This is a genomic window from Hahella chejuensis KCTC 2396 (assembly GCF_000012985.1).
In the GTDB taxonomy this organism is placed as follows: Bacteria; Pseudomonadota; Gammaproteobacteria; order Pseudomonadales; family Oleiphilaceae; genus Hahella; species Hahella chejuensis.
On record NC_007645.1, the window covers coordinates 6040001 to 6155343 of the forward strand.

The window sequence follows — 115343 nt, forward strand, 5'->3', positions numbered from 1 at the left end:
TGTCATAGCAAGCATCACCAGAATCACAAAAGCCACGAAGCCTACTGTTATATAAGGGCGCTTAGTTATTTCTTGGATAAAATTTTGAATATCCAGCACCAGCAAGAAGCCCGCCGCAAAGTGCAATGTCGCATAGAACCAGGAATAAAGCCCCAGCATTCTTCGGTAGCGAACCAACCAACGTAGCTTTAACCATTGATTTACTGGAGTGACCGCAAGCGTTATTAATAGGAAGTTCAAAGCCCAAAGGCCTGAAAAGCGCGTAATCGCTTCACCAGGATCTGGCCCTAAGTCTCGGGAGACGACCCGGTACATCAAGAACACTAATGGCCCTAGAGATAGCAAAAATATTCCCCACCAACGAGCTACGCCCCATTTATTTGCAGCCATGTTAGTAGTTCTTCCTTAAGTCAAAACCCGCGTAGAGACTCGCCACCTCATCTGCATAGCCATTGAACATAAGGGTATCTATGCGCTTAGGTCCAAATAATCCACCAGGTAAACGTCGTTCTGTTTTCTGGCTCCAGCGGGGGTGGTCAACATTAGGGTTTACGTTGGCGTAGAAGCCATACTCGTTGGGAGCCAAAGCACTCCATGTCGTATACGGCTCCTCCCTCATGAATTTAATCCCAACAATCGACTTAATACTTTTAAAGCCATATTTCCATGGAGTCACCAACCGTATCGGGGCGCCGTTTTGATTTGGGAGGATTTTGCCGTAAAGGCCGACTGCCGCCAGAGTAAGAGGATGCATAGCCTCGTCAATTCTCAACCCTTCTCTATAGGGCCACTCAATGCTGCTAAATAGTGAGCGCTGCCCAGGCATTTGCTCCGGTCTGACCAAAGTCTCAAAAGCGACATATTTCGCATGAGAATTAGGCTCAAACTTTTTCAGGATATTCGCCATGGGTATTCCAACCCAAGGAATCACCATCGACCAGGCTTCGACGCAACGCAGACGATACACACGCTCTTCCAGCTGACTTTCTTTGATTATATCTTCAAGCTGATAATTTCCAGGCTTTCCACAGTCACCATCCACTTTGATGGACCATGGCTGAATATCCAACTGCTCCGCATACTTGGATGGATCTGTTTTATCAGTACCAAACTCATAGAAGTTGTTATAGCGAAGAATATCTTCGTAGGGTGTTTGCTCTTCAGAAGTATTAAAAGACCCGGCTTTAATGTTTTGAAACAGGGGAGCCGTCAACTTTTCCCATGCCTTCCTTGAAGGAGTAACCGCCGCACTTGCAGAGCTAGTACAACCAATTAATGACCCTGCAGCGGAGCTTGATACCGCTGCGACCGCCACGCCTTTCATAAAGCTACGGCGGGACAGATAAGTTTTTTCGTCGGTTATCTCTGATGAAGGAATATCTGAAGAGGTTTTGATGAGCATCGAAGCGGTCCTTCCAACAAGGTGTAACAACTAAATCAATAATTCACACCTAGGTTAGACCGCGTGGATCAGAAAAAATTCAATTGGCCTGCCGTTTCTTTTTTCTCCAGCGCTGCAGCGCCTGGAACGGACCTGAAATGGTGTACAGCAAAAAGCCGCCCAACAGCACCTGCGCAGGAGCCGTGGCAATGACCGCGTAGATCAATACAACGACCAGTATGGCGACAAAAGGCACTCGTCCTTTGAGGTCGAACTCCTTAAAGCTATAAAACAGAATGTTGCTGACCATCAATACGCCGGCGCCAGCGACAATCAGCACAGCGCCATAAGATAGCCAAATGGAGTGTTCCAATGTGTGCAATGTCCAAACCGTTCCCGCGACGACTGCAGCGGCGGAGGGGCTAGGGAGGCCAACAAAGTACTTTTTATCCACCGACCCTATCTGGGTATTAAATCTAGCTAATCGTAGCGCTGCGCCCGCTACATAAATAAAAGCAGCGACCCAGCCAATTTTCCCCAAGTCAGAGAGTGTCCAGGTGAAAGCTACTAGCGCAGGAGCCACACCAAACGCCACCATATCAGCCAGACTGTCATACTCGGCGCCAAACGCGCTTTGCGTATTGGTCAAGCGCGCCACTCGCCCATCCAAGCCATCGAGAATCATGCATATGAATATCGCAATGGCGGCATTCTCAAAGTTTCCATGCATTGCGGCGACAATAGCGTAAAAGCCTGAAAACAAGGACCCCGTAGTAAAAAGGTTGGGTAACAAGTATACCCCTCTCCGCCGCACCTTGGCCCCACCGACGACTTCTTCTTCAACAACTTCAGCCCCTGCAACCGTTTCATCTTTGCGGGGGACATCAGCCTTGATGTCAGCAAGCTCGACTTCTTTTTTAGAGTTTGAAGAGGTCATATATCACTCAATAATTTCCAATAGAGCAAACAACTATACATGAGAGCAGGATTAGACAACCAGTCCCAAAAAAAACGCGGCTTACGCCGCGTTTTCAGGTTTATAGCCTTATCGCTGATCAGTTTTTGGACTTATCTACGATTTTATTGGATGCAATCCAGGGCATCATGCTACGCAGCTTTTCACCCACTTGCTCAATCGGGTGGGCGGCGTTATTGCGACGATAAGCAGTCATTGATGGGTAGTTATGAGCGCCTTCAGCGATAAACATTTTGGCGTACTCGCCATCTTGAATCCGTTTCAGAGCATTGCGCATTGCAGCCCTGGATTGATCATTGATAACCTCAGGACCAGTGACATACTCGCCATATTCCGCATTATTGGAAATGGAGTAATTCATGTTGGCGATACCGCCTTCGTACATCAGATCAACAATGAGCTTCAATTCATGTAGACACTCGAAGTACGCCATTTCCGGCGCGTAGCCAGCTTCCACCAGCGTCTCGAAACCAGCTTTAACCAGCTCTACAGCGCCACCGCATAACACCGCTTGTTCACCAAACAGGTCTGTTTCGGTTTCATCTTTAAACGTAGTCTCGATGATACCGGTACGACCTCCGCCAACGCCGCTAGCATAAGAAAGAGCCAAATCTTTTGCTGAGCCAGATGCGTCTTGGAAAATAGCGATCAAATCAGGAATGCCGCCACCTTTTACGAACTCAGAGCGAACTGTATGCCCAGGAGCCTTGGGTGCGATCATAATGACGTCCAAATCTGCACGGGGAACGATTTGGTTGTAATGAATGCTGAAACCGTGAGCGAACGCCAGCGTTGCGCCACTCTTAAGATTCGGTTCGATTTCAGACTTGTATAGTTGCGCCTGAAACTCGTCCGGGGTCAGAATCATTACAACATCTGCGCCAGCAACCGCTTCCGCCACTTCCTTAACTGCAAGTCCTGCGTTTTCAGCTTTGGCCCAGGAACCAGACCCTTTACGCAAACCAACACATACATCAACACCGGAGTCCTTCAGGTTGTTAGCATGCGCATGCCCCTGAGAGCCATAGCCAATAATTGCAACTTTCTTGCCCTGGATGATGGAAAGGTCACAATCTTTATCGTAATAAACTTGCATTTTATTCACCTATTTCTGTGCGCGCTCGCGCCCTTACTCGTTAAACTGATAATGTTTTTTCACCGCGCGCAATACCGGACACTCCGCTGCGCACGACTTCTAACACACTGCTTTTTCCAATCGCCTGGATAAAAGCATCTAATTTGTCGCTGTCTCCGGTTAATTGAACGGTATAGACCGTACTGGTCACGTCAACAATCTGGCCCCGGAAAATATCAGCCGTTCTCTTTATTTCAGCTCTTAATGCGCCACTGGCTTTAAGCTTGATCAACATCAGCTCACGTTCAATATGTGCGCCCTCTGTCAAATCGACTACTTTCACGACTTCCACCAACTTGTTCAGTTGTTTGGTAATCTGCTCAATAACCCTGTCTGAGCCTATCGTCGTGACGGTTAGCCTTGAGAGCGTAGCATCTTCAGTGGGCGCCACGGTCAGCGTTTCAATGTTGTAATTCCGCTGCGAAAACAGCCCAACGACTCGAGACAAAGCGCCAGGCTCGTTTTCCAGTAGCATAGATATAATTCGACGCATGCCGTTTACACCCTCTCCGTTTTGCTGAGCCACATGTCTTTCATTGAGCCGCGCGCGACTTGCATCGGGTAAACGTGCTCATGAGGGTCAATGTATATATCGACAAACACCAATCGGTCTTTCATCGCAAAAGCTTTTTTCAAGCCATCCTCAAGCTCTTCCGGCTTACGAATGGTAATCCCGACGTGCCCGTACGCCTCAGCCAAGGCCATAAAGTCCGGCAGAGACTCCATATAAGACTGCGAGTGACGCGCCTCATAGTTCATATCCTGCCACTGGCGAACCATCCCCAAAGAACGGTTGTTCAGGTTGATAATCTTTATGGGCAGATTGAACTGCTTACAGGTTGAGAGCTCTTGAATATTCATTTGAATACTGCCCTCGCCCGTCACGCAAACAACTTCTTCGTCTGGAAAGCTCAATTTAACGCCCATCGCGGCGGGTAGACCAAAGCCCATCGTTCCCAAACCGCCGGAGTTAATCCAACGATTGGGTTTGTTGAAGCGGTAATACTGCGCCGTAAACATCTGATGCTGGCCAACGTCGGTGGTGACATAGGCATTGCCTTCCGTAATCTTGCACAGCGTTTCAATTACCCGCTGCGGCTTGAGCATCTCGCTGTCGTCGGTACGATAGCGACCTCCGTGGTAAGCGCGCCATTCATCAATCTGCTTCCACCATGAGGTCAGCGCTTCCTTATCAGGACGTGAGTTATCCTCTTTCACAAACGCAATCATATCGCGCAATACGGAAGCGGCTGGCCCTACGATAGGAACGTCAACCTGAACGGTTTTCGAGATGGATGCAGGGTCGATATCCACGTGGATAATTTTTGCGCCTGGGCAGAACTTTTCCGTCGCATTGGTGACGCGGTCATCAAATCGCGCGCCGACAGCCACAATCAGATCACTATGATGCATAGCCATATTGGATTCATAGCTACCATGCATTCCCAACCAGCCAAGACTGTGTTTGTCATCAGCGGGAAAGCCGCCAATTCCCATCAGTGTCGTGGTCACTGGAAAGTTCAACTGATGTGACAGATCAACCAATTCTTTGGAGGCATGCCCAAGAACAATACCGCCGCCTGCGTATATAATGGGGCGTTTGGCCGCCATCATCATATCCACCGCTTTTCTTATCTGCCCGGCATGTCCGCGAGTAGGCGGACTGTATGAACGCATTTTTACCTTTTTGGGGTATACGTACTCGTACCTCTCGTTGGGCGTAGTCATATCCTTAGGAATATCGACTACGACTGGCCCAGGACGACCAGTGGAGGCCAGATAAAAGGCTTTTTTCAATACGACGGGGATTTCACTAGGATCTCTGACACTCAGGTTATGCTTCACGACAGGACGAGAAACACCCATCATGTCAGTCTCCTGAAACGCGTCTTCGCCAATCAGTGTAGAGGGAACCTGCCCACACAGCACCACCATGGGAATCGAATCCATGTAGGCTGTCGCAATACCTGTCACGGTATTGGTGGCGCCAGGGCCTGAAGTCACCAGAACTACGCCAGGCTTGCCGGTCGCCCGAGCATAACCATCCGCCATATGGGCGGCAGCTTGCTCATGTCTCACCAGGATATGCTTTACTTTGTTTTGGCGAAACAGCGCGTCATATATATGAAGCACTGCGCCGCCAGGATATCCATATATGTATTCGATACCCTCGTCTTGCAGAAAGCGCACGATCATATCGGCGCCGGATAACATTTCTGCCGTCACGTCTTCCTCTCTTAATACGCGCAGAATGCGTCAGCGCGAATTAGGGCTGGTTGCTAATAACTTCCACTCAAATATAGACCCAAAAGGATACATATGGTGGACGCCGCCACACTAGCTGTTTATCGCGAGAGGTTATCTCTTGACTTGCTCACACATGCCTGTTGGGCATTTACTCAAAGACTGCTCCTGGTGTTAGGAGTCTGTGGTCTGCAGATATCGTGTGGTCATAATCGCCCGTAGCTTTGTTGGTTTTGCCGTAAAAGTTACGCCGATGTTCGAGCAATCGACAATTCTGACATCCCGTCCGTCTCTGTCAATAGAAAATACACATTTCACGGCTTCCGCGGCTTTACCAATGCTGCGCTTTCATCTATCTTTCCGGTATTATGTACTCTCTGTTGTTTATGAATTTCAGTGGCTTGGAGATCCTTGATTTTATGCGTACAGCCATCTTTTCCGTTTTTTTGTTAAGTATCAGTTCACTGTCCTTTGCAAGCGGCGTGTATAAGTGGACCGATGAGAATGGCGTTATCCACTACTCTGATAAAAAACCGGATTTTAAAACCAGTGAAGAACTCAACGTTCAAACAGGAACACCGACTAAAGAAAGACAAGACTTGAATGAACAGTCTCAACAGCTAAGCGACCAGCAGGAATTGGAAAAAATCAGGGCGCAACAAGCTCAAGAAAATGCTGAGGCCGATGCTCAATTAAAAGAAATGTGCGCCCAGCTAAAAGAGTACCTGCAAACTATGACGAATAGCGCACGTATTCGCGAAAAGCAGGAAGACGGTAGCTTACGATATTTAACGCCTGAAGAAATACTGGATAAGCGCAAAAGCACACAGAAAAGAATTGACGAGATGTGCGGAGAGCTATAAGCGCTCCGCACTCCTGTCATGCTATTTCCGCCTAAACACCAACTTACCACCTTCCACTTCCACTGCAATTACATCCCCCCGCTGAAACTCGCCATTGAGTATAGATTGAGCTAACGGGTTCTCTACGCGTTGCTGTATCGCCCGTTTCAGCGGGCGCGCTCCGTATATGGGATCAAAACCTACTTCCGCCAATGTCGCCATAGCTTCCGCGCTCAGTTCCACTTTCAGATCTTGTTCTTGCAAACGACGATTCAAAATTTCCAGCTGAATCAGCGCGATGCCGCGAATTTGTTCAGCGGTTAACGGATGGAAGACGACCACCTCGTCGATTCGGTTGATGAACTCTGGGCGGAAGTGCCTGCCAACCACTTCCAGCACAGCGTCTTTTATTTCGTTGTAGTTTTCATCCTGTCCGCCCATCGCTTGAATCAGGTCAGACCCTAGGTTAGAAGTCATAACAATGACTGTATTGCGAAAGTCTACCGTACGCCCCTGTCCATCCGTCAGGCGACCGTCTTCAAGCACTTGCAGCAAGATGTTGAATACATCTGGATGCGCCTTTTCCACTTCATCCAAAAGCAGGACAGAATAGGGCTTGCGTCTGACAGCTTCAGTCAAATAGCCGCCCTCTTCATAGCCCACATAGCCCGGAGGCGCGCCAATTAATCTCGCGACGGAATGCTTTTCCATAAACTCCGACATATCGATGCGCACCATCGCTTCTTCAGTGTCAAACAGGAAGCCCGCCAGAGACTTACATAGTTCCGTTTTACCAACCCCTGTCGGTCCCAAGAACAGAAACGAACCGTTCGGACGATTGGGGTCGCTCAAACCCGCCCTGGAGCGACGCACAGCATTAGCAACCGCCACGACGGCTTCATCCTGTCCTATCACACGCTGATGCAATGCTTCTTCCATGCGCAATAGCTTCTCACGCTCGCCTTCGAGCATTTTAGCGACCGGGATACCGGTCCACTTGGAGACGATTTCAGCAATTTCCTCTTCTGAAACCTTATTGCGTAGCAAGCGCATTTCCAGCATTTCCGCCTGGCTCGCCATATCCAGCTGCTTCTCCAGTTCAGGAATACGCCCGTATTGAAGTTCTGACATTCGAGTCAGGTCGCCCTGTCTGCGGGCGTTTTCCAAGTCCACTCGAGCCTGTTCCAGCTGGCTCTTGATTTGCTGCGTACCTTGTAGCGCCGCTTTTTCAGAGCTCCACACTTCTTCAAGATCCGCAAATTCCTTTTCCATCTCATCAATTTGCGTATTCAGCTCATCCACGCTTTTTTTGGATGCCGCATCCTTCTCTTTTTTCAGCGCTTCCCGCTGCATCTTCAACTGAATCAAGCGGCGCTCCAATCTATCCAGCGGCTCGGGCTTGGAATCTATCTCCATCCGAATCTGACTGGCGGCTTCGTCGACCAAATCTATAGCTTTGTCAGGCAGCTGGCGGTCTGTAATGTATCGATGCGACAACTTCGCCGCTGCGATGATGGCGCTGTCAGTGATTTCAACTCCATGGTGAACCTCGTAGCGCTCCTTCAAGCCACGCAATATTGCGATGGTATCCTCAACATTCGGCTCATCCACCAACACTTTCTGAAAGCGACGCTCCAAAGCAGCGTCCTTTTCAATGAACTCACGGTATTCATCCAATGTCGTGGCCCCAACGCAATGCAGCTCTCCCCGAGCCAATGCAGGCTTTAACATATTGCCTGCGTCCATCGCGCCCTCCGCCTTCCCTGCGCCAACCATAGTATGGAGCTCATCGATAAATAAAATGATCTGCCCCTCTTGCTTCGCCAATTCATTGAGAACCCCCTTCAGACGCTCCTCGAACTCGCCGCGGAATTTGGCCCCTGCTATCAGAGCTCCCATATCCAAAGCCAGTACGCGCTTATTTTTCAGCCCTTCAGGAACTTCACCATTCACAATACGTTGCGCGAGCCCTTCCACAATGGCGGTTTTACCTACACCCGGTTCGCCAATCAAAACAGGATTGTTTTTGCGACGACGCTGCAACACTTGAATCGTTCTGCGGATTTCATCGTCCCGGCCAATAACTGGGTCCAACTTGCCTTCCGTCGCCCGGGAGGTAAGGTCGATGGTGAAGCGATCGAGCGCCTGACGACTCTCTTCCGCCCCTTGATCTTGCACTTTTTCACCGCCACGCATAGTCTCTATCGCCCTCTCCAGTCTTTGTTTATCAGCACCGCATTCTTTTAGCAGCTTTCCAACGACTCCCCGGTCATCCACTGCCGCTAAAAGCACCAGCTCACTGGAAATAAATTGATCACTGCGCTTCTGCGCAAGCTTATCCGCCAGGTTCAATAGTCGCCCCAAATCATTGGATAAGTGAACGTCCGCGTCAGAGCCCTGAACCTGCGGGAGCTTATCCAGTTCCTGCGCCAGCAGGGACTTAAAGCGAGCCACGTCAACGCCGGCTTGCTGTAACAATGGCGCGGTGGAGCCTCCAGACTGATTCAACAGTGATTGGAATAAGTGGACAGGCTCTATGAAGTTATGATCTTTACCCAAAGCAAGCGACTGGGCTTCTGATATCGCCATCTGGAGACGGCTGGTGAATTTATCAAATCGCATCTGCATTACCCCAAAATTCCGATGTTACCCGCGCGCACCATGACGCAGTTTCAATTAACGAAAATGTGGGGCCACACTCTGAAAGCTTCAAGGCTGTACGCGAGGAGGATAAAGAAAGTGAACTGGATTTTGACCTATCTCAAGCCCGAATATTCTCTGGAGAAGAGTCCAGCCAAATAACTGACGCCATACGTCCCGTTACGCCATCTCTACGGTAGGAGAAAAATCTGTCTGAGTCCGTGTAAGTGCAACAGTCGCCTCCGAAAACTTGTGTAATTCCGAGGCTATGCAGCCTACGCCGAGCCAGAGCGTACAAGTCCGCACGCCACTTACCGGCCTCAGGGGATGAAGGGGTAAAGCAAGCAGCAGAGGCCGAATCCTGTGCGACAAAAGCATCCATTACTTCCTGTCCAACTTCGAAAGCCGCCTGACTAATCGCAGGTCCAAGCCAAACCAACAACTCTGTCGGCTCATTAAAACATTTGGCGGTATTTTCTAGCACACCAGCGGCCAGTCCCCGCCAACCTGCATGAGCCGCGGCCACAGAGGAGCCATCAGATGCAGCGAATAGTACGGGAAGACAGTCTGCAGTCAGGATGCAACATGCTTGCTGTAACTGAGATGTAAACGCAGCATCAGCGCGAGGAACCTGAGCAGGCTTTACATCATTCAACATGGCCACATCAACGCCATGCACCTGTTCTAACCAATGGAAACGATCAACAGGCAGGTTTGCTTCTGCGGCGAGGAGACGCCTATTAGTCTCGACAGAGCCAGCCTCATCCCCTACATGACCGCCAAGATTCATGCTGGCGAATTCCCGCTGGCTGGCCCCGCCAGTTCGCATCGTAACCAAGGAGCGGATATTGGCGGGAACGGGCCAATCAGGCCGAATTAGCTGCAATCTACTGGCCCCCACCTAGGAAGCGCCCTCTTCTTCTGAATCCAAGCGGTTTAGTAAGTTAATCATGTCCTCGGGCAAGCCCACTTCCCAGCTCAGCAGCTCGCCCGTCACCGGGTGAGATAGCTCCAGCGCTTTCGCATGTAGCGCTTGCCTGCCAAAAGTTTGCAAATATTCAATAGTTTCCGCTGAAAGCCCCTTTGGCAGGCGAGGGCGACTCCCGTATAACGGATCTCCCAGTATTGAGTGGTGAATATGCGCCATGTGCACACGGATCTGATGGGTCCGACCTGTTTCCAGCTTCAATCTCAGATGCGTGAAGCCGCGCCAACGTCGAATAAGCCTGTAATGGGTGACTGCGTCTTTCCCTCCGCGAGTTACGGCCATCTTTTGACGATTTTGCGGATGCCGACCAATAGCCGCCTCCACCACGCCCCCGCCGGTTAATTCACCGTATACGACACACTCATACTCTCGTCCCATTTCTCGGGCCTGCAGCTGCTCAACGAGAGAGTTATGCGCAATGAGTGTTTTGGCGATAACCATCAAGCCAGTCGTATCCTTATCCAGCCGATGCACAATTCCAGCGCGGGGCAGTTCCGACAAAGCAGGACAGTGGTGCAAGACTGCATTAACTACCGTTCCGTCGCTATGCCCAGCAGCAGGATGGACCACAAAGTCCGCTTGCTTATTAATAACCAGAAGATGTTCATCTTCGAAAACAACATCCAGAGCAATTGGCTGCGCCTCCCAGTCGCCTTGCGCTTCCAGTTCGACATCCAGCTCAACCTGGTCGCCCTCGATTACCTTTTCTTTAGGTTTAACCTGCTTCCCATTGACGCGCAGAGCGCCCTGCTTAATCCAGTTTTGTATCCGGGACCTTGAATATTCGGGCATTAGCTCGCTTGCAGCCATATCCAACCGCTGCTCGCCAAGCTCAGCGGGAACAATCAATGACTGTTGTATGCGATGACTCATAAATTAAATCCGTCGGCTGTGGGGTGTTGTCAAAACTATGGTTGTGGAATAATGGCGCGCCAATATTCACGAAAGCCTTGCTGCGCAAGACTGCTCTATTCCATGAAATTAGTGAAGTTTAATTCAAATATGCATCGTATTCGCGCCCTTTTTGCCATGCTGGCCTTTGTTCTGCTGACAGCATGCGCCTCCGCCCCGCCACAAGTGTTGAGTGAAAAGGAATACTACGACAAGGCTAAATCCGCTTTGGACTCAGGTAACTTTCTGGAGGCGGCGCGTCACCTTGAAGACTTGGAGACTTACCATCCATTCGGGCGCTATGCGGAGCAAGCGCAGCTGGATTTGATTTACGCCCACTATAACTCTCTCAATCCAGAGCGGGCGGAGTCGGCGGCAGAGCGATTTATCCGCCTGCACCCTGAAAGCCCTCACGTGGACTATGCCTACTATATTAAAGGGCTGGCCGCCTATTATGCCGATTTGGGTTTAGGTCCCAGATTTCTCCCTATCGACGTCAACTCTCGTGACCCAGGGCGTGCGAAAGAGGCTTTCAGAGATTTCTCGACGCTTGTCACTAATTTCCCAGACAGCCCCTACGCGGCTGACGCGGAAAAGCGCATGCTGGCGATAAAAGAGCGGTTGGCGCAATATGAAATGCATGTCGCGCGCTATTACATTCGCCGCCAAGCCTACGTGGCGGCGGTCGCTCGCGCGCAATATGTCGTTGAAAATTATCCCGATACGCCTGTCGTGCCGGAAGCGTTATCCTTGATGGTTGAGCTTTATAGGTATCTGGGCATGCAGCGTCATGCAGATGACGCATTAGTCTTACTCGCCGCAAGCTATCCGGATCACAAATCGTTCGACGCCAACATGCGCTTCAATGGATCAGAATTCAAAGAAGAGGACCGCAATATCAGCAGCGTCTTTGATTTCGACTTTGGGCTTGGCGACTAACCTAAGTCCATATGTAGAAAAGGCCGCATCAGCGGCCTTTTCTATTACTACCCTCAAGAAAACGCACCTACTCCCCCAATTTCCAGCCGGAGGTTATCGGGTAGCGACGATCCCTCCCAAACCCTCGCATGGTGATTCTTGCTCCTATTGGAGCCTGGCGACGCTTATATTCGTTGATATCAACCAGACGCACCACTCGGTATACCGTTTCCTTATCGAAGCCTTTCGCAACAATGCCGTCGGCGCTGACATCATGCTCAACGTACAGGGACAATATTTCATCCAGAATTTCATAGGGAGGCAAGCTGTCCTCATCTTTCTGGTCTGGAGCCAGTTCAGCAGATGGGGGACGTGTAATGACCCTTTCCGGGATAACTGGAGACAGCGTGTTACGGTACCAGGCTAGGCGAAACACCATGGTTTTAAACACATCCTTCAGGACATCATACCCCCCCGCCATGTCGCCATACAGAGTTGCATAGCCAACAGCCATTTCGCTTTTATTGCCAGTGGTCAACACCAACGCACCTGTTTTATTCGAGATCCCCATCAGAATAACGCCACGTATTCGCGCCTGAATATTCTCTTCCGTCGTATCTCGATCCAAGCCGGCGAACAGGGGATTCAACGCTCCCATAAACTGATCGTAAATTGGCTCGATTGGAACTACCTCATACTGAACGCCCAGGGCTTTCGCTTCAGCCTCAGCGTCCTCCAGACTCATTTGTGAGGTATAGCGGAATGGCATCATCACCGCCCTCACCCGATCAGCGCCGATCGCATCGACAGCAACCGCCAACGTAACAGCAGAGTCAATGCCGCCGGACAAACCAATGACTACCGATTTGAACCGGTTTTTATTTACATAATCCCTTACCCCGGTCACCAGCGCTTTATAGATGCTCGCCTCCACCGCCATAGTGGGAGCGGGTTCAGCAGTCTCTTGCCCTTCGCCATGAATGACGTCATTCAATTCGAGCAAAAATATCCCTTCTTCAAATTGAGGCGCGCTGAAGCAAACACGCCCGTGACGATTAACCGCAAACGAACCGCCATCAAAAATCAGTTCATCCTGTCCGCCAATCATATTCACATACAGGATTGGCACACTGTTGGTTACAGCGCGCGACTGCACAAGCGTGCGCCTTTGCTGGAGCTTGGCTATGTCGTACGGGGAAGCATTTATATTGACAATAAAATCAGCGCCTGCGGCGGCCGTCGCAGCAATAGGCTCTTCTTCCCAAACATCCTCACAGATAGAGACGCCCAGATTAAAGCCTCTCCATGGTAACACTACGGTGTCAGAACCAGGTTCGAAATAGCGCTTCTCGTCAAACACCTGATAATTCGGCAAGCATTTTTTACGATACTTCGCCTTTATCTCGCCACCATCAATAAAAGCTGCGCAATTGAATAATTTACCCTGTTCTCTCCAAGGAAAGCCGATAACCAAAGCAATATCCTTCACAGTGTACAGAATCCGCTCCAAGGCCTTCTCGACTCTGACTTGCAGGCTGGCCCTTAACAAAAGATCTTCAGGCGGGTAGCCGGTCAAAGTTAACTCGGGGAATATCACCAAGTCGGCGTTATATTTCGTTTTCGCCGTCTCTGCGGCTTCTATTACTTTGTCGACATTGCCGGGAATATCTCCGACCAGACAGTCGATCTGAGCGAAAGCGACTTTAAGCTGCGTCATTCTGGTTACCATCTGTCACACAAACATTGGGAAAGTTTGCATTATACTGTTTTCATTAAAATTCTGAGCACTATACCGAATTAATTCCAATGCCGGACACTTCTCCGCCAACATCGAATTAAACATACCGCTCACTTCTTCAAGGATAGTTTTGTTGCAGGCTCCGCGCATGTCTGATTTAAGCACCGATGTAGAACAAACCACCAATCGTCTGTTCCGGGTTTATAACCATTACAGGGTGACGGTGGGCATCATTCTGGTGAGCGCCTTGTACCTGCAAAACCCGAGCAGTGTCAGCCAGTACCTTTCCCCGTTTTACTTCGAAGTCGCCGTTATCTGTTACCTGGCGATTCACGTATTTACAGGCTTTTTACTGCTGGCGGGATTTCGGCCGGAGCTGCGTCACGCCATGGTGTCTGTGGTTTTGGAGCTACTCCTAATCTCCGCCATGTTACTGTGTGGGACAGGCGTGTCCAGCGGTCTGGGAAATATGGTGGTCATTAGCGTCGCCGCCGGCAACATAATATTACGAGGGCAATTAGGAACCTTATTGGCGGCGATCGCCAGCCTGGGCGTCGTCTCCCAGGAAATATATCGAATGGTAGCGCAGTACAGCGATGTAGATGACGTATTCCGTGCGGGTATTTTAGGGGTGGTGTACTTCGCCACCGCATTGCTCGTGAAAAACCTCTCCATACGTATTGCAACCAGTGAAAATCTTGCGCGCAAGCGTGCGCAAAACATCCTGGAACTGGAACGCCTCAATCATCAGATCATTCAACGAATGTTAACCGGTATTATCGTCGCAGATGAAAAAGGCGGAGTAAGAATGGCCAACCAGGCCGCACAAAGCCTGCTGAGCGTCGATGATTCACATGAGCTGACTACTCTACCAGAGGACTTGTTACACCGATTACAAGAGTGGCAAAACGATCCCAGCAAAAAGACCACCCCATTTCGGGGCTCCGCCAATAGAGCTCCTCTGCAAGCTAATTTTGCTATTTTGCAAAAGGAGGAGGGGCAGGACATTCTAATCTTCCTCGAAGATACCGGAAAAATCGCCCAACAGGCCCAGCAACTGAAGCTGGCCTCGCTTGGCCGACTCACTGCTGGCATCGCTCATGAAATAAGGAATCCTCTGGGCGCAGCCAGCCATGCCGCACAGCTGTTATTGGAGTCACCGGAACTGACTCCTCCCGACAAACAAATGGCCGAGATTATTTTACGTCACGCCACACGAATGAATGGCATCATCGAAAACGTACTGAGTCTGTCCCGCCGCAAAGTCAGTTCGCCACAAATGCTATCCCTGATCGCCTGGCTGACAGATTTTGTCTGTGATTACACTGCAGCTGGCACGCGTGATGCCGAAATAGAAATTCTGCCTCTAAAAAAGGATATTCAAGGCCGGTTCGACCCCAATCACTTAAACCAAATTCTTAACAATTTAGTCGGCAACGGACTACGCTACAGCAAGCAGGAAAGCGCACGTTCCTGGGTTAAGCTGGTCGTAGGCGAGATTGAAGAGACAGGACAAGCTTTTATTGACGTTATAGATATTGGCCCAGGCATTAATGAGGACCAGTTAAATCATCTATTTGAGCCATTTTTCACAACCGACCCCAAAGGGACAGGCTTGGGTTTATACTTATCCAAAGAGCTGTGTGAAGCTAATCAGGCGCAATTAGACTATCTCACAAGACAGGAAGGGGGCGGCTGCTTCCGCATCACCTTTCCCCATCCGAAACGAGCTATATAGAACAATCAGTTATGATAAAAAAAGTACTCATTGTCGACGACGAACCCGATATCCGCGCATTACTGGAAATCACTTTAAGCCGCATGCAGATAGAAACACGGGCGGCGGAAAATATCACGCAGGCCAAACAACTATTAAGCGAAGAGAGCTTTAGCCTTGTACTGACTGACATGAATATGCCGGACGGCAATGGCATCGACCTTGTCGCCCATATCCAGAAGCAATCATCCAATACGCCTGTAGCGGTCATTACAGCTTATGGCAGTATAGACACGGCGATTTCTGCGCTTAAAGCCGGCGCCTTCGACTTTGTCTCCAAGCCTGTAGATCTTGCGCGCCTGCGTGAGCTGGTTAACAGCGCATTGAAACTGCCAAAAAATGACGCCCCCAAAGCAACCCCTCAAGTAACCCAATTGCTCGGCGAATCATCCACGATGGATAAGCTACGCGGGCAAATCAGAAAACTCGCGCGCAGCCAGGCGCCTATCTATATCAGCGGCGAGTCAGGCAGCGGCAAAGAAATGGTCGCCAAATCGATCCATGAACAGGGGCCTCGCAGCGAAGGGCCCTTTGTGCCAGTCAACTGTGGCGCTATACCCAGCGAGCTGATGGAGAGCGAATTCTTTGGCCACAAGAAAGGTGCGTTTACCGGCGCTGTTGAAAATAAAGTGGGGTTATTTCAAGCTGCGAATGGCGGGACCCTGTTTCTCGACGAAGTCGCCGATTTACCGCTGACGATGCAGGTTAAACTTCTCCGCGCCATTCAGGAAAAAGCAGTTCGTCCAGTCGGTGAACAGAAGGAGATCCCCATTGATGTACGCATACTCTCCGCCACCCATAAAGATTTGCACAGCGAAGTAGATGAAGGCCGGTTCCGTCAGGACCTTTTTTATCGAATAAATGTCATCGAGCTGAGAGTCCCAAGCTTACGCCAACGCAAAGAAGACATCCCCCTTCTCGCTAATCATTTCCTTAAACAATTAGCGGACGAATGTGAGATCCCCAACGCATCAATTAGCAAGTCAGCGATGCAGAAACTGGAGTCTTATTATTTTCCAGGCAACGTTCGCGAACTGGAAAATATTATGGAGCGCGCTTTTACCCTGTGCGAAGACGATGTCATTAACGAAGAGGACATCCATCTGCCTAAAACAGATACCGAGGGTTTAACATCCGACTCAATGGAGCTGGATGTTCCTGAGTTCGACGAGAACAAAGTTAACCTTGAACACTTTCTCGAAAACATCGAAAAGCAAGCTATTGAGAAAGCCCTTGAAGAAACACGATGGAATAAAACGGCTGCCGCCAAGAAGCTGGGCATCAGCTTTCGAGCCCTTCGCTACCGCCTGAAAAAGCTGGGGATGGAGTAATCCATCCCAACTAGCCAAGACCATCTGGGCAAAATTCAGCCTCCTTGATCAAACACTAGCCAAACGCTCAAAAATCTGCATAATACGCCTTCCGATTGGAATCGGTTTAACCAAACAGAAGGAACTGAACTATGCACCGCAAGGGATTCACCCTCATTGAGCTTTTGGCTGTTCTAGCCATTGTTGGCATTGTCGCCGGCATAGGCTATCCGCAATTTCTCCAGTTTATTCAAAATCAGAAGGCTATTTCTGAAACTAACCAGTTATTGAGCGTCATAAACTTTACCCGCAATACCGCCGTAAGCACCAAACAAGAGGTGACCCTCTGCCCTTCTTCTAATGCTAGAAGCTGTGACGAAAACTGGAATAATCCACTCTATGTATTTATTGATTCAAATGACGATAAAGAGATAGATAGTGAAACGGTTCTACTCAAATTCGAGCCGTCTTCTGACTATCAATTGATATGGAGGAGCTGGGGCGGGAAGAAATTTATACGCTTTCTGCCAACTGGATTAACTTATAGGCAAAATGGAACCTTGGTTCTATGCCACAAAAATCAAAACTCGGCTCTTGCCAGGGCGATAGTCATAAATCGAGGAGGGCGGGCAAGAGTTTCCAGAGAACTAACTCCCAAGCTACTTGAATCACTAAAATGTAAATAAAACAAAGGAAGGCGCAACTGCGCCTTCGCTCCATGTAGCACGAGAACTATCTCCAGCAATCGCCTTCACCAGCAGTCCTCACTCCAGTCGAAGTTAACTGCAAATTGCCGCACCGATCCCCAACCATCGCTCCTATAGGTTGGGCCTGAATAGTGAAGCTATTCGTCGTAGAGGCGGTAATCCTCAAATTGTAGTATTTTGTCCCGCTATCCAGAGGAGCCTGGGAAGGATAAAGCGCCGGCAATGGGGCCCCAGTGTTCTTACTCCCCTCCGCCGCACCGCCGTAGGTGAAGCCTTCACTATAAAAGCGCTCAAGGGCTGAGGAGAGCCCGATGAGGGCTCCCTGCGCATCAGCTCTTCGCGATTTCGCCACAGACTCCTGATAGCTGGGATAGGCGAAAGCAGCAATTACGCCCAAGATTGCTACCACTATGAGCAGCTCAACCAAGGTAAATCCTTTGTTATTCAATTTCATCTGCATGCCTTTACTCCACTAGCTCTCGCCATCCAAGACGCCCTTCTCTTTCAGAGCCTTTGCCGAAGTCAACTAAGTCTTTAACAATCTCGCCACCCTCAGTGATTCCGTAACAGAAATTACCAAGACACACAGGCTTGTTAGGTTGAGGGTTATCAGGGTCACCATCTTCATCAATGATAGTCGGCCCTTTGCCCACAGAGATCACATCTGTACTGTTAATCAATCCATCATTATTCAAGTCAAGCGTCGGCGAGTCGGGAGGTAGTCCATCCTTAATTGGCAGCACCATTAGCCAACTGCGGCCAACGCTTTGGCAACCGCCTACTCCGTCCAATGGAACCAGGGTGCTAAAAACAGCCAACCCTCCCCTGATATAAACTTTGTCGATTACACGCTCGCCGTCTTCAGAATCGATATTGGAACCGCCAGGGGTTTTCGCGTCCAAGTCCATATACCAACCATGGTAGGGGGCTGCCCAAGGGTCAGTCACCGTACTAGAGGTAAGTCTCTTCCAGTATTTTTTGCCGCCAATAGTAACAACTTCTTGAGTCAGCTTACGGCTAGCTAAGTCGCTTCGTGTCATCTCTTTCTCACCGTGGTCCCATACCGCATAGAACGTTTGAACATCTGTAATGCTGGGATCCTCAGTAGTTAAATACCGTCCTGTACCAAACACCACCACTACATTAGGCGCGGCTCCTGTGTTGTCAGTTGGATGGAACGTTAAGTTTGGCGCGCCAGTAATCGGCTGGATCTTGCCTCCGCTATCCTTCGCAGTAAACAGGGGTTGCGGAGTACTGCCGGACTTGTAAGCCACCTTCCATGAGCTTTTATTCGAACTAGACACATCAAACGCCCACATATTGCCACGCGTGTCGCCGGCATATACGCGATCAGCGACTCTATCGCCGTCCAAATCCGCAACCGCGACGCCTCCTAGACCTCCAGACAACGAACCAGTGCCATCATCAATTTCTATCTCTACATAGTCGTCGCCAACCGTCCAAGTACCATCAGCACCGTCTTCAATAAATAGAATCATCAATTTAGTTGAGTCATCCGTTGTTGAAGCATCGCTGCCAGCATTGTAGCCATTTCCAAATATCAAAGCCCATTTGCCATTATTCATCATGGCCACTACAGGAGGAGAGGTGATATACCCCAAATCAGAGTCATCCTTGTCTGTAAACTCCCACATAACAATATCGTCCGCTTTACCGGCAGTGAAATTGGCTGGATTCGTCACATCTAAGGCGAAAAGCCCCTTACCGCCGCCGCGTAAACCGCCGACCAACACTGTACGCCATGAGCGTGAGCTACCGCCTGCAGGATCAATCCATACATCAGCCGCAATAGGCGTCAAGTCAACGTAACTCTTGTGACCGTAATCAGGGTCCGCCAAGTAATGCAGACCAGAATATGCGCCATCAGAGAAGACTTTCGCCGGGATATAGGCCAGCACTTCCTCTCCTGCGCCACTTCCAGACTCTTTCCCATTAAAGCCATGCAGCATGCCATCATTTGAGCCGACATAAACAGTAGGTGTTCTCGTCGTCGCCGCGAAAGTGGAATAGGGGTCCACTGTAGTGGACGCAGGAGCTCCAGGGGCCACGCCAAAAGGCGCTTTATCAGGGTAACCTTGAGACGGCGCGCCTACATATACAGGCGTTGAGTTTATAATATCTCCAAGCCGACTCGACCTATCTCGCAAAGACTTACCTTCATTAGTCGTGTCTCCGCGAATGAAATCTACGAGAGGTTTAGCCAATGCCCTTTGCTGGCTTTCATCCAGACCCGTTAAGTCCTTTCCGTACAGCAAATCAGCTTTCTGAGCCTTAGTCAGATTAGACCAATTGGAATCGGTGTCCGCACTGAAGACAACCCCTCCTTTATGCCCAACACTTCCACCGCTATCTGCAGCCGAATCGTTATCGTAAGTCAGAATCAATCTTGACGTATAACTCCTGGAGTCCAGATCCGTCTTTGCAGTCCAGGCATTACCAAGTACATCCCCTGTCTTCGGGTCAAGCCGAACAGCCTTCAAGTCTCCTTCCCAAGTCGCCGAGCTGAAGGTTGCAGCAAATACTACACTGTCTGTTTGCAGTGACGAGGTATTGAAAGTCACTCCAGATGAGGCACCCGTCTTTTTTAGTATCGACTTCACAGCGTTGCCAATCGCGTCTCCCAAGGCTGACGGGCGATCTGCGGAGAAGATTTCACCCCGCCCATTCACAGCCGCATGGTACAGATCATCAACCTGACTCTCATTGTCCGTCGTTCCATCAACTTTCCAGGCTGGGGGATGGGCATAAGCGTCCTTCACCGTCATATATTTACCGCCACCTCCTGGGAAATCCTGTCCGAACACATATTTCCCCAGGCTCCCCAAGCCAACGGTATAAGTATTCATATGCAAATTCTTATTACAGTCTTCGGGTGAAGCCTTTCCAGCCTCAATTGCATTACAGGCTTCGGTATCAATAGGCACTTGCCCAGCTTTCATGCTGGCATTTAAATTATCTTTGTAATACTTCATGGCGACATCCGCCAGCGTATTTTCCTGAGCTGTCTCATCAGCATAAGGCGCACCTTCCGCCGTATCGACATCGCCAATACCTGAAATCGCTCCATTATTAAAACCATCAGTAAATAGAAGCGCAAAGTTCTTTTGACAAGCGCCCTGGATAATAGTCGAGTTATTTTTATACTGTTTACCTGCATGGTTTAATGCAGCTCTCAGCGGTGTAGAACCACTACCAACATCATTATATAGGTCCTTCAAGAACTTATTGACGCCATCCGTTTGGTCCATTTCATTCATAGCTACAGCAGGGGGCGAACCGCTTGCCGCATCGTTAATGGTAAACATACCCGTCCGTATGCCGTTAACGCTTTGGAATGCCTTACCAATAGCTCCGCGAGTCGCTTGATGTCTGCGACGGTAAAAAGAAAACCAGTTTGCAAAGTTTTGCTTTTCTTCAAGGACTGTTACGCCAGTTCTGGCGGTACTACCATTACTAAAAGTGTCTGAGTCTGAGCCGGTAATTTTATATTGCTGCAAACAAGCGCCATCCGGCCCAAGTGCGACGACATTATCTGAAAATACAAAGCTATTTGGAGAGGAGATATAATCTTCATAATAGGAGTAAGATACATCTGTCGCGCAGCTCCGCTCCACATAGGCTCCAGTTGTATACGTCGCTTTGCCAGAAGGGGTTATACTCTCATCTGTCGTAACCAGTATTTGGTCAATATATCCGCCGTCTTCGCGATGTCTAATTCTTAGCGTCGCAGGGGAAGATAAAGTAACGCTCCCAAACTCCTCCCAGTCCCAAGAGTAAGAGTTTGCATGATCATTAAACCATTTATTCCAGTGCTCACCACCACTTGAGAACCAATTACCAGAATTAGTGGGCATAGTAAAATCAGTATTCTTGTACCCCACCATGTTGATCCAGAAAGAATCGTCATTACTGGATGGAAACCAGCGACGAATCCATATCTTTACCTTACCTGTCAAAGTAACATTAATAGACACTTCCCCGTTAGACGAAGGAGGTATACTATTGCTAGAGTTACTACTTCCACCTTGATTTCTAGTTCCAACAAACTCGCCTTTAGATGCATCCGCTGCAATGTCTGAGTAATTGGACAGCCAACCGGAACTGTTTAAGACTGCGCCTTTTCTAAAGACAGTCCCAGACGAGTAATTATCTTCCGCCTCAAATATTTGGCTGTTTGATATAGTTATTGGCACATCAGTGTAATATCTATATGTGCTCGTTGAATTTTTTAGATAATAAGTCCCAGGATAGTATGTATAGTGCTTATCGTTAGTCGTACCACAAGTTTCGAATGTAGACATCTCACAGGGCATATTATTACGACCAATATAAAAACCCCAGCCAGATCCGTTCGTACTTGTATTAAAATCAGAGAACAGTGAAATCGTTCTTGTTGGAATAAGAGGGTCATAGCGCGTAGCAGTAACACTTGCATTAGGTATGCTAGTTATCTTTCCTTCAAACGGAGAGTCCAACTCACCATATAATGGCCAAGGAGTATAGGTCTCATTAGGATCATAATACGCCTTGTTGTATTCTGAGCTACGAGCAAAAGCATATGCTTTAATAGGGGCAATCTCTTTCCATCCTGTTAGTAGCATCCCGCCACTGCTCGATTGAGAGGAGGCGTAATAGTTCGTACTGGACCCATTGGGAAATAAATACCCATATGAAGCAGATCCATATGTATTCATTACACCACCACTTGCAAAGCGCCCATCTGTATCCAGATATAATAATCCCCCAGGCGTATCGAACATTGTTTCCCAGTCCATACTTCCTGAGTCGTCAACAATAACCATCAGGTTACTTTTCAAACCACCCGACAAGTATAGAGGCTCATCAGCCAAGCTCTTTAAGCCTGGGGTATAACCAGCCGAGTATGAGTAGACTGGCGCGACCAGCCAAAAGCCAGCGGCAAACCAAAAACTTTTCTTGATATACTTTTTCATACCAATCCCTCCAATAACTTACAGCAATTATTAGAATCGCTTACCGTAATAACTTTCGACAATACGTTGCGACACTCCTGACGCCCCTGTACTCCGCGCGATAATTTTAAAGCCCACAATTTCGCCTGCTCCCGACTCATGGCTGTATGTTTCAATATTCAGTTTTGTTTTCTCGTCAGGAGCAGCAACTTTGCCAACATGCTGGATAAAATACTTAGGGGCTTCACTCAAGCCACTAACTTTAGTCGCACTTTTTACCTTGGCCCCATTAGCCCAGTCACTCGTAGAGAATGGATCAGGAACAGTTGTAGAGTTCATAGCATACAGCCCGCCTGTATCATCAAACGCAGCTGTACTCGCTACCCCAGTCTCAATAAAGCTTTCAGCCTCGCGCAAAGTCGCCTCAACCCCTTGCAAAGCTATGTTCGAGTCTTGAACTGCGCCTGCCATTTTTCCCTGCATAACGCTATCGTTCATTGAGGCAAGGCCAAGTATTGTAAGTACAAGGAGCAGTATCAAACTGACGAACAGGGCTGCGCCTGACTGCTTATTGCTAACTTTCATCTCAATTAACCCTATTTCTTAAAGTACTAACTGATTGAAACGTTGTAGTGAGAGGATTACCAGAGATAGTAAGTACATTATCCTCAGACTCCAAAGTAAAACTCGTTTTCACTGCAACTATACGACCTATTAATAAGGCTGCATCCTCTGGCTCAAGAAATCTATCTACTGATTTATCAGCGCCGGAGCTGTCCTCTCCCATAAGGAACTGCATGTCTGAAATACCTTCCGCTAACTCATGAGTAACAAGTGTGGTTCCTTCTAATTGAGTAACAAACAATGATGGCCTGCTATTTGCTCCATTAGCCACGTAGTAAACCTTAGCTGTATATCTTAACAAGAATGAATCATTTGAGTAGCTACCCTCCAGTTTAGGTGGAGATATATTCCAGTTGGCACCATGAGTCACTGTATCTATACTTCCTCCTGAAATCGGATTATTTGTAATTGCAAACATATCCGCATACTGACAATTAGACACAACGACTATATCATTCTGGTTTATCCCGCATGCTTTAGCGTCTTCTATCTTAAAACTAGCAGAGGATTGGTTATACGAAACAACCTTTCCTCCATCACAGGGCGAAGCCCCTTTTATAACAATGGCATCAGTACCAGCAATAATCTGCCCACTTGCAGTACCCACAGTTAAGCCAAAATTATTCAACTCACTGCCACTTGCGATAGTCGATATATTATTATACGCAACAATTCCTTTACTTGAGTCAAAGTCAGGGATACCTGCTTTATATTTGGACGGCTCAACAATGCTATTGAAGTTCACACCATTTGAGCACCCAGTATAGGCGGCGTTTCTTATATCTCTATTCAGCATTTCCATTGCCAGTCGCCCACTCTCTTGAACTCTGGCATAGCCATCCTGAAGTTGAAACGCTTGTTTGTTTGAATTAAATATTTGGAAAATCCCAATAAGTAATAGTGCACTAAGCGCTAATGCAATCATCACCTCAACGAGTGATAATCCTTTTTGTGCAATCAACCTGCTCATAATGTGTGCCTTTTACGTATTAGGGCTGAAAGGTAAGTGAAACCGTGCTCTGCTCGCTGGAAGTATCCGCATCCGCTCCCTCTGCTTGCTTGACTCGATCATTCCATGTGACAGTAACAGTAAATAAACCGCCATTGTTAACAATGGTTCCAGCACCGCCAGGTAACTCATCTTCTAGTTCTTGCAACCACTCGAATTTATCATTCGCAGCCATTTGCGCAGCGGTACAACCTGTTGTGGTAAGGCAAGCTGCATTCTTAGTAGACCCCGTTTCGTTGTCGTAATTTCCCGCAGCCACACCAACATTATTAGCCCTGATCCTGTCGGCCATGTCATTGGCAAGATAAACAGCAACGCTTCGCAGGTTCGCGTTTGTAGAACTCTTGACAGACATAACCTGTAAGCCGGCAATTCCGAGCAACCCAATCGCCAGGATAACTACCGCAACCAATATCTCTATTAATGTGAAACCCTTCTGTCCGCCTATCATGGGCACACCTCATCGATAATCGTTACACGGCCAGCCGAAGAAACGTCAACCTTGCGGCCAGTGGCTATATTATTATTACCACTACATAACTTGATACTCGCGGCGACCGAGGCGAAGCCAGAGCCAGAAAATGAAATCGCTGTTGATGGGCCCGTCGCAGTAGTCTCATCTTTAAATGCATCGAAGATCCGAAGCTGCTCTTCACCAGCGTCATAGGAGCCATCGTTGTCCGTATCGATCCAGACCCGATACCCTCCTTGCCATCCTGTACCGCCACTGGAAGCAGCAATCCGAGTAGTACGGCCTCGCTTTACAGCTTCCGACCTAGCAAAATTTAGCGCCCCTACCAGTTCGTTTGTGCTTGAGGTAAGTCTGTTGCTGTCGATAACATACCCCATTCCGGGAAGCCCAAATGCTAATGCGATTGCGATAATCGTTAAGACGACCATCAACTCAACTAATGTAAAACCTTTCTGCTTCATAGATTCTCATCCTTCTTCAGCACCTTAAAAATAATTTAGATGAATAGCATAGTCATGCGCCGCACGATAAACGGAGCATTTGCGGGATAAACGGTCTCAATGGGTGGGGAAGTGTGAACTGGAGCACAGGCCGGGCTGCACTCCAGTTTGATCATGACTGGTTAACGGCGGGGATTCTGAGCTCTTTAGGCATGGAGAAAACGATGTTTTCCTCGCGTCCAGCTATCTCAGCCGGAGCTTCGCCGCCAAGCTCTCTTAGCCTTTGCACGACTTGCTGCACCAGCACTTCTGGGGCGGAAGCACCTGCAGTAACGCCAACACTGGCGGCGCCGGCGAACCAGTCTGGTTGGATCTCATGAGCGCCATCGATAAGATAAGCGGGTGTCTGCATCCGCTCAGCCAACTCGCGCAAGCGATTGGAGTTGGAACTGTTTACCGAACCAACCACCAGCACCACGTCGCATGTGGCCGCTAACTCTTTGACTGCATCCTGGCGATTTTGCGTCGCATAGCAAATATCATCTTTACGCGGGCCTTTGATTTCAGGGAACGTTTGCCGTAGCGCATCAATTACCCGGGCCGTGTCATCAACAGACAGCGTTGTCTGGGTAACATAAGCGAGATTGCCAGGATCGTTAACAATAAGTCTGCCAACATCCTCTTCATCCTCTACCAGGTAGATAGCGCCGCCGTTAGCGCTATCATATTGTCCCATCGTACCTTCCACTTCAGGGTGTCCGGCATGACCTATCAGGATACACTCCCGACCATCTCTGGAGTAACGCATTACTTCCATATGAACTTTGGTAACCAGTGGGCAGGTCGCATCGAAGACCTTCAATCCTCTGGCGTCGGCTTCCTGGCGCACCTCCTGAGAGACGCCGTGTGCGCTGAAGATCACCAAGGCGCCATCTGGAACCTCATCAAGCTCATCTACAAATACAGCGCCTCTTGTTCTGAGCCCTTCAACCACAAAGCGATTGTGCACCACTTCATGACGTACATAAATCGGGGCGCCGAACACATCCAAAGCCCGGTTCACGATCTCAATAGCGCGGTCCACTCCAGCGCAAAAACCTCGCGGGTTAGCGAGTTTAATCTTCATGAGCGCTCTCCTGTTTATCAGTTTGCGCTTCTTTCACCGCCAGAATTTCCACTTCAAAGTCCAGCGTATGACCTGCAAGCGGATGATTGAAGTCAACTGTCACCATGTCGTTTTCAATCTGCTTGATCACGCCAGGTAGTTCCGCCTTGGCGGCGTCAGCAAATGACATCACCACCCCCACTTCCAGGCCTTCCTTATCAGGGAAGCTGTCCAATGGGAACTCCTGAACATTATTGGGGTTCGGCATACCAAACCCCTTCTCAGGCAAGACGGAAAAAGTCTTGCGCTCTCCCGCCCGCATTCCTCTCAGCAGCTCTTCGAAACCTGCTGGAAGCACGCCGTCGCCGTACTCGAACTCACCCGGTTGGCCAGAAAAAGTTGAATCCACGACTTCGCCACTCCCCAAGCGCAGCTCAAAGTGCAGAGTGATAAGCGTTCCAGCGCCGACAAACATTTCAGTCATTGCATTATCTCGTTAATTACTTATCTTCCGTCGCACCGGAAGGATTACGGAATACATCAATCGCAATCATGAATGCGCCAATAGTAATAGTGGTATCCGCAAAGTTAAACGCGGGAAAGTTATATCCGCCATAGAAAAAGTGCAAAAAGTCAACGACATACCCTAACACAGCCCGATCGTACAGGTTGCCTAAAGCCCCCCCCAGAACCAAACTGAGCGCGCATGCCATCCAACGCTCCTCACGAGTTAAGCGAACCAGCCAAAGCACCAACACCACACTCACTACAGCAGCCAGAATAATAAAGAACCAGCGCTGCCACCCTGACGCATCCGCCAGAAAACTGAACGCCGCGCCAGTATTATGCAGCAGCGTGAAGCTGAAGAAGGGCGCGACAGGCACAGATTCACCCAGAACCATATTTGTACTCACGTACCACTTGGTTCCCAGATCAAGGACAATAACAGCCAAGGTCAACCACAACCAACGCAGCATGCCTGGATTCACTTTTTGCATTTCGCCTCCGCCTTGACTGACTTCACTGGCCCGCGCATCCATTAGGCATATTTCCTTTCTTCTCCTGAGCCATCGATATTTTCGATGCAGCGTCCACACAGATCCTCATGAGACCCGTGCGCGCCAACATCTTCGCGATGATGCCAGCAGCGGCCACATTTCTTGTGTTCAGAACTCCTGATGCCCACACGCAAACCTTCTGTTTCCGTAGCGACAGAGTTGGACTCAGACGCGTCCTCTACGCCAAAAACAGATGCTCCTGATGTAATGAACACAAAGCGTAACTCTTCACCTAATGCATTCAGGTCATGCTGCATCTCAGGAGTAGCAAACAGGGAGACTTCCGTTGTCAGTGAACCTTTCACCTTCCCCGCATTACGCGCTTCTTCGAGCGCTTTGTTGACGGATGTTCTGACCCGCAGCAGGCGGCTCCAATAATCGCGCCCCATCTCAGATCCTTCAGCCAGAGGCTGCAAACCTTCATAGAAAGTTTCAAGGAAGATACTTTCTGCGCGCTGGCCTGGAATATAAGACCAAATTTCCTCAGCAGTGAAACTCAGTATCGGCGCAATCCAACGCACCAGCGCCTCAATGACGTGATACTGTGCGGTTTGCGCTGAGCGGCAACCAAGGCTGTCCAGCTTCATGGTGTATTGACGGTCCTTGATGACGTCAAGATAGAAGCTGCCGAGCTCTACAGAACAGAAGTTATGCACTTTCTGATATACCTGAACGAAGTTGTACTGCTCGTAAGCCTTCTTCAGTTCTTCCTGCAGCAACCAGGCGCGGTCGACAATCCAGCGATCTAACGCCAACAGATCATCCATCGCCACCATGTCTTTAACCGGATCAAAATCGTTGATATTCGCCAGCAGGAAGCGAGAAGTATTACGAATTCGGCGATAAGAGTCCGCCGTACGCTCCAGGATATTCTTCGACAACACCATCTCGGCGCTGTAATCCGTCGCCGCAACCCACAGCCGTAGAATATCCGCGCCAAGTTTGTTCATGACTTCCTGGGGCTCAATGCCGTTCCCCAACGACTTGGACATCTTGTGCCCTTTTTCATCCACGGTGAATCCATGGGTGAGCACCTGCCGATATGGAGCCTTACCTTTGATCGCCACAGCCGTCTTCAAAGAAGATTGGAACCAGCCTCGATGCTGATCAGAGCCTTCCAGATACAGGTCCGCTGGGAACTGACCCAGCTCTTCCCGCTGCTCCAGAACCGCGCTATGCGTGACGCCTGAATCAAACCACACATCCAAAGTGTCCGTCACTTTCTCATAATTCTGCGCGTCAGCGCCCAACAGGTCTTCCGCATTGATATCCCACCATGCGTCAATACCTGTTTTCTCAACTTGTTTGGCGACTTCTTCCACCAATCGCGCGGTATCTGGATGCAGCTCCTGGGTTTCTTTATGGACAAAGAAAGCGATGGGAACACCCCATGTACGCTGGCGAGAGATACACCAATCCGGACTCTGCTCAATCATCGCCTCAATGCGGTTTTGTCCCCAGGACGGAACCCAACGCACCAGCTTGATTTCCGCCAACGCCTGATCACGCAAGCCTTGTTTATCCATACTGATAAACCATTGCGGCGTGGCGCGGTAAATCAGCGGCGTCTTGGTTCTCCAGCAATGCGCATAGCTGTGAGTGATTTTCCCGTGGCTTAATAAACGCCCGCGCTCTTTCAATACTTCAATAACATGATCATCAACTTTGTAAACATGCTCTCCCGCGAATAGCTCAACGTTATCCCGGTACACGCCGCGGTCGTCCAGCGGATTGATAGTTTCAATGCCGTATTTGTTGCATACAGCAAAGTCTTCCATACCATGGTCAGGGGCGGTATGAACAACGCCAGTACCTGCATCCAGAGTGACATGATCCCCCAACAACGCAGGAATGCTACGCTTATAGAACGGGTGAAGGAATGTCTTGCCCTCAAGGTCCTGTCCAGTGCAGCGCCCTACTACCTGATAGTCCTCCACACCGCAGCGAGCCATCACAGACTCAAGCATTTTTTCCGCTACGATCCAACGTTGCGGACGACCATCAACGCTGCACTGCGTCAGGGCGTAATCGATCTCCGCTCCCAGTGACACCGCCAGGGAAGCAGGCAAAGTCCAAGGAGTTGTCGTCCAGATAACGATGGAAACCGCCCCTTCGCCAGATGCGTCAGCGAACGCGCTCAGTAGGTCTTGCTCATTTTCGGCGGGATAGCTGACATCAATGGAGTTTGAGGTCTTATCTTTATATTCAACCTCTGCTTCCGCCAGGGCGGAGCCGCCAACGACACTCCAGTAGACCGGCTTGTAACCTTTCTGCAGGTGTCCGCTTGTCGCGATCTTGCCTAGCGCCCGGATGATGTCCGCTTCAGTTTTGAAATCAAGGGTCAGATAAGGTTTGAACCAGTCGCCAAAGACGCCCAAGCGAATAAAATCTTCTCGCTGTTTGGCCACCTGCTCCAAAGCATACTCACGACATTTCCGCCTGAACTCTTTATAGCCGACCTTGTCCCCAGCGCGACCGATCATCGTTTCGACTTTGTGCTCAATGGGCAGACCATGGCAATCCCAGCCAGGAACATAAGGCGCATCGTAGCCCGCTACAGTCTTCGACTTAACGATGATGTCCTTGAGTATCTTGTTAACCGCATGCCCCAAGTGAATATTGCCATTGGCGTATGGAGGGCCATCGTGCAGTATGAACTTTTCACGCCCCTTAAACTCTTCTCTAATCTTCTCGTAGAGCTCAATATCTCCCCAGCGCTTCAGCATATCCGGCTCGCGTTGAGGGAGATTGCCACGCATGGGGAAATCGGTCTGAGGAAGATTAAGGGTGTGCTTATAGTCGCTCATAATTTACCTAATATGCCAAAGTCAGGATTTTGCGCCTGCCATCCACTTACATTTACTGTTTTCACTTGAAAGCCATCTTGCGGCGGTCAATTCGCTTGCTGCGACCGCCAAACAGCAGAGCCCAATCATGCTTGATGAACGTAGATTAAAGCTCTTCGCCACACATCATGCAGATTTTTCTTCAGCCTGCGCCACTGACGCTATGCAGTGGCATAGATTGCAGTCGCCTCTTGGCGCCTTCAATATCTCTTTGTATCTGCGCCTGTAACTGCTCCAGCCCACTGAACTTGCGTTCATCACGCAGTTTTTCAAGAAATTGCACATTTATTCGCTGACCATATATATCGTCGGCATGCTCAAATAGGTGCACTTCCAAAGCAGGAGTCACTCCCAAACCATCAATGGTAGGACGAACGCCAATATTAGCTACGCCAAATCGCACGTGACCTGTAGCCAGCGTCGTCTTAACTAAGTAGACGCCAGACAGCACTGGTCTTTTACGCCCTAAAGATACATTGGCTGTCGGCGCGTTCAACTGTCGCCCCAGCTTACGTCCATGCACCACGCACCCTGTAATACTGTAGGGCCTTCCAAGCAGGTCTTCCGCTTGCGTAAATTCGCCTTGCGCCAGTGTGGCGCGAATTCGCGTACTGCTGACACGCTCACCCTCTACTTCTACAGTGGGCGTATTTTCAACACTAAAGCCAGAGACCAAGCCAGACTTTTCCAACAGCCGAAAGTCTCCAGAGCGATCGCAGCCAAAACGAAAATCATCGCCAACCACAAGGTGCTTAACATGAAGCCCCGTCACCAGAACGTCGTCAATGAATTGTTGAGCCGTCAGGCCGCGCAGTCGGCGATTAAACTGAAGACACAACAGATAATCCACATTTAGGGCGGCGATGGCATCCAGTTTCTCACGGAACCGCATCAAGCGCGGCGGAGCGTCCAACTTCTCAAAAAACTCACGCGGCTGCGGCTCAAACACCATTACCACGGCGGGAACGCCCATACTTTCAGCCCTAGACTGTAGCTGACTGATTATGACTTGGTGACCAATATGCACGCCATCGAAGTTCCCGATAGTCGCCACACAGCCAGAGGCGAATGGTTTTAAGTTGTGCAGTCCCCGAATCAGTTTCATGCGTCTACAGCGGCCATGCAAAAGCGCGATTATAAAGCATGTGGCGCCCACTGCCCAATCTATGAAATCGCATTTGACGCATGACCTTCATCCGCGAATGAAAAATTGACGAGGACGAACGCCCAACACATAAAGAGAAGCGAAATAACTCAACCCGCCTGCACCGCAAATTCCCAGCAACCAAAACGCCCGCGTCGCAGTATTCGCCGAAAACCAGAAGCTCTCAACAGGCGACAAGACAACAAGGACCAGCGCCATCACGACGTTAGCGACCAGAAGACGCAATAAAAACAGCCCCCACCCGGATTGGTGCTGAAGCACCCCCGCCCTCACCAGCCCGCGCCACAACAATCCGGCATTCAATGCTGCGGACAAAGATGTCGCCAAAGCCAAGCCCGCATGCGCCATCGGATAAATCAATGCGAGATTGAAAACCATATTGGCGACCATCGCCGCAATCCCAATCTTTACTGGCGTTCTGGTGTCTTGCCGCGAGAAGTAGCCGGGGGCCAACACTTTCACCAACATAAAAAAGGTTAAGCCAAGAGAATAGGCCTGCAAGCTTTGCGCAGACATTTTCACGTCAAAGTCCGTCAGCGCCCCGTGCTGAAACAATGTAGCAATCATAGGTTGCGCCAGCGTCATTAAAGCCACTGCCGCCGGCAAACCAATCAGAAGGACCGCGCGAATCGCCCAGTCAAGCGTGGCGGAAAAGTCTTTGGCGTTATCTGCCGCATGTTTTCGCGACAAACTAGGCAGAATCACGGTCGCAATCGCTATTCCAAAAACACCCAAGGGCAACTCTGATAAACGATCAGAGTAGTACAGCCAGGAAACGCTCCCTGTTACGAGAAAAGACGCCAGTATTGTGTCCAGAAGAAGGTTTATTTGGCTAACCGACACGCCAAACATCGCTGGCGTCATCAATCGCAAAATCCGACGAACGCCCTCATGTTTCCTATCCACCTTTGGCTTTGGAAGCAATTGTAATCGTGATAGAAAAGGGAGCTGGAACAGCAATTGGGCCATCCCTGCGATTAACACCCCCCAAGCCAGCGCCATAACAGGCTCATCCATATACGGAGTAATTAAAAACGCTGCGCCAATCAGCGATAAATTCAGCAGCACAGGAGTAAACGCTGGAACAGCAAAATAGTCGTAGCTATTTAATATCGCGCCAGCAAACGCCGTCATTGAAATAAGCAACAGATAAGGAAATGTCAGACGCAGCATTTCTACTGTAAGCGCGAACTTATTACCATTATCCAGGAAGCCTGGCGCGAATAACGCCGCCAGCACTGGAGCAGCAATTACAGCTATAACGGTAATGGCCAACAAAACCAATCCTAGCGTACCGGAGACATTATCCACCAATGCCTTTACCGCAACCGGCGACTGCTTCGTTCGATATTCGGACAATACCGGAACAAAAGCCTGTGAAAAAGCGCCCTCCGCAAACAAGCGGCGCATAAAGTTTGGAATTTTAAACGCCACAAAAAAAGCATCGGCCCCGGCTCCTGCGCCAAAAAAGTTGGCGATTACAATGTCCCGGGCCAAACCTAACACCCGAGAAAGCATCGTCATCAATCCGACCAAGCCACTGGACCTCAACAACGACGGAGTAGGCTTTTCTTTAGGCGTATCTGCTGCGCTCACGAATAATTCATACCTGGGAAAATTGAGAATAGCGTCGAAGGACAGACGAAAGCCCCTCGATTGACAGGCGGCACATCCTATCATGCAAGAGTTAGCGGAAAAAATAGACCACCCAGCCGCCACGCTTTCATTGAATGAAAAACAATCATTTTTTTTGCCATAATCGTTGACAAATGGCCACGAAAGCGGCATATTTCCGCGTCATTTATTTCGGCGACACCAACCGACAGCATTCGAATATTGAGGAGTTTCAAGGTGGCGAACAATCCTTCATCCAAGAAGCGCGCCAGGCAGCAAGTAAAACGCCGCGCTCACAACATGAGCCTGCGCTCCATGGTACGCACATACATCAAAAAAGTTAGCGCCCAGATTGAGCAAGGCAGCTATGACGGCGCAACCCAAGCACTTACTACTGCAGCGCCTATCATTGACTCCATGGTCAACAAAGGCATTTTCAGCAAGAACAAAGCTGCTCGCACCAAGAGCCGCCTAAACGCCAAAATTAAGGCGTTAAAGGCTAGCTAAGTTCTCCTGAACAATAAAAAACCGGCTTAGGCCGGTTTTTTATTGTCTGTTTTCCAGATAGGGCTACAGCATAACCAAATTATCCCGATGTATTAGCTCCGGCTCATTGATATAACCAAGAATGGATTCGATTTTCTCAGAAGCCACGCCAACAATTCGCACCGCCTCATCTGCATCGTAGTTCACCAATCCCCTGGCGACCTCATTGCCCTGTAAATCATAGCAGCTCACCATTTCTCCACGCTGAAAACCACCATCCACAGACTTGACGCCAACAGGCAGCAAACTCCGCCCCTGTTGAGTTAAGACACGCACAGCGCCATCATCAAGCACCAGCCGTCCCCGGGTTTTGAGATGCCCAGCCAGCCACTGTTTACGAGCAACCCATCGCTCCTGATCAGGGAGCAATAACGTCCCCAACTCATCGCCATTACGCAAGCGAGTAAGGACCGAATCGATTCTCCCGCCTACAATGACCGTTGCAGCCCCAGATCGACTCGCCAAACGCGAAGCGCGCAACTTGGTGAACATTCCACCTCGACCTAAGGCGCCAGAACTACCAGAAGCCATACTGTCCAAAGCAGTATCATTAGCCTTGGCCACCCCCACCAAACAGGCATCCGTATTGGAGCGCGGGTCCTTATCGAACAAGCCAGACTGATCCGTCAAAATGATTAAATGGTCCGCCTCGACCAAGTTCGCAACCAGAGCAGCTAGCGTGTCGTTATCTCCAAAGCGGATTTCGTCCGTCACCACCGTATCATTTTCATTGATAATGGGAGCCACTCCCATGTCAATTAAGGTACATAACGCCCCCCGAGCATTCAGGTAGCGCTTACGGTCTGATAGATCTTCATGAGTCAACAGTATTTGGGCGGTCTGCATGCCATGGCGCTTGAACTGCGCCTCCCAGGCCTGCACCAGCCCCATTTGCCCTACAGCTGCAGCGGCCTGCAGCTCATCCAGCAATTTGGGACGCTCTCTCCATCCCAAACGACTCATCCCTTCCGCAACGGCGCCAGAAGAGACAATGACCACCTCCACGCCATCTTTGCGCAAAGCAGCCAACTGATCCACCCACAACCCCATCGCATCCAGGGCCAACCCTCGCCCATCATTAGTCAGCAATGCACTGCCGATTTTAATCACCCAGCGACGAGTCTCCCGCAGACGCGCCCTCGCCTGCGATTCGTTTAATTGTCCTAGTTGCAACCTGACCGACATAATTCACACGTCCCCATAAATCCAGTTAAGGCGCATAAAAAACTTCAACATCTTCGTCATCATCGTCGTCATCCGACTCCTTCGCTTTCTTTCTCGCCAGACGACGCTGCTCGTTTAGGAATTGAATACGCTCACGAACTTCCTGATCCATTTGCTCGCGATTCAAGCGATCCGCTTCAGCCACTTCCGGATCATCACGCTCTTCCTCAGCTCTTCGCTCAATCCAGGTCATAATATCCTGACAAAGACGCTGCAAGCCCTCACCCGCCAAAGCGGAAATCTCATAACTAGGACCGGACCAGTTCAAACGCTTCAAAATATCAGCACAAATTGCTTCCTTCTCATCCTCAGCCAACAAGTCCGTTTTGTTGAGAACCAACCATCTATCGCGGGCAGCCAGCGCCGGACTAAACTTCTCCAACTCCGCCACGATTTTTACCGCCGACTCGACAGGGTCCGACTCATCCAAAGGAGAAACGTCCACTACGTGCAGCAGGAGGCGAGTGCGAACCAAGTGCTTGAGGAAACGTATGCCCAGTCCCGCGCCATCAGCCGCCCCCTCAATCAAGCCCGGGATATCAGCCACCACAAAACTACGATGCGCCTGCACGCGTACAACGCCCAGATTGGGGACCAGAGTCGTGAAAGGATAGTCCGCCACTTTAGGCTTGGCGGAGGAAATACCGCGAATCAACGTTGATTTACCCGCATTGGGCAAGCCAAGCAGACCCACATCCGCCAACACTTTCAACTCAAGACGAATATTTCTCGACTCTCCTGGCTGCCCAGGCTTGGTTTGACGAGGCGCTTGATTAACACTGGACTTATAGCGAGTGTTGCCCAAACCATGAAAGCCTCCCTGGGCTACTTTAATTTGCTGTCCGACTTCCACTAAATCGCCAAGCACCTCATCAATATCCGTATCGATAATAGTGGTTCCCACCGGGACCTTAAGCACCAAGTCAGCGCCACTGGCGCCAGTACAGTTGCCTCCACGACCACTTTCACCATTCGCCGCCTTAAACTTTCGCGTATAGCGATAGTCAATGAGCGTATTGATAGACTCATCCGCTTCCAGAATGACAGATCCGCCATCACCACCGTCACCGCCATCCGGTCCGCCCTTTGGCACATACTTTTCGCGACGAAAGCTCAAACAGCCATTTCCACCTTTACCTGCTTCCACGTAAATTGTGGCCTCATCAACGAATTTCATGCCTTTTCTCCCAACAATTGCAATTTTGCCGGCAACCTATGCCAGCGATTACCAACATCTTTATAACACAAGCTTCACGCGAGCACGGCGCAAACAAAAAAGCTCCGCAAATGCGGAGCTTTTTAGCGTTACGGGTCAGATTTATTCCGCAGCGACAATACTGACTGTTCTGCGGTTTAACGGACCACCAACGTTAAACTTGACAAAGCCATCTTGCTTGGCGAATAGAGTGTGGTCACGACCACAACCTACGTTCTCACCAGGATGAAACTCTGTGCCGCGCTGACGAACCAAAATGTTGCCAGCTTTAACGAATTGACCGCCAAAGCGCTTGACGCCAAGTCGTTTGGATTCTGAATCGCGACCGTTACGGCTACTACCCGCCGCCTTCTTGTGAGCCATGTTATTACTCCTCTAGATTAGTTGCCGTATCAGCCGGTAATACCGGTGATCTTAACTTCAGTAAACCACTGACGGTGCCCCATACGCTTCATATGGTGCTTACGACGTCTGAACTTGATGATGTTGACCTTCTTGTGACGGCCATGAGCTACAACCTCTGCAGTCACTTTAGCGCCTTCAACAACAGGAGCGCCTACTTTAACATCGTCTCCGTTGGCGACAAGCAGCACTTTGTCGAACTCAACAACACCACCGGTTTCAACTTCAATTTTTTCCAGCTTAAGGCGCTCGCCTTCTTTTACGCGATGTTGCTTACCGCCACTCACGATAACTGCGTACATGAGATAAATCTCCAATCACACGGGTTAGATATGAACTTCCGCCGCCTGTATTTCTAATCACTCATCAGGCCAGCAGGAGATCCATGCATCACCATTACTTAATACCGGCTCTGTCAGAAAACTGAACGAATAAGCCGCCGCAGCGCCTGTTGCCAGGGGAAACTCTTTGGTGACCCTATGACAGGGAATGGTTTTTGCGGGCGCAGGATTATACAAAATGCAGAAAGATTGAGCAACCAAGTTTATAGAGACACGCACAATATTCCGGGGCTTGTAAGCGAATCCTGTTCCAGTCGGGCCAACCGCCCTATAATTGCCCGCAAAACCTTGACATAGCACGGACTTCCCCCCTAGCATTCCTCTCCCGTAGGGTGCCAAACCCAGTGTCGACACTCACGCTCCCATCGGTAAATACTTAATCGGCCGCATTTTATGCGAACCGGCCAGCGCCAGCGCTGGACATCCGATAGCGGGCGCATAGCCTCCCGGTGAACATTCAAGCATGCAGGCAGAAACTATTTACGCAGCCGTTAACGAAGACTTTCTGTCCGTCGACGGACTCATCAAAAATCAGCTTTTCTCCAACGTTCCACTTGTGGAAAAGATTGGGCAGTACATCATCGATTCTGGTGGTAAGCGTCTGCGTCCTCTTCTGGTTTTATTGGTCAGCAATGCTCTGAACGCCACTGAAAAGCACTACCTGAAATTAGCGGCGATCATCGAGTTTCTGCATACAGCCACACTACTGCACGATGATGTTGTAGACACTTCCGACCTGCGCCGCGGACGGGACACGGCGAATGCGAAATGGGGCAACGCCCCCAGCGTTCTAGTCGGCGACTTCCTCTATTCTCGGGCATTTCAAATGATGGTCGAGCTACGCGACATGGACGTAATGTCAGTATTGGCCAACGCCACAAATGTTATTGCCGAGGGGGAGGTATTACAGCTTACTAACTGTAAAAACCCCGATATTACGGAAGCGCAATACATGGAGGTGATAACCGCCAAAACAGCCATGTTGTTCGAAGCTGCTTCACATAGTGCAGCAATACTTTGTCAGGCCAGCGCGGAAACGACTTCAGATATGAAGGAGTTTGGCCTGGAGCTTGGTATTGCATTCCAGCTGATTGATGACGTTCTGGACTATCAGGGCAACGCAGCGGAAATGGGCAAAAATGTGGGTGATGACTTAGCCGAAGGCAAACCTACGCTACCACTGCTTTACGCCCAACAACAAGGCGATGAGGCGCAAAGAAAACTGATCCGTAAAGCAATCAGAGAAGGCGGCCTGGAACAGTTGGATGCAGTAATGAGCGCCGTCAGGAAGTCTGGAGCCCTGAACTATACTATCGAGCTTGCGAAAGAGTACGCAACCCGGGCCGCAGCAAGACTTGAGCGGCTAGCTCCTTCAGTCTATCGAGACGCGTTATTTGCTCTGACTGAAATTGCAGTAAACCGTACCAAATAAGTTCAAACGAGAACACCAGGACGGACGAAAACAACCAGCTACCGCTGACTGCGCCGTACTGATAAAGTGAGCGGTACGCCATTACAGGACATTAAGCGGATATGCAGCAGCTAAGCGAACTGGATGCGTCTTTCCTCTATCTGGAAACAGAGAGCGCCCCCATGCATATCGGCGGCGTGTATATACTCGACAGCTCAGAACAAAGTGGCGAGTTGAGCTTCGAGGCGTTTCGTCAGCACATTGAATCCCGCCTGCCTGCAGCCAGACAGTTCAGGCAACGCCTCGTGGAAGTACCGCTAAAACTGGGCCATCCTTACTGGGTAGATGATCCGGATTTTGATATAAGCAATCACCTCCGCCATGCCCACCTACCTTCGCCCGGCGCAGAAGCACAATTACTCCAGCTCACCTCTGCAATACTTGCAGAACCTTTAAACCGTGAGCGCCCCCTCTGGGAGATAACGCTGGTTGACGGGTACCAACAAAGTGACACAAGAGAGCCCGGTTGTCGCGCCCTGATCGTCAAAATCCATCATTCAGTCATCAATGGCGCAACGGGCGAAGAGCTAATGAGCGCCCTCCTCGACTTTTCTCCCGAGCCAAGTAAAAGACCGCTGCCGCAACAAGCCTGGAACCCAAACCCTTTGCCCTCCAAAGCGCGCCTGATAGGCAATGTTTACGGTTCAGCCCTGAATACCCCGTTCAGACTCGCCAATATGGCTAAAGACGCAGCCGCATCTGCCTTCTATACATTGTTGGTTCAGCGCTTACATAGGCTGGCTCTTCCACCAGCCCTTTTCAGCGCGCCTCCCACATCATTTAATCGCGCCATTGGAAAAGAGCGTAGCCTTGGCTACTTCGCATGCGACCTCGACAGACTCAAGCAACTAAAGAAGCACCACGAAGACATTACGCTCAACGATGTAGTAATGACGCTATGCTCCGAGGTGTTAACCCGCTACCTGCACTCCTTAAACGAGAACGTCGAGCGCCCGCTTATTGCAGTGTCCCCCATCTCGGTTCGCTCGAAGCGTATTGACAGCCCCACAGGCAGTCAGTTGTCAGCCATGCTGATCTCGCTTGCTACGAATGAGCCCAACTTGGCCATCCGCTTGAAGTCCATTCATGACAACGCCACATCCTCACAAATCTATGGACAGGCGATATCCGCCGCTCGCTTGACCCAGTTAATTCCTTCCTCCATGCTGGGTCTCTCTGCTCGCATTTACACCGAATTTCAGCTCGCCCAGAGACATAAGCCCTTATTCAATATACCGATTACCAACATTCCTGGCCCACAGACCCCTCTTTACTTTAACGGGACTAAAGTAACCAGACAGCTCGGCAGCGCGCCATTGTTTGACGGACTCGGCCTTTCTATTGTCGTCGTAAGCTACAACGGCGAGGTAACATTTACCCTCACCAGCAACCCGAAAACCATTTCAAGCCCAGAAGAGTTGACCAAACACTTTGAGAGTGCGATTACTCAGCTGGAAAAAGACTTAACGCATACAGATTTAGACGCTTTAGAAGCCACCCTGGAGTCAAATAAGCAACGCCCACCTAATATCTTGGCGGCATTATTGGGGGATATCACGGCTCTTTTCAGTAACTTATTTTTCGAAGTAAAAAAAGTCGACGAGTCCAGGGAAAAACAAAAGGACGTAAACTCAGAGCCTTGAGCTGCGCAGCTATGTGGAGCTATATATACGTAGTCTGATAAATTTCAGCTTTGATGTCGTCAGCCCAGAACTCCTTTTCCAAGCCAGCCTTACGCTTTAACTCACTGATAAAGACTCTTGGGTCAGGGAGTTGCTCCCAAACAGAGGGCAAGAATGTAGCGCGATGACCGCGCCATGAGAGAATCAGGCCATCTTCCCCTGCTTTCAGCTTGCAAATCAGGTCTTGCTCGGAGGTAAACGACAATAACTGTGGCGGAGTAAGAACAGAGATATGTAATGCGCACAATCTCCATTCCTCCTGCCTCAATGGAGCGAAACGAGGATCTTCAAACGCTGCGCTGTATGCGTTATGCGACACATCTTGAACCAGTGGACGGATTGCCTCCAACACGCCAATACATCCACGTAACTCGCCTTTTTTTAAAACCGTAACAAAGGAAGCTGCTTGCTGACGCAACGTATCTGGAAACCTGGACAGGTCAACTATCCGCCTTCCACCTGAAGCAAGTCCCAGCTCAATCGCCTGGGAAGCCACTTCATACAACTGCTTCTTTTCTTCATCTAAGAGGTTAATACAAGGCATAGGAGGCATACCCTACAACTCGAGCCTTATCGCCAGCAGTATCGCCAGAGTTAGCCTGGGCCAGACAGGAAATATGCATCCCTTTACGACCAGCCAACAGCAAAAGCCCATTTACGCCTCTGCAGCCGCACGCCCTGTCCCCCGTAAGATCATATTGAAAAGCCAGGATTTTACGAGTTGTCGCTGCGTCAATTTCTAAAGCCGTAGAATAGTCATGGTAGTGGCTCAGATCCGTACTGATGACGATCAACGTTTCGTCCCCTCCCCAGAGAAGCTCCAACACCTCCGCGACCAACTCAGCATCTGCATCGCCAATCACAAGGGGCGTAAGCTCAAAGCAATCAAGACATTGTTGCAGGAATGGCAAGTGCACTTCCAAGCTATGCTCCTGAGCGTGCGCCGAATCCAAAGTAACCACTTGAGGAAGCGACGCAAGTTTCACCAAATTATCTGCGTCAATGGCAATAGCGCCGAGGGGAGTAGAGAATGCATCAGAAGAAGGAGCCGCAATCCCTCTGAAACCGACACGGTGGCTTGGTCCCAACAAAACAACTTTACTGATACGTTTAGCAGAATTATGCAAAGCGCTATAAGCCACTCCCGCGATGGCCCCAGAGTAAACATAGCCAGCATGGGGTGCGATAATCGCCTTAGGGCTGTGGTCAAAGGAGGGAGAGGTCGCGATATAGCGACTTACTGTTTCGGAGAGGTCTTCTGCGTTGGCGGGGTAGAACAATCCACTAACAGCAGGCTTTCGAACAAACATTCAGATCTCCCTTTTGGCGCCTCACACCTAAAATGGATTTCAAGAGTGTGGACAATTAGAGAGTGTTATCGAAAGTCTATTCTGAACCCACCAAGAAAGTTTGTCATCCCCCGAGACGGGCTCAGCGCCGCCTCGGGGAAGAACTTCCTATTTGAACGCCCAACGAAGAAATTGTTTCTTCTCTTCAGCCGACGCCTTCTCCCATAGCACTTTTAATGCCTCAATACGGGAGATGCCAGCATCTGATGGCGACACTGGAGCATTATTTTGCACAGCGACGCCTTGCCCCGTCTGAGCCGGAGGAACAGCTGCAACAGCAGGGTTCACTGTCGCTGTAGTAGATATGGCCGACGGTTGAGTTGCTGATGGTTGAGTTGCTGAAGGTTGCGAAGCAGCCACCGTTATTGGCTGATAAGCCCCGCCAATAGCTATTGTTCTGTTAGCACTGTCTACTAATGTAATTTTAGGAGCCTTTATAAAGGCTTCAGCTTCTCTTTTGGAGTCAGGCTTGTTAAATCCGAACGTATAAACCTGCCCAGGCTGCATATCAACCGTCACTTGAAAACGATCAGACACGACCTTATCTACATGCTCCGCATCGCTGTCGTCATTCTCCCTCGGCTTAGCCCAGATACTGGTATAACGGTAAACAAGCGTACGCTGCCCGGGCAATATGTCGTAGGTTAAATCAATGTTTTCCAAAAGAAAGTTCTTTTGTGAAACGCCATCAATTTCAAGCAGTTCAATTTCAGCCGGCGCAATGACTTTAGCCACTTGGCCATCGCCCAGGGTTTGACCGTCATAGGTTTTAACCGCTCGCATCGTTCCACACGCACTGATGGCGATTGCCAACGCCACTACAAGCGACGACCGGAGCCAGGACCAAATAACCTTCATACTCATCCTCTTTAACTTTTATTTCGTAAGAAGCTTTAGGAGCTTTCATAAAACGGGCCCAATTGTCATACGGCGGAAGGGCTTATGCAACCTCGTAGCGCCACTTATTGAGCCAACAAAATAACGCATAGGCTAACCCATTTGCCTAATTTAATAAGTTGTGCCACTTTTTAATCAAACGATAACAATACTATATCTATGCAGAAGAGGGATTTTATATGGATACGACCAACAGAAGAGGTGAAGACGGCTTGACTCCGTTTCGCAGCGACCGCTTCTTCGCTGTCGGCGACAAGTGGTACTTCTCTACTCGAGAAGGCTTTGACAGTGGTCCTTACGCCGCCAAGGAACGTGCGGAAGAAGGACTGCGACGTTTCCTGAAGGTTGCCCAGCTTCTACCTGGCGAAGGCCAAGCCGCCAGAGTGATGCGAGCTCACAGAATCTATTGAGGCGCTAAAGTAACGCGACGCAGTAGGCTGTCAGTTGCGTCGCCGCCAATGCCATGACGCCAGCCAGAAGGTCGTCGAGCATGATTCCTTTACCTCCATGAATATGACGATCGCACCATCGAATAGGCCACGGCTTCCAGATATCAAATAGCCGAAAATAAACAAAAGCCAATATGACGAACCAACTATTCCAAGGTAACAGGAACAACGCAATCCACTGCCCGACAAACTCATCCCATACAATGGCCTTGTGGTCATGCACGCCCCAGTCACTGGCGGTTCTACCGCATAAATAAACACCCAACAGCGCGGAAACAAAGATAACGGACAGTTGCAGCCATGGCCCCATATGCGCCAAGAACGCCATATAAATGAGCACCGCCAACGCAGAGCCAAAAGTTCCAGGGGCCCATGGCGCCAGTCCAGAACCCAAACCGGCGGCGAGCAAGTGCGTTGGAGATTTCAGCGTCGCCATAACAGGCGGCGTAAAGGAAGATTCAGCGCGGGTGGTCAACGTCACGTTACAGAACTCTCTTTAAAGTGGTCATAGCCGCCTTTTGTCATTAACCTTATCTCTTCTCCACGCCTTTGCATTGAAACCCCCGACTCTTTCCGCAGAGTTCCGATACGACTCAACGCAACATCGGCGGACAATGATTGGATAAGGTCGCGAGTAGATTGCGGAGCCGTAAAGCAGAGTTCGTAATCATCCCCTCCCTCAAGGGCGCAATTTAAAGCTTCTTCTTTAGAAAAAGTCGCCAACAAAGCAGGAGACAGCGGTATCGCGCCTTCTTCTATAAGCGCACCACAATTGGAGGCGGAACAGATATGCGCCAAATCGGCAATCAGTCCATCGGAAATATCAATAGCCGCTGTCGCAATCCCCCTTAACATACTTCCCAACCTCAAACGAGGCTGTGGGCTTGCATAGCGTTGGTATAGCCACCGCTCTATAGGAGTTAACGAGGCGTCAGGTCGCCCCAGCAAGGACAAAGCGGCGGCGGCGTCTCCGAGAGAGCCGGAGACCCAGACATCCTCTCCGGGGGCGGCTCCGTGGCGATATAGGCATTGATCTTGAACGCGCCCCAATACGGTAACGGTGACGGCAAGAGGCCCTTTCGTCGTATCTCCGCCGATGAGAGGAATTCTCCACGCCAGGGCTGACTCATACAGTTGAGAGCCAAAAGCCTGCAGCCACGCCTCATTGATAGTCGGCAGAGTCAGCGCCAGAGTAAACCCGACAGGCTCGGCCCCCATCGCAGCCAAATCGCTAACGCTTGAGCCAAGGCTACGGGCGGCGACCATTTCCGCAGAAGTATCCACAGGAAAGTGGGCGCCGGACACGCAAGTATCGGTAGAAATTACGAGACGACCGCTTAGAGGGGTCAAAACAGCGCAATCATCCCCAATTCCCGTCTCAATAAGACGCCCAACATTGGGGAAGTTGGCGAAAGGCGCATGGAAATAGCGCGATATAAGTTCGAACTCTCCCATTAGCCGCTCTACCTACAATATCCGCTCAGTTTACTTCTTCTTACTTTTAGCGGCGGCCACTTCCGCCTGCCGCAATTGCGGCGCCAGCTTATCCAGGACGCTGTTGACGAACTTGTGCCCATCCGTACCGCCAAACTGCTTGGCTAACTCAACTGCTTCGTTAATAACCACGCGATAGGGCACTTCGATACGCGAGCGCAATTCAAAAGCTCCCATCCGGATCAAGCTTAATTCCACCGGGTCCACATCCGTGAGTTTACGATCAACGAATGGCTGCAGTAAGGCGTCAAGTTCGCTCACGCTGGAAGGCACGCCGTATAAAACCGCCTTGAACAAATCCCTGTCCACTTGTTGCAGATCGTTATCCACGGCGAATTCCGCTTCGATCTGAGATATGGAGGCGCCGGCGACGCGCCATTGGTAAAGCGCCTGCAACGCCAGTTTACGGGCGGCGCGACGCTTTTCCATCGCCTTGGACATGGGGCGCCCTGAAGACGGTTGTTCGCTCACTTATTCACCTACCTGCTGTAGTAGTCCGACCATTTCCAACGCTGACAGCGCGGCTTCCGCCCCTTTGTTGCCAGCCTTAGTGCCTGACCGTTCAATAGCTTGCTCAATGCTATCCACTGTCAGCACGCCGAATGCGACAGGGATGCCCGACTGCAAGGAAACCTGACCCAGACCTTTGGCGCATTCGCCAGCTACATACTCAAAATGAGGCGTGCCGCCACGAATCACCGCACCCAGAGCGATCACTGCATCAGGCTTGGTGCGTACAGCGACTTGCTGCGCCAGCAAAGGAATTTCGAAGGCTCCTGGCGCTCTATATACCGTGATTTGACTTTCCGCAACGCCATGACGACGCAAAGCGTCCAGTGCGCCTTCCAGCAAGCTCTCCACTACAAAGCTGTTAAATCTCCCTACAACAATGGCGTACTTCGCAGACGCCCCTTGCAAGAAATCGCCTTCTACCACCTTGACCGTCATATCTTCTCTCCAAACTTAACTCTAATTCGCTGACACAGCTTCGCCACAGAAGGGGACATATTCCACTACTTCCAGATCGAAACCGGACAACGCGCTAAACTTCATCGGCGCACTCATTACGCGCATTTTACCGACGCCAAGATCCCTTAAAATCTGGGACCCCGTCCCAATAGTCAGATACGCCCCGGAAACCGGAGACACATTGCCCGACCGCTTCTTCTTGGGCTTAAAGAAATCATGAACTCTCTCGCTGATATCCTGCTCGCCACTTTCACTGTCCAGCAGGATCACCACGCCCTCGCCTTCTTCAGCCACCTTCGCCAGCGCCTTACCAATAGGCCAGCTCTCAGAGCCCGGGCGTATGGCGCCAAACAGATCTTTCAATACGTCGGCGAAGTGAACCCGAACCAGTACGGGCTTATCAGGGCTTGGCTCGCCCATCACCAGCGCCAAATGGATATTTTCCTGAATCGTGTCTTTGTACGTCACTAACTTGAAGTTACCGTACTCTGTCGGCAATTCATTTTCCTCCAGACGCTCAATAGTCTGCTCTGTTGTGGCGCGATAATGTATCAGGTCGGCGATAGTGCCAATTTTGAGACTGTGCTCACGAGCAAACGCCTCCAACTCCGGGCGGCGCGCCATGGTACCATCTTCATTCATAATTTCGACGATTACCGCTGCGGGCTCACAGCCAGCCAAACGCGCCAGATCACAGCCCGCTTCGGTATGACCCGCACGACTCAGCACGCCACCAGGCTGGGCGGTGAGGGGAAAGATATGGCCTGGCTGCACCAAGTCCGTCGGTTTGGTGTTGCGCCCTACCGCGACGCGAATGGTATGCGCGCGATCCGCTGCGGAAATACCAGTAGTAACGCCCTCCGCCGCCTCAATGGAAACGGTGAACGCAGTGGCGAACTGCGCATTGTTGGCGTTCACCATAGGATTCAAGCCAAGATACTGGCAGCGCTCCCGAGTCATGGGAAGACAAATCAAGCCTCTGGCGTGCTTCGCCATGAAGTTGATATCTTCTGGACGCACCATTTCCGCAGCCATGATGAGATCGCCCTCATTTTCGCGATCCTCATCATCCATCAGAATGACCATTTTGCCCTGGCGGATATCCTGTATCAGTTCTTCTACGCTGTTAAGCTGCATACTCAGCCTCAAATATCGTACTCACATCAGCACCGGCGCCTGCAACTTTTAGGATTTATAAAAGCCGTGTTGCGCCAGAAATTCTTTACTTATTGTAGACGTCTTCGCGTCGCTCTTTGCAGCGGAAGCGCAAAACAGTAATCGTTCGGTGTAGCGGGCAAGCAGGTCCACTTCCAAGTGCACCAGGCTTCCGACCTTCAGCCCCCCAAGAGTTGTTGCATACGCAGTGTGCGGCACAATGTTCAGGCTCATCTCGGACCCAGCAACATCATTCACTGTGAGGCTAACTCCATCGACTGTAATCGAGCCCTTGGCGGCGATATAGCGCAGCAACTCTTCCGGCGCTCGAATCGCCAAACGCAGAGAGCGCGCATCTTCCTGTTTCGAAAGCAGCTCACCGACGCCATCTACATGCCCAGACACAAAATGTCCCCCTAATCGCGCACTCAGCTGCAACGCTTTTTCCAGGTTCACCCTTACGCCTGCGCGCCACGCAGCGATGGAAGTATGGGCTGAAGTTTCCCGGGACACGTCGGCTCGAAAGCTTTTTCCACTCATCGCTGTCACCGTCAGGCATACTCCGTTTACCGCAATACTGTCTCCCAGACGAACCCCCTCCATAAAACTTCCGGTGGCGCCTATTTCCAGCACCCAATCGCCACTCTGTTGGCGAATAGCGTTTACAACGCCCACTTCTTCTACCAGCCCGGTAAACATATCACTCCTTCCTCCAGATCATGCGCACATCATCGCCAACCTGACGGACGTCGTTCAATTTCAAAGTTATAACTTGATCCATTTGCTCATAGCGGGGCAAGACAAACGCCGGCCGCCCTTCTCCCATTAACTTCGGAGCGGTATAAGTCCAGATCTCATCCGCAAGCCCTTGTGCGACAAAAGCGCCTGCTAAGTTCGCGCCAGCTTCAACCAGCACTTCGTTGCACTCTCTGGCCGCTAAAGTGGAAAGCAGTGCTTTAAGGTCAATCCGACCATTCTCGCCAGCGAGCTTCAACACCTCCAAGTCTGCCCCGCTACTCTGGCGTTGAGCTAACCAGCCTTCAGAGGGATCGGTACACGCAACCAGCAATATTTTTCCTGGCAGTTTGAGCATGTTGCTATCGGCAGGAAACCGTAATTGGGAGTCCAGCGCCACACGCATGGGCTGTCTCAACTTGCCGTTACAAGCCTGCTCCAGTTCCGGGCCTCGAACATTCAGAGAAGGGTTATCCGCGATAATCGTACCGATACCCGTAATGACCGCTGAGCTGCGTGCGCGCAACTTTTGAACATCTTCCCGCGCTGCGGCGCCGGTAATCCATTTACTGACGCCGTTGTGAAGGGCCGATCTTCCATCCAGACTACTTGCGACTTTTACCCGCACCCAGGGGCGGCCATCACTCATACGTTTAAAGAAGCCCAGATTGAGCTCATAGGCTTCCGCCGCCATACACCCCACTTCAGACTCGACGCCAGCCCCTCGCAGCAACGCCAGCCCTTTGCCGGCGACACTTGGGTTAGGGTCTTCCATCGCAGCAATGACCCGACGCACACCCGCTTTAACCAGCGCTTCCGCACATGGCGGCGTGCGACCGTAGTGGCTGCATGGCTCCAATGTCACATAACAATCAGCGCCTCGCGCCGACTCGCCTGCTGCACGTAAAGCGTTAACCTCCGCATGCCCTTCTCCTGCGCGTTCATGCCAGCCTTCGCCGACAATCACGCCCTCCTTCACCAAAACGCAGCCCACTCTGGGATTGGGGTCCGTTGTGTACAAACCACGCTCCGCTAAACGCAAAGCACGAGCCATGTAAACATAGTCCTGCGTGGAAATGGTCATTACTTGGTGGGAACGTCGTCTTTGTTGGAAGCTTTTTCTGACATCATAGGAGATGCGGCGGCGTCGCGAGAGAGCTTATCTATCTCAGCGCGGAACTCGTCAAGGTCCTGAAAACGACGATAGACAGAGGCGAAACGGACAAAGGCGACCTGGTCCAGCTCACGCAGTTCAGACATCACCTCTTCGCCAATCACTCTGGAATTAAGCTCCCTCTCCCCTGTCGCGCGCAGACGGAATTTGATGCGATCCACAGCCGCTTCAATTTCCTCCATGCTCACCGGGCGCTTTTCCAATGCTTTCAGGAAGCCCGCCCGCAGCTTATCTTCGTCAAAAGGCTCACGGGTGCCGTCTTGTTTCACGACTCTGGGCATTACCAGCTCCGCCGCTTCGTAGGTAGTAAAGCGTTCGGAGCAAGAGACGCACTCGCGGCGGCGGCGCACTTGGCTGCCATCGGCGACCAAGCGGGAGTCAATTACCTTTGTGTCCGCAGCGCTGCAAAACGGGCAATGCATATATCACCAAAATCCTGTGTCCAAAAAAGCAAATGCTCCCCGCAGGGAGCGCTTTATTTATCCTTTGTATACTGGGAACTTTTTGCACAGCTCCAGTACTTGCTGCTTAACGCGCTGGATCGTCTCTTCGTTTTCGATATCGTCCAGCACGTCGCAGATCCAATCTGTCAGCTCTTTGGCTTCTACTTCGCCCATGCCGCGACGGGTAATAGCAGGCGTACCAATGCGTAAGCCGCTGGTGACGAATGGTGAGCGAGGATCATTAGGCACCGCGTTTTTATTCACAGTAATGTTGGCGCGTCCCAATGCTGCGTCAGCATCTTTCCCGGTGATATCTTTCTTGATCAGGTCGACCAGGAACAAATGGTCGTCCGTACCACCGGAAACAATGTCATATCCGCGCTGAATAAAAGTGTCCGCCATAACCCGGGCGTTTTTAACTACTTGCGCCTGATATTGCTTGAATTCGTCAGTCATCGCTTCTTTGAAGCAAACCGCTTTCGCAGCGATCACATGCATCAAAGGACCACCCTGACTTTCTGGGAAGACTGCGAAGTTCAGTTTCTTTTCCAACTCTTCGTTGGCTTTAGCGAGAATCAGACCGCCGCGGGGGCCGCCTAAGGTTTTGTGAGTCGTAGTCGTAGTGACGTCTGCGATCTGAACTGGGCTGGGATATACGCCCGCCGCCACCAAACCGGCGATATGGGCCATATCGACAAACAAGTATGCGCCCACTTCATCCGCGATAGCGCGGAAGCGTTCCCAATCAATGACTCGCGAGTATGCAGAAAAGCCCGCCACGATCATCTTGGGCTTATTTTCGCGCGCCAGCTTGGCGACTTCTTCGTAATCAATCTCACCGGTTTCTGGATTCAAGCCGTACTGCACCGCTTTGTAGATACGCCCAGAAAAGCTGACGGAGGCGCCGTGCGTCAAGTGGCCGCCATGGGCCAGACTCATGCCAAGAATCACATCGCCGGGTTTGCAAAGCGCCATGTATACCGCTGCGTTCGCCTGAGAGCCAGAATGCGGCTGCACGTTGGCGTAATCAGCGCCGAACAGCTCTTTGGCGCGGTCGATAGCCAGTTGCTCAACCACATCAACATATTCACAACCGCCGTAATAGCGCTTGTTGGGATAACCTTCCGCATACTTGTTGGTAAGCGCGGAGCCCTGGGCTTCCATAACGCGTGGACTGGTGTAGTTTTCAGATGCAATCAGCTCTATGTGCTCTTCCTGACGCTGGGTTTCACCTTGCATGGCGGTCCAAAGATCAGGATCAAAACTTGCGATGGTCATGTCACGCGTAAACATCTGTCGCCTCTATCTCTAGGAAGTGAGTACCGTAGTTTCGTGAAGTCAGCGTACGGCGGTGAGAAAAGCCGCTATTTTAATCGATTATCCCCTGCTCTTCACCCCATTTTACTGCTTGTCGGAGCAGACGGATCAAAGCTCCCGCAAAACCGCTACCCGTTTGCCAAAGACAACGATTTCAGCTAACTTAAACGGCCATTCACAGTACCATTCCATTCGCCCAGACGCTTGCGGCCGGACTTTACGCAATGTCCAAACAGGCCCCCGTAGTTTCCAGCCGTCACTCGTTGGACAGATGGAGTCTCAGAATTATTTCCATAAACGGCTTAACGCAGGCGAACGCTTTCGTTTTCACTATCAAATCAAAGATATAGGTTTCAATCTCATGGCACAGTACGTGTACACCATGAATCGGGTGGGCAAAGTGGTCCCCCCGAAGCGAGAAATTCTTAAGGACATTTCTCTCAGCTTCTTCCCAGGCGCCAAAATCGGCGTTCTGGGTCTGAATGGCTCAGGTAAGTCCACCCTATTGCGTATTATGGCCGGGGTGGATACCGACATTATCGGCGAAGCGCGTCCGCAGCCCGGCATCAATGTCGGCTACCTGCCTCAGGAGCCGCAATTGGATGAAAGCAAAGATGTGCGCGGCAACGTCGAAGAGGCGGTCGCAGAAATCAAGAACGCCATGACCCGCCTGGACGAAGTGTACGCCGCTTATGCGGAGCCGGACGCCGACTTCGACGCCCTGGCCGCAGAACAGGCTAAACTGGAAGCGCTGCTACAAACCACCGATGGTCACAATCTGGAGCGCACCCTGGAAGTCGCCGCCGATGCGTTGCGTCTGCCGCCCTGGGACGCGAAGGTGAGCACCCTGTCAGGAGGCGAGCGCCGCCGCGTCGCCCTATGCAAACTGCTGCTGTCCAAACCGGATATGTTGCTGCTGGACGAACCTACCAACCATTTGGACGCAGAAAGCGTCGCCTGGCTGGAGCGCTTCCTGCACGAATATCCTGGCACCGTCGTGGCGATCACCCACGACCGTTACTTCCTGGACAATGTCGCCGGCTGGATTCTCGAGCTGGACCGCGGTCGCGGCATTCCTTTTGAGGGCAACTACAGCCAGTGGCTGGAAGCCAAGGAAAAGCGCCTTGAACAGGAAGAAAAAACCGAAGCAGCTCGTCAGAAAACGATCAAATCGGAACTGGACTGGGTACGCAGTAATCCGAAAGGCCGTCACGCCAAGAGTAAAGCGCGTCTGTCCCGCTTCGAAGAACTCTCTTCGCAAGACTTTCAATCCCGTAATGAAACCAACGAAATATACATCCCCCCCGGGCCGCGTTTGGGGGATATCGTCATTGAAGTCAATGACGTCAAGAAACGCTTCGGCGACAAACTGTTGTTCGACAACCTGAGCTTCAATGTGCCCCCGGGCAGTATTGTCGGCGTCATCGGCGGCAACGGCGCGGGTAAATCCACGCTGTTCAAGCTGATCGCAGGCATGGAGCAACCCGAGTCTGGAGCCATTCGCCTTGGCGACACGGTGCAGCTTTCCTACGTTGGACAAATGCGGGAGCTGGATGACAGCAAAACCGTATGGGAAGAAGTCAGCGACGGTCAGGACATGATTGAAGTGGGCTCTTACCGCACCCCTTCCCGCGCCTATCTTTCCCGCTTCAATTTCAGAGGCGGCGAGCAGCAAAAGCGGGTCAAAGAATTGTCTGGCGGCGAGCGTAATCGCTTGTTCCTGGCCAAGCTGCTCAAACAGGGCGGCAACGTATTGCTACTGGACGAACCGACTAACGATCTGGACGTCGAGACCCTGCGAGCGCTTGAGGAAGCCTTGCTGGCCTTCCCAGGCTGCGCCATTGTCATCTCGCACGATCGCTGGTTCCTTGACCGTATCGCCACCCACATCCTGGCTTTCGAAGGCGACAGTGAAGTGGTCTGGTTCGAAGGCAACTTCTCCGAGTACGACGAAGACTACAAAAAACGCGTCGGCGAAAGCGCCGCTGTGCCTCAGCGCATGAAATACAAGCGCCTGGCCTGATAGCCTTTCTTCCCGGACGGGGCCTACGCTCCGTCCTCTCCCCCAACGTGAAGTTCTCCCATGAAGCGACTATAGTTTAGGTATCGCTACAGGGAATAAAAACTATGTCGCCCACGACTTCTTCCGATCGCCGCCGTTTTCAGCGTATATCTTTTGATGCGGAGGTGACTATTCAACAAAGCAACCGCAGCTGGATCAGTCAGCTATTGGATATCTCTTTTCGCGGCGCACTGGTGCATGAACCAGCAGACTGGGATAAAGCTGACGCCAACTCTCCGTTTGAGCTTCGCGTCAATTTGGGCGCGGAACACTTGATTAGTTTTAGCGGGCATTTGCGGCACACAGAAAAAGGCCATTTGGGTTTTTCCTGTGAGCATATGGACCTGGACAGCGCCTCAACATTGAGACGCTTGGTGGAGTTGAATCTAGGCAGCTCCGCATTGCTGGAAAGAGAGCTCGCCGCACTGATCGAAACGGTGTAACGCCGCGCGCTAAAGCAATTCCAGCGCCTCTTGCAGGCGGGATACGCCTATCACCTGCATGCCTTCGGGGGCTTTCTTGGGTGTGTTAGACTTGGGAACAATCGCCTTGGTGAATCCATGTTTGGCCGCCTCGACAACGCGCTCCTGCCCACTGCTGACCGGACGGATTTCTCCTGACAGGCCCACCTCGCCAAACACCACCCAATCGCTTGGCGCCGCCCGATCCTTGAAGCTTGAGGAAATCGCCATCAACACCGCCAAATCCGCACTGGTTTCGGCGATTTTCACCCCCCCCACCACGTTAATGAACACATCCTGATCCCCCACATGCAAGCCCCCGTGACGATGCAAGACCGCCAATAGCAGAGCCAGACGTTGAGGGTCCGAGCCTATCGCCAAACGTCTGGGGGCCGCGCCGAAGCCTTGGTCCACCAACGCCTGAATTTCCACCAGCAATGGTCGGGTGCCTTCCCAGGCGACGGTCACAACGCTGCCCGCAGCGGTGTGACCCTCACGATTAAGGAAAATAGCGCTGGGGTTTTTAACGTCTTTGAGTCCCGTCTCCATCATGGCGAAAACGCCTAATTCATTCACGGCGCCAAAGCGGTTCTTGATCGCGCGCAATGTCCGGAAACGGCTATCTTCGTTACCTTCCAGCATGATAGAGGCGTCGATCATATGCTCAAGCACTTTGGGCCCCGCCAAAGAGCCATCTTTGGTGACATGGCCGACGATCAGCAGGGCGACGCCGGACTGCTTGGCGAAGCGGGTCAGCGCCGCAGCGGCTTCGCGCACCTGCGCCACACTGCCAGGCGCGGATTGCAGCTCAGCGACGTGCATAACCTGAATACTGTCAATGACGAGGATATTTGGTTGCTGTTCACGCGCAGTGTCGAGGACAGTTTCCACATCCGTCTCCGACATCACTTGCATGCCGTGGCTGTTAAGCTGCAGGCGGCGGGCGCGCATGGCGATCTGCTGAATGGATTCTTCGCCGGTGACGTAGAGAATTTTGTGGCGCTCCGCCAGTCGACAGGTTGTTTGCAGCAGCAGGGTGCTCTTGCCCGCACCGGGATGACCGCCTATCAGTACTACCGACCCCGGAACAATGCCGCCGCCCAGCACCCGGTCAAACTCCGGACTGAGCGTGGAGGTTCGCGGCAAGTCGACCAGCTCCACATCCTCCAACGACTGAATTTGCGCCCGTTGCCCGGTAAAACCGCTACGAGCGGCGCTTTTCACCGGCGCACGGCTTTCACGGAACTCACTGACCGTATTCCAGGCGCCGCATTGAATGCATTGCCCCATCCATTTGCGGTAATCCGCGCCACATTCCGTGCAGACGTAACTGGTCTGTTTTTTCGCCATTCCTACCTGTACTCCATTAACGCCATGCCTGCTCAAGCATTCTGATGATAAGGGGCGCTCAGCTCATGAACAGCGTCGATAAAGACTTTGGCGTGCTCTGGGTCCACGTCAGGTGTGATGCCGTGCCCCAGGTTGAAGACATGGCCGGAGCCAGAACCAAAGCTGGCCAGAATGCGCGAGACCTGATCCCGAATAGCAGCAGGGGGCGCATATAGCGCAGCCGGGTCCATATTACCTTGCAAAGAAACCCGGTCGCCCACTCGCCTTCTGGCCTCGCTGATTTCCGTCGTCCAGTCGAGCCCTAGCGCATCAGCGCCGGCGTCTGCAATATGCTCCAGCCATTGGCCGCCATTTTTGGTGAACAGAATCACCGGTACAGGGCGTCCGTCCGCTTCCCGCTGCAATTTCGACACGATCTTTTTCATATAGGCCAGCGAAAACTCAAGGTACCCCGCCGCAGTCAGAGCCCCGCCCCAGGTATCAAAAATCTGCACGGCTTGCGCGCCAGCCCGAATTTGCGCATTCAGGTAGTCGGCGACGGAATCCGCCAGTTTATCCAGCAACAAGTGCAACAACTCCGGTTGTCCGTATGCAAGCTTTTTGATTTCACGGAAGTCCTTGCTTGAACCACCTTCCACCATATAAGTAGCCAGGGTCCAGGGACTACCGGAAAAGCCGATCAGGGGAACGCGGCCGTTCAACTCCCGGCGAATGGTGCGCACGGCGTTCATGACATAGCCCAGATCTGTGTCCGCGTCTGGCATATGCAGAGCATTGACGTCCGCTTCCGTTCTTACTGTCTTTTTGAAACGGGGACCTTCTCCAGTTTCGAAGTACAAGCCCAGCCCCATGGCGTCAGGAATAGTGAGGATGTCAGAAAAAAGAATCGCCGCATCAAGCTCAAAACGCTCCAGTGGCTGAAGCGTGACTTCACAGGCGAATTCCGCATTTTTACACAGGTCCATGAAGCTGCCTGCACGAGCCCTGGAAGCCCGATATTCAGGCAAGTAACGTCCGGCCTGGCGCATCATCCACACCGGCGTAACATCCACCGGCTGTCTCATCAATGCGCGTAAAAATCGATCGTTCTTCAGTTCTGACATGACGTCTCCAGGGTTCGAGAATTTGGGAGCAGCACATATACCACGTTCGCCCCCAACAAAAAAGGCATGGAAAACCATGCCTTTTTATACGTCTGAAGCTTTTTGATTGTTATTCAATCACTTCACAGCGTCATACTTCCAGATAATCGAGAATGCCTTCTCCCGCCTGTCTGCCTTCCCAAATAGCGGTGACCACCAGGTCGGAGCCGCGCACCATATCTCCGCCGGAGAACACTTTCGGGTTAGTGGTCTGGAATTTGTATTGCTGCTGCTCCGGCGCGATGACCCGTCCGCCGTTGTCGACGTCAATACCGAACTCCTGAAACCAGGGCGAAGGGCTGGGACGGAAGCCGAACGCGATCAGCACCGCATCCGCCGGCAATATCTCTTCGCTTCCCGCCACCACCTCAGGACGGCGACGGCCATTTTCGTCCGGTTCGCCCAGGCGAGTCTGCACCACTTTCACGCCCTCCACCCGCTCATCGCCAATGATGGCGACAGGTTGACGGTTGAACAGGAACTTGACGCCCTCTTCTTTCGCATTGGCCACTTCCTTGCGGGAACCTGGCATGTTGGCCTCATCACGGCGATAGGCGCAAGTCACTGACTTGGCTTTTTGACGAATCGCCGTCCGGTTACAGTCCATCGCGGTGTCGCCACCGCCGAGGACCACCACCCGCTTGCCTTGCATGTCGACAAAGTCTTCCGGCGCCTTTTCATATCCCAGGCAACGGTTGACGTTGGAGATCAGGTACGGGAGCGCATCGTAAACGCCAGGCAATTCCTCGCCTGGGAAACCGCCTTTCATATAGTTGTAGGTTCCCATTCCCAGGAAGACGGCGTCGAATTCATTCAACAAGTCCGCAAACGCCACGTCTTTCCCCACATCCGTATTCAGACGGAACTCGATCCCCATCTCCTCAAACAGCTTGCGGCGACGCACCATAACCTCTTTTTCCAGCTTGAACTCTGGAATACCGAAGGTCAGCAGCCCGCCAATTTCCGGGTAGCGATCAAATACAACAGGCTTCACGCCATTACGAATCAAGACATCCGCACAGCCTAAACCAGCGGGTCCGGCACCGATAATAGCGACCCGCTTATCGGTCATGGCCACCTTGGACATATCCGGCTTCCAGCCCAGCGCCAGCGCCGTATCCGTAATATATTTCTCGGTCGAACCGATCGTTACAGCGCCAAAGCCGTCATTCAGCGTACAGGCGCCTTCGCACAGCCTGTCCTGAGGACATACCCGCCCGCACACTTCCGGCAGGGTGTTAGTCTGGTGGCTGAGCTCAACCGCCGCCATGATATTGCCTTCTGACGCCAGCTTTAGCCAATTGGGAATGTAGTTATGCACCGGGCATTTCCATTCACAATAGGGGTTGCCGCACTCCAGGCAACGATGCGCCTGATTTTTGACTTCCTCTTCCTTAAAGGGCTTATAGATTTCTCTAAACTGCTTCTTACGACGCCCAACCGGAACCTTTTCAGGATCTTGCCGTCCCACATCGAGGAACTGAAAGTTATTGCTCAGTCTCTCCGCCATTGCGTCTAAACCTCTAAACTGTATACAAAAAATCTGTTTCTGGACCCGGCGCGTACGCCCAAGGCGCGAACTCGCAGCCCTCTTGCGCCGGGAACTCCGACTAAACTTAACAGCCCCGATTTATTACTCAGGCCGGGCCCGAGTGCTGTCCATTAACGATGCAAGGCTGGCGGCTTTGGGTTTCACCAACCAGAATCGCCCTACATAGTCATCGAAGTTATCCAGCATGTTTTCCGCCCAGGCGCTACCGGTTTCCCGGACGTGCTCGTCAATGACGTCGCGCAGATAGTTGCGGTACGCCTCCATGGCTTCGCTGGTGATACGGTGGATCTCCACCAGCTCATGGTTATAGCGGTCGACGAAGCGATTCTCCAGGTCGAGAACATAAGCAAACCCACCGGTCATGCCCGCGCCAAAGTTATAGCCAGTTTTCCCTAGCACCGTCACCATGCCGCCGGTCATGTATTCGCAGCAATGATCGCCCACCCCTTCCACGACCGCATAGGCGCCGGAGTTACGCACGCCAAAGCGCTCGCCCGCCACGCCTGCGGCGAACAACTTACCGCCAGTGGCGCCGTATAGGCAGGTGTTGCCGATAATCGAAGTTTCCTGAGATGCAAAAGAGCTATTCTGCGGCGGGCGAATAGTCAGCTTACCGCCCGTCATGCCTTTGCCCACATAATCGTTGGCGTCGCCCTCCAGATGCATGTGCAGGCCGCCGGCGTTCCACACGCCGAAGCTTTGTCCGGCAGTTCCGGTCAACCGAAACACAAGAGGCTTTTCCGCCATACCCTGGTTGCCATGTCGCCTGGCGATCTCGCCGGACAAACGAGCGCCGATGGAGCGGTCGCAGTTGGTGACATGAAACTCATACTCACCGCCACTATTGGCCTCGATAGCCGGTAACGCCGCCTGCACCATCTCTTCCGCCAAACGGCCTTTATCGTATGGCGCATTACGCTCGGCCTGACAGGTGTGCGGCTTGTCCGCAGGTATGGCGTCGTTGCTCAGCATGGGCGTCAAGTCCAGGTTGCGCTGCTTGGCCGTCGCGCCTGGTAAGATCTCCAGCAAATCCGTACGGCCAACCAGCTCCTCCAAGGAACGAACGCCCAGCTTGGCCATCCACTCACGAGTCTCAGTCGCGACGAACTTAAAGTAGTTGATCGCCATTTCCACTGTGCCCTGAAAATGCTTGTCGCGCAGATCTTTATTCTGCGTCGCCACGCCAGTAGCGCAATTGTTCAGGTGGCAGATACGCAGATATTTACATCCCAGCGCCACCATGGGTCCTGTGCCGAAACCAAAGCTTTCCGCCCCCAGAATAGCAGCTTTCACAACATCCAGACCGGTCTTCAAGCCACCGTCCGTCTGTAGGCGCACGTTGCCGCGCAGATCGTTGGCGCGTAGCGCCTGATGCGCTTCGGAGAGCCCCAGCTCCCATGGAGAGCCCGCATATTTGATGGACGTCAGCGGGCTGGCCCCTGTGCCGCCATCGTATCCCGAAATCGTAATTAAGTCCGCGTAGGCTTTGGCCACGCCCGCCGCGATAGTGCCGACGCCAGGTTCAGACACCAGCTTGACCGACACCAGCGCTTCGGGATTGACCTGTTTCAAGTCGAAAATCAACTGCGCCAAATCTTCGATCGAGTAGATATCATGATGCGGCGGTGGAGAAATCAAGGTCACGCCCGGGACGGCGTAGCGCAGGCGCGCGATTAGCTGGTTAACCTTCCCGCCCGGAAGCTGCCCGCCTTCGCCGGGCTTGGCGCCTTGCGCCACTTTGATCTGCAGTACATCCGCACTGACCAGGTAGTGAGGCGTCACGCCAAAGCGACCTGAAGCCACCTGCTTGATCTTGGAGCGTTTTTCCGTGCCATAACGAGCAGGGTCTTCCCCGCCTTCGCCTGAGTTGGAGCGGCCGCCCAGACGGTTCATCGCAACCGCCAGCGCTTCGTGCGCCTCTGGGGACAATGCTCCAATGGACATGGCGGCGGAATCAAACCTTGGAAGTATGTTTTCCAGCGGCTCAACTTCATCAATCGAAATCGGCTTGACCTTATCAGAGATTTTGAAAAGATCGCGCAGTGTCATCGGCGCCCGACCGTTAACATAGGACGCATATTCCTGATAAACGCCGTAGTCGCCTTCGCGCACAGCCTTCTGTAGCGCACCCACTACGTCCGGGTTATAAGCGTGATATTCGCCGCCATGGACGAATTTCAGCAGGCCGCCCTGCAGTATTGGCTTGCGCTTGGCCCAGGCCATTTTGGCCAATTCTGTCTGCTCCGCCTGGAAATCATAGAAAGAGGCGCCCTGGATGCGGCTGGAAACGCCACAGAAGCACAGGTCTACGACGTCATCCGCCAGCCCCACTGCTTCAAACAACTGCGCGCCGCGATAGGACGCGATTGTCGAAATTCCCATCTTGGAGAGTATTTTCAACAATCCCTTGTTGATGCCTTTGCGATAGTTGTTCTTGGCTTCGATAGGATCGATCAGCACTTCACCCGTATTAATCAGGTCATTAAGCACTTGATATGACAGGTATGGATAGACCGCCGTAGCGCCGAAACCAAACAGCACGGCAAAATGATGCGGGTCCCTCGCCCATGCTGTTTCCACGATGATATTAGCGTCGCAACGCAGGCCTTTATTCACCAACCTGTGATGCACCGCGCCTGTCGCCATGAAGGCGTTGATCGGCAGTTCGCCCTGATTGATGCCATTATCGCTCAGAATCAACAGCACTCTGCCGTTGCGCGCCGCATTTTCCGCCTGGTCCGCCACCGCTTCAATCGCTTGCTTCAGCCCCAGCTCCGGACGGTACGACAACTTGATTTTCTCTACCGAGAAACCTTCTCGCTGCAGGTTGGCGATTCGGAAAAACTTGGCTGGCGACAACACAGGCGTACTCAGGATAATACGGTTGGCGTGCTGAGCCGTTTCCTGAAATACGTTACGTTCAGCGCCCAGGCAGGTCTCCAGTGACATGACGATGGTTTCCCGCAACGGATCAATCGGCGGGTTGGTCACCTGGGCGAATTTCTGGCGGAAATAGTCCGCAACAGAACGAATGCGGGTGGACAGTACCGCCATCGGCGCATCGTCTCCCATAGAGCCAACCGCTTCCTGGCCGGATTCAGCCAGCGGACGCAACACCTGATCGCGCTCTTCAAAGGAAACCATGAACATTTTCATGTATTCATGCAGGTTTTCCTTTTCCATCAGCGTGAATTCAGGCGTCTGCTGATTAAGTTTGGTTTCCACACGCAGTGCGTTTTCGCGTAACCACTTTTTATAGGGATGCGCCGATTTCAGACGATTGTCCACGTCCTGAGTATGCAGCACTTCACCAGTATGGGTGTCTACAGCCAGAATTTGTCCCGGCCCGACGCGCCCTTTGGCGACGACATCCTCAGATTTATATCCATAAGTGCCCACTTCTGAAGCAAGCGTGATATAGCCATTCTTGGTGATGACCCAGCGTGCTGGACGCAACCCGTTCCGGTCCAGCAGACAGACCGCGTAACGACCGTCCGTCAACACGACGCCGGCAGGTCCATCCCAGGGCTCCATATGCATGGAGTTGTATTCATAAAACGCGCGCAAATCCGGGTCCATGGTGTCCACGTTCTGCCACGCTGGCGGGATCATCATACGAACGGCGCGGAAGAGATTAACACCGCCGGCTAGCAAGACCTCTAACATGTTGTCCATGGAGGAAGAGTCTGAGCCAATGCGGTTCACAATCGGTTGCAATGCTTCCAGATCAGGCAGATGCGGCGACTTGAATTTACTCGCCCGCGCCATCGCCCAGTTACGGTTACCGTCAATAGTGTTGATTTCGCCATTGTGCGCCAGATACCGGAAAGGCTGCGCCAATGGCCAACGCGGGGCCGTATTGGTTGAAAAGCGTTGATGGAATACGCAAATAGCGGTTTCCAAGCGCACATCGCCAAGGTCCAGATAAAAATTTGGCAGATCGACGGGCATCATCAGCCCTTTGTAAGAAAGCACTTGGCTCGACAAGCTACAGATGTAGAACTCTTTATCTTCAGCCAGGGCGTTTTCCGCCATTCTACGGGCGATGTACAGCTTGACTGCGAACTCATGCTCATTAACCCCTTTCGGGGCTTCAACAAATATTTGTTCAATAACGGGCAAACAATCCAGAGCCATAGGCCCTAGACATTCCGTATTCGTAGGAACCAAACGCCATCCGAGGGTTTTTACGCCTTGTTCGGCCAGCGCGGACTCCAAGCGCTCGCGGGCGGCTTTCGCCATAGCGTCGTCCTGATTCAGGAACAACATGCCTACCGCGTAATTCGCGCCTAACTCAATATTAAAGCTTTCTTTGGCTATCGCCCTCAGAAAGGAATCAGGCTTTTGTATCAGTAACCCACAACCGTCGCCGGTTTTGCCATCCGCAGCGATACCACCTCGATGAGTCATGCATGTGAGGGACTCAATAGCGGTGCGCAGCAGATCATGGCTGGCTTGCCCATTCATATGGGCGATCAAACCAAAACCACAGTTATCTTTGAACTCACCTGGTTGATACAGACCTGTCTTCATATGCTTTCTCTCACTTAAATCCTTACGAATCAAAAGCTTGCCTGAAAGAAATCAAAACCAAGCAGCTTTTGATAGGCAAAAATGGGCCGCCCATAATACACACGGACAGGCCTTAGCTCAAATCTAAAGAGATTTGTTAATTAGTAAAAATACCTAAAGGTTTGTGCTTATAACAGAGGTAAGAGAGAAAAAGTCTCGATCCTTATTTGACCAAGCCTTGCAAACCGGAAATACTGCGCACCCACGCCCCCTGCTCAACCAAAGGTTGGGGGAGCTGGGCGAGCGCTTCTTTGGCTTGCTCAATGGAAGGGTAAACGCCGCGTAATACGACATACCAGTCTTTCCCTTGATACAGGGATTTGACGTAAAAATCCTGAGTGTCTCCCTCCCGTCGCAGGAAGGTTTGCACCGACTCTTTATGCAAACTGCCCAACAGCTGGATTGTCCAGGCTGTCGACGCCTGTGACTGAAGCCATTCATTAGTGCGGAAATAGTGGTCCAAGTCGTCCACAACCTCTGCAGTAGGGACATTATTTTCCAATGGCTTGACTTTAGAAGGGTTTTTCTTCGCCGCAATCTGAGTGAAGGATTCAGGCTCCTCCACTGGCGCCAGCTCTTTTAGAACAGCTGCCGGCAGTGCTGGATCAGAATACTTGCTCTCGACATCCGCACTAACCTTCTCTACTGGCGTCTTTGCAGGGGCCGCAGCAACCACCACCGTTTGATTCGCCTCTTTCTCAACTTTCTGAGTCTGAGCAGCCGCATCTTCTGGCTTCGCGCCGCTCTCTGATTCTGGCGGCAACTCGTCGAACACATCAGCGACTGGCTCGACGGGAGTTTCGGTGTGGATAACAGGGGCTTCGACTTCTGGTTCCGGCGCTGGGAGCTTTATTGTCACCCTGGAAGCGTCTGCAGTGGCGCTTTCCACCTTGGGCGCCGCCTCGTAGCGCCACGCAATAAAGCCAACGCCGCCCACAAATATCGCCAACAAAAAGCCGGAAACCAGCTGATACAACTTAGTAGAAGAACTAAAGCTTCTTTTTGGCTTCGCCGCCTCAGCGGAGAGAAGCAGAGACCCTGCAAGGCGATCAATTCGTCCCGGTATGCCCTTGCTTAGTTGGTATAATTTACCCACTACCGCAGGTGGTATTTCTCCTTCACCACCACTCCACCCGGCCGCACGGAGCTTCTCATTCAAATAACGAGAAGTATCGCTAAGGTCCAGCGGCGGAACGCCGACATACTGCACGGAAGTCCCCCGCGCGCCGCAGGCGCGGGCAAGCTGCTGAGTGATCTGTAGCTGCCCCACCAACAATAAGCCGAAGGCTCCGGATTGTTCGGGGTTGAAGCGTGTGACAAGCAGCTCAAGAGATTCATCTGACAGCTCATGAGCGTCGTCAATAATAAAAAGGGTGCGCAGGCCTGACGCAAAGCTTCTCTCGCAGCTCTGCATTATTTCCGCCAGTAAAACCTTAGTGGAGAGGTTACTTTCAGCCGTTGGCAGTTCAAGGCCCGTCGCCAACTGTATAACAAGCGCCTCGGCGCCTTCCAACAGACCCGGCTTCAACAGCACAATTCTAAGCGCTTCGCCTTCCAGCTCAATCAGGCGTTTTAGCAGTAAAGACTTACCACCTCCTTTCGGGGCGGTCAGGGCGACAATGCGTTCCGCAAAATGAATCAGATGGCGCAGGTTTTCAATAACCTCGCCATAACGCCCCACTTGCAGCAGATCAGCGCGACGGCCGTCAAAAGGGTCGCCGTCTACGCCATAGACCTCACGCCATACGTCTAACGCAAACGCTGGCTCCTGCTGTACGCCTGTTTCTTGCATCAAAGTTCGAACAACTAATGAGTGGTGAAAAGCGCCAAGGTTTCCTGCAGCATGTCCGCAGGGAAGTCAGCAGTCACATCAGCCCGTCCCAGCGACTCCAACAGCACCAGGCGCAACTGCCCATCCAGCACTTTTTTATCGATAGCCATATAACGGATAAAATCGCCTTTCGTCATACTCACTGGGGGACGGACAGGCAAATCCGCACGACTGATCAATTTTGTAATTCGCTCGCAATCCTGCTCATTCAGTCTTCCCATACGACGCGATAAATCCGCCGCCATCAACATTCCTACGGCTACCGCTTCGCCATGCAACCACTCTTTGTAGTGGGTGTAAGCTTCAATAGCATGTCCGAAGGTATGGCCGAGGTTCAATATGGCGCGTAGCCCCTGCTCTGTCTCATCTGCAGCGACCACTTCCGCTTTAATTTCACAGGAACGCTTAATGGCGTGGGTAATGGCGGCAGCGTCGAGCTCCTTAATCAGGTCAATATTCTCTTCCAGCCAGCTAAAAAACGCCTGATCGTAAATAAGACCATACTTAATAACTTCCGCCAGGCCCGCTGACACTTCCGCCGCCGGGAGGGTTTTGAGCGTGTCTGTGTCAATAACCACTGCTCTCGGCTGGTAGAAGGCGCCTATCATATTTTTACCCTGCGGATGATTCACGCCGGTTTTGCCGCCAACCGAAGAATCCACCTGCGATAATAAAGTGGTAGGGACCTGAATAAAGTCCACCCCTCGCTGATAGCAAGCGGCGGCGAAGCCGGTCATATCGCCGATCACGCCACCGCCAAGGGCGATAAGCGTTGTAGTACGGTTATGTTTCTGGGTTAGCAGATGGTCAAAGATGTTATTCAGTGAGTCCAGATTCTTGAACTGCTCACCATCTTCCAAGATCGTCTTGTCAACTTGAAAGCCTTCAAGACTGGCCTCAAGCTGCGCCAAATAAAGAGGAGCGATCGTTTCATTGGTGACGATCATCACCTGCTTGCGCCTAATGGCGTCCGTAAAATAGCTCGATACCTTCAGCAAGCCTGCTCCGATGTAGATTGGGTAGCTACGGTCGCCTAGCTCGACCTGAAGGGTTTCCATAGTCATCTGTTTCATCGCTCGACAGTTTCCTCACGTGATGCCCGAAGTGTTTTCACAATATCCCGCACGACTCCTTTGGGACGCTTACTATCGGTACTGATAATCAGGTCAGCTATGGATCTGTATATTGGCTCGCGTACTGACATTAGTTTCTTCAGCACACTGAGAGGGTCTTCACTACGCAACAAAGGTCTTTTGCGGTCTTTCCGAGTGCGCTGATATTGCTGCTCTACGGAGGTATGGAGATAAACGATGAAGCCGTTTTCTTTCAATGCGATCTGATTGTCAGGATCTACAACAGCGCCGCCTCCCGTCGCAATGACGACCGCATCTCGCTGCGAAAGGTCAGCAATAACGCTCTTTTCACGCCCACGAAAGCCAACCTCGCCTTCCACATCGAATATCCAGGGGATATCAGCGCCGCAGCGGGCCTCGATTTCACGATCAGAGTCTACAAACTCAAACTGAAGCTCTTTCGCGAGCAACTTGCCGATTGTAGTTTTACCGGTCCCCATAGGGCCCACCAGAACGACATTCTTCTTCGCTTTCACCCGAACAGTCCATATTGATACGCCACGGTAGCGGAGCATATCACGCCAATCCCGTCCCCCTCCACTTTTGCTGGCGAACAGGCACAAAAAAGCCGCCCTGCGGCGGCTTTTTATCTCGTCACTTAACCTTAATTTTCGATCAGGCCGTTAGTGATTAGTTTGGGGGTGATGAACACCAGCAACTCAGAGCGTTCATTTACATTTTCAGTCTTTCTGAACAACCTACCAAGATAGGGAATATCGCCCAGGAACGGAGTCTTTGTCACAGTAGAAGACTGCTCAGATGTAAAAATTCCACCCAAGACTATTGTTTCGCCGTTACCAACCAAAACTTGAGTCTCGATCTCGTTGGTGTCAATACTAGGAATATTAGCGGTTACAACGCCACGAGAATCTTGGTTAATAACCAGATCCATAATAATTTTATCGTCCGGCGTAATCTGCGGAGTTACTTCTAACGACAGCACAGCCTTCTTAAAGGAGACTGATGTGGCTCCACTGGACGACGCTTCTTGATATGGGATCTCTTCTCCAGACTCAATTCTAGCAGTCTGCCTATCCGCAGTTACGATTTTAGGTTGAGCGACAATTTCCCCTTTACCATCTGACTCAAATGCTGAAAGCTCCATCTGTAACAATGTTGACCCTTTACTAAAACCGATCGCCAGTCCGCTAGTATTAGCTCTAGTAACCCCTAGATCAACAGCCAATGCACTAGGAAATGTAGCCAAAGTAGGGCCATCAGGGATAGTGGTGTCTCCACTATTGCGGTTGTTGAGTAGCTCAGTGTTAAATCGAGCAATCTCATTACTGGCTTCAATATTTGATTCCATTCCACCACCAATGAGAATCTGGCCAGAGTCATCATTACCTGCAACACGGGTCCCCCCCCACTGAACACCTAGCTCTTCAACAGCGTCGGACCTAGCTCGAACAATTCGAGCCTCAATGAGCACCTGACTTACAGGTATATCCCAAGTCTGAATGAGTCTCCGAACCTGGCCAATTTTATCAGCAGTTTCTCGAATACTGATTGTATTTGTTCTTTCATCTGAAGATATAAACCCTCTAGTAGAGATTAAGTCCTTATCTTCTTTCAATAAGTTAACAATATCTTTCGCCTTAGCGTAATTAATCTGCACAACCTCTAAACGAACTGGAGCAAGCTCCTTCACTTGCTTACTTGCTTCAAGCTCCAGCTTTTCCCGCGCTGCAATTTCTTCTGCTGGAGCAACTAACAGGACATTACCGACCTTACGCTGGTCAAGACCTTTAGTTTTAAGGATCAACTCTAAAGCCTGATCCCAAGGAACATTCTGCAATCTAAGCGTAATACGACCTCCAACAGTGTCACTGGCAACCAAGTTAAGGCCAGTAAAATCAGCAATCAACTGCAGAACAGAACGCACTTCAATGTCTTGGAAGTTAAGTGACAACTTCTCCCCTGTATAAGGGAATTTCTCTTTTCTACGTTGCTCTGACTCATCTTCAGTTAATGGCTCTACAGCTAAAGTGAACTGATTATCAGCCTGATAAGCCAAGTAATCGTAGTCACCTGTCGGCTTAACAACCAAAACTGTATCCCCCCCTTCCATGTAGGAGTCAACTATTCTCACTGGGGTAGCAAAATCTGTAACGTCCAGCCTTCTTTGCAAGTTCGCTGGCAACGTTACTCCGGCAAATTGCAGCCTGATATTTCCTGCCTCTTCAGACATATCCACGCTTACTTTCGAGTTGGTAAGAGTGATCAGAATACGCCCATCGCCCTTCTCGCCTCTCAGGAAGTCAATTTCCGATATTGAAGGCTTGCCAGAGTAGCTATTATTGACTTGGGCCGTTGCAGAGCTTGACGTAGATGTAAGTGTAGACGCTGAGGAATCTTGAGAACTCGAACTGGTAACACCAGGGCCAGAATTTACCCCCAATTGAAGAACAAGGGTATTACCGTTTATTCCAGTCGTGTAGGGAACTAGTTCGAGCAGATTTACAATAATACGTGTTCGCCCAGTAGCTTCTAATACAGTCACACTTTGAGTATTGCCTTTTGAAAGCTGATGATTTCTTTCTGAAAGGCCATTAGTAATGCCTTCAAAATCTAACGCGATTCGTGCTGGCTGCTCAATTGTGTACCCTTTAGGTTCTGGAGGAACAGAGTCAAAATGCAATTTGACCTCAGTCCGATCCCCAGGAAGGGCGGCGAATTCAATTCCAGTCAAACTGGCTGCTCCGGTCAAACCGCTTATGCCTAGCGCTAGTAACGACAACCAGACTCTAAAAATGCGCGCTGTCATTGTTTTCTCCAAAAGATTCTCAAATGGCCTAAGGTATACCTTCATTAATTCACTTCCTTCAACCCGAGGGTCCTCGGCCGTTCAAACCAACCGCCCTGCCCATCAGAAACTATTTCTACAATATCAATACCAACGTCAGATATCGCAACGACCCTTCCATGATTTTTACCCATATACTGCCCCTTTCTTACCCGGTGAATTCCCCCTTGCCCATCATTCACTAGAGCATAAAGAGTATTCTCACCGTCTTTATTTATCGTTCCCACCATACTCATAGAGCCAATGGCAAAGCTCTCAAGCAACTCTGGGGGACGATTTAAGTCGGGCTTCACACTACTTTTAGGCTTATCTTCAATTTGGGCCAACTTTAGCTCCTGGGGCGGGGCAAAAGGCGAGCGCCGGTTAGCTGTACTATAAGAAAATGCTTGATATGCCTTAGGCTCAGGTAGCGGCTCAATACGTTTTTTAGGTCTCGCTTTAACCTCTTGAACAAAGGCTTGTAAATCATCAAAGCCTCCGCTTGAAGAGCACCCGCTCAGCCCTCCAAAAAACACAATTAAAGCGGATATCAATATCAACCTCTTCATTACTTCGCTCCGCCAGCATTATAGCGATAAGTTTTAGCCTGAATATCCATAGACAAGGCCTCCCCCTCCTTACCACTCTTAATAGTGAAATCATGAAGAGTAACAATTCTAGAAAGCCCTGCTACGCCACTGACAAAAGAGGCTAAGTCGTGATACCCCCCTTGCACTTTGATATCAATCGGGAGTTCCACATAAAACTCTTTAGAGACTTCAGACCTTAGATCAATTGATGACAACTCAAGCCCACTTAGCGAACCAATGGAGGATATATCTTCCAACAAACCAGGCACCTCCGTATCACTCGGAAGCTGCTTTAGCAAATCACCAAACGTTTTCTCCATTTCCACCATTTGCGCTTTATATTCTTCCAAGTTAGAAACTTGAGCAGCCTTACCCTCAAACTGCTTTCTTAAGTCAATTTCTTCTGTTTGTTTAGTTTCCAACTCTAGATCCAAGTCCTTTATATCGAACCAATATACTGCGCCCATTACTATGGAGATTAAGATAATACAGCATATGATTTTAATCGGAGCAGGCCATGACCCTGCATTATTAAAGTCTAAATCACTTAAGTCGAAGCCTTTCACACTCTCAAGGGAGTCAGCAAAGCTCATATCAGGCCCCTCCTTTTCTACTTTCTTCTTTCGGCGCCTCTTGCTTCACTGTCATATTAAAGGTGCTTTTCGATTCACCATCTCTAAGCGCCTTAACTGAAGTCAAATTAGGCTCTTTAAACCAATCAGACTCATCAAGTCTCCGCATCAAGCTAGATATCCTGCTGTTCGATTCGCCAACACCTTTAATCTCTAGTGTCTCACCTTTCTTAACCAAGTTTGTAAAGTAAACCCCATCTGGATTGGTTTTTACCAGCTCATCGAAAACACGTACAATAATCGGGCGCTTACCTTGGAGATCTTGAATAACCTTCATGCGCTCGATCAACGCATCGCGCTTTTTCTTAAGCTCACGTATTTCCTTTATCTGTTTCTCTAGCTGGGCAATTTCATTTCGAACATAATTGTTACGCTGAACTTGGTACTCGATTGCCCCCTCTACGTAACGATGCCAAAGAAAGCCTGCGCCTGCGCTAATGATTAGCATGCCTAGCAGCACTGTAATAAACTGCTTCTGTCGCTCAGCCCGAAGTTCTTCCCGCCAGGGGCGGAGGTTAATACGCGCCATTAGTCAAAACTCCTCATTGCCAATCCGCACGCGATCATGAGAGAGGGAGCGTCATTACTTAATGCTGACGCATTAACCTTTGACGACACTGTCATGTCTGCAAATGGGTTCGCCACCAGCGTTGTGGTTCCTACCCGTTCCTGAACCAATTCAGCGATACCAGGAATTGAGGCTGTCCCCCCAGCTAAAATAATGAAATCAACCTCGTTGAACTGAGTAGATGAGAAAAAGAACTGCAGCGATCTAGCCACTTGCTGCACAACAGCTTCTTTAAACGGATGCAAGACTTCCTGCTCATAGTCGTCAGGTAAACCGCCTTGCTTCTTGGCCAGCCCGGCTTCCTCTTGAGACAAGCCATATCGGCGCTGTATTTCTTCCGTAAGCTGCTTGCCGCCAAATAGCTGTTCGCGTGTATAGATTGTCTTGCCGTCTGACAACACACTCAGCGTGGTCATGGTGGCGCCGATATCCACAACGGCGACAGTTTGAGACTCGTCTCCTGTACCGAGCTGCGCTTCTATGAGTCCCATCGCGCGTTCCATAGCGTAAGCTTCGACGTCTACGACCTTGGTGGTCAGGCCGCCGATTTCCAATGCATCCTCACGCAGTTCGACATTTTCCCGTCGGCAAGCCGCCAACAGGACATCCATCATCTCAGCATTAACTTCATTCGGCCCCACCATCTCAAAGTCCAAAGCGACCTCGTCCAGCGGGTAAGGGATATATTGGTCCGCTTCTATTTGAATTTGCGATTCCAGATCTTGCTCTCGAATTGAAGAGCTCATCTGAATAACTTTTGTAATAACCGCAGAACCTGCGACTGCAACCGCCGCATGCTTGGTGCTGACCCGCGCTTTGCTGACAACTCTCGAGATCACTTCACCTACAGCTTCGGCATCATTGATATTCTTCTCAACGACTGCGTTCGGCGGCAAAGGCTCCACGGCGTAACTATCCACTCGATATCGACTGCCCTGCTGACTGAGTTCAATCAGCTTGACCGATGTAGAACTGATATCAAGCCCTAAGACCGGCTGTTTTTTCTTTCCAAATAGTCCAAACACAAAGTTGCCTTCTTATCGCACTACGGTTAAAAGGTTAAAGTCTGCTCTGAAAGCATAGCCAACATTCGAAGATTACTAAAATCTCCAGCGCAAAAAGCGTATAATCTGACTGTGTTATCCAAACCTAAAGAAATTTCTTAAATAATAGACATAGATTGTAAAGATGTCAGGAAAAACATGCGAAATTTTGTGAGGCTCTTACGATTTTTAAGTTGGATGTTCGCGGCGGGCCTCGCCGCCGGTATCGTTATTGCATCCAGCTTCTATCTTTTCTTATCGCCCAACTTGCCGGATGTGGAGCAACTAAGGTCCGTCCAACTCCAGACCCCACTGCGAATATATACCCGCGACCAGCAACTGTTAGGCGAATTTGGCGAAAAGCGAAGAACGCCCGTTTCCTACAACCAAATCCCTACAAACCTTGTCAACGCCTTCCTTGCCGCGGAAGACTCCGCTTTCTTCGAGCACCAAGGCGTAAATGTAAAGAGCTTGGCGCGCGCATCTTTGCAGCTTGCCAGTACTGGCCGCATTCAGTCCGGCGGCAGCACGATTACAATGCAAGTCGCAAAAAACTTCTTCCTCAGTCAGGAACGCACTTTCGACCGAAAATTCAATGAGATACTTTTGGCTTTAAAGATTGAGCGCGAACTTGAAAAACCGGAAATCCTTGAACTTTACCTAAACAAAATCTATCTAGGGAATAGGGCATATGGCATAGAAGCCGCAGCAAATGCTTATTATGGGAAGAGCATCAAAGAACTGACGCTTGCTCAGGCGGCAATGATCGCCGGCCTTCCTAAAGCCCCGTCAAAATACAACCCTATCGCATCACCAGATCGGGCGCTGATTCGCAGAAACTGGATACTAGGCCGTATGCAGGAGCTTGGTATGATTACTCCAGAACAGCAGGCCGAAGCCCGCAAGGCGCCAGTCACTGCCAGCTATCATGGCGCACAACCCGAGGCGAACGCGCCTTACGTAGCGGAAATGGCTCGTCAGGAAATCGTCAATCGCTTTGGCGTAGACGCCTATACCGACGGCTACAATGTCATTCTGACAATCGACAGCAAATTACAGAAGGAAGCGGATGCCGCCTTAAAGCGGGGACTCGTCGAATACAGCGAACGCCATGGCTACAAAGGTCCCGCCGGACACATAGATGCGCCAGAGGGTGATGAAGCGCTTAATATTGTCGTAGAGCGCTTAAAAGAGTTCCCCTCTGTTGGAGCTCTCAAGCCTGCATGGGTCGTCGCCGTCACAGAGAAGAAAGCGACTCTCTTAATGTCCTCCGGCGACACCGCCACACTACTCTGGGAAGGTATGGCCTGGGCGCGCAAGTACGTCCATGTTAACGAACGCGGCGGTTCTCCCAAGAAAGCGGAGGATATATTCAAGCAGGGCGACGTCATTTATGTGAAACAGCATGATGACAAACTGTTCCTCAGCCAGATTCCCAAGGTTCAAGGCGCCGTAGTGTCACTTGCGCCAGGAGATGGCGCCATTTTGGCGCTGACTGGCGGCTTTGACTTCTTCTTGAGCAAATTCAACCGCGCCACTCAGGCATTGAGACAACCCGGCTCCAACTTCAAACCTTTTGTTTATCTGGCGGCCCTGGAGAATGGAGCCACCGCCTCGACAACAATAAATGACGCTCCCGTTGTTTTTGAAGACGCCAATCTTGAGGACTCATGGCGACCGCAAAACTCATCCCTGAACTTTAACGGCCCAATGAGGCTAAGAAAGGCGCTTTATCAGTCCCGCAACCTTGTTTCTATACGCTTGCTGCAAAAAGTCGGTATCGACACAACCGTCAAATTCCTCTCGCAAGTCGGATTTGAGGAAAGCCGAATCCCTCGCAACCTCTCACTTGCTTTAGGCTCGGTTGAATACACGCCAATGAATGTAGTGTCGGGCTACGCGGCCATCGCCAACGGCGGATACAAAGTAAGCCCCTACCTTATAGACAAAGTCATCGACTATAACGGCAAAGTTGTTTATCAAAGTAATCCTGCTGTGGCGTGCAGCCAATGTGACAGCAATCGCAGGAATTCTGACAGCAAGGACCAACCTCAGAGCAATATTGCCCCCCCAATTGCTGACCCGAGGTCGGTCTATATTTTAAATAGCATCTTGCAAGACGTTATCAAGCGAGGCACTGCAACTAAAGCCTTGTCTCTTGGCAGAAGCGACCTTGCAGGAAAAACTGGCACAACCAATGATCAGGTTGACGCCTGGTTCTCTGGCTACAACGCTAATATTGCGACGACTGTTTGGGTAGGCTTTGATCAGCCGTCAACGCTAGGTCGTCGAGAATACGGCAGCCGCGCCGCACTCCCCATATGGATCGACTTTATGGAAGACGCCCTCAAAGATACACCAGAAGCACAGCTCAAGCAGCCGCCCGGCATAGTCACGGTCAAGATTGACCCGAACACCGGCGAGCGCGCTGCGCCCGGACAGGATGACGCGATTTTTGAAATGTTTAAGGCAGAGACTGTGCCACAAGTGGTGCGTCAAGACTCCCCTACCTATGACGGAGGGAGCAGCGGCTCCAGCGATACGCCGCTAATGGAGATGATTTTTAATTAGCCCTCCTTCATCCCAAAAAAAGCCGCGCAATTGCGCGGCTTTTTTTGGCAGCTCAAATCACACGATTTTAATATCGTCGATTGAGTTCAATGGATAGTGCTCTGGATAAGGCAAACGAGCCACACCTGAGTCAACCGCGGCTCTGGCGACAGCCGCACACACTTCGGTCAACAGACGAACGTCCATCGGCTTGGGGATAATATAGTTCTTACCAAACTCAAACTTTTCGCCGCCATATGCGTCCACCACATCCTGCGGCACTGGCTGTTTAGCCAGTTCACGAATAGCGTTCACTGCCGCGACTTTCATCTCTTCATTAATGGCGGTTGCACGCACATCAAGGGCGCCGCGAAATATGAAAGGGAAACCCAGAACGTTGTTAACTTGGTTCGGGTAATCAGAACGCCCGGTAGCCATGATCAAATCGTCACGAGCCGCCAACGCCAGCTCAGGCTTGATTTCCGGATCAGGGTTGGAGCACGCGAAAATCACCGGATTCGGCGCCATGCTCTTCAACATATCCACCGAAAGCAGATCTGGGCCAGAGAGACCCACAAATACATCGGCCCCCTCACACGCGTCAGCCAGAGTACGCTTGTCAGTCTCCAACGCGAACATAGCCTTATATTGGTTGAGGTCATCACGACCGCTATGAATGACGCCTTTACGGTCAATCATATAAATGTTTTCCGATTTCGCGCCGCAGCTAATCAACAGCTTCATACAGGCCACCGCCGCAGCGCCCGCGCCCAGACACACAATTTTGGCTTCGCCAATTTGTTTGCCTTGCAGCTCCAACGCATTCAGCATGCCTGCCGCTGTAACAATGGCCGTGCCATGTTGATCATCGTGAAATACGGGGATAGAGCACTGCTCAATAAGCACTCTTTCAATTTCGAAACACTCTGGCGCTTTGATATCTTCAAGGTTAATTCCCCCGAAGGTATCCGCGATACGAGCGACCGTGTCAATAAACGCCTGTGGACTCTCCGCTTTGACTTCGATATCAAATACGTCGATTCCAGCGAAGCGCTTGAACAACACCCCTTTGCCTTCCATGACCGGCTTGCTGGCCAAGGGTCCTAAGTTACCCAGCCCAAGAATGGCCGTCCCATCAGATATCACCGCTACCAAATTCCCCTTATTGGTGTAGCGATATGCATTCTCCGCATCTTTGGCGATTTCGCGAACAGGCTCAGCTACGCCCGGGCTATAAGCCAGGGACAGATCACGAGAAGTCGCCGTAGGTTTGGTAATCTCAACACTCAACTTACCCGGGCGCGGTTGTGCATGATACTCCAGCGCCGCTTTTTTCAACTCGTCTGACATTGCTTTTATCCTACTCTCTAATGATGGGATTACCGTCGCCCAAAAGGCTAAACGAACCTCCACTTTTTTATATATTTTATATTGCCCGAAAGAACCGGAGGCACATTATTACTTGTTTAATTTCTGCGCTCAAGGGAAACCACGGCGGTTTCAGCGACTTAAGCAAAACCTGGGGCGATACAGGTCCAGAAAATAAAAAAGGCGCCAATGGGCGCCTTTTTTATTATTGGGTGTTCTGCGATTAGCTGGAACGACCCATGCGACCGCCGAAACGCTTTTTAAAGCGATCAATACGTCCGCCAGTATCCAGAACCTTCTGCTTACCAGTATAGAAAGGGTGGCAGCTGGAGCATACGTCGATGTGAATATTTTCACACAGAGTAGACTTGGTCTTGATAATATTACCGCAACTGCAGGTTGCAGTAATTTCTTTATATTCCGGGTGAATACCTTGCTTCATAACCTTACCTCGCTTAAAACCTGCCGCTACCCGAACCCTGAACTTGTCGGGCACCGCAATGTTAGGCAAACTAGCGCACAACCAATTTGGCCTGTGGAAAAGACGCGTGATCATACCAGATTGTGAACAATTCACAAGCATTAGATTCCTTTAATCTGAAATGTCAACCTCTTTCGTAGTAACCGTAGCGCTGCCAGTCCCTCTCCGCCGGCAATTTGACTATCTTCCATCACATCCCACAGATCTCCGGGAAAACTACCCGCCAGGTTCGCGAGTGCAGGTTCCTTTTGGACGCAGGAGTCTGACCGGGGTCATCCTCGCTATATCCGACGAGTCAGAGCTGCCAATATCCCGGCTCAAGCCCGTCGCAAAAGTACTTGATCGCGCACCGTTGATTCCGTCTGTCATTCTCCAGTTATGCCAGTGGGTCGCCGATTACTATCATGCTCCAATCGGGGAGGTGGTATTCGCCGCTCTCCCCCCGCCGCTGCGCACAGCAAACGCCGATACAGATATCATCAGTTCTCTACAGGAGACTTATTGGGGGGCTACCTCGTTGGGCCTCTCCGCCGGCAATGCAGAACACCTGATAAAAGGAGCCAAACAAAAGCAGTTGTGGGGCTTACTATTAAAAAGAAAGTCCATGCTGCAAGGCGATATTACAGGCCTGGGATACTCTCTAACCCAATTGCGCGCCCTTAGCGCAAAAGGGCTGATTCAGCCGCATTCTCATATCCCTGGTGGAGGAGGCGCCGCCCCCCAAATTATTGAGCCGCCGCAGCTCAACCAGGAACAACAGGAAGCCCTCAACAGGATCTCCTCTGAGCCAGATAGCTTCCGTACTATATTGTTGAACGGTGTCACCGGCAGCGGAAAAACGGAAGTCTATTTAGCCTGGATCGCACTCGCTCTCTCCCAGCGCCCTGATAGCCAGTTTCTTGCTCTTGCACCGGAAATATCCCTCACTCCCCAGTTGCGACAACGCTTCGCCTTACGCTTTGGCGACAAAGTGGCCGCCTACCACAGCGCTCTCACTGACAAAGAACGCATGCGCGTGTGGATAAATATTCTTGAGGGGCGGACGCAGATAGTCATTGGGACTCGCTCTGCGGTGTTTCTACCGTTCAATGATCTGGCAGGGATTATTGTGGACGAGGAGCACGACAGCTCATTCAAACAGCAGGATGGCGCCCGTTATAACGCGAGAGACCTTGCCATACTGCGCGCCAAAGAGCACAGCTGCCCTATCGTACTGGGCTCCGCCACCCCTTCACTGGAGTCACTCATGAACGCCCGCGGGGGACGCTATGAATCTGTTCTATTGCGACAACGAGCTGTCAACGCCGACACGCCCAGCATTAGACTGCTGGATATCAAAAGCCGTCCTCTGCATGGCGGCATATCCCCTCCTTTATTAGAGGAGATAAAACAGCACTTGACGGAGCAACGCCAGGTCATGCTTTTCATCAATCGCAGAGGATTCTCCCCTACATTGATGTGTGTCGAGTGTGGGTGGCTGGCCGAATGCCAGCATTGCGACGCCCGTTTGACTTATCACATGAAAGCGGCCCTACTCCGCTGTCATCATTGCGATAGCACATACTCACTCCCAACATGCTGCCCAAAGTGCAAACAAGACTCTCTCAAAGCAGTCGGCGCCGGCACGGAGCGCACCGAGGAGTTCTTGGAAACGACATTTCCTGACACCCCCGTCATTCGCATCGACCGGGATACAACCCAAACCAAAGGCAGCCTTCAGGATAAGCTCCTTCAAATTCGCAGCAATGAACCCTGTATTATTGTCGGCACTCAAATGTTGGCGAAAGGGCACGACTTTCCCAACCTGGCGTTAGTCGGAATTATTAACGCCGACAGTGGATTATTCAGCAGCGACTTCAGAGCGGCGGAAAAAACGGCGCAGTTATTACTGCAGGTGGCGGGTAGAGCGGGACGCTCCGCCGTGGAAGGCAAAGTCATCATTCAAACCCTATTCCCGAGCCACCCTTTACTCCAAGCCATCGCCGCCCAGGATTACAACGCTATTTGCGAGGAAGAGCTGCACATTCGCGAAGCAGGCAGGCTACCGCCCTTTACAAGTATGGCGCTGATTCGGGCGGAGGCCCCCCTGCTGGAGGCTGCGTTGGGCGGACTCTGGTCGCTAAAAGAATCTCTTCTGGAACTTCTGAAGTTTAATGACGGTTTGCAAATAGAGGTTCACGGCCCCTTCCCTAGCGTGATGCAGCGAAAACAGAACCGTTTCCACGCAATCCTGTGGCTATTCGCTCCTCAAAAAGCAGAGTTGCGACAGTTTCTGAAGCATTGGCTACGATATAGTGAAGGGATAGCGACGCCATCCGGTTTTAGATGGCTGATTGACGTCGATCCGTTGGAAACGCTATAGCGTGCGGTTGCGAGTTGATTCTGCGACATGGATAATGGCGGGCTTGACGAAGGTTGCGCCGAGAGAGCGGCTATCTCAGGATTATGCGCCGGAAAGCAAAACCTGCCTTCGTCGGACCTGCCACTGTAATAACAGACTGACTGATCTTTAGGTAAATGAGTAAAAAAGCCGCTACAAAGCAACCTGAAAAGAAAATTTCACCTTGGGTCTGGTTTATCAACCTGGGTTTGGCCGCCGCCTTTCTCTATTTTCTGTTTTACTTGAACTCTGTGCCTGCAACCAAGTTAAACACAGGAATTCCTTCCTCCGCGACAGCGCAGACATCCAAACCCAACTCTTCCGCCAATGTCGCCAAGACAGCAACCAAAGAGTCGGACGAACCACGTTTCAAGTTCTACGACATGCTTCCGGAGACGGAAGTCGTGGCCCCCAAAGTGGAAGCCTATACGCCCAAAAAATCCAACGAGGCAATTATCTATATGCTGCAAACAGGCTCTTTCAGAGAGTTTGACGATGCGGAAAAACAGCGCGCCACCATTGGGTTTCAGGGCTTAAAAGCCCAAGTGGAAGAAGTTAAGCTTTCCAGTGAAAATGTTTGGTATAGAGTACAAGTCGGCCCATTTTCGTCACGATCAAAAATGAACAGCGCCATGGACCGCTTGGTCGCCATCAACATTCAACCCCTGGTGAAGAAACAAAAGCGGGAGAATTAATCCCGCGTCCCGCCATACTGCGCCGGGCCGTTCCGGCAATAGATATTCCATCTTGGCTACGACTATTTTCTACCCGCCCGCTTCCTTGAAATAGCCGCCATCGGCTCCATATACCTTTCCTTACGGTTATTCATTCAATCGCCTGGAGAAAGGCATGACCACCATTGTTTCAGTCCGTAGAGACGGTAAGGTCGCCATGGGCGGCGACGGCCAGGTATCCCTGGGCAATACAGTTATGAAGGGGAACGCCCGCAAAGTGCGCCGCCTCTACCACAATAAAGTAATCGCCGGTTTCGCTGGCGGCACAGCTGACGCATTTACATTGTTTGAGCGTTTTGAAGCCCAGTTGGAAAAACATCAGGGCAATCTCGTCAGAGCCGCCGTTGAACTCGCCAAAGACTGGCGAACCGATCGCGCCTTGCGCCGCCTGGAAGCCCTATTGGCGGTCGCCGACAATAAAGCTTCATTGATCATCACCGGCAACGGCGACGTCATAGAACCAGAGAATAGCTTGATAGCCATTGGTTCCGGCGGCCCCTATGCTCAAGCTGCGGCGCGCGCGCTACTTGAAAATACAGAGCTTGAAGCGTCCGATATCGTTAAGAAGAGCCTGGTAATAGCGGGGGACATCTGCGTTTTCACCAACCAGAACCTGACGCTGGAAGAAATTGACGGGACTCAGACTCCCTCCACTGTGTAAGAGAAGGTTTAAACAATGTCGTCCATGACTCCCCGTGAAATAGTTCAGGAGCTAGACAAGCACATCATAGGGCAAGACTCCGCCAAGCGCGCGGTCGCAATCGCACTGCGCAATCGCTGGCGTCGCATGCAGATCGATGAAGGTCTGCGTGAAGAAGTCACTCCCAAAAATATTCTGATGATCGGCCCTACCGGTGTAGGGAAGACTGAAATCGCCCGGCGTCTGGCCAAACTGGCTGATGCGCCATTTATAAAAGTAGAAGCTACCAAGTTTACAGAAGTGGGCTATGTCGGCCGCGACGTAGAGTCCATCATTCGCGATTTGGCGGATATGGCCATCAAGCTTCTACGCGAGAAAGAAATGACGAAAGTGGAGAACCGCGCACTGGACGCCGCCGAAGAGCGTATTCTGGACGCCCTGCTTCCTCCTGCACGCTCATTCAACAGCGATGCGCCAGTAGAGAAAGAGTCCGCCGCCCGCCAGGTGTTTCGCAAGAAACTGCGCGAAGGCACGCTGGATGACAAGGAAATAGACATTGAGATCAAGGCCACCCCAGTCGGCGTAGAAATCATGGCGCCTCCTGGTATGGAGGAAATGACCAGCCAGCTGCAAAGCATGTTCTCCAATATGAGCGGCGACCGTAAGCGCACCAAGCGTATGAAAGTGGCGGAAGCCATGAAAAAGGTCAAGGATGAAGAAGCCGCCAAGCTGGTCAACGAGGAGGAAATCAAGCAACGCGCCCTGCGTGCAGTGGAAGAGAACGGGATTGTATTCATTGATGAAATCGATAAAGTCGCCAAGCGTTCGGAAACCAGCTCCGCAGACGTATCTCGAGAAGGCGTACAGAGAGACCTGTTGCCGCTGATCGAAGGCTGCACCGTCAGCACTAAATTCGGCATGCTGAAAACGGACCACATCCTTTTCATCGCCTCAGGCGCATTCCATCTCGCCAAACCTTCCGATCTGATTCCAGAGCTTCAGGGACGCCTGCCAATTCGGGTGGAACTGGATGCACTGTCGCCCAGCGACTTCCAGCGCATTTTGACCGAGCCGAATGCCTCACTGACTGAACAGTACGTCGCCCTGATGAAAACCGAAGGCGTAGATATCAGCTTCAGTGAAGGAGCCATTCAGCGCATTGCTGAAATCGCATGGAAAGTTAATGAGAAGACTGAGAATATCGGCGCCAGAAGGCTGCATACCGTCATGGAAAAGCTGCTTGAAGAAGTTTCCTTCGCGGCGGGCGATAAGATCAGAGATAGCTTTGAGGTCACTGCTGAATATGTCGACAAATGCCTGGGCGAGCTATCGGAAGACGAAGACCTCAGTCGCTATATTCTCTAGTATCTCCATAGGAAACATCATTTATGTCTGCACCCCAGGCCCCTATTCCACGACAAATTCAACTCCACCAACAATCGGCGACGCTTGAGTTAAGCTATACCGAAACAGAGACTTATGTGTTGGAAGCGGAGTTTTTGCGTGTGCTCTCGCCTTCTGCGGAAGTGCGAGGGCATGGGGGCAAGGGGGCTGTGCTACAAACGGGCAAGCGCCTAGTACGCATAGACGGCGTAGAGGCCGCAGGTAATTACGCGTTAAAGCTGACATTTAGCGACGGCCATGACAGCGGCATTTACTCTTGGTCGTATCTATACGATCTGTGTCAAAACAAGGAGCGCTACTGGTCGGATTATCTTGCGCAACTAGAAGCCGCCGGCGACTCCAGGGACTAACGCCGGCGCCGCCCTTTCGAAAAGAAAAAACCCTTCGTCCAAATGGGGTTTGATAGGAGGGGGAAATCGGACGAAGGGTAAAACCTCAAATTATGTTCTTAGCGCTCTGCAATAAATCCGCCACACCTTCCAGGCTATTGCCGATCCGGCTTAAATAGCTGACATTACTGCGCTTTTCATTCGCCACATAGACCGGCAGCATTTCACCATAAAGACTCGTACTGATAGTCCTCTGTTCGTCTTCAAGAATATCTCTGCGGATGGTGACGCCGTATGGCGCAAACTGCTCTGACAATGCGTCATATCTGTGCAACAAGTCCTGCCTGGTCATCTGGTATGCGTGCTCGCAGACGATACGGCGCGACTGGAAACTGAAAACGTTGGAGAAAAACAGTTTAGCGTCATAACGGGCCGGCTCAAACAGCACAATATCCGCATCAGGGTATTCGCTTTCATACATGGCCATTCCTGCGCGCATACGGGAATAAACCATGGTTCTGTATGTCTGTGACCAGATATTCGGCATCCCTTTGTTGAGTAATGCGCCCTGCGCCATGGTTCCCGCTTCCACCGCCTGTTGCACATCTATTGGCACGACCGGGTTTATCGCCACTACCAGGTCTGCGCCGTCTTCCAATGCCACTGAAGCATGCATCCCTTTCCGCAATATACCGTCGACATAGTGACGACCGTCAATTTCCACAGGCGTATAAATGCCAGGGGCGGCGACACTGGCTTGCACCGCCTTGGAGATAGGAACGTGATCATAGCCAGGCGAGCCAAAGCGAACAGCGTCGCTGCTTTCAAGGTCCGCTGCGATCAAATACAAGCGACGACTGAGTTTTCTAAAGTCATTGGTTCGTCCCAACAGGCTGTAGGAACGTTCTAGATATTCATGCAAGCCTTCGTTTTCAAACAAACCGGAGGGGGCCGCCTGCGCGAGAATCGTCATGGCTTCCAGTAGGCTTTGATCGCGCGGATTTTCGATAAATTTGGCGCATGCCTCCATCACCAGCCCAGGAATGGAAACGGCCCGACGGAGATATTCGCGTAAGGCGGGTCGGTAAAATACGCCCGGGTGAAAAGGGTGTACGTCCGCTTCGTTTTTGACAAATATCCGGCACATCTGCGCCGTGGTCATCTGATTGGCCAAATTCGCCGCGACGAATGCCCCCGCGCTAACGCCGACGTAGACGTACAGGTCGTTGAAGTCCAGTCCATCTAATGCCTCGTCCAGAGCCCGCAAAGCGCCAATTTCATAGATGCCGCCCAGCGCGCCCCCGCCTCCCAATACCAGCCCGATTTTTGGGCCGGCCTTATTTTTCTCAGGGATTGCCGCCATTAGTTCTCCAACCTTTTAATTTCAGCTCGTGCTTGATAGTGCGCGTGATCACTGCGCAGATGGCTTTTCTTGTTATGTGATTTAATTCAAACGCTAGCAGACGGAATTAGAATATTCATACTAAATAAACGCCGTCTCGAAAAGCCCCACATGGCGATATAACGACGCATTTTCCTTTATTCTATCGACATTTTGACGCGTTTAACGCTCAAGCTCATTAAAGCGCCTTTCAGGGTGATGCGTCACTGAGACTTTGGTTTAGCTGATTAGTTTTGCCGCACCGGTCGCGTGAGATGCTCAAACCCGACTTCTTTCAAGGCAAACTCCAGCGTGCTCTTAATGACCTGAGGGCTATCCATAATTAATAATCTACGTAACAAGTCCTCCGCCCAGCGCAATGAGATCGAGCGCAGTACGGATTTTACTTTTGGTAGATTCACCGCATTCATGGACAGCACGTCATATCCCATCGCCGTTAGCAAAATGGCGCCGCCGGGATCTCCCGCCAGCTCTCCGCATATGCTCGCCTGCTTCCCGACGGCATGAGCGTCGCAGGCAATCTTATAGAGCGCCTGCAATACAGAAGGATGGAAAGAGTGATATAACGATGCGACTCGGGGATTGTTGCGATCCACCGCCAACATATACTGAGTCAGGTCATTGCTGCCTACGGAAATAAAGTCCACCCGTTCAGCAATTTCTTTGACCTGAAAAATTGCGCTGGGCACTTCAATCATTACGCCCACTGGCGGCATCCGCACGTTGGCGCCTTCTTCTCGGACCTCGTGATAGACACGATAGATCAGATGCAACGCCTCTTCTATTTCCGAGATATTGGAAATCATGGGAAGCATGATACGCAGATTATCCAGGCCTTCGCTGGCTTTCAGCATCGCCCGCACCTGCACCAGGAATATTTCCGGGTGATCCAGCGTCACGCGAATGCCGCGCCAGCCCAGAAAAGGATTCTCCTCGCTGATCGGGAAGTAACTCAACGCCTTATCTCCCCCAACATCCAGCGTGCGCATGGTGACCATGCTGGGCGCAAAGGCTTCTAATTGCTCGCGATAGCAATCCCGCTGCTCCTGTTCGCTGGGAAAACGGTCGTTGATCATGAAGGGTACTTCCGTGCGATACAGCCCAACCCCTTCTGCGCCGTGATTCAAGGAGCGCACGACATCCGTCATCAAGCCTGTATTGACCCACAATGTCATGTGATGGCCGTCTTTAGTGACGCAAGGAAGATCGCGCAACTCTTCCAGGCCTTTCGATATTTGCTGCTCTTCCTCAACGATTGAGTTGTAGTAACTCAAGAGCTCAGGAGATGGATGGCTGTATATTTCGCCGTTGTAGCCATCAATGATGATATCTCTGTCATCCAGCTTATTGATGGGCATATCTATAACGCCCATCACACACGGCAAGCCCATTGCTCTGGCGAGAATCGCTACATGGGAATTGCCCGAACCTTGTACCGACACCAGACCGACCAGTTTCTCGCGCGGAGCCTCTCCCAGCATGGATGGCGTCAGTTCCTCACTCACCAGAATCGTGTTTTCCGGATACTCACGCTGTTCATCAATATGCTGCTTCTGCAGATAGGCCAGAACCCTTTGCCCCAGGTCTTTGATATCGACAGCCCGCTCCCGCAGGTAGGCGTCATTGATCGCCTCGAAGTGACGCACATATTCCTGCACGACGACCTTAAGACTGCCCTGAGCCCAGTTGCCTTCGCGGATGAAGTTTTTCACTTCGCCGCTCAGCGCATTGTCATCCAGCATTCCCAAATAAACGTCGAATAAGGCCTGCTCTTCCGGCCGCAACTGCGTCGACAGGCGTTCGCCCACCTCTTTAATATCCTGCCGCACCGCCGCAACTGCAGCGTCAAACAGCGCCATCTCCGCTTCTATATCCGTGCAGGGCTTTTCCGGCACGGCTTTCAAGTCAGCATGAGGAAACTTGACGACGCATTTACCGATTGCGACGCCTGACGCGCCTGCAACGCCTTTAAAACAAATGTCCCGGGCTTTCTGTCCAGTAAAATTTAGCCCGGAGATAATTCCAGTCGCTTCCCCATGCGCGATAACCGCGGCGAGCTGGGCGGATATGGTAACCAGGAAGGCTTCTTCACTTTCATCAAACAGACGAGTGGCCTGCTGCTGAACAACCAACACGCCAAGTACTTTACGGTGATGAATAATAGGAACGCCGAGGAAGGATTTATACTTTTCTTCGCCGGTTTCAGGGAAATAACGATAACGGGGGTGGGCTGGCGCATTATGCAGGTTAAGAGGCTCTTCACGCACTCCTACTAACCCAACCAACCCCTCGGAGTGCCCCAGCTTAACCTTACCGATGGACTCAGGATTCAGCCCTTGAGTGGCCATCAAAATATAGTGATTGGTCTCTGGATCCAGTAAGTAGATGGAGCACACCTCGGTATCCATAGACTCATGTACGCGTTTGACAATAAGCTCCAGCGCCTCCCCCAGATTCGGAGCGGCGTTGACTTCTTGTACAATACTACGCAATACACTCAGCATAGGCGGAACGCTTTAACTTTCCTCACGCTTGAACAAGACCGGAGCGAACTCCCTCATCGCCCGCCGATACACCTCTCGTTTGAAGGATACTACCTGCCCGAGGGGATACCAATAGCTGACCCAGCGCCAGCCGTCAAATTCAGGCTTGTCCGTGTAATTAGTGCAGATTTCCGATTCATCCGCCAATAATTGCAGCATGAACCACTTTTGCTTTTGCCCCACACACACGGGATGAGAGTCATAGCGAATCATTTTCTTCGGCAGGCGGTAACGCAGCCAGCCGCGGGTGCCAGCGACAATCTCTACAGCCTCAGGCGGCAGCCCCACTTCTTCTTTTAGCTCTCTGAACAGAGCCTCTTCAGGCGATTCATCTTTCTTAATTCCGCCTTGGGGAAACTGCCAGGAGTCTTGTCCAATACGTCTGGCCCAGAACACTTCACCCTGAGGGTTGCACAGTATGATGCCGACGTTGGGACGGTAACCTTCAGCGTCTATCACAAACTGCCATCCTTATAATTTTTTTCAACATTGTTCCACAATTGAACAGCTGTACACAAATTAGCTTTACTTTAAGGGCTTTTAGCTAACTCTTCTAATAATAAATTAGGATTTAGTCAATAAATAACAGAATGTCACCCTGAACGCCCGTCACGCCTCGTTTCCGCTACAGTTGGCCGCTACGGATCGATTTCCTTTATAGTGTACAATTCCCACGCCCATCACAGAGGAGTTTAAGCATTGGCTCTAGCTATTTTTGATCTGGACAATACTCTCATCGCCGGCGATAGCGATCACGCCTGGGGCGATTTTCTGGTTCACAGAGGAATTGTCGATCAGGAAGACTTCAAACGCGTTAATGACGAGTTCTATCAGGATTACCTTCAAGGTCAGTTGGATATCTTCAAGTACCTGGGATTCGCCCTCAGCCCACTGACCCAGCATCCTCTGGAGCGATTGCACCAGTGGCGAAAAGAGTTTGTCGAGGAGTCAATTCGTCCTCTCCTGCTTCCCAAAGCGCTTGAGCTGTTACGCAGGCACCGCGATAGCGGCGATTATCTACTCATCATCACCGCCACCAATCGCTTCGTCACCCAGCCGATCGCCGACCTGCTGGAAGTCGATGAGCTCATCGCAACCGAACCTGAGTTCATCAATAACCGTTATACAGGCAAAGTCAGCGGCGTCCCAAGCTATCAGGCAGGAAAAGTGACGCGTCTGCGTGAGTGGCTGCAGCACAACCCTTATGATCTGTCAGACGCCTATTTCTATAGTGACTCCCACAACGATATTCCCCTCCTGGAGCATGTGGGCCGCCCAGTCGTCGTGGATGGCGACGAACGACTATTGCAAACTGCACGCGAGCGCGGCTGGGAAATCATGAGTCTGCGCCCATGAGAATGGGCGGACGTCATATTGCGATTCAGCTACTCTTGCTGTGCGTCGGATTAACTGCCTGCGATAAAAGCGCTGAGCGGAATTCTCCCACTGAATCTCCAGCGCCACAGCAGACCGCCACGCCACTCCCCGCACAGGAACAGAGCGACGCCAAAGCTACGGAAGAGGCGCTTGTGTCGCCACTTTGGAGCGCGGCTACGGAGAGACATGACGCCGCCCTGCACGCGATTGAAAAGCTGAATCGGGGTCTGCAGCAATTTATCAGCGCCCCAACGCCAGAATCTCTCAGCGAAGCCAGAGAGGACTGGCTACAGGCGCATACGGCGTTACAAGAGCTCAAAGTATGGGGCCAACTGCCGGCGGCGAAAAGCTACCTCAATCACAAGATGTCTGGAGCGCCTTACACTCGCGCATCGCTATTGGACGCTGCGCCGCTGCTGGGCGGTTACCTTGACGAAGTGCCCGGTTATCCGAAAAGTGGGCTGACCTACGCGGAAGACCTTGAGTTAGACAACGCAACGTTAAGTGAGCAGCATCAGTTTGCGGACGAGTACTATCTGGTTTACGGAATGCATCCGATTGAGTTCATGCTCTGGTCGCATAACGATCCTGCGCAACAGTCCACTCGTTTTATCGTGAATGCCGCCCCCCCTGACACAGAACGTCGACGCGAACTTCTGCGCTTGCAAGGTGAGCGTCTGCTACAGGATATGACGGAGCTCGCCGCCGCTTGGCGACCGCCTTCAGGGAGTATATTCCTGAAAGGAAAAAGCATGAGCCAGATGGAAGCAGTGCGGGAAGCCAACCCCTGGCTTATCGCTTTAATCGACTTTATTGATCGTGAAGTAGTCGGCGCCTTGAAACCTAAAGACGGCGAACCCGGCTGGCGATTTCAGGAACACTTGGAATTCAGTCAGGACGCCGCCCATTTTTGGCGCGGGCGAATGAAAGCCATGCAGCCTTTTCTGACAGAACCTGCATTGTTTACTGACGCCCAGACCCGCAACAGTCTGAAGGAACTCCGTCTTAAACTGGAAGGCTGCCTGACTGCATTGAGCCCCACTGCCGAGGATAACGAAGAACAGATCGCCATTTGCGAGAATCAGGCGCTGCAACTTCGGGAACAAATCATCATCCGATTCGCCGGAAACTAAGTCTTCTTTCTCATGGCCGGATAACTCCGGCCATCATGCCCCCAACGAACCATCACAAGGTAGGCGTAATGCGCAGCAGCATGGCTTTGATATAGTCCGTTTCAGGTATCGCGGGGAGAATCGGATGATCAGCGCCCTGCCCGCCCTGGAATATCAATTGCGCCGTACGGTCGACCTCTCGCGCCGATGCTCGCAGGATATCTCTCAGACGCTCTGCCGAAAGGTGCATGGAGCAAGAGGCTGACATCAGCATGCCGCCAGGAGCCGTCAATCGCAGCGCCAGCTGATTCAAGCGTTGATAGGCGCGCTCACCCTGCTTTTGATCTTTACGACGAGGTATCAAGGCAGGCGGATCGACAATGACCACATCAAACTTTTCTTTTTCCTGGCATAGATTTTCCAACGCATTGAACGCATCCTCACGGATAAAGCGACACGGTGGATTATCCATCTGCTGGCGACAGTTGCGTTGCGCCCATTCCAGTGCGCTTTCAGATGAATCGACGAATGTGACCGATTCCGCCCCATTGGCCAAGGCTTGCACACCCCAGCCGCCAACGTAACTGAACAAGTCCAGCACACGCTTGCCTTTCACCCAGGGAAACAAAGCCGCGCGGTTGGGGCGATGATCATAGAACCATCCTGTTTTTTGGCCGCCCTGCGCAGGCGCGGACATGGACACGCCGTTTTCAACCACCTCCAGCGCTTCGATCTCATCCCCAAAACACCGGGTATAGCGCTCCAACCCTTCCACTTCACGCATCTTGCCGTCATTCTTCATGATCACAGTGCGAGCGGAGAAATTATTCTTCAGGATATCGACGACATCATCCTTGAATTGCTCCATTCCCGCCGTGGAGATTTGCGCCACGAAATCAGCGCCAAAACGGTCAATCACTAAACCAGGCAGTCCGTCGCTATCGCCAAACACCATTCGATAGTGCGGGGAGCCGAACAACTGACTACGCCATTCGTCCGCCGCCTGCATCCGTTTTTTCAGCAAGGAGCGGGAGAGAAACAGTTTGGGGCTGCGGCTGACAATACGCGCGCAGATCAAGGCGTGGGGGTTGGCAAAGGCCGCCGCCAGCGGTTTTCCCTTAGCGTTTTCAATAACGACCGGCTGCCCCGCCGCCAATTCAGTCAGTGGCGTTTTCTGAATATCGATTTCGTTGCTGTATACCCACAAGTGTCCGCTACGAAGCCGTTTGTCGGCATTTTCCCGTAAACGCAATACGCCCGCGTCCATATTCGCCCCTTAATTAGTTGCCGCGCCGCTGGCGCTAGTGATTCGATGAAACGGCGCGGATTATAACTGATAAAGCCCTCTCAAAGCCGCTTAATATCAGTCAGGCTCGATATCTTCAACACCCCAGACTTTTTCAGTTGGGCTAAACTTATTTTTGCGGCGCCGCATCCGCTGCATTCACATAGGAGTCCTCATGAGCACCGAACTCAACGAAGAGCAGATTCAGCATATTCTGCAGGGAATAAAAATACCGCCGCAGCCGCAAATCCTGGTGGATATTCAAATGGAGCAGGTCATGCCCGATCCGGATATCAGCCGTATCGCCCAGCTGATCAGTCAGGACGTGGGACTCGCCGGCACCGTCTTGAAGTTCGTAAACTCCCCCATGTTCGGCCTCTCAAACAAGATTGCGTCCATCGCCCAGGCGGTTTCTCTATTGGGCCTGAAAAGCGTGGTCAATATCATCAACGGCATTTCCATCAAGGGGGAGATGTCTGATGAGCATATCGTGGAACTCACCCGCTTCTGGGATACCGCTAACGATATTTCCAGCATCTCCGCCAATATCGCCAAGAAAATTGGTTATCAGTCCCCGGACGAGGCTTATATGCTGGGATTGTTCCACAACTGCGGCATTCCGTTAATGATTCAGCGTTTCCCTAACTATCTGCAAGTAGTTGAGGAGGCGTACAGCCAAGTCGAAAAGCGCATCACGGAGACCGAGAACGAACGTCTTAACACCAATCACGCGGTAGTCGGCTATTACACTGCAAAATCCTGGAACCTGCCCAAACATATCTGCGAAGCCATTGCTGAACACCACAGCGCGGAAAGAATCTTTGGTGAGCGGGAAAGCCGCAATCCAGAGAAAAAAACCTTATTGGCGGTGCTCAAAATATCCGAACACATCTGTGGTAATTTCCATGTGTTGGGCAGGCAGTCGGAAGACCATGAGTGGAACCGTATTCAAAAAGATGTACTGGAGTTCGTTGGATTAACCAACTATGACGTGGATGAGATGAAAGAGTCGTTTTCAGAAATGGGCGTCAGCGTCAGCAACTACCGCTAAGCTTTTGCGAGTCTAACAGCGCCCGGGGCCATCCCGGACGCATGAGCCAATTATCGAGTCGACGAATCAGCCTTCTTCCGCTTCACACTGCTCGGTGTAAGCCTCGGCATCCATCATGCCTTCCAGCTCTTCAACGTCGGCAATCTTGATTTTAAAGAACCAGCCATCGTTGTAAGGGTCACTGTTGACCAGCTCTGGAGACTCTTGCAGCGCCTCATTGACTTCCACCACTTGTCCGGTCACCGGCGAGTAGATGTCAGATGCAGCCTTGACAGACTCAACCACGCCGGCGTTCTCGCCTGCGCCCAATTCCGCACCGACCTCAGGCAGCTCGACAAACACGATGTCACCCAATAAATCCTGAGCGTGATCGGTAATGCCTACAGTCACCACGCCGTTGTCTTCCAACAACACCCATTCGTGAGTGGGGCTGTATTTCAGTTCGCTTGGAACGCTGCTCATCTTTTGACCCTTCTTTGTCAATTCATTAGTTAATATTCGGGTATTTTATACGGACATACATAGGTTTGCGTTATTAAAATCCTTTTATCGTCATTTCTGGATTGTAGACGATAGGAAAAAATTTACGATACTCGGCAACACCCGCTCAAAGTCTTCAAATTCGTGCGACCCGCCTGATTGCACCCAGAGCGCGCAGTGGGCGAACTTCAGCGCCGCCTCACGATAGTTCAGGGTGGCGTCGCCGGTCTGCACCAAAGTATAAATGCGCTCGCCTATAGTCGGAGATGGAGAGTCCAACGCCAACAGCTCGTCCATATGACGAGGCTCCAGCACATACTCTTCGCCCGTATAAAGATTCTTATTTATTCCCAGATAGTCTTCCAACAAATCATAGGGCCTGACTGCGGGATTAATCAATGCTGAAGAAACGCCGTATCGATGGTGCAGATAAGCTGCATAGTAACCGCCTAATGAGCTGCCGATCACCCCCAGCGGTCTGTCGCCTCCTGCGAAATATTCACGCTCCAACCGCTCCATAGCTACTGCAGGTGAATAATGCAGCGCAGGAATAGCGAGATCCATGTTCGGATAATATTTGGCTAGCCATTGTTGGCTGCATTGCGCTTTAAAAGACTGCGGAGAGCTATTAAAGCCATGTAGGTAAAGAATATAGGAGTGACTCATCAAAACTCGCAAACAAGCGGGAGGTCATCATGACTCTGCGGCAAAAGCCCGTGCTCAATAGCCTTTGCTGGAAAGGTCCACCTCGAACTCTATATGACTGGCGCGCACCACGGATGTGTCCACACGACCATCCGGATACAGCTTCAACCAACGATATCCCGGCGCCAGATTATCCACCGCGAAGTCCTCGCTGTAAGGCTTGAATTGTACGCAGGTAGATGGCGTCGCCAATAGCCGTACGCCGTTGCGCACTTGGTCATATTCCTGGTGAATGTGTCCCCAAAGTACCAGTCGAACGTGATCATATGCGTCGATGACGGCAAAAAATTCGTCTCGGTTATGCAGACCTATGGTGTCCAGCCACGCGCAGTCCACATCGACAGGATGATGATGGAAGCAGATGATCACGTGTTTGCCCTGATCTTTCTCCAGCTCCGCTTTCAACAGCTGTAATTCTTTTTTGGCCAACTTGCCGTATACCTTGCGTCGAACAGAGGAGTCGAGAAAGATTAATTTCCAGGGACCAAAAATTTTCACCTTGGCCAGACACTCAGGATCCTGCACCGCTTTGGCCATGACGCCAGGGTCATCATGATTACCGGAAAACCAGTAGACCGGGCATTGAAACGGCAGCATTTTCTCATGGAAGCACTCATACGCCTCCGTTGACCCATCCTGCGCAATATCGCCGGTGGCGAGCACCAAATCAGGGTTCTCATGGTTCGCGCGCACGAGCGATAAAACCGCATCCAGGCTACGTCGGGTATTCATACCCAATAGAGTGCCGTCCGGTTCCCGCCGCAGATGGGAATCCGTTACCTGAATCACGGTTAACGCTTGGTTGTTGTCTGACGCCACCTCATCATCCGCCGCAGTCTGTGTGTGTTGTTACGGGAAAATCCTTTTGCTTACTTATAAAAAATATATGCCGGATATGGACATTTTCCAGTTAGTCAGTCACATAATCATTGAAATTTGTGTTATTTCACAACAATCAGACACTTTCAGGCTCGTCACCGGCGCTATCTACTCGTCCCTGAATCAGCCGGCTGACATGGAACCGGAGGGATTATAAGTCTCTTAGCTCTTCCGTCGAATGGCCATGGTGCAGACAATAATTCAGCCATTCGGAAAGAAACTGGTTTAATTGCAGTTTTTCATCAGGCAAATGCATTTTGCCGTTAGGATAATCGTTCACCGCCTCGACCCGGGCGTGGTTCACTGCGCTGATGACTTCCGCCATACGCGCGTCGTGATATATCCGCACGGTTAACTGAGGGTTATTCACCCATCGACCAATTGCGTGAACCTGTTCCAAAAACAAGAGGTTAGTATAACGACTGGATTCCAGCACCTTTATACGGATTAACCCCAGATAGGCGGTATGATTATGCAGCGAGTAGGTGACCTCCGAGCCGGCTTCCCTATCGGCGACGAGCTTGCTCAGGCGAAAGTAATTCGCCTCGCAGATAGCTCCGAATTGGGCGATGTCTGGCACGTACCGTTGTTTCACGCATTCTCCTTCGTAATTGAAGTATTCATCATCTCATAAAAACTCGCGCCACTCCGCGAGCAATTGCTCGCGGTTCAATTGCAGCCACTGTAAAGCAATGATTCCCGCCGCATCCCTGATGCGCCCGCTTTCCACCCATGTATAGGCCAGCTCGCGACTCACTACCCGCACGCGAATATCCTCTCCTTCATGGGGCAATCCATACAGCCCTTCAACCCCTTCCGCATTCACCAGGCCACAAAACAGGTCAATGGCTTCCGAGCTTCCGCCAGGAGAAGGCAGATAGTGGTGAATTTTGCGCAAGGCCTTTACTTCCAGCCCCGCCTCCTCCTGAGCTTCGCGACAGGCAACGCTTTCAGGTGTTTCGCCTTCTTCGTTAATTCCCGCCACCAACTCCATCAACCAGGGCGAAGAACCTTCATATAAAGCGCCGATACGAAACTGCTCACAAAGTACAACCAGATCGCGCACCGGGTCGTAAGGAAGCATGCAGGTAGCGCCGCCGCGCACAAACAGCTCCCGGCGAATCGGCTCAGACCAGCCCCCGGCGAACAACTTATGTCTGAGTTCGAGTTTCTGGATCGAGAAGAATCCCTGATAGCCAGTCTGCCTGGAAATCACTTCCACATCGTCTTTACCAAATTGACTGTCCGTCGGCGGATTCTGGGTATCCTGCTTCACCGTTCACCTCTTTCTCATTGTATCCAGATTTCATATCGCCCTTTCTGGCGCGGCTTTCCGCGCAGACAAGCGCAATCATTTCATGTTAAACCATTTTCGATTGCAATGGCTTTACGGCTACTTTCCCGGAATTAAGGCCGCCACGTTTTGAGTTCAAAGCGAGTTAGCAGTGTAGACCATGCATGGCCGCCGCACCCGGGCGCTATTGCGCGGAGCCTATAAATAACCGAAGATACCGCCCTATGTAATCACCGTATACATACGTAATGATTTATTTCCACACTTCGTGATCTAATGAGACGCATTCTGCGTTAAACTGTGCGGCATTTTTAATTCATACGAATTTTCAAGTGTTTACTCCACACAACCCGGACTGTTAAAGAGGGGTGCCCGACGTTATGTTCCGACCAAGCAAATTGCTTATCTCAATCGGGGCGCTATGCCTTAGCGCCTCCACTCAAGCCATGGATCTCGCCACCGCCTACAATAAAGCCCTGCAATACGACTCTGAGCTGGCGGCCGCTTTAGCGGGAAGGAATGCGGAAGCAGAAAGTGTCATCCAAACCCGTGCAGGTCTGATGCCCAGCGTCGGCGCCGGCGCCAGCGTCTCCCACCATGATGTGGACACTCGTCTCAATCCAGATGACAGCTATGTCAGCCAGGGCGGGGAAGTTACCCTGACTCAGCCGCTGTTGAAACTCGACACCTACTACAGCTACCAAGCCAGCAAATACTCCCGTAACCGCGCCGATGAAGACTTACGCAGCGCTGAGCAGGATTTACTGTTTCGCACCGCCGACGCTTACTTTGGCGTCCTCCGCGCCTGGGACAACCTGACCACGGCCAAGCGCGCGGAAGAAGCTTTCAAACGTCAGTGGGAACAAGCGAAAGAGCGCTTTGAAGTTGGACTGATCGCGATTACGGAAGTGCATGAGTCAAAAGCGACCTATGATTCCGGCAAAGTCTCCCGCATCAACGCACAAGGGCAACTGGACGTCGCCCTGGAAAGCCTGCAACGCATCACGGGCGACTATACCGATACCGTACAGGTGCTCAGCGAGGGCTTCCCTGTTGTGCAGGTATCCCCCGACTCCACCGTGAAGTGGGAAGAAATCGCCTTCGCCAACAACCCTCAAGTCTTGGGGGCCAGCTGGAGCGTGCAAAGCGCTCAGAGCAGCGTTTCCGCACAAAAAGCCGGTCATTACCCGACCCTCGACGCTAAAGCGAGTTATGGCTTCAGTGAGTCCGACGGCCGTGGCGCGGCGGATGAACGCAGCAATGATTTGTCGGTGTCTCTAAACCTTTCCGTCCCGATCTATACCGGTGGAGCGACCCAGTCCGGCGTACGTCAGGCAAATTACCGTCTGGAGCAGGCAGAACAGTCGTTGAATACCGCTCAGCGTAATATTCGTCTGCAACTACGCAGTCTTTATCGGACGCTGCAGACCAACATTGAATCGATCCAGGCTCGCAAGCAGGAAATCATTTCCTCCGAGAGCGCGCTCCAGGCGACCCGCGCCGGCTATGATGTCGGTACGCGCAATATCGTTGAAGTTCTGGATTCAGAGCGTCGCTATTACGGTTCGCTCAGCAACTACGCCAACGCACGCTACGACTTCGTGCTGAACACGCTGTCGTTCAAGCAAACCGCTGGCGTCTTGTCGGTCAACGACATCAATGAGCTGAACAAGTGGTTGGCCGAGCCAGTCAACGTGTTGACCCGTTAATCCTCCGCAAGCATCAAAAAAGCCGCACTGAGTTGCGGCTTTTTTATCTATCCTGACGAATCAACGTCCAGGCGCATGCCGTAAAACGCCATCCAGCAGTCGATCCAGGGCGCCCCGATTTTCATTGACGACTTTAGAGGCCGCCTCGCCCATACGGAGCCGAGCAACTTCATCGTCACACAACTCCAATAAAGCGTCTCCCAGCGTCCTCCGCTCCACAAAACGCAGACCTTGCGCCTGTTCCAGTTGCGAGCAGATATCTGCAAAATTGAACACGGCCGGCCCCATCAATACAGGTTTACCCACTGCCGCAGGCTCCAACGGGTTATGCCCTCCCGTATCGACCAGGCTTCCGCCGACAAAAGCCAAGTCGGCGGCGGCGTATAAGCGCAGCAGTTCCCCCATGGTGTCGCCGAGCAAAACCTGCGTCCCCGGAACCACTGCGTCATTCCTGCTGCGTCTGGCCATACGTAAGCCAGCCTGCAGAATATCCTCGCCCACTTTATCGAAACGTTCAGGATGCCTGGGAACGATCACTAGAAGAGCCTCAGGACGATGCGCCAGCAGTTGTTGATGCGCAGCCAGAATCACAGAGTCTTCGCCCTCATGGGTGCTTCCCGCCACCCATATGAAGCGTTTGGGTCCACCCCAGGCCTCTCGAAGCGCCGCGCTTTCTGCGCGTAACTCTTCACTGACGCTAATATCGAATTTAATGCTGCCGGTAACGCTGAGGTTTTTCTGGGGTAAGCCTAGGGCCGCAAAACGGCCGCCATCCGCAGCATTTTGCGCCGCCACCCAGGACAGCTTCTGCAGCATTGGCCGCGTTATGGCGGAGACTTTGCCATACCCTCTGGCGGAACGCTCAGAAAGACGCGCATTGGCCACCATTGTCGGAATGCCTTGCGCCGCGCACATAGCAATCCAGTTGGGCCATAGCTCCGTTTCCATAATGACCAGGGCGCACGGATTGAGGCGGCGCAAAAAACGCATAACAGGCCCAGGGAGATCGTAAGGCGCATAGACATGAAATACGCGATCGCCAAATAGCGCTTTCACCCGCTCCGACCCGGTAGGCGTCATGGTGGTGACGACAATAGGGCGCTCTGGATGTTCCTTCAGAAGGCGATTCACCAACAACGCCGCAGCGACAGTTTCGCCAACGGAGACACTATGAATCCATAGCGGCCGCTGCGCGAACGCCGGCGCCTTGAACCATCCCAAACGTTCCCGCCAACGTAATCGATAGGCGGGCGCCGCGCGCCCCCGCCAGTAGAGACGGACTAGAATTAGAGGAAGAATCAAGTAGTAAATGAGTGTGTAAAGGAATCTCGCCATGTCGCCGCTCTTTCAAACCGGAGGCGAGTTTAGCACAGCGCCGCAGGAGCAATCAGGGTTTTAAATCTTGTTCATGATGCTCGCGGCGGGTTTGGGTTCGGTCTGACGAACGGCTATAATGGCGCGCATTTTTCGTAATGGAGCCACCGAATGGCAGAAACTCTAGAGACAGATGTCGTCATTATCGGCGGGGGAATCGCTGGGCTATGGCTGAACTATCGGCTTCGCAAAGCGGGCTATAGCACGCTGCTGTTGGAGAAGAAAACCCTGGGCGGCGGACAAAGCGTTCGTTCACAGGGCATTATTCATGGCGGCGCCAAATACACCCTCAACGGCGCGCTAACCACCGCCGCTAACGCCATTTCGGAAATGCCAGATCGCTGGCGCGCCTGCCTCAAAGGCGAGGGAGACGTGGATCTCAGCTCTGCGCGCGTGCTCTCCGAATATCACTATATGTGGTCTCGCGATCGCCTGGTTTCCAAGCTGACAGCGTTCTTCGCCAGCAAGGCCGTACGCGGCAAAGTTTCCGGCGACGCCTCTATAGAACGTCCCGCCGCATTCAATACGCCAGACTTCCATGGCAACTTCTATGCACTGAACGAGTTAGTGCTGGATGTCCCCACAGTAATCAATGCGCTGATCGCACCATTCAGCGACGGCATTCTTCAATATGATTGCACCCTGCCCGGCGCCTTGGTGCAGGAGCAAGGGGAAATCGTGGAGATGCATCTGGTGGGTAAAAACAAACGTGTGCGCGTCAAGGCCAAGCGCTTTATCCTCGCAGCGGGAGAAGGCAATGAAAGCGTCCTGCACGGCGCTCAATTACATCGCCCCGCCATGCAGCGCAGACCCCTGCACATGGTGATCGTGCGCCATCAGTATCCACACCCGGTTTACGCGCATTGCATCGGCGCCGGCTCAAAGCCGTTACTGACGATCACCACCCACTATATGCAGGACGGCCAACCAGTCTGGTATCTGGGCGGCAATCTGGCGGAAACCGGGGTTGAGCTTGATCGCGAAACGCAGATTAATTCCGCCAAGACCCTGGTGAAAGATCTTCTTCCCTGGATTGACCTCGGCGAGTCCCGCTGGTCCAGCTTCCTTATCCACCGCGCGGAGCCTCAGCAAAAAGGCATGTTGCGTCCGGATACGGCGTTTGTTCACAGTGAAAAGAACATTCTGACCTGTTGGCCAACCAAACTGGCGCTGACGCCTAATCTGGTCGACACAGTGATGGCGCAACTGCAGGCGGACGGCGTCGAACCTGAAACGGCATGCGACCTGGGAACCTTAAGCTTCCTACCCCGCCCTGGCGTCAGCGCGCCAGTGTGGCAGGAGATGCTTTCATGAAATACCGTCAGCTCGGCGACACTGGCATCGAAGTAAGCTTGCTCGGTTTAGGCACGGTGAAACTGGGCCGCGACCAAGGAGTCAAGTATCCGACCGCCTTCAAAATCCCTGATGACCAGCAAGCCCTGGAGTTAATAGCCCTGGCGGAAGACCTGGGGGTAAACCTTATTGATACGGCGCCTGCCTACGGCTCCAGTGAAAGCCGACTGGGAGGGCTGTTGCAAGGCCGCCGCCAACGCTGGGTGATTTGCAGCAAAGTGGGTGAAGAGTTTGTTGACGGACAGTCCTATTTCAACTTCACGCCGGAACATACTCGAATGAGCGTCGAGCGCAGTCTGCAACGGCTGCGCACCGACTATATCGACATCGTGCTCATTCATTCCGATGGCGACGACATGGCGATTCTGCAAAAAGAAGGCACGCTGCAAGCCCTCGCTGAACTAAAGGCCAAAGGAATGATTCGCGCGATCGGCCTGTCCGGCAAGACCGTGGAGGGTGCAATCGCCGCCCTGCAACAAGGGGATGTCGCTATGGTGACTTACAACCTGGAGCATCAGGAAGAAAAACCCGTACTGGACTATGCGCAAGCGCATCGAAAAGGCGTTTTGATCAAAAAGGCGCTGGCCAGCGGCCACATCTGCGTCGGCCCCCATGAAGATCCATTGCGGAAAAGCATGGAGTTCGTCTTCGCCCACCCCGGCGTATCCAGCGCCATTATCGGCACCATCAATCCCGAGCACTTCAAAGAGAACGTCTGCGCGCTACCTGCGTAACGGTAGCGCGCGTCGTCGCATATCGAATTTCCTTATCCTTGCGCCAACAGGCTGCGCAAATCGATAATCGCCGCATTAGCCCGTGAAATAAACGACGCCATGGTCAGCGAATGATTAGCTAGTACGCCAAATCCGCTGCCGTTCAAAATAACCGGACTCCAGACCGACTCCTGAGTCGCCTCCAGCTCTACGATAATCTGACGCAGACTGACCACGGCGTTCTTGTCCCGCAGCACGTCGCCGAAGTCCACCTCGATAGCTTTAAGTATATGGATAAGCGCCCAGGCGGTGCCGCGCGCTTCGTAGAATACGTCGTCGATCTCCAGCCAGGAGGTTTTCAGCTCTACCTCCCCCTGCCCCGGCGTGGACTGTTTCGCCGCCTTATCTCCGGCAAGCGCCATATCCAACTGCCGTTTGCCGACGCTCTCACTCAACCGTTGCGACAAACTGCCGAGACGCGTTTCCACGTCAGACAGCCAGTTGCGCAGATTGTCAGCACGGGCGTAAAACTGAGCGTCTGGCCTGTTTGGATCGGACAACCGGTTCAGATAACTGCGTAGCGCTTTAAGTCCACGACGGTATTCGTCCTCAGTGGAGGGAATCACCCAGGAGCGACTGTCAAAGTTAAACTGAGGCTCCGCAACCGTCAGATCACGGTCTTCCGTCGACTGGCTTTGAGAGCGGCTGATGTCTTTACGCAGGGCCCGGCTCAGATCTCTTACTTGCACCAGCACGCCATATTCCCAATGGGAAATGTTGTCCAACCACAACCCGGGAGGGAAAACATCGTTGGAAATATACCCCCCCGGTTTTTCCAATAAGGTGTCAACCAGGGTAATCAGCGTCGCCGTAGTCGTACTGCCGACCACCAACGGACGGTTCTGGTCCGTCACGACGCTTCTGGCGTTGGGTCCCACCTCAAACAGCTCCGGCTCGTCGCTCCAGTACCAGCCCACAAACAACGCGACGACCAAATATACGCCCAGAGCGCCGCCAATCAACTTAGCCAAGAAACCACCTCCCACGTAATCGCCGAGTTCTTCTCCGCGTTCATTAAAAAAATCTTTAATCGCCTGCCACATAGATATTGCCGCTCCTCGCAATCTTCAAGCTCCGCCGCTCACGGCGCCGCCATATGTGGCGGGCTTTCCTGAGGCCGAAAGAGATAATATCCCATTGCGCCGTCCACCCCGAGCTGCACCAGACTGTCCCAATCGTCCTGAGACTCGACGCCCACACCGATGACTTTAATAGCCTGTGAGTGCGCAATCTGCACGATGGAGCGCAAATAAAACTGATGTCCCTGGTCTTTGTGAATATTTTTCACCAGACCCGGGTCGATTTTGATCATGTCCACCGGACAACTTTTCAGGTATCCAAAAGGCATACCAGTGGAGCCGAATCGGCTGATGACGATACGGAAAGCCAGTTCATTACGCAACTGTAACAAGCGATCAAACCCCGCCCATGCCGCCTGTAAAGCGTGTTCGGAAACCTCCAGCAGCAAGCGCGGACATTGCGCGGAAAAACGGCGCAGTATCACGCTTACTGAATCAGCGAACTCAGCCGACTGCAAGCTGGATACCGCCAGGCTGACGCAGAACGCAGCATCCTCATGATGCTCCGCCAACCTTGTCAACGCATCCTCCAGCACTTGCGCATCGACTTTCAGCGCCAGGTTAAAGCGATCCGCCATCGGGAGAAACTCCGCCGCCGCCAGTACTCTTCCGTTCATATTCATGCGCACCAGCGCCTGATGGAACAGGAAGTTACGAGAGTCGTCGCTTAAGACGGGCTGAAAGTGCAAATAAAACCCTTTGTCCGCCAGCGTCGACAGCAGCAAGGATTGCCACTCCGTCGCCGTAAGCGGCTTCTGTCCACCCTCACGCCCGCTGCTGCGCCCTTTGCGCCATGCGTTTGTGCACGATTTTTGCGCCACCCGCATCGCGAAATCCGCCACCGACAGCACCTGCGCCAAGGGAGTTCGTCCCTCTGTATTGACCACCCCTATATGCAGACGGTTGGAGCCGCCCCAGTTCTTGATTAACGGCAGCGATGTCAGCCTCTCAAGCAAACGCTCCGCCACAGCTTCCGCACGACTGTCCGTCAAGCCGCTGAGGAAAACGGTGAAGCAACCGCCGCCGCGACGGCCCACATAACTACCGATATGCGACAGGCACTCGTCATGGATAACTTCCGCCATTTGCTTGAGCAGCGCATCCCCCTGCTCTCTTCCAAACTGATCGTTGTACTCAGACAGGCCTGACAGTTGCGCCAACAGCAACGCGCCGACGCTGTCCCCATCGTCTCCCGCCAAAGCCGCCTGCAAGCGATTATCAAACGACTGCCGGTTCAGCACGCCCGTGACCGAATCCAGCAGCGCCAGTTTGCGTAGCGACTCAATGGTCGCCACCTGCTCTTCGAATGAGCGCCGCAAATGGTCCGCCATGCTGTTGACAGCCAGCGTGACTTTCGCCAGTTCACGGGTGCCAGGAATAGGCAGGGAGACATCAAAGTGCTTGTCTTCAATCCGATGCGCCGCTTGCTCCAGACGCAGTAAAGGCCGCAACAAACTGCTCAACAGCAAATGGAAAGCCGCAAACGCAAATGCAGTGACGACCGCAAACCAGGCTAATTGATTACGCAGCGTCGACCAGAGTTCTCGATAGGCGATGCCGGTATCGCTTTGCACCATCAAACGACCGACCGGACGCCACCCAGCGATAATTTCGGCCTCTCCCACCGGAGCCTGCAGATCAAGCCAGCGCACAAACCACTTAGGCACGCCTTCCAGATCCTTGGAGCTTGTTCTCGCCACCACCGAGCGTCCTTCCTGGTCCAGAATGCGAATACCTTGATAAGCGCCCGAGTCAAAGATGGCGTCCACCATGGAAGACGCAACCACCCAGTCCTGTGGGTCCGCCACATGAGAAACGGATAAGCCTAACGATGTGGCGGAGTCTCTGGCGTGAGACTGTAGCTGATCCTGCAGGTACACCTTCTTCTGCCACAAATTAAGGCCGAATACGCCCCCTAACAAAATCAACAACATCGTGGAGATCAGGCCCAGCATCAGCACTTTGATCGATCGTTTGTCACGCAATGCTTTATTATCAGTCATGGCGACTCCGTCGGAGTTGATCACAGATTCAGCGCTTCCCGCTCAAACCACCCGCAGTTAACGCTTAAAGGTTTGCTCTACTACACAAATGCACAAGAATTTACATACACATACAGTTTACGACTATATTTAAATAAAATTGCCAAACTATACTGAAACTTATATCAATACGTCCTGGCTTGAATTTTGTACTTGTAAATCAGGCGCATAGAAGAAAGACAAACTGGTTGCAACCACTAATGGAAGCGGATTTACCCTCTCTATGACCATAGAAAGTCAACGGGACAAACTCAAGCAGCACTTCGCCGGCCGTGTAACGACGCAGGCGCGCATTGTCCTGGAAGCATGGCAACAGTTGAAGCAAAGGAACTGGCAGGACAAACAATGGTTTTCCGATTTCCAGCTTGCAACCGATAAATTGGGCCGTTACGCAGCCCGTTTCGATATGACGGATCATCTGTGCATCGCACAGTCGATCAACACCAGCCTCAAAAGCATCAGCCTGCGCAAAACACCCGTCACCACCGCGGATATCCTCGCGGTGGAGCAGCAGGTCATGCAGTTGGCGACCGTCACCCAGCGTAAAACCGATCGCACCGACAGCAGCGCCAACCGGACTTATCTACGCTCTCCAATCTATTTGGCCTTGAATCAAAAAGATCTGGCGCAGCGCATCGCCCAGCAAATGCAGTTTTTTGGCTTCCGCGGCGAATTGTATTCGTCTCATGACACACTGCTGGCTGCGACTCAGAAGAACAAGCCTGAAACCATGATTGTCGACGTGGATTTTGGCGGCGATAAAAATGCGGGCGTCGAGTTGATCAAGCGCATTCAGGCCAACCATGAGACGCCTATCCCCGTCATGTTCATCTGCCCTCGTGAAGGCGATATTCAGACCCGCCTGGAAGCCGCTCGCTGCGGCGGAGAGGAGTTCGTTGAGCGCACCCTGGACGCAGCGCAGCTTATCGAGAAAGTGGAGACTTACACACGTTCCGGCGCCCACGAGCCCTATCGCATCATGGTGGTGGACGACTCCCGGGCGCAGGCCGCATTTATGGAGAGCACCCTGCGCAAGGCGGGCATGACCTCCAAGATCATTACCGACCCGATGCAGGTTCTGATTGCACTGGATGAATTCTCCCCCGAAATTATCATCATGGACATGTATATGCCGGGCTGCACCGGCACCGAGCTGGCCAAAGTGATCCGCCAGCAGGACAAGTTCGTCAGCGTCCCCATTATCTATCTGTCCGCCGAGGACGACATCAACAAACAGTTGCACGCAATGAGCCTCGGCGGCGACGACTTCCTGGTGAAGCCGATCAATCCCCGCCACCTGATCGCCACTATTCACAACCGTGGGCGGCGTGCGCGCACATTGCACGCCATGATGATCCGCGACAGCCTGACCGGACTCTACAACCATACTCATACGTTGAATCTGCTCAGCATGGAGATCAACAAGGCCAATCAGACCGGCGAGCCGCTCTGCTTCGCCATGATGGACATCGACTACTTCAAGCGCATCAACGACACCCATGGCCACCCCGTTGGCGACAGAGTGTTGAAGAGTATGTCGCTGTTCCTCAAACAGCGGCTGCGCAAGACCGACCATATCGGCCGCTACGGCGGAGAAGAGTTCGCCGTCGTGCTTCCCAATACAGATGAGTGCGACGCTAAGAATATGATGAACGACATTCGCGAACGTTTCGGAGAACTGATGCACCCCACCGAGAGCGACACGTTCAAAGTCACGTTCAGCTGCGGTATCGCCGCTTATCAGGCTGGCAACACCCAGCAGGTGCTGGCGCAAAAGGCGGACAAGGCGCTTTATGAAGCCAAACATGCCGGCCGTAATTGCGTGAAGGTATTCAGGTAAGCTCAAAGGCTCTGAATTCGCAGGTTTTCAGCCATCGTGGAAACCGCGTACAACAATGCGCTTATTGTGTTTTAAACCGAAGTATCAAGAATAGTTCACGGGATTGGGTTAAATTGCCATTGTCGCCGCCATCATGGCGGCGACGTAAAAAGTTCCCGCCAAGTATGCGAACGCCCTGTTTTTACTGGGAAAAACGCGTCAACTCTCTCCCGCACAGCGCTACTACCAAAGTATGACCGCAAAGTGCGGCAATCTGCTTGAATATAGTAGACAAAAGAGTCAAACTTCCGAAATCTTGCTTTTATTACACCTTAAATATCCGACATATAAGGACAAGACGCCATGGCAAGCATTCTAGTGTTGCACGGCCCTAATTTGAACTTATTGGGAACGCGCGAACCGGAAATTTATGGCGCAGAAACTTTGGACGATATTAATTTCCGCCTGACGGAAACCGCCAGGCAGGCAGGCCACCATCTGCTGACGCTACAAAGCAATGCGGAATACGAATTGATTGATCGCATCCATGAAGCCAAAAAAGAAGGCGTGGACTTCATCATTATCAATCCGGCGGCCTTTACCCATACCAGCGTGGCGCTACGCGACGCCCTTCTCGGAGTCGGCATTCCTTTTATTGAGACGCACTTGTCCAATGTGCATGCCCGTGAGGCGTTCCGCCACCACTCTTATTTCTCCGATGTCGCCGTTGGTGTGATATGCGGATTCGGCAGCCAGAGTTACGAACTCGCTTTACAGGCCGCCTTTTCAAAGATTACCGGAAAATAAATTACGAGAGCCTATGATGGATATCAGAAAAGTAAAAAAACTTATTGAACTGATTGAAGAGTCAGACATCGCCGAAATCGAAATTAAAGAAGGCGATGATTCCGTACGCATCAGCCGCCGTCTGGCTGGCGCCGAGCCGGTATACGTCACTTCTGCGGCAATAGAAACGCGCCCTGCGGCGGCCCCCGTGGCGGCGTCCGCTCCTGCGGTGGAAGCAGACGCCGGACCACAATATAACGGGCATCTGGTCAAATCGCCCATGGTTGGCACCTTCTACCGTGCGCCATCGCCCTCCGCGCCAGTGTTTGCAGAAGTTGGCCAGACCGTCAAAGCAGGCGACGTACTGTGTATCGTCGAGGCGATGAAGATGATGAACCAGATTGAAGCGGACAAGTCCGGCACAGTTGAAGCCATTCTGGTGGAAAACGGACAACCGGTGGAGTTCGACCAGCCGCTGTTCTCGATTGTCTAAGAGCCCCACCCGGGCTCTTCCCGTTCAGCGGGACATCCTGATCATTCCGGCGCAAGCCGGACGGCATTGTTTTTTTAGGGTACTCCTACCATGTTGGAAAAAGTGCTTATCGCCAATCGAGGCGAAATTGCGTTACGCATCCTGCGCGCCTGCAAAGAGTTGGGCATTAACACCGTAGCGGTGCACTCAAGCGTGGACCGCGACCTGATGCACGTGCGGCTGGCGGACGAATCCGTCTGTATCGGCCCGAACAGCCCCACGGACAGCTACCTGAATATTCCCGCCATTATCAGCGCGGCGGAAGTGACCGACAGCGTCGGCATTCATCCAGGCTACGGCTTTCTGGCGGAAAACGCCGATTTCGCCGAGCAGGTGGAGAAAAGCGGCTTCGTCTTTATCGGCCCCAAGCCGGACACCATTCGCCTGATGGGCAACAAGGTCTCCGCGATACAAGCCATGCGCAAAGCGGGCGTGCCGACGGTGCCGGGCTCCGATGGACCCATCACTGAAGATAAAGAACGTACGCTGGAAGTCGCTCGTAAAATCGGCTATCCGGTCATCATCAAGGCCGCTTCCGGCGGCGGCGGACGCGGCATGCAAGTGGTCAACAGCGAAGCTGCGCTGCTTAACGCCATCCAGTTGACGCAAAGCGAAGCCAAAGCCGCCTTTGGCGACCCCACGGTTTATCTGGAGAAATTCCTCGATCGTCCCCGCCACATCGAAGTACAGGTGCTGGCCGACGGACAAGGCAATGTTATCCACCTGGGCGACCGCGATTGCTCCCTGCAGCGCCGCCACCAGAAAGTTCTGGAAGAAGCCCCCGCTCCGGATGTCGACCCCGAAGCCCGCGCCGCCACACTGAACTCCTGTGTGCAGGCCTGTCTGGATATCGGCTACCGTGGCGCTGGAACTTTTGAGTTCCTGTACCAGGACGGACGTTTCTACTTCATTGAGATGAACACCCGCGTTCAGGTCGAGCATCCCGTGTCAGAGATGATCACTGGCGTCGATATTGTGAAAGAACAGTTGCGCATCGCCTCTGGAATGCCTCTTTCCATCAAGCAGGAAGACATCCAGTTCCGCGGTCACGCCATTGAATGCCGCATCAACGCGGAAGATCCGCGCACCTTCACACCCAGCCCCGGGACCGTGACGCATTACCACGCGCCAGGCGGCAACGGCGTGCGTGTTGACTCCCATTTATATAGCGGATATAAGGTTCCACCTTATTATGACTCACTGATCGGCAAGGTGATTTGCTGGGGCTCCAACCGCAACAACGCGCTGGATCGCATGAATAATGCTCTGGACGAAATGCTGGTGGAAGGCATCAAAACCAATATTCCTCTGCACCGCCGGTTAGTGACCGACGCAGGCGTACGCCGTATGGAGTACACCATTCACTATCTGGAAAAGCTGTTAAAAGCTTGATTTGAGGAACGCAGGTGTCCTGGTTACAAGTAAAAGTCTTAACTGATGAAGCCGGGGCGGCCGCTCTGGAGCAGATTTTCGAGGGCCTCGGCGCCCTCTCCGTCACTATGCTCGACGCTGCCGATGATCCCGTCCTTGAGCCTGACCTTGGAACCACTCCCCTGTGGCGCAACACTCAGGTTGTTGCGCTTTTCAGCGCCGACACCAGCGCGGAAATGGTTCGAGAGCAATTGGAGCGTAATCAAATTGCGGCCGCGGACATTGAGTGCGAGGTCATTGAAGATCGTGACTGGGAAAGAGAGTGGATGACCCACTTCCACCCCATGCGTTTTGGCTCCCGACTGTGGATTTGTCCAAGCTGGGGGGAGCCCGAAGATCCAAACGGCGTCAACTTATTGCTCGACCCCGGTTTGGCTTTTGGCACCGGCACTCATCCCACCACCGCGCTTTGCCTCACATGGCTGGATAGTCAGCAGCTGCAAGGCAAGCAGGTTATCGACTTTGGTTGCGGCTCCGGCGTGCTAGCCATCGCAGCCTTGTTGCTGGGTGCGGATCACGCCACCGGCACGGATATCGATCCACAGGCTCTGGAAGCAAGTCGCGACAACGCCGAGCGCAATAGCGTCAGCGAAGGCCTGACCCTGCACTTTCCGGAGCAAATGCCGGAGATGCAGGCGGAAGTCGTTATCGCCAATATCCTGGCCAATCCATTGATCAGTCTGGCGCCCAAACTGGCGACTCTTACCCTGCCCGGCGGCTCTATCGCCCTGTCCGGCATACTGAAAGATCAGGAAGAAGCCGTAGCGGAAGCCTATCGTAATTACTTCGAACTGGACCCCACCGAGTACAAAGAGGACTGGGTCCTGATCAGCGGTAGACGCCTGCCTTATTGATCGCCAATCCGGCGTCTTTTCAAGGCGCCGGTTAGCCATTCCCGCGATAGACAGCCCCCCTTCGCTAGGCGACAATGGAGCGCAAGGTTGCTCTTGCAAATAGGGAACAATTCATTCATTTTTAAACAACTTTGCGAATGTGCGACAATCTCGGCGCCCCATTTGCAGTGATACCCCTAACATAGAGTTGGTCTACATTTAACTACTGACGCAGTTTTTTCCAGGAGGCGTTTTGCTCACTCGCTGCCCACATTGCGCTGCAAGTTTCAGGGTTACTGATAAACAGCTGCAAGCCGCCCATGGCAAAGTAAGATGCGGCGCTTGCATGAAGGTATTCAACGCAGCGGAGCATTTGATGTCTGATAGCGCTCCTGCGCATGTAGGCCCGACTCCCGTTAAAGCGTCGCCTCCCAGACAAGCGGCGGTTGCTTCCGCCCCTAAAGCAGCGGCGAAACCCAAAGTTGAGCCCAGCGTAAAAGAAAGCGCCGCAAAAGCCACTTCTTCAATTATCACTCCATTCACAGCGATGGACCCGGACGACGATCTTGGCGATCTGACTGACGCGCTGGTCGCAGCGGGAGACGATGATGATGAATTCCTGTTTCAGGATAATCCGGAAGAGGACAAGCACGACGAAGGTTACTCCGGCGGCATGTTCGATCAAAGCGAGTTGAGCGACAGCTTCCGTGAGCTTGATCGAGGCGGCTCCAGCGCCAAACGCGAATTTGAAACGCCGGAAGAGCCGGAAGAAGAGGGAGCCACCGACGAAAGCTGGGCCGAACAGATGCTGCGCGAACTGGAGCGGCCAGGACAAACGCCTCCCCCTCCTCCCGTTCAGGAAGCAAAGCAAGACGTTAAAAAAGCAGCGCCCAAAGAGGCGTTGAAAGTCGAGCCTCCGCCGCCGCCCAAGCCAGAGCCCGCGCCAGTCCATGCAGCGCCGGAGCCAGAGCCGGAATACGAGAACTTTCCTGAGTTTGAGACGCCCATGCACGCGGAGCCTCCATCCCAATTCCATGGGTTACGCGCAGAGCCGATCAGTATCGACCACTCATACGAACAAAAAGCGTCACCCGGCGTTTTAAGCAAAATCATGTGGACCTTCGCCAACCTGCTGTTGGTGGTGTTCCTGGTTTCACAGCTTGCGTGGTTCCATTTCGATAAGCTGGCCCGCTACGATCAGCTGCGTCCCTGGTACGCGAAAGCATGCGAAGTTATTGGCTGCACTCTCCCTTCTTTATATGATGTCGGCCAGATTCGTAGCCAGAACCTGGTGGTGCGCAGTCATCCCCTGGTTAACAAGGCGCTGATTATTGACGCCATCATCACCAACCAAGCCAGTTTTGCGCAACCCTTCCCAAACATCTCGCTGAACTTTTCAGACATTAACAACAACGTCATTGCCCATCGCATCTTCACGCCGCTTGAGTATCTGTCCGGCGAGGCGAAAGACATGACTCAGATGCCGCCGAGCGCGCCCGTGCATATCACTCTGGAAATCCTTGACCCCGGCAAGCAGGCGGTCAATTACACACTCGACTTCATCTCCGCACTATCCGGTCCGGCGCCCTCCCAATAGAAAGCTCCGGAAGCGGCGCGCCACCGAGATAAGGACCGATACGAACAAGCGCGATTTGGACTTGACTCGGTGGCCAAGTTCTATAAATAGGCCATTTAACCTATACGCCTCGTCGTTATGATTAACGAGTGATCAACATATTGAGATTTGGGATAAAAAATACTCTATTTTTAAAATTTCAAGTCTTTCCCGCCATTCATCATCTGAGTATCATAGGCACCCCTATCCAGGGCGAACACTTTTTAGTCATTTCTTATGACCAGAGCGGAAGCGGCCGTGAAAATTGGACCCTATGAGTTGCGTAACAATTTGATACTGGCCCCGATGGCTGGAGTGACCGACCGCCCCTTCCGGCTGCTTTGTCGCAGTTTGGGCGCAGGCCTCGCAGTATCGGAAATGATGGCTGCGAATCCGGATCTGCGAGATACCCGAAAATCCAGATTACGTATGGATCACGACGGCGAAGGCGAGCCTATTGCGGTGCAAATCGCCGGCGCTGAACCGGAGATGTTGGCCGAAGCGGCGAGATACAACGTCGAACATGGCGCGCAAATCATCGATATCAACATGGGGTGTCCCGCGAAAAAGGTCTGTAACAAAGCGGCGGGCTCAGCTTTGTTAAGAGATGAAGCCCTGGTGAAAGATATATTGACGGCTGTGGTAAGCGCTGTCTCTGTGCCGGTGACATTGAAAATACGCACCGGATGGAGCCGGCAAAGCCGGAACGGGGTGACTGTTGCCCGCATTGCGGAAGATTGCGGCATACAATCACTTGCAGTACACGGCAGAACCCGCGAGTGCAAATACGAGGGAACGGCGGAGTACGACACTATAGCTGAAATCAAGCAAAGCGTTTCCATTCCGGTGGTGGCCAACGGCGATATTACCTGTGTTGAGCAAGCCAGGCATGTGCTGGATTACACCGGCGTCGACGCATTGATGATCGGCAGAGGAGCCCAGGGGCGTCCCTGGATTTTTCGTGAAATCGAACACTTTATCGCTACCGGAGAGCGCTTACCGGAACCGCCAATGGATGAGACTAAGCAGATACTCATCGGTCATATTAAAGCGTTACACGAGTTTTATGGTGACTACCAAGGCGTCCGCATCGCACGCAAGCATGTGGGCTGGTATCTGCAAACCGCAAATATTGGGGCCATTTTCAAGTCACAATTTAATCGTTTAAACGATGCTCAAGCGCAGCTGGATGAACTCCATCACTTTTTTGAGCATCTGAGTATTGAAGGAGAGGAAAAAGCCGCATGACTACAGAATCTATCGTTACAACAGAAACCGGTTCTGGAGCTAATAAATTACTGACCGTGGAGCAGTCGGCCACTCAAACCATGACTTTGCGCGACAGCGTTGATCAGGCGCTGGCGAACTACTTCGCGCAACTGGACGGAGCTCCCGTCAAAGACGTCTATCAAATGGTGCTTTCCGAAGTTGAAGCTCCCCTGCTTGAGCAGGTGCTGAAATACACCCGCAACAACCAAACCAAGGCTTCTGTCCTGCTGGGCTTGAACCGCGGCACGCTGCGCAAGAAGCTGAAGCAGTACGACCTGCTGTAATCGCTGTATCACACATCTTTTAGAAGAGGGCTCGCCGACATTTCTCATTCAACTCTGAAATGTCCGGTACAAGAGCCCTCTTTTGTTTTTTACGCAACAGGCTAAGCTTTTTACGCTAGGGTCTGTTGGCGTTTCGGTAACTGACCCTGATAATTCTGCACTAAGGCAAGAGATCAACTTATCATGTCCAGCCCAGATAATGTGAAGATCAAACGAGCGCTCATCAGCGTTTCCGATAAGTCCGGCATCGTCGAATTCGCCAAGACCCTGGCGAATCTCGGCGTGGAAATCCTGTCCACCGGCGGTACGTATAAATTATTGCAGCAGGAATCCGTCCCGGTGCGTGAGGTCTCTGACTACACCGGCTTCCCGGAAATGATGGACGGACGGGTGAAAACGCTGCATCCAAAAGTACATGGCGGCATTCTGGGTCGTCGCGGTCAGGACGACGCGGTAATGGCGGAACACGACATCGCGCAAATCGATCTGGTGGTCGTCAATCTCTATCCTTTCGAAGCCACCATCGCACGCTCCAATTGCTCACTGGAAGATGCGATTGAGAATATCGACATCGGCGGTCCGACAATGGTGCGTTCTGCGGCGAAAAACCATAAAGATGTGGCGATTGTGGTCAATCCTTCCGATTACGACGGCGTCATCGCCGAGTTGCAGGCCAATAACGGCGCACTGGCTTTTTCTCGCCGTTTTGATCTCGCCGTCAAAGCGTTTGAGCATACGTCCGCCTATGACGGGGCCATCGCCAACTATCTCGGCCTGAAGGTTCAGAGCGAAGAAAGCGCTTATCCACGCACCCTCAATCAGCAGTTCATTAAAAAGCAGGATCTCCGCTACGGGGAGAACCCTCACCAAAGCGCCGCCTTTTATGTAGAAGCAAATGCCCGTGAGGCCTCAGTCTCCACCGCCACTCAGTTGCAGGGCAAGGAACTGTCCTATAACAACATTGCGGACACCGACGCGGCGCTGGAGTGCGTGAAGCCGTTCGCCGACGCCGCCTGCGTTATCGTCAAGCACGCCAATCCATGCGGCGTCGCCATCGGCGTGGATATCAAGCAAGCCTACGAACTGGCCTATGCGACAGATCCCACCTCCGCTTTCGGCGGTATTATCGCCTTTAACCGCGAGTTGGACGCCGACACCGCACAGGCGATTATCGCCCGCCAGTTCGTAGAAGTGATCATTGCCCCCAAAGTCAGCGAAGGCGCCCGCGCCGCGTTGTCCGCCAAGACCAATGTCCGAGTGCTGGAGTGCGGAGACTTTCAGGGCGAGCGCCTGAGCGCATTCGACTTCAAGCGCGTCACTGGCGGCTTGCTGGTGCAGGACCGCGATCTGGGTATGGTGAATATGGACGCGCTGAAAATGGTGACGGATCGTGCGCCGACGGAGCAGGAACTGAACGACCTGCTGTTCGCCTGGGAAGTCGCCAAGTTCGTGAAATCCAATGCCATCGTCTACGCCAAAAGCGGACGCACCATCGGCATTGGCGCAGGCCAGATGAGCCGTGTATACAGCGCCAAGATCGCAGGTATTAAGGCAGCGGATGAGAACCTGGAAGTCAAAGGCTCGGTCATGGCCTCAGACGCGTTCTTCCCATTCAGGGACAGCGTTGACGCAGCCGCGGCGGCCGGTATTACTGCGATCATTCAACCCGGCGGCTCAATGCGCGACCAGGAAGTGATCGACGCAGCCAACGAACATGGCATCGCCATGGTGTTCACCGGCATGCGCCATTTCCGCCATTAATTCCGCACCGGCGGCCACAGGTTTCGATGTGGCCGCGATAACCCAAATTACTGCGGGGCTTAAAGCTCCGCTCGCAAATGTGGAGCAAAGAGATGAATGTTTTGGTCATCGGCAGCGGCGGCCGGGAACACGCCCTGGCCTGGAAAGCGGCGCAGGCGGACTATGTAAAAACGGTATTTGTCGCACCCGGCAACGCCGGTACAGCTCTGGAGCCCAAACTGGAAAACGTAGCGATTGATGTGCTCGATTTTGACGCGCTGATCGCTTTCGCCAAAGACAACCACGTAGAACTCACCATCGTGGGCCCTGAAGCCCCACTGGTGGAAGGCGTTGTAAACCGCTTCCAGGCGGAAGGTTTGCGGATCTTCGGCCCGACTCAGGGAGCGGCGCAATTGGAAGGCTCAAAGGCCTTCACCAAAGATTTCCTGGCCCGCCACAACATTCCTACCGCCGCCTACCAGAGCTTCACTGAGATTGAACCCGCCCTCGCCTACCTGCGCGAGCAGGGCGCCCCGATCGTTGTGAAAGCAGACGGCCTTGCAGCAGGAAAAGGCGTTATCGTCGCGATGACGCTGGGGGAAGCGGAAGACGCAGTGCGTGACATGCTCGCCGACGCCAAATTCGGCGATGCAGGACACCGCGTGGTGATTGAAGAGTTTTTGGAAGGCGAAGAAGCCAGCTTCATCGTCATGGTGGACGGCAAGCACATGTTGCCTATGGCCACCAGCCAGGATCACAAGCGGGTTGGCGACGGCGACACAGGCCCCAATACGGGCGGCATGGGGGCTTATTCTCCTGCGCCGGTCGTGACTGACAGCGTCCATGAACGCATCATGCGCGAGGTGATTTACCCCACCGTGCAGGGCATGGCGCAGGAAGGCAACGACTATGTGGGCTTCCTGTATGCAGGCTTGATGATCAGCGCTGACGGCGCCCCTAAAGTCATTGAGTACAACTGCCGTTTCGGCGACCCCGAAACTCAGCCCATCATGATGCGCATGCAATCCGATCTGGTGGATTTATGCATCGCAGCCACTCAAGGCGCATTGGACAGCAAGACCTCGGATTGGGACCCGCGCGCCGCCGTAGGCATCGTGCTGGCCGCCGGCGGATATCCGGATAGCTACGCCAAAGGCGCGGCGATCTCAGGGCTGGAAAACGCCGACCGGGCTGACGCTAAAGTATTTCACGCAGGTACGCTTATGCGCGACGGACAGGTCGTCACCCATGGCGGGCGCGTATTGTGCGCCACCGCATTGGGCGTCGACGTCACGGAAGCGCAACGCAAGGCGTATGAGCAGGTCGCCCGCATCGATTGGCAAGATATGTATTACCGCAAGGACATTGCTTACCGCGCTATCGCTCGGGAGCAAGCGGGCGAAAACGCCTGATTCCTGTATTTTTACGGCGGCGAAATCTCGCCGCCGTTTCCTCTCGTTGATAAATCCGCCGCGATTTCCTGCACTTAACGCTATTCCCCTTTCCACTCCCTTTACGATGCGGCTGACTCCCCCTTTTTCCCTTCCCGGAACCATGGATATATTGAATAAGCTGGCCTATTCTTTTGAGACCGACTGAGAGATTTCAGGGCTTATAAGGACTAAGATGGATGCCGAAGAATACAAGGAACAGCGGACGTCTGCGCCAACCGCAGGCGCACGCCGGGTCCAGACCTGAAAAAGCCCTTCCCAGCGGGCGGCGCGCCGTAAAAGGTCCTTTTCTCGCAGTTCCTCATGAAGCCCGTTTTCAGTACATCCTCGACGATATTCCCGAATTGATATGCCGCTGGAAGCCGGACGGAGCCATCACCTATGTGAATGCGCAATATTGTCGCTACTTCGGATCTTCCAGAAGCGCTTTGATTGGAAAATCGATCTTCACCTTGTCGCCCCCTGAAGAATGCAGCGTGATTCATGAACAAATGCGTCGAATTAGTCAGACCTCCCCTGTCAGCCAGCAAGAACGCAGAGTTATTGACGGACGCGGCGCCCAGCGATGGTTGCTATGGACGGACCGAGGGATTTTTGACTCACAAGGGCGAGTGCTGGAGTTCCAATCCATCGGTCGCGACATCACCGACAGCCGGGAAACCAATGAACAGATAGGCTCCATGGCCAGTCTGGCGACCTTGAGCCCCCACCCGATCATGCGCGCAACCAGCAACGGAGCCATTATCTACGTCAATTACGCTGCGGCGGAATTTCTCAAGTTGTGGGGAACCGCCATCGGCGAAGCGATTCCCTCATCCTGGTCCCCCACCCTGCAAAAGGTGATTAAATCAGGCGACACGGCGACGCTGGAGCTGGAACGCAACAGTCGACACTTTCTTCTGACTCTATCCTGCGACCGCTCGTCCTCCTCCCGGGAGAAAGTCGCCAATATCTATATCACGGATATCAGCCAGCAAAAACAAAATGAAGTTGCGCTGCGCCAGAGTGAAAACCGACTTGGCGCCCTCGTTTCAGCTGAAGCGGACAGTATTCTGGTGATCGACGACGCCGGCGTCATTCGCTTCGCCAACCCTGCGGCTGAGCGTATTTTCGGCAAGCCCAAAGAGATGCTGATTGGCCAGGCATTCGGCGTCCCCTGCCTGACAGGCGACTACGCTGAAGTCGAATTTCCAAGGGGCGGCAAACGCATCGCAGAGATGCGGGCGCAACCATTGCCCTGGAATGACATCCAGGCGCATCTGATCACTCTGCATGACGTGACCGATCACCGTAAGCGCGAGCACTTGCTGCAACGACGCAACCGCACCCTGGCGGTGCTCACCGCCTGCGACCATCACTTGGTCAGGGAGAATGACGAAAGGCATTTGATTGAGTCTTTCTGTCGCCAGTTGGTCGGTGTGGGCCGCCACCAGACCGCTTGGTTTGGATGGGTGAATGACGGACGTCTGGATACTTCAGGCAATATCATATTGGCCGGAGACGAAACGCCCTTTTTATTGGTGAAAGAGCGTCTGCGCCTGGCGTTGGATGAAAATGATCCTGTTACCCGCGCGCTTCGCGAAGGCCGTTCCGTGACGCAACATAATCTGTCTGGTCTCTACGGGGCGTCTATCAGCGCCGACGCCCCACCCTTGAGCCAGTCCATGATCGTCCTACCCGTGGGCAAGTCCCCTGAGACACTGGGGGTCATGGTCATTTATTCGGAATATGCGGAAGCCTTCGATCACGAAGAGATCGAGCTGCTTGAGCAACTTGCGGACGACCTCTATTACGGCGTCGTTTCACTGCGCACCCGACACGCCAGAGAAAAGGCGGAAGAATCGCTGCGCTTACGCAACCGCGCCGTGGAGTCCACTCCCAACGGTATTCTGATCCTCAATGCGCGCCGCCCGGACCTGCCGCTGGTGTACGTCAACCCCGCATTCGAACGCATTACGGGATACAGCAGCGATGAAGTGTTAGGAAAAGGTCCGTTTTTTCTCCAAAGCGACATTGATGAAGACCGTCGCAGAGAGTCCCTGCACTTTCTGATTCGCAACCGGGAGGAAGGCTGCGTGCTGTTACGTAATCAACGTAAAGACGGCTCACCCTTCTGGAATGAGCTGCATATCGCTCCAGTCTACGATGATCGCCGCATGCTTACCCATTTTGTCGCCGTGATCAACGACGTTACGGAGAGCCGACATTATCAGGAGCAACTGGAGTATCAAGCCACCCATGACGATCTGACCGGACTGCCCAATCGCAACATGATGCGCGACCGCCTGGGCCAGGAGCTATGGCGCGCCGCCCGCAACAAACACAAAGTGGCGATTGTGTTCCTGGATATCGACCAATTCAAATTGATCAACGATAGTCTCGGACATAACGCCGGCGACGCCATGTTGAAGGTCATCGCCAAGCGTCTCACCGGTATGGCCCGCGCCAGCGACACCGTGGTGCGCTATGGCGGCGACGAGTTCGTGATTATCCTTCCGGATATCTCGCCGCCGGAGAAAGTCGCCAGTTTCATTTCCCGCCTTATGGAAGTGATCGCGCAATCCATTCAACTGGATCATCGCGATATTCATGTTTCCGCCAGCATCGGGGTCAGCATCTATCCTCAGGACGGCGACCACCCCGAAGTTCTGATTAAGAACGCGGATATCGCCATGTATCTGGCCAAAGAGGAAGGACGCAACCGCTTCCACTTCTTTACTGAAGATCTCAACAAAACCGCCATGGAGCGTCTGGATCTGGAAGTGCGCCTGCGCGCCGCCTTGGATAAACAGCAGTTTCACCTGGAGTATCAACCGCAAGTGGATTTGCGCAGCGGCGTTATCACCGGCGTCGAAGCGCTGTTGCGCTGGCGTGAGCCGGAACTGGGAGATATCCCCCCCGGCAAGTTCATCCCCATTGCGGAGGAAACCGGCCTGATCGGCGCCATTGGCGAGTGGGTGCTGCACGCCGCCTGCGTTCAGGCGAAAGCCTGGTCTGATTTGGTTGCGCACCCGTTGACCATGTCCATCAACCTGTCGGCGAAGCAACTGACTATGGCGCGCTTCGACAGCGCCCTGCACAGCATTCTCACCGACACCGCCGTGGACTGCCGATATATTGAGATCGAGTTGACGGAAAGCGCCATCATGCGCAACGTGAACGAAATGCGCGAGCGTTTGAACATCTTAAAGGAACAGGGGCTCAAGCTGGCGGTGGACGACTTCGGCGTCGGCTACTCCAGCTTCAGCCATCTGCGCAGTTTCTCCTTTGATCGGCTCAAATTGGATATCACTTTCGTGCGCGACATCACCACCGACCCGAATACCGCCTCCATCGCCCGCACCGTCATGTCCATGGCCAGAAGCATGCACATGCAAGTGGTCGCCGAAGGCATCGAAACGGAAGCTCAACTGCGCTATCTGCAACGGCTGGGGTGTGACGTCGGCCAGGGCTTTTTCCTGGGGCGGCCGGCGTGTGCGCAGAGTATCGAAGCCTTGCTGGCCAGCCCCCGCATTCGCTCTGTGCGTCCTCCCCCCTCCACCGCCGCCCGCAACCTGCTGGTGCTGGATGACGAAATGAATGTGGGCAGCGCCATCAAGCGATTGCTGCGTCATCAGTTCAATGTGTTCCACGCCACCACGTCGCGTCAGGCGTTTGACATCATGGCGCGCACTCCCATTCAGGTTGTTATCTCCGATCAGCGCATGCCTGACATGTCGGGAACGGAGTTCCTGAATCGGGTGAAAGAGCTGCACCCCAACGCAATCCGCCTGATCCTCACCGGCTATGTGGATATGGAGACCATCACCGAAGCAGTGAACA

Annotated in this window: 98 protein-coding genes and 1 pseudogene (2 of these 99 running past the window's edge); 35 read left to right on the top strand and 64 right to left on the bottom strand. The window is 52.1% G+C overall.

Annotation, left to right across the window (positions count from 1 at the left end):
• From HCH_RS26570 to HCH_RS26595, 6 genes are all read right to left on the bottom strand, one after another.
• Positions 1–390: the 5' portion of a sulfite oxidase heme-binding subunit YedZ gene (locus tag HCH_RS26570; RefSeq protein ID WP_011399620.1), read on the bottom strand. The gene continues 225 nt to the left of window position 1, outside the view; only the first 390 of its 615 coding nucleotides appear in the window; its start codon is at positions 388–390; the stop codon falls past the left edge of the window.
• Between the two features lies 1 nt (position 391).
• On the bottom strand, positions 392–1402 hold the full coding sequence (gene msrP, locus HCH_RS26575; protein WP_011399621.1) for a protein-methionine-sulfoxide reductase catalytic subunit MsrP: 1011 nt from the start codon (positions 1400–1402) through the stop codon (positions 392–394).
• 79 nt (positions 1403–1481) lie between these two features.
• The gene (pssA, locus tag HCH_RS26580; RefSeq protein ID WP_041598953.1) at positions 1482–2318 is read right to left on the bottom strand and encodes a CDP-diacylglycerol--serine O-phosphatidyltransferase; all 837 of its coding nucleotides are present in this window, start codon (positions 2316–2318) and stop codon (positions 1482–1484) included.
• A 118-nt stretch (positions 2319–2436) separates the two neighbouring features.
• On the bottom strand, positions 2437–3453 hold the full coding sequence (ilvC, locus tag HCH_RS26585; protein ID WP_011399623.1) for a ketol-acid reductoisomerase: 1017 nt from the start codon (positions 3451–3453) through the stop codon (positions 2437–2439).
• A gap of 40 nt (positions 3454–3493) precedes the next feature.
• Complete coding sequence (ilvN, locus tag HCH_RS26590; protein WP_011399624.1) at positions 3494–3985, bottom strand: acetolactate synthase small subunit; 492 nt, start codon at positions 3983–3985, stop codon at positions 3494–3496.
• A 5-nt stretch (positions 3986–3990) separates the two neighbouring features.
• The gene (locus HCH_RS26595) at positions 3991–5706 is read right to left on the bottom strand and encodes an acetolactate synthase 3 large subunit (RefSeq protein WP_011399625.1); all 1716 of its coding nucleotides are present in this window, start codon (positions 5704–5706) and stop codon (positions 3991–3993) included.
• Positions 5707–6155: 449 nt separating this feature from the next.
• Here HCH_RS26595 and HCH_RS26600 point away from each other — a divergent pair, with 449 nt between their 5' ends.
• Positions 6156–6599: a DUF4124 domain-containing protein gene (locus tag HCH_RS26600; RefSeq protein WP_011399626.1), complete on the top strand. Its 444-nt coding sequence runs from the start codon at positions 6156–6158 to the stop codon at positions 6597–6599.
• Between the two features lie 21 nt (positions 6600–6620).
• Here the strand turns inward: HCH_RS26600 and clpB are convergent, their stop codons facing one another.
• The 3 genes from clpB to rluD form a co-directional block, all read right to left on the bottom strand.
• Positions 6621–9200, bottom strand: coding sequence for an ATP-dependent chaperone ClpB (gene clpB / locus HCH_RS26605; protein ID WP_011399627.1), 2580 nt, complete (start codon positions 9198–9200; stop codon positions 6621–6623).
• Positions 9201–9339: 139 nt separating this feature from the next.
• Complete coding sequence (gene pgeF, locus HCH_RS26610) at positions 9340–10104, bottom strand: peptidoglycan editing factor PgeF (RefSeq protein WP_041599977.1); 765 nt, start codon at positions 10102–10104, stop codon at positions 9340–9342.
• A 15-nt stretch (positions 10105–10119) separates the two neighbouring features.
• Positions 10120–11079, bottom strand: a complete 960-nt coding sequence (rluD, locus tag HCH_RS26615) for a 23S rRNA pseudouridine(1911/1915/1917) synthase RluD (protein WP_011399629.1) — start codon at positions 11077–11079, stop codon at positions 10120–10122.
• A gap of 102 nt (positions 11080–11181) precedes the next feature.
• Between rluD and HCH_RS26620 the strand changes: the two genes are divergently transcribed.
• Entirely contained in the window at positions 11182–12036 is an 855-nt protein-coding gene (locus HCH_RS26620; RefSeq protein WP_202945278.1) for an outer membrane protein assembly factor BamD, read from the top strand.
• A gap of 67 nt (positions 12037–12103) precedes the next feature.
• Here HCH_RS26620 and HCH_RS26625 read toward each other — a convergent pair whose 3' ends face one another.
• Positions 12104–13732 (bottom strand): NAD+ synthase, encoded by a 1629-nt coding sequence (locus HCH_RS26625; protein WP_041598954.1) that lies wholly within the window; start codon positions 13730–13732, stop codon positions 12104–12106.
• A gap of 169 nt (positions 13733–13901) precedes the next feature.
• Here HCH_RS26625 and HCH_RS26630 point away from each other — a divergent pair, with 169 nt between their 5' ends.
• The 3 genes from HCH_RS26630 (at position 13902) to HCH_RS26640 (ending at position 17526) form a co-directional block, all read left to right on the top strand.
• A complete protein-coding gene (locus HCH_RS26630) occupies positions 13902–15491 on the top strand; it encodes a sensor histidine kinase (protein WP_041598955.1) in 1590 nt (529 codons plus the stop codon).
• An 11-nt stretch (positions 15492–15502) separates the two neighbouring features.
• Positions 15503–16861: a sigma-54-dependent transcriptional regulator gene (locus HCH_RS26635; RefSeq protein WP_011399633.1), complete on the top strand. Its 1359-nt coding sequence runs from the start codon at positions 15503–15505 to the stop codon at positions 16859–16861.
• Between the two features lie 131 nt (positions 16862–16992).
• Positions 16993–17526, top strand: a complete 534-nt coding sequence (locus HCH_RS26640) for a GspH/FimT family pseudopilin (protein WP_011399634.1) — start codon at positions 16993–16995, stop codon at positions 17524–17526.
• Positions 17527–17572: 46 nt separating this feature from the next.
• On the opposite strand, the gene HCH_RS26645 is transcribed toward HCH_RS26640, so the two are convergent.
• From HCH_RS26645 to murJ, 12 genes are all read right to left on the bottom strand, one after another.
• Positions 17573–18007, bottom strand: a complete 435-nt coding sequence (locus HCH_RS26645) for a type IV pilin protein (RefSeq protein WP_011399635.1) — start codon at positions 18005–18007, stop codon at positions 17573–17575.
• A gap of 4 nt (positions 18008–18011) precedes the next feature.
• The gene (locus tag HCH_RS26650) at positions 18012–22520 is read right to left on the bottom strand and encodes a pilus assembly protein (protein ID WP_083769829.1); all 4509 of its coding nucleotides are present in this window, start codon (positions 22518–22520) and stop codon (positions 18012–18014) included.
• 30 nt (positions 22521–22550) lie between these two features.
• Positions 22551–23084: a pilus assembly PilX family protein gene (locus HCH_RS32765; protein WP_011399637.1), complete on the bottom strand. Its 534-nt coding sequence runs from the start codon at positions 23082–23084 to the stop codon at positions 22551–22553.
• 1 nt (position 23085) lies between these two features.
• Positions 23086–24093, bottom strand: a complete 1008-nt coding sequence (locus HCH_RS26660) for a PilW family protein (protein WP_041598957.1) — start codon at positions 24091–24093, stop codon at positions 23086–23088.
• 19 nt (positions 24094–24112) lie between these two features.
• A complete protein-coding gene (pilV, locus tag HCH_RS26665) occupies positions 24113–24583 on the bottom strand; it encodes a type IV pilus modification protein PilV (protein WP_041598958.1) in 471 nt (156 codons plus the stop codon).
• The gene (locus HCH_RS32770) at positions 24580–25065 is read right to left on the bottom strand and encodes a GspH/FimT family pseudopilin (protein WP_011399639.1); all 486 of its coding nucleotides are present in this window, start codon (positions 25063–25065) and stop codon (positions 24580–24582) included. The genes pilV and HCH_RS32770 overlap by 4 nt, the downstream gene beginning before the upstream one ends.
• A gap of 151 nt (positions 25066–25216) precedes the next feature.
• On the bottom strand, positions 25217–26170 hold the full coding sequence (ispH, locus tag HCH_RS26675) for a 4-hydroxy-3-methylbut-2-enyl diphosphate reductase (RefSeq protein ID WP_011399640.1): 954 nt from the start codon (positions 26168–26170) through the stop codon (positions 25217–25219).
• Complete coding sequence (gene fkpB, locus HCH_RS26680; RefSeq protein WP_011399641.1) at positions 26160–26633, bottom strand: FKBP-type peptidyl-prolyl cis-trans isomerase; 474 nt, start codon at positions 26631–26633, stop codon at positions 26160–26162. The genes ispH and fkpB overlap by 11 nt, the downstream gene beginning before the upstream one ends.
• 16 nt (positions 26634–26649) lie before the next feature.
• Positions 26650–27189: a signal peptidase II gene (gene lspA, locus HCH_RS26685; protein ID WP_011399642.1), complete on the bottom strand. Its 540-nt coding sequence runs from the start codon at positions 27187–27189 to the stop codon at positions 26650–26652.
• Positions 27189–30014 (bottom strand): isoleucine--tRNA ligase, encoded by a 2826-nt coding sequence (gene ileS, locus HCH_RS26690; RefSeq protein WP_011399643.1) that lies wholly within the window; start codon positions 30012–30014, stop codon positions 27189–27191. Before ileS ends, lspA begins: the two co-directional genes overlap by 1 nt.
• Positions 30015–30195: 181 nt before the next feature.
• Positions 30196–31158, bottom strand: a complete 963-nt coding sequence (gene ribF / locus HCH_RS26695) for a bifunctional riboflavin kinase/FAD synthetase (RefSeq protein ID WP_041598959.1) — start codon at positions 31156–31158, stop codon at positions 30196–30198.
• 87 nt (positions 31159–31245) lie between these two features.
• Positions 31246–32814, bottom strand: a complete 1569-nt coding sequence (gene murJ / locus HCH_RS26700; RefSeq protein ID WP_011399645.1) for a murein biosynthesis integral membrane protein MurJ — start codon at positions 32812–32814, stop codon at positions 31246–31248.
• 255 nt (positions 32815–33069) lie between these two features.
• Here murJ and rpsT point away from each other — a divergent pair, with 255 nt between their 5' ends.
• Positions 33070–33339, top strand: a complete 270-nt coding sequence (gene rpsT, locus HCH_RS26705) for a 30S ribosomal protein S20 (protein WP_011399647.1) — start codon at positions 33070–33072, stop codon at positions 33337–33339.
• Between the two features lie 63 nt (positions 33340–33402).
• Here rpsT and proB read toward each other — a convergent pair whose 3' ends face one another.
• The 4 genes from proB to rplU all read right to left on the bottom strand — a co-directional run bounded on the left by proB (position 33403) and on the right by rplU (position 36522).
• Positions 33403–34563, bottom strand: coding sequence for a glutamate 5-kinase (proB, locus tag HCH_RS26710; protein ID WP_011399648.1), 1161 nt, complete (start codon positions 34561–34563; stop codon positions 33403–33405).
• Positions 34564–34588: 25 nt separating this feature from the next.
• Positions 34589–35779: an Obg family GTPase CgtA gene (gene cgtA / locus HCH_RS26715; protein ID WP_011399649.1), complete on the bottom strand. Its 1191-nt coding sequence runs from the start codon at positions 35777–35779 to the stop codon at positions 34589–34591.
• A gap of 141 nt (positions 35780–35920) precedes the next feature.
• On the bottom strand, positions 35921–36181 hold the full coding sequence (rpmA, locus tag HCH_RS26720; protein ID WP_011399650.1) for a 50S ribosomal protein L27: 261 nt from the start codon (positions 36179–36181) through the stop codon (positions 35921–35923).
• 29 nt (positions 36182–36210) lie between these two features.
• The gene (rplU, locus tag HCH_RS26725; protein WP_011399651.1) at positions 36211–36522 is read right to left on the bottom strand and encodes a 50S ribosomal protein L21; all 312 of its coding nucleotides are present in this window, start codon (positions 36520–36522) and stop codon (positions 36211–36213) included.
• Between the two features lie 502 nt (positions 36523–37024).
• On the opposite strand from rplU, the gene HCH_RS26730 reads away from it, so the two are divergent.
• Positions 37025–37993, top strand: a complete 969-nt coding sequence (locus HCH_RS26730) for a polyprenyl synthetase family protein (RefSeq protein ID WP_011399652.1) — start codon at positions 37025–37027, stop codon at positions 37991–37993.
• Between the two features lie 101 nt (positions 37994–38094).
• Positions 38095–39675 (top strand): WS/DGAT/MGAT family O-acyltransferase, encoded by a 1581-nt coding sequence (locus HCH_RS26735; protein WP_011399653.1) that lies wholly within the window; start codon positions 38095–38097, stop codon positions 39673–39675.
• Positions 39676–39694: 19 nt separating this feature from the next.
• Here the strand turns inward: HCH_RS26735 and amrA are convergent, their stop codons facing one another.
• The 3 genes from amrA to HCH_RS26750 all read right to left on the bottom strand — a co-directional run bounded on the left by amrA (position 39695) and on the right by HCH_RS26750 (position 41921).
• Positions 39695–40258, bottom strand: coding sequence for an AmmeMemoRadiSam system protein A (amrA, locus tag HCH_RS26740; RefSeq protein ID WP_049781104.1), 564 nt, complete (start codon positions 40256–40258; stop codon positions 39695–39697).
• Positions 40245–41024, bottom strand: coding sequence for an AmmeMemoRadiSam system protein B (gene amrB, locus HCH_RS26745; RefSeq protein WP_011399655.1), 780 nt, complete (start codon positions 41022–41024; stop codon positions 40245–40247). Before amrB ends, amrA begins: the two co-directional genes overlap by 14 nt.
• Before the next feature lie 147 nt (positions 41025–41171).
• Positions 41172–41921, bottom strand: coding sequence for a YccT family protein (locus tag HCH_RS26750; RefSeq protein WP_011399656.1), 750 nt, complete (start codon positions 41919–41921; stop codon positions 41172–41174).
• Between the two features lie 218 nt (positions 41922–42139).
• Here HCH_RS26750 and HCH_RS26755 point away from each other — a divergent pair, with 218 nt between their 5' ends.
• The gene (locus HCH_RS26755) at positions 42140–42370 is read left to right on the top strand and encodes a DUF6316 family protein (RefSeq protein ID WP_011399659.1); all 231 of its coding nucleotides are present in this window, start codon (positions 42140–42142) and stop codon (positions 42368–42370) included.
• A 4-nt stretch (positions 42371–42374) separates the two neighbouring features.
• On the opposite strand, the gene HCH_RS26760 is transcribed toward HCH_RS26755, so the two are convergent.
• From HCH_RS26760 to glyA, 9 genes are read right to left on the bottom strand one after another with little or no spacing between them, the layout of a single operon-like run.
• Positions 42375–42890, bottom strand: coding sequence for a phosphatidylglycerophosphatase A family protein (locus HCH_RS26760; RefSeq protein ID WP_011399660.1), 516 nt, complete (start codon positions 42888–42890; stop codon positions 42375–42377).
• Positions 42887–43864: a thiamine-phosphate kinase gene (thiL, locus tag HCH_RS26765; RefSeq protein WP_011399661.1), complete on the bottom strand. Its 978-nt coding sequence runs from the start codon at positions 43862–43864 to the stop codon at positions 42887–42889. The genes HCH_RS26760 and thiL overlap by 4 nt, the downstream gene beginning before the upstream one ends.
• A gap of 30 nt (positions 43865–43894) precedes the next feature.
• Entirely contained in the window at positions 43895–44344 is a 450-nt protein-coding gene (nusB, locus tag HCH_RS26770; RefSeq protein ID WP_011399662.1) for a transcription antitermination factor NusB, read from the bottom strand.
• 30 nt (positions 44345–44374) lie between these two features.
• Complete coding sequence (gene ribE / locus HCH_RS26775; protein ID WP_011399663.1) at positions 44375–44851, bottom strand: 6,7-dimethyl-8-ribityllumazine synthase; 477 nt, start codon at positions 44849–44851, stop codon at positions 44375–44377.
• 21 nt (positions 44852–44872) lie between these two features.
• Positions 44873–46009 (bottom strand): bifunctional 3,4-dihydroxy-2-butanone-4-phosphate synthase/GTP cyclohydrolase II, encoded by a 1137-nt coding sequence (ribBA, locus tag HCH_RS26780; protein ID WP_011399664.1) that lies wholly within the window; start codon positions 46007–46009, stop codon positions 44873–44875.
• Between the two features lie 48 nt (positions 46010–46057).
• The gene (locus HCH_RS26785; protein WP_011399665.1) at positions 46058–46726 is read right to left on the bottom strand and encodes a riboflavin synthase; all 669 of its coding nucleotides are present in this window, start codon (positions 46724–46726) and stop codon (positions 46058–46060) included.
• A 1-nt stretch (position 46727) separates the two neighbouring features.
• Positions 46728–47846 carry a bifunctional diaminohydroxyphosphoribosylaminopyrimidine deaminase/5-amino-6-(5-phosphoribosylamino)uracil reductase RibD gene (ribD, locus tag HCH_RS26790; protein WP_041598961.1) on the bottom strand — a complete coding sequence of 373 codons (1119 nt, stop codon included), beginning with the start codon at positions 47844–47846 and terminating at the stop codon, positions 46728–46730.
• On the bottom strand, positions 47846–48358 hold the full coding sequence (gene nrdR, locus HCH_RS26795; protein WP_011399667.1) for a transcriptional regulator NrdR: 513 nt from the start codon (positions 48356–48358) through the stop codon (positions 47846–47848). The genes ribD and nrdR overlap by 1 nt, the downstream gene beginning before the upstream one ends.
• A gap of 57 nt (positions 48359–48415) precedes the next feature.
• Positions 48416–49672, bottom strand: a complete 1257-nt coding sequence (gene glyA / locus HCH_RS26800) for a serine hydroxymethyltransferase (RefSeq protein WP_011399668.1) — start codon at positions 49670–49672, stop codon at positions 48416–48418.
• Between the two features lie 385 nt (positions 49673–50057).
• Here glyA and ettA point away from each other — a divergent pair, with 385 nt between their 5' ends.
• Positions 50058–51719: an energy-dependent translational throttle protein EttA gene (ettA, locus tag HCH_RS26805; protein ID WP_011399669.1), complete on the top strand. Its 1662-nt coding sequence runs from the start codon at positions 50058–50060 to the stop codon at positions 51717–51719.
• A 104-nt stretch (positions 51720–51823) separates the two neighbouring features.
• A complete protein-coding gene (locus HCH_RS26810; RefSeq protein WP_011399670.1) occupies positions 51824–52201 on the top strand; it encodes a PilZ domain-containing protein in 378 nt (125 codons plus the stop codon).
• Between the two features lie 9 nt (positions 52202–52210).
• On the opposite strand, the gene radA is transcribed toward HCH_RS26810, so the two are convergent.
• The 12 genes from radA to HCH_RS26870 form a co-directional block, all read right to left on the bottom strand.
• On the bottom strand, positions 52211–53569 hold the full coding sequence (radA, locus tag HCH_RS26815; RefSeq protein ID WP_011399671.1) for a DNA repair protein RadA: 1359 nt from the start codon (positions 53567–53569) through the stop codon (positions 52211–52213).
• A 32-nt stretch (positions 53570–53601) separates the two neighbouring features.
• On the bottom strand, positions 53602–54672 hold the full coding sequence (gene hemE, locus HCH_RS26820) for a uroporphyrinogen decarboxylase (protein WP_011399672.1): 1071 nt from the start codon (positions 54670–54672) through the stop codon (positions 53602–53604).
• A gap of 130 nt (positions 54673–54802) precedes the next feature.
• Positions 54803–56221, bottom strand: coding sequence for an FAD-dependent oxidoreductase (locus HCH_RS26825; protein WP_011399673.1), 1419 nt, complete (start codon positions 56219–56221; stop codon positions 54803–54805).
• A gap of 123 nt (positions 56222–56344) precedes the next feature.
• A complete protein-coding gene (gene gltB / locus HCH_RS26830; RefSeq protein ID WP_011399674.1) occupies positions 56345–60796 on the bottom strand; it encodes a glutamate synthase large subunit in 4452 nt (1483 codons plus the stop codon).
• Positions 60797–60998: 202 nt separating this feature from the next.
• On the bottom strand, positions 60999–62627 hold the full coding sequence (locus HCH_RS26835) for an AAA family ATPase (protein ID WP_011399675.1): 1629 nt from the start codon (positions 62625–62627) through the stop codon (positions 60999–61001).
• Positions 62628–62641: 14 nt separating this feature from the next.
• Positions 62642–63724 carry a 3-dehydroquinate synthase gene (gene aroB / locus HCH_RS26840; protein WP_041599988.1) on the bottom strand — a complete coding sequence of 361 codons (1083 nt, stop codon included), beginning with the start codon at positions 63722–63724 and terminating at the stop codon, positions 62642–62644.
• Positions 63725–63735: 11 nt separating this feature from the next.
• Positions 63736–64314, bottom strand: coding sequence for a shikimate kinase AroK (aroK, locus tag HCH_RS26845; RefSeq protein ID WP_011399677.1), 579 nt, complete (start codon positions 64312–64314; stop codon positions 63736–63738).
• Between the two features lie 89 nt (positions 64315–64403).
• Positions 64404–66611: a type IV pilus secretin PilQ gene (gene pilQ, locus HCH_RS26850; protein WP_148212666.1), complete on the bottom strand. Its 2208-nt coding sequence runs from the start codon at positions 66609–66611 to the stop codon at positions 64404–64406.
• On the bottom strand, positions 66611–67153 hold the full coding sequence (locus HCH_RS26855; protein WP_011399679.1) for a pilus assembly protein PilP: 543 nt from the start codon (positions 67151–67153) through the stop codon (positions 66611–66613). Before HCH_RS26855 ends, pilQ begins: the two co-directional genes overlap by 1 nt.
• Positions 67153–67767, bottom strand: a complete 615-nt coding sequence (locus HCH_RS26860) for a type 4a pilus biogenesis protein PilO (protein ID WP_011399680.1) — start codon at positions 67765–67767, stop codon at positions 67153–67155. The genes HCH_RS26855 and HCH_RS26860 overlap by 1 nt, the downstream gene beginning before the upstream one ends.
• Before the next feature lies 1 nt (position 67768).
• Complete coding sequence (locus HCH_RS26865) at positions 67769–68335, bottom strand: PilN domain-containing protein (protein WP_011399681.1); 567 nt, start codon at positions 68333–68335, stop codon at positions 67769–67771.
• The gene (locus HCH_RS26870; RefSeq protein ID WP_011399682.1) at positions 68335–69399 is read right to left on the bottom strand and encodes a pilus assembly protein PilM; all 1065 of its coding nucleotides are present in this window, start codon (positions 69397–69399) and stop codon (positions 68335–68337) included. The genes HCH_RS26865 and HCH_RS26870 overlap by 1 nt, the downstream gene beginning before the upstream one ends.
• Before the next feature lie 177 nt (positions 69400–69576).
• On the opposite strand from HCH_RS26870, the gene HCH_RS26875 reads away from it, so the two are divergent.
• A complete protein-coding gene (locus tag HCH_RS26875; RefSeq protein WP_011399683.1) occupies positions 69577–71988 on the top strand; it encodes a penicillin-binding protein 1A in 2412 nt (803 codons plus the stop codon).
• A gap of 57 nt (positions 71989–72045) precedes the next feature.
• Here HCH_RS26875 and HCH_RS26880 read toward each other — a convergent pair whose 3' ends face one another.
• The gene (locus HCH_RS26880; RefSeq protein WP_011399684.1) at positions 72046–73317 is read right to left on the bottom strand and encodes a malic enzyme-like NAD(P)-binding protein; all 1272 of its coding nucleotides are present in this window, start codon (positions 73315–73317) and stop codon (positions 72046–72048) included.
• Positions 73318–73558: 241 nt separating this feature from the next.
• Complete coding sequence (rpmE, locus tag HCH_RS26885) at positions 73559–73777, bottom strand: 50S ribosomal protein L31 (protein ID WP_041598962.1); 219 nt, start codon at positions 73775–73777, stop codon at positions 73559–73561.
• 160 nt (positions 73778–73937) lie between these two features.
• On the opposite strand from rpmE, the gene HCH_RS26890 reads away from it, so the two are divergent.
• The 5 genes from HCH_RS26890 (at position 73938) to HCH_RS26910 (ending at position 79324) form a co-directional block, all read left to right on the top strand.
• Positions 73938–76178 (top strand): primosomal protein N', encoded by a 2241-nt coding sequence (locus tag HCH_RS26890; RefSeq protein WP_011399686.1) that lies wholly within the window; start codon positions 73938–73940, stop codon positions 76176–76178.
• Between the two features lie 155 nt (positions 76179–76333).
• On the top strand, positions 76334–76891 hold the full coding sequence (locus HCH_RS26895; protein WP_011399687.1) for an SPOR domain-containing protein: 558 nt from the start codon (positions 76334–76336) through the stop codon (positions 76889–76891).
• Between the two features lie 154 nt (positions 76892–77045).
• Positions 77046–77591 (top strand): ATP-dependent protease subunit HslV, encoded by a 546-nt coding sequence (gene hslV / locus HCH_RS26900; RefSeq protein WP_011399688.1) that lies wholly within the window; start codon positions 77046–77048, stop codon positions 77589–77591.
• 15 nt (positions 77592–77606) lie between these two features.
• Positions 77607–78935 carry an HslU--HslV peptidase ATPase subunit gene (gene hslU / locus HCH_RS26905; protein ID WP_011399689.1) on the top strand — a complete coding sequence of 443 codons (1329 nt, stop codon included), beginning with the start codon at positions 77607–77609 and terminating at the stop codon, positions 78933–78935.
• Positions 78936–78958: 23 nt separating this feature from the next.
• The gene (locus HCH_RS26910; protein ID WP_011399690.1) at positions 78959–79324 is read left to right on the top strand and encodes a gamma-butyrobetaine hydroxylase-like domain-containing protein; all 366 of its coding nucleotides are present in this window, start codon (positions 78959–78961) and stop codon (positions 79322–79324) included.
• A gap of 85 nt (positions 79325–79409) precedes the next feature.
• On the opposite strand, the gene HCH_RS26915 is transcribed toward HCH_RS26910, so the two are convergent.
• The 3 genes from HCH_RS26915 to rppH form a co-directional block, all read right to left on the bottom strand.
• A complete protein-coding gene (locus HCH_RS26915) occupies positions 79410–80666 on the bottom strand; it encodes a patatin-like phospholipase family protein (protein ID WP_011399691.1) in 1257 nt (418 codons plus the stop codon).
• A gap of 266 nt (positions 80667–80932) precedes the next feature.
• Complete coding sequence (gene ptsP / locus HCH_RS26920; RefSeq protein ID WP_011399692.1) at positions 80933–83209, bottom strand: phosphoenolpyruvate--protein phosphotransferase; 2277 nt, start codon at positions 83207–83209, stop codon at positions 80933–80935.
• Between the two features lie 12 nt (positions 83210–83221).
• The gene (gene rppH, locus HCH_RS26925; RefSeq protein ID WP_011399693.1) at positions 83222–83707 is read right to left on the bottom strand and encodes an RNA pyrophosphohydrolase; all 486 of its coding nucleotides are present in this window, start codon (positions 83705–83707) and stop codon (positions 83222–83224) included.
• Positions 83708–83947: 240 nt separating this feature from the next.
• On the opposite strand from rppH, the gene HCH_RS26930 reads away from it, so the two are divergent.
• Positions 83948–84604, top strand: coding sequence for an HAD family hydrolase (locus HCH_RS26930; RefSeq protein ID WP_011399694.1), 657 nt, complete (start codon positions 83948–83950; stop codon positions 84602–84604).
• Positions 84601–85758, top strand: coding sequence for an imelysin family protein (locus HCH_RS26935; RefSeq protein WP_011399695.1), 1158 nt, complete (start codon positions 84601–84603; stop codon positions 85756–85758). Before HCH_RS26930 ends, HCH_RS26935 begins: the two co-directional genes overlap by 4 nt.
• A gap of 52 nt (positions 85759–85810) precedes the next feature.
• Here the strand turns inward: HCH_RS26935 and HCH_RS26940 are convergent, their stop codons facing one another.
• Positions 85811–87004 (bottom strand): class I SAM-dependent rRNA methyltransferase, encoded by a 1194-nt coding sequence (locus HCH_RS26940; protein WP_011399696.1) that lies wholly within the window; start codon positions 87002–87004, stop codon positions 85811–85813.
• A 193-nt stretch (positions 87005–87197) separates the two neighbouring features.
• On the opposite strand from HCH_RS26940, the gene HCH_RS26945 reads away from it, so the two are divergent.
• Positions 87198–88073: an HDOD domain-containing protein gene (locus tag HCH_RS26945; protein WP_011399697.1), complete on the top strand. Its 876-nt coding sequence runs from the start codon at positions 87198–87200 to the stop codon at positions 88071–88073.
• Between the two features lie 66 nt (positions 88074–88139).
• Here the strand turns inward: HCH_RS26945 and gcvH are convergent, their stop codons facing one another.
• The 5 genes from gcvH to nudF form a co-directional block, all read right to left on the bottom strand.
• A complete protein-coding gene (gene gcvH, locus HCH_RS26950; protein ID WP_011399698.1) occupies positions 88140–88535 on the bottom strand; it encodes a glycine cleavage system protein GcvH in 396 nt (131 codons plus the stop codon).
• 90 nt (positions 88536–88625) lie between these two features.
• Positions 88626–89219, bottom strand: coding sequence for a YqiA/YcfP family alpha/beta fold hydrolase (locus HCH_RS26955; RefSeq protein WP_011399699.1), 594 nt, complete (start codon positions 89217–89219; stop codon positions 88626–88628).
• A 54-nt stretch (positions 89220–89273) separates the two neighbouring features.
• Positions 89274–90077: a 3',5'-cyclic-AMP phosphodiesterase gene (cpdA, locus tag HCH_RS26960; protein ID WP_011399700.1), complete on the bottom strand. Its 804-nt coding sequence runs from the start codon at positions 90075–90077 to the stop codon at positions 89274–89276.
• A gap of 211 nt (positions 90078–90288) precedes the next feature.
• Positions 90289–90732 (bottom strand): DUF1249 domain-containing protein, encoded by a 444-nt coding sequence (locus HCH_RS26965; RefSeq protein WP_011399701.1) that lies wholly within the window; start codon positions 90730–90732, stop codon positions 90289–90291.
• 33 nt (positions 90733–90765) lie between these two features.
• Positions 90766–91413: an ADP-ribose diphosphatase gene (gene nudF, locus HCH_RS26970; protein WP_011399702.1), complete on the bottom strand. Its 648-nt coding sequence runs from the start codon at positions 91411–91413 to the stop codon at positions 90766–90768.
• 398 nt (positions 91414–91811) lie between these two features.
• Between nudF and HCH_RS26975 the strand changes: the two genes are divergently transcribed.
• On the top strand, positions 91812–93140 hold the full coding sequence (locus HCH_RS26975; RefSeq protein WP_011399704.1) for a TolC family outer membrane protein: 1329 nt from the start codon (positions 91812–91814) through the stop codon (positions 93138–93140).
• A gap of 60 nt (positions 93141–93200) precedes the next feature.
• On the opposite strand, the gene waaA is transcribed toward HCH_RS26975, so the two are convergent.
• Positions 93201–94475: a lipid IV(A) 3-deoxy-D-manno-octulosonic acid transferase gene (gene waaA / locus HCH_RS26980; protein ID WP_011399705.1), complete on the bottom strand. Its 1275-nt coding sequence runs from the start codon at positions 94473–94475 to the stop codon at positions 93201–93203.
• A gap of 150 nt (positions 94476–94625) precedes the next feature.
• On the opposite strand from waaA, the gene HCH_RS26985 reads away from it, so the two are divergent.
• On the top strand, positions 94626–95828 hold the full coding sequence (locus HCH_RS26985; protein ID WP_011399706.1) for an NAD(P)/FAD-dependent oxidoreductase: 1203 nt from the start codon (positions 94626–94628) through the stop codon (positions 95826–95828).
• A complete protein-coding gene (locus tag HCH_RS26990; RefSeq protein ID WP_011399707.1) occupies positions 95825–96601 on the top strand; it encodes an aldo/keto reductase in 777 nt (258 codons plus the stop codon). Before HCH_RS26985 ends, HCH_RS26990 begins: the two co-directional genes overlap by 4 nt.
• Before the next feature lie 32 nt (positions 96602–96633).
• Here the strand turns inward: HCH_RS26990 and HCH_RS26995 are convergent, their stop codons facing one another.
• Positions 96634–97683: a DUF2333 family protein gene (locus tag HCH_RS26995; RefSeq protein ID WP_011399708.1), complete on the bottom strand. Its 1050-nt coding sequence runs from the start codon at positions 97681–97683 to the stop codon at positions 96634–96636.
• 38 nt (positions 97684–97721) lie between these two features.
• Positions 97722–99722: an EAL domain-containing protein gene (locus HCH_RS27000; protein WP_011399709.1), complete on the bottom strand. Its 2001-nt coding sequence runs from the start codon at positions 99720–99722 to the stop codon at positions 97722–97724.
• 262 nt (positions 99723–99984) lie between these two features.
• On the opposite strand from HCH_RS27000, the gene HCH_RS27005 reads away from it, so the two are divergent.
• The 12 genes and pseudogenes from HCH_RS27005 to HCH_RS32775 form a co-directional block, all read left to right on the top strand.
• Entirely contained in the window at positions 99985–101601 is a 1617-nt protein-coding gene (locus tag HCH_RS27005; protein ID WP_011399711.1) for a GGDEF domain-containing response regulator, read from the top strand.
• A gap of 342 nt (positions 101602–101943) precedes the next feature.
• On the top strand, positions 101944–102387 hold the full coding sequence (gene aroQ, locus HCH_RS27010; RefSeq protein WP_011399712.1) for a type II 3-dehydroquinate dehydratase: 444 nt from the start codon (positions 101944–101946) through the stop codon (positions 102385–102387).
• Positions 102388–102403: 16 nt separating this feature from the next.
• Complete coding sequence (gene accB / locus HCH_RS27015; RefSeq protein WP_041599992.1) at positions 102404–102859, top strand: acetyl-CoA carboxylase biotin carboxyl carrier protein; 456 nt, start codon at positions 102404–102406, stop codon at positions 102857–102859.
• A gap of 90 nt (positions 102860–102949) precedes the next feature.
• Complete coding sequence (accC, locus tag HCH_RS27020) at positions 102950–104290, top strand: acetyl-CoA carboxylase biotin carboxylase subunit (protein ID WP_011399714.1); 1341 nt, start codon at positions 102950–102952, stop codon at positions 104288–104290.
• Positions 104291–104304: 14 nt separating this feature from the next.
• Complete coding sequence (gene prmA / locus HCH_RS27025; protein ID WP_011399715.1) at positions 104305–105183, top strand: 50S ribosomal protein L11 methyltransferase; 879 nt, start codon at positions 104305–104307, stop codon at positions 105181–105183.
• A 232-nt stretch (positions 105184–105415) separates the two neighbouring features.
• Positions 105416–105514 (top strand): annotated as a pseudogene (locus HCH_RS35280) (MJ0042-type zinc finger domain-containing protein); the annotation flags it as partial.
• A 24-nt stretch (positions 105515–105538) separates the two neighbouring features.
• Entirely contained in the window at positions 105539–106759 is a 1221-nt protein-coding gene (locus tag HCH_RS27030) for a DUF3426 domain-containing protein (RefSeq protein WP_011399716.1), read from the top strand.
• A 255-nt stretch (positions 106760–107014) separates the two neighbouring features.
• Positions 107015–108025 carry a tRNA dihydrouridine synthase DusB gene (gene dusB / locus HCH_RS27035; RefSeq protein ID WP_011399717.1) on the top strand — a complete coding sequence of 337 codons (1011 nt, stop codon included), beginning with the start codon at positions 107015–107017 and terminating at the stop codon, positions 108023–108025.
• A complete protein-coding gene (gene fis / locus HCH_RS27040; RefSeq protein WP_011399718.1) occupies positions 108022–108330 on the top strand; it encodes a DNA-binding transcriptional regulator Fis in 309 nt (102 codons plus the stop codon). The genes dusB and fis overlap by 4 nt, the downstream gene beginning before the upstream one ends.
• 183 nt (positions 108331–108513) lie before the next feature.
• Complete coding sequence (purH, locus tag HCH_RS27045) at positions 108514–110091, top strand: bifunctional phosphoribosylaminoimidazolecarboxamide formyltransferase/IMP cyclohydrolase (protein ID WP_011399719.1); 1578 nt, start codon at positions 108514–108516, stop codon at positions 110089–110091.
• Positions 110092–110183: 92 nt separating this feature from the next.
• Complete coding sequence (purD, locus tag HCH_RS27050) at positions 110184–111482, top strand: phosphoribosylamine--glycine ligase (RefSeq protein WP_011399720.1); 1299 nt, start codon at positions 110184–110186, stop codon at positions 111480–111482.
• A gap of 218 nt (positions 111483–111700) precedes the next feature.
• A protein-coding gene (locus HCH_RS32775; protein ID WP_011399721.1) for an EAL domain-containing protein crosses the window boundary here: on the top strand, positions 111701–115343 show its 5' portion. The gene runs 149 nt beyond the window's last position; only the first 3643 of its 3792 coding nucleotides appear in the window; it begins with the start codon at positions 111701–111703; its stop codon lies beyond the right edge, outside the window.

Excerpts from the sequence above, each read along its gene's own strand:
- msrP (WP_011399621.1), bottom strand. The coding sequence starts at position 1,402 with ATGCTCATCAAAACCTCTTCAGATATTCCTTCATCAGAGATAACCGAC.
- pssA (WP_041598953.1), bottom strand. The coding sequence starts at position 2,318 with ATGACCTCTTCAAACTCTAAAAAAGAAGTCGAGCTTGCTGACATCAAG.
- ilvC (WP_011399623.1), bottom strand. The coding sequence starts at position 3,453 with ATGCAAGTTTATTACGATAAAGATTGTGACCTTTCCATCATCCAGGGC.
- ilvN (WP_011399624.1), bottom strand. The coding sequence starts at position 3,985 with ATGCGTCGAATTATATCTATGCTACTGGAAAACGAGCCTGGCGCTTTG.
- HCH_RS26595 (WP_011399625.1), bottom strand. The coding sequence starts at position 5,706 with ATGTTATCCGGCGCCGATATGATCGTGCGCTTTCTGCAAGACGAGGGT.
- HCH_RS26600 (WP_011399626.1), top strand. The coding sequence starts at position 6,156 with ATGCGTACAGCCATCTTTTCCGTTTTTTTGTTAAGTATCAGTTCACTG.
- clpB (WP_011399627.1), bottom strand. The coding sequence starts at position 9,200 with ATGCGATTTGATAAATTCACCAGCCGTCTCCAGATGGCGATATCAGAA.
- rluD (WP_011399629.1), bottom strand. The coding sequence starts at position 11,079 with ATGAGTCATCGCATACAACAGTCATTGATTGTTCCCGCTGAGCTTGGC.
- HCH_RS26620 (WP_202945278.1), top strand. The coding sequence starts at position 11,182 with ATGAAATTAGTGAAGTTTAATTCAAATATGCATCGTATTCGCGCCCTT.
- HCH_RS26625 (WP_041598954.1), bottom strand. The coding sequence starts at position 13,732 with ATGACGCAGCTTAAAGTCGCTTTCGCTCAGATCGACTGTCTGGTCGGA.
- HCH_RS26630 (WP_041598955.1), top strand. The coding sequence starts at position 13,902 with ATGTCTGATTTAAGCACCGATGTAGAACAAACCACCAATCGTCTGTTC.
- HCH_RS26635 (WP_011399633.1), top strand. The coding sequence starts at position 15,503 with ATGATAAAAAAAGTACTCATTGTCGACGACGAACCCGATATCCGCGCA.
- HCH_RS26640 (WP_011399634.1), top strand. The coding sequence starts at position 16,993 with ATGCACCGCAAGGGATTCACCCTCATTGAGCTTTTGGCTGTTCTAGCC.
- HCH_RS26645 (WP_011399635.1), bottom strand. The coding sequence starts at position 18,007 with ATGCAGATGAAATTGAATAACAAAGGATTTACCTTGGTTGAGCTGCTC.
- HCH_RS26650 (WP_083769829.1), bottom strand. The coding sequence starts at position 22,520 with ATGAAAAAGTATATCAAGAAAAGTTTTTGGTTTGCCGCTGGCTTTTGG.
- HCH_RS32765 (WP_011399637.1), bottom strand. The coding sequence starts at position 23,084 with ATGAAAGTTAGCAATAAGCAGTCAGGCGCAGCCCTGTTCGTCAGTTTG.
- HCH_RS26660 (WP_041598957.1), bottom strand. The coding sequence starts at position 24,093 with ATGAGCAGGTTGATTGCACAAAAAGGATTATCACTCGTTGAGGTGATG.
- pilV (WP_041598958.1), bottom strand. The coding sequence starts at position 24,583 with ATGATAGGCGGACAGAAGGGTTTCACATTAATAGAGATATTGGTTGCG.
- HCH_RS32770 (WP_011399639.1), bottom strand. The coding sequence starts at position 25,065 with ATGAAGCAGAAAGGTTTTACATTAGTTGAGTTGATGGTCGTCTTAACG.
- ispH (WP_011399640.1), bottom strand. The coding sequence starts at position 26,170 with ATGAAGATTAAACTCGCTAACCCGCGAGGTTTTTGCGCTGGAGTGGAC.
- fkpB (WP_011399641.1), bottom strand. The coding sequence starts at position 26,633 with ATGACTGAAATGTTTGTCGGCGCTGGAACGCTTATCACTCTGCACTTT.
- lspA (WP_011399642.1), bottom strand. The coding sequence starts at position 27,189 with ATGGATGCGCGGGCCAGTGAAGTCAGTCAAGGCGGAGGCGAAATGCAA.
- ileS (WP_011399643.1), bottom strand. The coding sequence starts at position 30,014 with ATGAGCGACTATAAGCACACCCTTAATCTTCCTCAGACCGATTTCCCC.
- ribF (WP_041598959.1), bottom strand. The coding sequence starts at position 31,158 with ATGAAACTGATTCGGGGACTGCACAACTTAAAACCATTCGCCTCTGGC.
- proB (WP_011399648.1), bottom strand. The coding sequence starts at position 34,563 with ATGTCGGTCAGGTTGCAACTAGGACAATTAAACGAATCGCAGGCGAGG.
- cgtA (WP_011399649.1), bottom strand. The coding sequence starts at position 35,779 with ATGAAATTCGTTGATGAGGCCACAATTTACGTGGAAGCAGGTAAAGGT.
- rpmA (WP_011399650.1), bottom strand. The coding sequence starts at position 36,181 with ATGGCTCACAAGAAGGCGGCGGGTAGTAGCCGTAACGGTCGCGATTCA.
- rplU (WP_011399651.1), bottom strand. The coding sequence starts at position 36,522 with ATGTACGCAGTTATCGTGAGTGGCGGTAAGCAACATCGCGTAAAAGAA.
- HCH_RS26730 (WP_011399652.1), top strand. The coding sequence starts at position 37,025 with ATGCAGGCAGAAACTATTTACGCAGCCGTTAACGAAGACTTTCTGTCC.
- HCH_RS26735 (WP_011399653.1), top strand. The coding sequence starts at position 38,095 with ATGCAGCAGCTAAGCGAACTGGATGCGTCTTTCCTCTATCTGGAAACA.
- amrA (WP_049781104.1), bottom strand. The coding sequence starts at position 40,258 with ATGCCTTGTATTAACCTCTTAGATGAAGAAAAGAAGCAGTTGTATGAA.
- amrB (WP_011399655.1), bottom strand. The coding sequence starts at position 41,024 with ATGTTTGTTCGAAAGCCTGCTGTTAGTGGATTGTTCTACCCCGCCAAC.
- HCH_RS26750 (WP_011399656.1), bottom strand. The coding sequence starts at position 41,921 with ATGAAGGTTATTTGGTCCTGGCTCCGGTCGTCGCTTGTAGTGGCGTTG.
- HCH_RS26755 (WP_011399659.1), top strand. The coding sequence starts at position 42,140 with ATGGATACGACCAACAGAAGAGGTGAAGACGGCTTGACTCCGTTTCGC.
- thiL (WP_011399661.1), bottom strand. The coding sequence starts at position 43,864 with ATGGGAGAGTTCGAACTTATATCGCGCTATTTCCATGCGCCTTTCGCC.
- nusB (WP_011399662.1), bottom strand. The coding sequence starts at position 44,344 with ATGTCCAAGGCGATGGAAAAGCGTCGCGCCGCCCGTAAACTGGCGTTG.
- ribE (WP_011399663.1), bottom strand. The coding sequence starts at position 44,851 with ATGACGGTCAAGGTGGTAGAAGGCGATTTCTTGCAAGGGGCGTCTGCG.
- ribBA (WP_011399664.1), bottom strand. The coding sequence starts at position 46,009 with ATGCAGCTTAACAGCGTAGAAGAACTGATACAGGATATCCGCCAGGGC.
- HCH_RS26785 (WP_011399665.1), bottom strand. The coding sequence starts at position 46,726 with ATGTTTACCGGGCTGGTAGAAGAAGTGGGCGTTGTAAACGCTATTCGC.
- ribD (WP_041598961.1), bottom strand. The coding sequence starts at position 47,846 with ATGACCATTTCCACGCAGGACTATGTTTACATGGCTCGTGCTTTGCGT.
- nrdR (WP_011399667.1), bottom strand. The coding sequence starts at position 48,358 with ATGCATTGCCCGTTTTGCAGCGCTGCGGACACAAAGGTAATTGACTCC.
- glyA (WP_011399668.1), bottom strand. The coding sequence starts at position 49,672 with ATGTTTACGCGTGACATGACCATCGCAAGTTTTGATCCTGATCTTTGG.
- ettA (WP_011399669.1), top strand. The coding sequence starts at position 50,058 with ATGGCACAGTACGTGTACACCATGAATCGGGTGGGCAAAGTGGTCCCC.
- HCH_RS26810 (WP_011399670.1), top strand. The coding sequence starts at position 51,824 with ATGTCGCCCACGACTTCTTCCGATCGCCGCCGTTTTCAGCGTATATCT.
- radA (WP_011399671.1), bottom strand. The coding sequence starts at position 53,569 with ATGGCGAAAAAACAGACCAGTTACGTCTGCACGGAATGTGGCGCGGAT.
- hemE (WP_011399672.1), bottom strand. The coding sequence starts at position 54,672 with ATGTCAGAACTGAAGAACGATCGATTTTTACGCGCATTGATGAGACAG.
- HCH_RS26825 (WP_011399673.1), bottom strand. The coding sequence starts at position 56,221 with ATGGCGGAGAGACTGAGCAATAACTTTCAGTTCCTCGATGTGGGACGG.
- gltB (WP_011399674.1), bottom strand. The coding sequence starts at position 60,796 with ATGAAGACAGGTCTGTATCAACCAGGTGAGTTCAAAGATAACTGTGGT.
- HCH_RS26835 (WP_011399675.1), bottom strand. The coding sequence starts at position 62,627 with ATGCAAGAAACAGGCGTACAGCAGGAGCCAGCGTTTGCGTTAGACGTA.
- aroB (WP_041599988.1), bottom strand. The coding sequence starts at position 63,724 with ATGGAAACCCTTCAGGTCGAGCTAGGCGACCGTAGCTACCCAATCTAC.
- aroK (WP_011399677.1), bottom strand. The coding sequence starts at position 64,314 with ATGCTCCGCTACCGTGGCGTATCAATATGGACTGTTCGGGTGAAAGCG.
- pilQ (WP_148212666.1), bottom strand. The coding sequence starts at position 66,611 with ATGAAGGTATACCTTAGGCCATTTGAGAATCTTTTGGAGAAAACAATG.
- HCH_RS26855 (WP_011399679.1), bottom strand. The coding sequence starts at position 67,153 with ATGAAGAGGTTGATATTGATATCCGCTTTAATTGTGTTTTTTGGAGGG.
- HCH_RS26860 (WP_011399680.1), bottom strand. The coding sequence starts at position 67,767 with ATGAGCTTTGCTGACTCCCTTGAGAGTGTGAAAGGCTTCGACTTAAGT.
- HCH_RS26865 (WP_011399681.1), bottom strand. The coding sequence starts at position 68,335 with ATGGCGCGTATTAACCTCCGCCCCTGGCGGGAAGAACTTCGGGCTGAG.
- HCH_RS26875 (WP_011399683.1), top strand. The coding sequence starts at position 69,577 with ATGCGAAATTTTGTGAGGCTCTTACGATTTTTAAGTTGGATGTTCGCG.
- HCH_RS26880 (WP_011399684.1), bottom strand. The coding sequence starts at position 73,317 with ATGTCAGACGAGTTGAAAAAAGCGGCGCTGGAGTATCATGCACAACCG.
- rpmE (WP_041598962.1), bottom strand. The coding sequence starts at position 73,777 with ATGAAGCAAGGTATTCACCCGGAATATAAAGAAATTACTGCAACCTGC.
- HCH_RS26890 (WP_011399686.1), top strand. The coding sequence starts at position 73,938 with ATGTCAACCTCTTTCGTAGTAACCGTAGCGCTGCCAGTCCCTCTCCGC.
- HCH_RS26895 (WP_011399687.1), top strand. The coding sequence starts at position 76,334 with ATGAGTAAAAAAGCCGCTACAAAGCAACCTGAAAAGAAAATTTCACCT.
- hslV (WP_011399688.1), top strand. The coding sequence starts at position 77,046 with ATGACCACCATTGTTTCAGTCCGTAGAGACGGTAAGGTCGCCATGGGC.
- hslU (WP_011399689.1), top strand. The coding sequence starts at position 77,607 with ATGTCGTCCATGACTCCCCGTGAAATAGTTCAGGAGCTAGACAAGCAC.
- HCH_RS26910 (WP_011399690.1), top strand. The coding sequence starts at position 78,959 with ATGTCTGCACCCCAGGCCCCTATTCCACGACAAATTCAACTCCACCAA.
- HCH_RS26915 (WP_011399691.1), bottom strand. The coding sequence starts at position 80,666 with ATGGCGGCAATCCCTGAGAAAAATAAGGCCGGCCCAAAAATCGGGCTG.
- ptsP (WP_011399692.1), bottom strand. The coding sequence starts at position 83,209 with ATGCTGAGTGTATTGCGTAGTATTGTACAAGAAGTCAACGCCGCTCCG.
- HCH_RS26935 (WP_011399695.1), top strand. The coding sequence starts at position 84,601 with ATGAGAATGGGCGGACGTCATATTGCGATTCAGCTACTCTTGCTGTGC.
- HCH_RS26940 (WP_011399696.1), bottom strand. The coding sequence starts at position 87,004 with ATGGACGCGGGCGTATTGCGTTTACGGGAAAATGCCGACAAACGGCTT.
- HCH_RS26945 (WP_011399697.1), top strand. The coding sequence starts at position 87,198 with ATGAGCACCGAACTCAACGAAGAGCAGATTCAGCATATTCTGCAGGGA.
- gcvH (WP_011399698.1), bottom strand. The coding sequence starts at position 88,535 with ATGAGCAGCGTTCCAAGCGAACTGAAATACAGCCCCACTCACGAATGG.
- HCH_RS26955 (WP_011399699.1), bottom strand. The coding sequence starts at position 89,219 with ATGAGTCACTCCTATATTCTTTACCTACATGGCTTTAATAGCTCTCCG.
- HCH_RS26975 (WP_011399704.1), top strand. The coding sequence starts at position 91,812 with ATGTTCCGACCAAGCAAATTGCTTATCTCAATCGGGGCGCTATGCCTT.
- waaA (WP_011399705.1), bottom strand. The coding sequence starts at position 94,475 with ATGGCGAGATTCCTTTACACACTCATTTACTACTTGATTCTTCCTCTA.
- HCH_RS26985 (WP_011399706.1), top strand. The coding sequence starts at position 94,626 with ATGGCAGAAACTCTAGAGACAGATGTCGTCATTATCGGCGGGGGAATC.
- HCH_RS26990 (WP_011399707.1), top strand. The coding sequence starts at position 95,825 with ATGAAATACCGTCAGCTCGGCGACACTGGCATCGAAGTAAGCTTGCTC.
- HCH_RS26995 (WP_011399708.1), bottom strand. The coding sequence starts at position 97,683 with ATGTGGCAGGCGATTAAAGATTTTTTTAATGAACGCGGAGAAGAACTC.
- HCH_RS27000 (WP_011399709.1), bottom strand. The coding sequence starts at position 99,722 with ATGACTGATAATAAAGCATTGCGTGACAAACGATCGATCAAAGTGCTG.
- HCH_RS27005 (WP_011399711.1), top strand. The coding sequence starts at position 99,985 with ATGACCATAGAAAGTCAACGGGACAAACTCAAGCAGCACTTCGCCGGC.
- aroQ (WP_011399712.1), top strand. The coding sequence starts at position 101,944 with ATGGCAAGCATTCTAGTGTTGCACGGCCCTAATTTGAACTTATTGGGA.
- accB (WP_041599992.1), top strand. The coding sequence starts at position 102,404 with ATGGATATCAGAAAAGTAAAAAAACTTATTGAACTGATTGAAGAGTCA.
- accC (WP_011399714.1), top strand. The coding sequence starts at position 102,950 with ATGTTGGAAAAAGTGCTTATCGCCAATCGAGGCGAAATTGCGTTACGC.
- HCH_RS27030 (WP_011399716.1), top strand. The coding sequence starts at position 105,539 with ATGTCTGATAGCGCTCCTGCGCATGTAGGCCCGACTCCCGTTAAAGCG.
- dusB (WP_011399717.1), top strand. The coding sequence starts at position 107,015 with ATGACCAGAGCGGAAGCGGCCGTGAAAATTGGACCCTATGAGTTGCGT.
- fis (WP_011399718.1), top strand. The coding sequence starts at position 108,022 with ATGACTACAGAATCTATCGTTACAACAGAAACCGGTTCTGGAGCTAAT.
- purH (WP_011399719.1), top strand. The coding sequence starts at position 108,514 with ATGTCCAGCCCAGATAATGTGAAGATCAAACGAGCGCTCATCAGCGTT.
- purD (WP_011399720.1), top strand. The coding sequence starts at position 110,184 with ATGAATGTTTTGGTCATCGGCAGCGGCGGCCGGGAACACGCCCTGGCC.